Raw genomic sequence first — 115,100 nt, 5'->3', positions numbered from 1 at the left:
GATTCAGCTTGTCGGCCACAGTGGCGCGGTACGCGGCGGCCAGGCGTTGCTTGTCGGCGTCGCTGAAGCCGGCCGGGAACTTGGTCACCGGGGTGAAGTAGATGTTCTTTTCAGGCGTTTCGCTGACCAGCTTCTGGAACTGCGGCAGCGCGGCAACCATGATAGGCTTCGGCTGGGTGATGCCCTTGGCCACGCCTTCCTTCATATTGGCGATGGCCTGGTCGATCCAGGCCGGCAGCTGGTTCAGACGGTTCAGGTAAGCCTCGTATTCCTTGACCGTAGTCAGCGGCTGCGAGGCGTCGCCGCTGGAGAAGTTGGCCAGGGTGACCGGCATGCTGCTCATATGCTCGATCGGCAGCAGGTGTTCCGGGAACGGTTCGTAGGCCAGGTAGGTCTTCAGCTCGAAGGCCATCACATCGTAGCTGATGCGGTCGCCGCGATTCAGCTGCGCGCGTGGAATCGCCTGCAGGCGCTTGGAGAAGGTGCGGTACAGGTCGAACTGTTTGGCGCGCGAGGCGGGCCAGATGGCGCTGCCGATCTGGTCGTCGAAACGGTTGTCGCCGTTCTGCGTCGCGCCTACCGGATCGAATTTGGCGATCGCATCGTAGTACTCGTCGGCCAAAGCCCAGAACTGCTTCTTGGCCGCTTCATTGCTCTTGGCCGGAGCTTTTTCCACCGCCGCCGGCTTGGCCGCGGCAGCATTGGCTTGAACTGGGGCATAAGCCAGCAAAACGGCGGCCGCCAGCGCGCCGAGGGTAATACGATGTTTCATTTGTCTTGGTCCGGGTAAATGAAGGAGCGACAAGCATACGCTAAGGGTAACGGCCATTCAATATGGCCTTGCTTCGATGACTTGGGAATGCGCCCGGCGTCGCGTACGGCAGCCCAAACCGAGCGCCCGGCCGCTGCTAGAATGTTGTGAATTGATAAAAACGAGGGTGGTGGATGCCAACGCTTGAAGAGCGATATCGGGGATGCCTGGCGGGGCTGGCGTGCGGGGATGCAGTTGGCACCTCGGTGGAATTCATGCCGCGTGGCGCGTTTCAGCCGGTGCTGGACATGCGTGGCGGCGGTCCGTTTGGGCTGGCGCCTGGCCAATGGACCGACGATACGTCGATGGCTTTGTGCCTGGCCGAGAGCTTGCTGACGAAAGGCGGCTTCGATGCGCATGACCAGATGACCCGCTACCTGAACTGGTGGCAGTGGGGTTACCTGAGCTCCACCGGCGACTGCTTCGACATTGGCATCACAGTGCGCCAGGCGCTGGGCAAGTTCCAGGCTACGGGTGAGCCATTGGCTGGATCGGCCGATCCGCAAACCGCCGGCAATGGATCGCTTATGCGCTTGGCGCCGGTCGTCATGTTCTTCCATCCGTCGGTGGACAAGGTGCTTGAATTCAGCGAGCAAAGCTCGCGCACGACTCATGCCGCGCCGGAAGCCCTCGACTGCTGCCGCCTGTTAGGCTTGTTAATCTCGCGTGCGTTCAGCGGCCTGTCCAAGAACGAGCTTCTGGACGCCGATCCTGCGCAATTCAGCGAGGTGAAGGTGGCCGCGCTGGCTGCGCGCAGCTATGCAGGCAAGGAACGCGACCAGGTCATCGGCTCGGGCTATTCAGTCGCTTCGCTGGAGGCGGCGCTGTGGTGCTTTGCCAAGAACAGCGATTTTGAATCGACGGTCCTGGCGGCGGCAAACCTGGGCGACGATGCCGACACCACGGCGGCGATTGCCGGACAACTGGCGGGTGCATACTATGGCATCCGGCAAATCCCCGCAGGCTGGATGGAGCGCTTGTATATGCGGGCTGACATTGAATCGATGGCTGGCGCCCTGTTCAGGGCAGCAGAAAGGAATTGAATGAGCGAGCAATACAAGCATATCGTGAAACGCCAGCAGGCCCAGGAGGCGGAAGGCGTGTTCTCGCATCCCTGGAACCCGAACTCGGAGATCAGCGGCTCGCAACTGTCGCGCATGGCGGGCTTGAAGCGCACAGGCGTCAGCATTGGGCGCCTGAAGCCGGGCAAGGAGTCGTTTGCCTACCACCTGCACCATAACGAGGAAGAATGGGTGTACATCCTTTCCGGGTGCGGCGTGGCGCATATCGATGGCGAAGATTATGAGCTGGAGCCGGGCGACTTCGTCGGCTTCCCGACGCCATCCAAGGCGCACCAGATGATCAATCGCGGCAGCGAAGACCTGGTCTACCTGATGGGCGGCGAGAACCTGGAAAGCGAAGTAGCCGACTTCCCGGCCCTCGACCGCCGCATGGTGCGCACGGGCGACAAGATCAAGGTCTATAAACTCTCGGAAGGCAAAGACTTCGGGCCGTTATGAGTTTTGAATCGGAGATTGCCGCTGCGCGCGGGCACATCTCGGCCAATGAGCTGGATGCCGCCATGGCGAACCTGGAGCGGGCCCACGTGATCGGCCAGCAGCATGTGTGGCCACATGTGCTGTCGCACTGGCTGATGCTGAGGATCGAACTGCAGCGGGGCCGCGCAGCTGCGGCATTCGGACAGTTGCTTCGGATCGCGTTGGGCGCGCTTGGATCGGCGCTCGACCTGGTCCCGACCGGGAACCCTGGCGGCAGCGATATCGGCATGTTCAAACGCATGCCGATTCCTTCCGACTTACAGGCGGCCATTGATGCGCAACCGCGCAACTTGCTTGCTGGCGCGGCGTTCTTGGCTTGGATTGCGGTGGGGCTGATGGCAGTCACCATGGCGTGGCCGGACAGTCAGAACCTGTTCAGGCATAAGCTTTACCCGGTTGTCACTGGCTGGCCGCTGATGCTGGCCGCTCTTTTGCTGGCAATCCTCCTGTCCGCACCGCGCTTGATTCCTGCGTATCGCGTGACGGCGAGCACGCTGCTGTCCGTCGGGATCCTGATCTTTTTATATTTCTTCGTCGCGGCGGGCGCTTCATTCTTCTTTGTTGTTGTGACCGGAAAAATCCTCTTGGGGGCGAAGAATAAATGAGAAAAATCCTGGCAATGATGCTTGCTGCGGCAATGCTGGCGGGATGTGCGGCGCCAGCCTTGCAGCGTGGCTGCAAGGCGGAGCCATTCGATGGCTTCCTGCCGCGCTATATGAGCGATCGTCAGTTCGCCCTCGAGCGCACCGTGTTCCCGCTGGAGTCGCTGGAGGCGGCGGAAGAACGGAAAACGCTGGTCACGCGCGAGCAGTTTGCGGCATCGGCCTTGCTGGCCGACGTCATCAAGACCGACCACCTGTCGACCAAACAGCTGGCAACCCCGGGCGGGATGGAGGTCAACGTGTTCCGGCCCGACTCCGATTCGCTGATCTATTTCTACCGCTTCCGCCAGCAGGACGGCTGCTGGTATCTGTGGCAATTCGAAGATTCATCACTGTGAAAATATGTTGAGCAAGCGCGGAATGTTTTTTATGTTGTTGGCGGGTGCCATGATCGGCGGCATGTGGTACTCGACGCGGCTGCTGCCGTCGCTGGCCAAGGGCGTGCAAACCGTGCGCAAAGGCTGCAGCCTCAACGCGCCGGAATCGTTTGACACTTTCCTGCCGCGCTACCAGTCCGACCGCATGTTTGCCAATGCGCGCACCACAGACCCGCTGGAAACAGTGATCGGCGGACCCGACGGCCCGGCCACGACCATGGTGCCGCGCACCGACTACCGCAATCAGGAGCTGCTCGGGGACATCGTCAGGAAGCACGGCATGGCAGTCCGGAAAGAAGCCGGCAAGGTGGAACTGGAAGCCGGCCCCGTCACCTACCGCTTCCGTTTGCAAGCCGGCTGCTGGGAGTTGTGGCAGGCCGAGTCCTGAAGCTTACGCAGCGTCCAGCGACTCCGCACCGGTCATCAGCGATTCCACCGCGCGCTCGAACAGCGGCGAGTACTCGACCGGCCGCAGGCTGCCGTCGCGCATGGCCGTCAGCAATGCCGCGCGCGAGTACACCAATGGCGTGGCATGGTCCGGCGCCGTGAACATGAAGCCGGCATTGCGCGCCGCCACTGCGCCGAGGCGTAGCGGTACATACTTGTCGCCGGACAGCATCTCAAAGCCATTGCCGGCCTGCGCCCATTGCAGCCATTCGTCTTCGTAGTTCGATACCGGGGCCAGTGCCGGGTCGGGCTGCACCGTGGCCAGGACGCCATGCAGCGCGAACTCGGCGCTGAACTGGGCCTGCGCCGGCAGGGCATCGGTATGCGTTGCGGCCACCAATGCCGGGTGTCCCGCATCGATGGCGGCGAAGCGTTCGCGCAGGCCGGCCACGTTCAGGCGCGGCGTGGTGGGCATCGGCATATTGTTGGACAGCACATCCATGTGCAGCGACACCAGCTGGTCCAGCGCCGCTTGCGCATCCGCTTCGTTCATGCCGATGGTTGCCAGGCCGGCGCGCAGTTCGCGACCCAGGGCCGGCAGCATTTTCATCAGCACGGCGCGTTCCTCCGGCAGGATCTTTTCCTGCGCGCTCCACACCAGTTCCGGCAGCAGCTTGCCGTAGTCCGGCTGGCGGCCGTAGGTATGCACCATCACCTGGGCCCAGGTAGCGGTGATGAAGTCCATCATGCGGCGGTCGACGTTGACCGATTCGAGTTGCCCGCGCAAGGTATCGGCCAGGGCCGCCACGAACGGCGCCACTTTCACCGCGCGTTCGAAAGCCGGCATGGCGCGACGCACGATCGGGTCGCATTCACGCAGCAGGCCGGCCAGGAAGCCATCCAGTTCCAGGCCGGCATCGGCGAATACGGAAGCATCGTGCTCGTACTGCTGCAATACCTGGTTGACCAGGCGCTCCACCTCGCCCAGCAGTGGTTGCTGCAGCGGCGACTCGGCGCCGATGCCAATGGCGGCACTGCCGATACGGTCCAGCAAGTGGCGCGCCGGCAGGTGGGCTCCTTGCAGCACCGCCAGGTCTTTCAACGCAGCGCGCAGGAAGGGTGCGTGCAGGCGGCACAGTTGTTCGCGGATGCCTTTTGGAAGCTGGTCGTCATTCAGGATGTATTCGAACAGCAGTCCGACCAGTTCAACCACGATGCGTTCCGAACCGTGCGGCAGGTTTGCCATCCGATTGAGCAGGGCCAGCGGTGGCTGCGGCCCGCTTTCGGCGTGCTCGCGCTGAAGCTGGCGCAAGGCGTTGTCGAGCTGCACGCGCAGCGTGTTCTGGGCCTGCGGCGCGCTGCGCCGGATGCCCGATGGATTGAACATGCTGAAGACCAGTTCCTGCAGATCCGGCTTGGTCGGCAGGTCCGGTTGTCCCTGCAGGATGCTGGGGGGCGAGTCTTGCTGGATTTCCTGCTGCACCGCGCCCAGGCGCGCCACGCGCTGGCGCATGGCGACGTCGGCATCGGCCTGTCCGGTTGCCGCGCGTTGCCAGGCCAGGCGTTCCTGTTCCAGCCGGTTCAGCGCCGAGGGGCGTGCCACCAGGCGCGAGCGGATGCCGCGCGATTCGAATACCTCGCGCAAGCGGGTGTAGAAGTCGCCCAGCTCCGACGTCATGGCCAGCGACAGGGTATCGAACAGCATTTTGATTTGCGCCTCGTCTGCCACCATGGCGCGAAGCGCGTCGTACAGGGAGCGCGCCAGCAGGTAAGGGCGGAACGGGTTTTCACGCTCGCGCACCTCGCTGTCGCCATGCATCTGGGCGATGATCAGGTTCAGGTGGCCGAGACTGAGCTCGTCGGCATCGCGCAGTTTCAGCAGCAGGCGCTCGACTTCGATCTGGCGCGTGACCACCTCGTCGTCGATCAGGGTCAGGGTATCGGCGCTGAAGTTGTGCAGGCCGGTGCGCAGGTCGGTGTGCATGGTCTGCATGGCGCGTGCCAGCAGTCCGGCATACGAGCGCTCCATGCGCGCACGCATGGCGGCCCCCTGTTCGCGCAGGAAGACGCGGCATGCTCCGGCCAGGCGCTGTTCCGCCGACGGCGCTGTGCGCAGGGCTTCGCCCAATGCGACGTCAGCCTGGTCCGTCATCCGTTTGCACAATGTCGCAAAACCGGTTTGCGCTTCTTCGAGGGCGAGTGCAAGCACCCTTTTCAACGTTTGCATGCCTAGATTCTATCCAAATGTTGCACCGAAGAGTCAACAATTTAACGGTCGAAAGTGTGTCAAAATGCAATTTTGACCGGAGTTTCTTGCAATGCGTATCGCGCTAGTTGCTGCATTAATGTTAACCGCAGTTTCGGCCCAGGCCGATGTAAGCCTGGTGGGCACCCTGAAAGAAAAGGCCCTGTTATCGGTTAACGGGGGCGCACCACGCACTTTCCCGGTTGGTGCGACGCTGCCTGATGGTAGCAGATTGGTTGGCGTTACGTCTGGCGAAGCCACCATTGAAGAGGGCGGCAAGCGGTATATCATCCGCCTGGGCGAGTACGCGGCATCCAAATCCAGCGGTGGCAACTCGATGGTGCTGTCGCCCGATCCGAACGGCCACTACTCGGTGGCGGGCGAAATCAATGGTTTTCCTGTCAATATGATGCTCGATACCGGCGCTACGCTGGTGTCGATTCCTGCCGCGTTGGCGGGCAAGATGGGCATCGACTACAAGAACAAGGGCCGCCGCGCCTTCAGCCAGACCGCCGCCGGCACGGCGCCGGTGTGGATTGTCAAACTGGACAAGGTCAGGGTCGGCGAGTTTGAATTCGCCAATGTGGAAGGCTCCATCAACGAAGCCGGCCTGGGTGTGATTCTACTCGGCAACTCCGTGCTCAAGCGGCTTGATATGAAGACCGAGTCGGGTCTTCTGACGCTGACAAAGCGTTTCTAGCATACAGCGCCGCCACCACGTCCGACTGGGTCACGATGCCGGCGAAGCGGTCCTCGTGATCGAGCACGGGAATGTGGTGGAAGCCGGAATCGGCCATCAGCGGCACCAGCTCCGTGATAGGCGTGTCGACGCGCGCCGTGCGCGGGTGCTTCACCATGATCTGGCCCACCACTTCGGGCTTCTCCGAGTGCGTGGTGCCGGAAGGGCGCAGGAAGTCCAGCAACTGGCGGCGCATGCCGTGGTAGTCATCCAGCCCGCCGTGCGTCATGAAATCGCTGGTGGTGACGATGCCGATCACGCGCCGCACCCGGTTCAGCACCGGTACCGCGGCAATGCGGTGCTGGCGCATCTCGCGCCAGGCATCGGCCAGCGGCGTCGCGAATTCCGCCGTTACCACGTCCTTCGACATGATGTCGCCGCAGGTGATGACGCCGAAGCGGCGCTGGTAGGCGCGCATTTCGGTTTTCAGGAACAGCTCTTCCAGGTCGTCGCGGCTGATATCGAGCTCCTGGTTGTACTGGCGCAGTACCGCGTCCAGGTCTTCCGGCTGGAAGCCGAAGCGCGCCGTCGGCACCTCGTCTTTCGTCGCGTGCGGGTTCGGGTGCAGCAGTTGCTGGCTGTGCGGATAACGGCGTCCGGTCAGGTTGTTATAAACGATGGCCGCGAGCACGATCAGAACGCAGTCCAACAGCACCGGCCCCAAAGGCAGGCGGTAGCCCATGGCGTGCACGGCCGGGCCGCCAATCACCATCATCAGGGCCGTGGCGCCACCGGGCGGATGCAGGCAGCGCAGCGCGAACATTGCCGCAATCGCCAGCGGCGTGGCCAGGGTGGCGGCCAGCGGGCCGGGAGCGAAGAACTGCACGCACACCACGCCCATCAGGCCGGAGACCACGTTGCCGCCAATGACAGCCCAAGGCTGCGCCATCGGGCTGGCCGGAAGGCAGAACAGCAGCACGGACGAAGCGCCGATCGGCGCCACCAACCACATGGCGTTATCGCCCAGCAGGTAGTGGGCAACGAAACTGGTGATCAAAAGCCCAAGCAAGGCGCCGAAGCTGGCGCGCAAGCGCTGGCGCTGGCTGGTATTGCTGCGGGCGGGAAGCAGGGAGAGAAGCGCGGATTTCAGCATCCGGCCATTATCCCACGGTTGGCTGTTACTCTCAGCCACCCGCCCCGTGCGACACCAGGTCAAGCGGCAGGCTGGTGGTGTACTTGATCTGCTCCATCGAGAAAGCGGACGAAACGCCGGTCAATTGCGCGGCCTTGATCAGCTTCTTGTAAAAACGGTCATACCCCTCGATGTCGGTGGTCACTACTTTCAGCAGGTAGTCGACGTCGCCGCTCATGCGGTGGAATTCCTGCACTTCAGGCAGCGCCACCACGGCGGCGGCAAACCTGGCCAGCCACTTCTCATCGTGCTGGCTGGTGCGCACGCTGACGAACACGGTGACGGGCAGGCCCGCCTTGCGGCGGTTGACGATCGCCACGCGGCGGTCGAAATATCCATCCTCTTCCAGCCGCTTCAGGCGCTTCCAGCATGGCGTGGTGGAAAGGCCAACCTTTTCCGCCAGCTCAGCCACAGAGAGCGTGCCATCCACCTGCAGCGCTCCCAGGATCGCATAATCGAAGCGATCGAGATCATTCATTTTTGTTTATATCGATATTTGGAATGCTTATTCTACATCAAGGCCTGTTTGGGGTAATTTTGGAATACCTGATTCACTGCCAGTTCGTAAACTATTGAGTATGAGCAAAGAAATCTACCTCGACGGGAACGCCACCACCTGCGTGCTGCCAGCGGCCATCGACGCAGCGGTGCAAGCCATGCGCGATTGTTTCGGCAATCCCAGCAGCACCCATGCCACCGGCCTGCAGGCCAAGGCCATGATGGACTCCGTGCGCCAGCGCGCGAAACGCCTGCTGGGCGTGGGCAATGGCCGCATTATGTTCAACAGCGGCGCCACGGAAGGCATCCAGACCGCCGTACTGTCGGCGCTGTGCGCGCTGCGCGAACGCCGCGAGCGGGGCGAAGCAATCGGCAGCCTGCTGGTGTACGGCGCCACCGAACACAAGGCGGTGCCGGAAGCGCTGGCGCACTGGAACCGTTTGCTGGGCCTGGGGCTGGAACTGAAAAAGCTGCCGGTCGACGCCGACGGCCGCCACGACCTGGCCGCGCTGCGCGCATTGGCACCGCAAGCGGCTTTCGTTTGCACCATGGCGGCCAATAACGAAACCGGCGTGGTATCCGACCTGGTTGGCATTGGCGCGACGCTGGTAGGCAGCAAGGCGCTGTGGATGGTCGACTGCGTGCAAGGCCTGGGCAAGCTGCCGCTGGACCTCGGCAACACGCGTATCGACTACGCGCCGTTCTCCGGCCACAAGTTGTATGCGCCGAAGGGCATCGGCATGCTGTACGTGCGCGAAGGCGCGCCGTACACCGCGCTGGTGATGGGCGGCGGCCAGGAAGCCGGCCTGCGCTCCGGCACTGAAAACATGGCCGGAATTGCCGCACTGGGCGCCGTGCTGGCAGCGCTGGAGGAGGGCGGAACCTTCCGCTCGCCGACGGAGCTGTATGGCTTCCGCGAAAAGCTGGCTACCAGCCTGCGCGCAGCCTTCCCCGGCATCGTGTTCAATGCACCGTTCGACAAGGCGCTGCCGACCACACTGAACTTCTCCGTGCCCGGCTTGTCGAGCAAGGAGCTGCTGGACGTGTTCGACGCCGCCAATGTGCGCGTCAGCGCCGGCAGTGCTTGTTCCGCCGCCAAGGCGGCACCAAGCTATGTGCTGGACGCGATGGGCTTGCCGGCCTGGCGCAGCAGCAGCGCGGTGCGCATGTCCTTTGGCCCGCTGGCCGGCGAAGAGATCATCGACGAAGCCTGCACGCGCATCGAGCGCTGCGGCCAAGCCCTGCGCAATGCGGGCCTGATGGATACGCCGGTTTCCGGTACCGTCGTGCCGGAAGGCCTGCTGCAACTAAGCCTGGCGGGCAATCACACCTGGCTGCTGCTGGACGCGCCTTCGCGGCAGTGCATCGTGATCGACCATCAGGCCGAACTGGGCGAACGCATCGACAGCCTGCTGCATAGCCACGGCTACAAGGTCTCCGCGCGCCTCAGCACGCGCGACGGCGGCGCGGAAACCGACAGCTTCGTTTTCGGCGCACACACCGTGCGCCGAGCGGCGCTGGATTCAAGCCACACGGGTTACCTGCTGTGCAGCGGCGACAAAGTCGATTACGCCTTTACCGGCCTGGCAGCGTTGTCCGGGCTGGCCGGCAAGCTGCCCGCCGATGCGCTGGTATGCGCGGGCCGCGAAGAAGTGAACGCCTGCTGCACCAGCCTGCGCGCCGAAGCGCAAGGCAGCATGGCGGGTGCGGACCTGAACCTGGACAGCATTGCGTTGGCTCGCTTGCTGGAAGCGCATCCGCAAGCGGTGCTGGTGGATGTGCGCGAAACGTATGAGCAAGCCGCTTGCATTCCCGGCGGGCGGGCGGCCGAAAGCGTGCCATTGAGCCGCCTGGCAGCCTTCGTGCCAGGCTGGCTGGACGCGGTTGACCAGCCGCCGCTGGTGTTCTTCTGTCGCAGCGGTAACCGCAGCGCCAAAGCCGCGCAATGCCTGCGTCGCCTCGGCTACCGCAATGCCTACAGCCTGGGAGGCGGCATCGCGCTCGCGTCACCGGCACTGGCGCTGGCCGCATGAGTTTTTGAGGTTGTATCCTGCTTGCGGCGGCCGATGGCCGCCGTTTTTTTTGCGGCTATCTGGCGGGAAAATGGCGCAAGACGAAGATCGCTATCCCCACCAGCAACATAAGGTCCGTAGCTATCCCAATTCGCAGTGTTTTTTATCTTCGACTTTCAACAAAGGCAAGGAGATTTCCGCACATGACAGATGTCGATTGACCAACGAATCGCCCGGGCGCGCAGTTGCGGGGGGCGTTACCTTGTCGGCGGGGTCCTGCTCCTGGGCGTCGGCGGTATTCAGGGCCTGGACGACCAGTAGCAGCGGAACGGCGATTTTCTTCATGTAAATGGCAGTGGCTTTTTTGGAAACACCGCAGGATACACCTGCCACTGCGGCTTGGCAGCATCTGCCGTGTAACTGGTATGTAACTTTCGAATTAAGCTGCTCAATCTTTCGTATTGACATCCTTGCTTTCGTTATGATCTGATGTTTTCATTGTATTTCTTTCGAAATAGGGGGCGAAATTGCGATTCGAGGGCATCAAGCGCTTGGCCATGCTGGGCATCATGATGACGGCGCTCAGCGCCGCAGCGGCCACGTCACACTTTTCAGTAGTGGGCGACCGTTTCGAACTGGATGGCAAGCCATACATCATCCGTTCCGGCGAAATGCACTACGCCCGTATCCCACGCGCGTTCTGGCGCGAACGCTTGCAGCAGGCACGCGCCATGGGACTCAACACCATCACGACCTATGTGTTCTGGAACCTGCACGAGCCGGAACCGGGACGCTTTGATTTCCGCGACAACCTGGACCTGGCCGCCTTCATCCGCACGGCGCAGGAAGCCGGCCTGAACGTCGTTCTGCGTCCGGGGCCTTACGTTTGCGCGGAACTGGACTTTGGCGGTTTTCCGGCCTGGCTGTTGCGCACACCCGGTTTGCGCGTGCGCAGCATGGATCCGCGCTTCCTCGCGGCGAGCGCGCGCTATTTCAAGCGCGTGGCGCAGGAGGTGGCGCCGCTGCTGTCCTCGCGCGGCGGCCCGATCCTGATGACGCAGGTGGAGAACGAATACGGCTCCTACGGCGACGACCATGATTACATGGCGACGATCCAGGAGCAGCTGCGCGAAGCGGGCTTTGATACGCCCCTGTTCACCTCGGATGGACCTGACCCCACCTTGCTCGACCGCGGCACCCTGCCCGGTGTGACGCCGGTGGTGAATTTCAATGGCGGCGTGGACGACGTCAAGGAAGCGTTTGCGCAACTGGCTGCGTTCCGCCAGAACGTGCCGCGCATGGCGGGCGAGTATTGGGCGGGATGGTTCGACCACTGGGGCGAGCGGCGCCACCAGACCAGCCCAAAGCTGGCGGCGGACGCCGTGGACTGGATGCTGGAGCAGGGCATCTCGTTCAACTTATATATGGCACATGGTGGCACCAGCTTTGGTTGGCAGCCTGGCGCCAACAGCCAGGGCAGCACCTACCAGCCCGACACCACCAGCTATGACTACGATGCGGCCATCGATGAGGCCGGCCGTCCAACGCCAAAGTTCTTCGCCATCCGCGACGCCATTGCGCGTCACTTGCCGCCTGGCGAGCGCCTGCCCGACGTGCCCAAGCCAGCATCAACCATCGCCATACCGCGCTTCTCGCTCGATGAATCGGTAGCGCTGGTCGATTCCTTGCCGAAGCCTGTCGCTTCCCGCCTTGCCCGCAATATGGAAGCGTATGGGCAAGGCTACGGCTTCATCGTGTACCGCAAGCGCTTTGCCGACGGTGCGAAGGGTAAGCTCGATCTCGGCGCGGTACGCGATTACGCGCACCTACTGGCCGACGGCTCCACCTTCGCCGCGCTCGACCGCAGGCGCAACGAGAACACGACGGAAGTCGACCTCAAGGCAGGCAGCACGCTGGACGTGGTGGTGGAAAATATGGGGCGCGTCAATTTCGGCCCTATGCTGGCGGATGAACGCAAAGGGCTCGTGCGCTCCGCATCGCTGGCAGGCAAGCCGCTGCTCGATTGGGAAGTGTTCTCGATGCCGCTGGCTGACTTGTCGACCTTGCGCTTCAAACGCGGTGCGCCCGCGCGGCAAGGGCCTACCTTTTGGCGCGGCCATTTCCGGAGCGACGCGCAAGGCAGCACCTTCCTCGACACGCGCGCACTCGGCAAAGGACATGTGTGGATCAATGGTCGTCACCTCGGCCGTTACTGGCGCATCGGCCCGCAACAGAGCCTGTTCCTGCCTGGCCCCTGGCTGCGTCAAGGCGAGAACGAGATCATCATCCTCGACCTTGATGGCGCGGCAGAAGCGCCCAACGTGCAGGGCTTGCGCGATCCGGTTTTCAGCACGCCGGGTTAGCAAAAAAATTCGTGCTCTTGCCGAGGTGAAATTCAGCGAATGAAATGGGCTGATCTGTAACGGACCCATATGTACGCTAGCGAACAGTCACCTGCCGTGCGCCCGCCTAACATTGCTTGGAACATACTGCCGGTCTGCGCGGCAGTTCTAAGAATAAGTGTGAGGCCCCCTTGAAAGAGAACCCCTTTTTATGGCCGGCCGCAAGTGCCGGATTCAAGGAATCGGAATCAGGGTCCCTGGAAAAAGGGACTGGTGAGGAAGATGATTTGCCCCTGCGCGGTGAGCTGTTCAGCGCGCAACAGATGGAGCAGCATGGCCGAACGCTTGCCGCAAGCCATGAGCTTAGCAAGCGTGGCGGCGGCGACCGCCTGTTGGCGCGGCTGAGCGAAAACGAAGCGCTGATCGGCTCCACCTGCGAAGGCTTGACCGAGGCGGTCAAGGAAGGCCGCCAGATCACGCCCGCTTCCGAATGGTTGCTCGACAATTTCTACCTGATCGAAGATCAGATCCGCACCGCGCGGCGCCACCTGCCGAAAGACTACAGCAAGGAATTGCCGCGCCTAGCCAAGGGCGCCCCGCAAGGCACGCCGCGCGTCTACCAGATCGCGCTGGAAATCATTGCGCATGGCGACGGCCGCGTCGATCCGGAGAGCCTGAGCCGCTTCGTCGAGGCCTATCAGGAAGTGGCGACGCTGAAGCTGGGCGAGCTGTGGGCCATCCCGATCATGCTGCGCCTGGCCCTGATCGAGAACCTGCGCCGTGTCGCGGCGCGCGTCGCCGAGAACCGCTTCCAGCGCGACCTGGCCAATAGCTGGGCCGACCAGATGGTGGAAATCGCGGACAAGAATCCGAGCGGCTTGATCCTGCTGGTGGCGGACATGGCGCGCTCAGAGCCGCCGATCACCAGCGGCTTCGTGGCCGAACTGGCGCGCCGCCTGCAAGGACAAAGCCCGGTGCTGACGCTGGCGCTCAACTGGATCACCTACCGCCTGGCGGAGTCGGGCCAGACCATCGAGCAGCAGATCCAGGCCGAAATTCATATGCAGGCTGCGGAGCAGGTGTCGATCGCCAACAGCATCGGCAGCTTGCGCTTCCTCGGCACCATGGACTGGCAAGAGTTTGTCGAGACCATGAGCGTGGTCGAGCAGACCTTGCGCCAGGACCCGGCCGGGACCTATCCGGACATGGATTTCTCCACGCGCGACCAGTACCGCCACAGCGTGGAGCGCATGGCGCGCTATTCGCGTGCAACGGAGGCTGAAGTGGCGCAGCAGGCGCTCGAGTTGGCGCGCACCCGTGCCGCCGACCACGATACGCGCCTGCATCATGTCGGCTATTACCTGGTGGGCGACGGCACGCTGCTGCTGGAACGCCAGGTCGGCGTGCGCCTGCCGCCGCTGCGCTCGCTGAAGCGCACCATGCGTACCTCGCCGCTGCTGTCTTACCTCGGTGCGATCGGTGCGCTATCGGTGATCGCCACCGCGCTGATGCTGGAACGTGCCTGGCGCGACGGCGTGCAGTCGTGGGCGCTGGTGGTGCTGGCTATCCTCGGCCTGATGGGCAGCAGCCAGCTGGCACTGGCCCTGGTCAATTGGGTTGCCACGCTGTTTGTCGAGCCGCGGCCTTTGCCGCGCATGGATTTCCGCGACGGCATCCCGTCGGACGCGCGCACCATGGTGGTGGTGCCGACTTTGCTGTTCAGCCGCGAGAATGTCGATGAGTTGTGCGAACAGCTCGAGGTCCGTTTCCTCGCCAACCGCGACCCCCACCTGCGCTTTTGCCTGCTGACCGACTTCGCCGATGCGCAGGAAGAGACGCTGCCATCCGATGCCGCGTTGACCGAGCGTGCGGCCGCCAACATCGCGCGCCTGAACTTGAAATACTCGGAACAGGGCGCGCCGGCGCCTTTCCTGTTGCTGCATCGCCCGCGCCGGTGGAACGCCTCCCAGCGTGCCTGGATGGGCGAAGAGCGCAAGCGCGGCAAGCTGTCCGACCTGAACCGCTTCATGCGCGGCGGTGCGCAGGAGGCGTTCGCCCTGATCGTCGGCGATATCGACGACCTGCCGGCGTTCAAATACGTGATCACGCTCGATAGCGATACCCAGTTGCCGCGCGATGCCGCGCGCCAGTTTGTTGCCAGCATGCGCCATCCGCTCAACCAGCCGCGCATCGACCAGCGCCTGCGGCGCGTGGTGGCCGGCTACGGCATCCTGCAGCCACGGGTGGCGGTCAGCCTGCCGAGCGAAGATGCGTCGCGCTATGAAAAGCTGTGCGGCGGTGAGCCGGGCATCGACCCCTACACCCGCACCGTCAGCGACGTATACCAGGACGTGTTTGCGGAGGGTTCTTTCATCGGCAAAGGCATCTACGATGTCGATGTGTTCGAGGAGGTGCTGGGCAAGCGCTTGCCGGACAACCGCATCCTGAGTCATGACCTGCTGGAGGGCTGCTACCTGCGTGCCGGCCTGCTGAGCGACGCGCAGCTCTATGAACACTATCCGGCGCGCTACCGCGACGACGTGAGCCGGCGCCAGCGCTGGATGCGCGGCGACTGGCAATTGCTGCCCTGGCTGATGCGGCGCGTGCCGCTGGCGGGCGGCAAGCACGAAAACAATCCGCTCTCCACACTGTCGCGCTGGAAGTTGTTCGACAACCTGCGCCGCAGCCTGGTGGCGCCGGTCCTGACCCTATCGCTGCTGATGGCTTTTGCCGCCCTGCCGCATCCATGGTTCTGGGCCTTGGCCGTGCTGGCGATCATCTTCCTGCCGCCGCTGGTAAGTTCCACCTACGACTTGCTGCGCAAGCCGGACGACACGCTGTGGAGCCAGCACGTGACGACGTCGTTGCGCCGCAGCGGCATGCAGTTCGCACACGCCTTGCTGACATTGGTGTTCCTGCCATATGAAGCGTATATCAGCCTGGATGCGATCGTGCGTACCGGCTGGCGCCTGCTGGTATCGCGGCGCCGCTTGCTGGAATGGCATGCTTCGGGTCTGTCGCGTTCCGGTACCGGCCTGGCCAGCAACTGGCGCACCATGTGGATAGCGCCGCTGCTGGCGCTGGGTGCCGGGGCCGGGCTGGCCATGTTGCGCCCCAAGGCGTTCGAGGCGGCACTGATCTTCGTCGCAGCCTGGTTCGCCTCGCCGCTGGTGGCCTGGTGGATCAGCCTGCCCATCGCGCGCGTGCAGCGGGCATTGAAGGAAGACCAGAACCTGTTCCTGCACAAGCTGTCGCGCAAGACCTGGCTGTGGTTCGAGACCTTCGTCGGACCGGAAGACAACTGGCTGCCGCCGGATAATATGCAGGAGCATCCGAGCCAGGTGGTGGCGCACCGCACCTCCCCCACCAATATGGGTTTGGCGCTGCTGGCCAACCTGACAGCCTACGACTTTGGCTACATCAGCGGCGGCCAGCTCGCGGCGCGCACGGCCAGTACGCTGGACAGCATGTCGCAGCTGGAACGTCACCAGGGCCACTTCTACAACTGGTACGACACCCAGTCGATGAAGCCGCTGCACCCGATCTATATCTCCACCGTCGACAGCGGCAACCTGGCCGGCCACCTGCTCACGCTGCAGGCCGGCCTGACCGGCATCGCCGAACTGCCGATCGTGCACCCGAACGTGGCGCAAGGCCTGGCCACCACCTGCGCCCTGGTGCGCGAAGCCGCTGCCGCAGCCGGCGGCGCGGCGGCCGAAGCGCTGAGCGCTCTGGAATCCGCCCTTGCTCCATCGCCAGCCGTCTATCCACCGAGCCTGCGGCAGCAGCGCGCCTGGCTGGTGCGCGCTTGCGAAGGCGCCGAACAATTCCTGCGCCAGGCATCGGTGCCGCTCGACCCGCAAGTTGCGGCATGGGCTGGCGCGCTGCATTCGCAATGCCGCAGCATGCTGGAGGAGCTGGATGGCTTCGCGCCGTGGATCACGGCGCAAACAGAGGCCCAATACGACACCACGCTTGACCGTGTGCCGAGCCTGCGCGAACTGGCAAGCTGGCCGTTGCCTGGCGCGGCGCTGAGCGACCTGGCGCCGGACGAACGCGAACGCCAGCAGCAACTGGCAACGCTGGTGGAGCAAGGCGCGGCACGCGCGCGTGAACGCCTCGACATGCTGAACCGGCTGTCGCACCAGGCCAATGAATTCGCCCAATGCGAGTATGGCTTCCTGTTCAACCAGACCACAAAGCTGCTGGCCATCGGCTACAACTTGAGCGAACGACGCCTGGATGCAAGCTGCTACGACCTGCTGGCTTCCGAAGTGCGATTGGCCAGCTTCGTCGCCATCGCGCAGGGGCAGCTGCCGCAGGAGCACTGGTTCGCCATGGGGCGCCAGCTTTGCATCGTGCACGGGCAGCCGGTGCTGCTATCCTGGAGCGGCTCGATGTTCGAGTACCTGATGCCGCTGCTGGTGATGCCGACCTACCCGAGCACGCTGCTGGACCAGACCTACCAGTCGGTGGTGGCGGCGCAAGTGGAGTATGCCAAACAACGCAACGTGCCGTGGGGGATCTCCGAGTCGGGCTATAACACCACCGACGCGGCATTGAATTACCAGTACCGCGCCTTCGGCGTGCCCGGCATCGGCTTGAAACGCGGCCTGGCGGAAGACCTGGTGGTGGCCCCATACGCCACCATGCTGGGGCTGATGGTCGATCCCGATACATCGTGCCAGAACCTGCAGAAGATGGCGGCCATGGGCTTCACGGGGCGCTATGGCTTCTACGAAGCGATCGATTACACGGCGGCGCGCCTGCCGCGCGGCCAGCAATATGCCATTATCAAGTCCTTCATGGTGCACCACCAGGGCATGGGATTCCTGGCGCTGAGTTATGTGCTGAACGACCGGCCAATGCAGCGCCGCTTCGAATCCGATCCGCTGCTGCAATCGACCTTGCTGGTGCTGCAGGAACGCAGCCCGCGCATCGGGGCCTTCCATTCGGCCAGCGCGGAGCAGGCTTCGGTGCGCAGCACGGTGCCGGACCAGGCCGCGCCGATGCGCATCATGAGCCAGCATACGCCGCCGATTCCGGAAACCCAGCTGCTGTCGAATGGCCGCTATCACGTGATGGTGAGCAGCGCCGGCGGCAGCTACAGCCGCTGGAACAACCTGGCCGTGACGCGTTGGCGCGAAGACAGCACGCGCGACAACTGGGGCCAGTTCTGCTACGTGCAGGACGTGGAGGATGGCGCCGTCTGGTCCACGACGTACCAGCCGACCCAGGCTGAGCCGAAGCGCCTGGAAGTGATCTTCTCCGAAGGCCGGGCCGAGTTCCGCCGCAGCGACAACGAGATCGAGTTGTACACCGAAATCGTGGTGTCGCCGGAAGACGATATCGAGATGCGCCGCACGCGCATCAGCAACCATTCGGACCGGCGCCGCATCATCGAGATCACCAGCTTTGGCGAGGTGGTCATGGCACCGGCACCGGCCGACAATGCGCACCAGGCATTCAGCAAGCTGTTCGTGCAGACCGAGATCGTGAAAGACGAAAGCGCCATCCTGTGCACACGCCGCCCGCGCGGCAAAGACGAGAAGACGCCGTACCTGCTGCATGTGATGACGGTGCACGATGCGCAAGTGCAGCAGGTCTCCTACGAGACCGACCGCGCGCGCTTCATCGGCAGGGGCAACACGGCGCAGCTGCCGCTGGCATTGCAGGAGCCGGGGCCGCTGTCCGGCAGCGAGGGATCGGTGCTCGATCCGGTAGTGGCGATCCGTTACCGCATTGCGCTGGAGCCGGGCCAGGTGTCGGTGATCGACGTGGTGACCGGCATGACCGATACGCGCGATGCCGCGCAATACCTGATCGACAAATACCAGGATCGCCACATGGCGGACCGCGTGTTCGAATTGGCGTGGACGCACAGCCAGGTGGTACTGCGGCAGTTGAACGCCAGCGAGGCCGAGGCCCAGCTGTATGCGCGTCTGGCCAACCATGTGATCTATCCGAACGCGGCCCTGCGCGCCGAACCAGGCATCCTGGTGCGCAACCAGCGCGGCCAGTCCGGCCTGTGGGCTTACGCGATTTCCGGCGACTTGCCCATCGTGCTGATGGAAATCCGCGATGCCTCCAATATCGAACTGGCGCGCCAGCTGGTGCAGGCGCACGCCTACTGGCGCCTGAAGGGGCTGGTGGTGGACCTGGTGATCTGGTACGAAGACCGTTCCGGCTACCGCCAGGCGCTGCATGACCAGATCATGGGCCTGATCGCCTCCGGCCTCGATGCGCAAGCGATCGATAGGCCGGGCGGTATCTTCGTACGGCCGACGGAAGGCATCGCGCCGGAAGACCGCGTGCTGCTGCAGACCGTGGCGCGCGCCGTCTTGAGCGATGAGCGCGGCACGCTGGCCGAGCAGCTCAAGCGCGGCGTGGCGCCGACATTGCGCATGCCGCCGCTGATGGCGGAGGGACGTGCCGAGACGGCTGAAGGCGGTGCTGCCGCGGGCGTATCCTTGCCGGATGACTTGATCCTGGTGAATGGCCTGGGCGGCTTCACGCCGGACGGCAAGGAGTACGTGATCGCCACCGGTGCCGGGCAGCGCACGCCGCTGCCGTGGTCGAACGTGATTGCCAACGCGCAGTTCGGCAGCGTGGTGTCGGAAAGCGGCCAGGCCTATACCTGGCAGGAAAACGCGCACGAGTTCCGCCTGACGCCGTGGCATAACGACCCGGTGTCGGACCTGAGCGGCGAAGCGTTCTACTTGCGCGACGAGCAGACCGGCCGCTTCTGGTCGCCGAGCGCCTTGCCTGCGCCGGGCGCCGGCAGCTACCTGACGCGCCACGGCTTCGGTTACTCTTCGTTCGAATATGCCGAAACCGGCATCAGCAGCCGCATGACGACATTCGTGGCGCTGGATGCACCGGTGCGCTACACGGTGATCCGCGTGCGCAACGATTCCGATATCGTGCGCAAGCTGTCGGTGACAGGCTATGTGGAGTGGGTGCTGGGCGATATGCGCTCCAAGTCGGGTATGCATATCGTGACCGAGATCGATCCTGTGACCGGTGCGCTGTTTGCACGCAATGCCTACAACACCGAGTTCTCCGGCCGGGTAGCCTTCTTCAATGCCGACGCTTCGGTGCGCACGGTGACGTGCGATCGCACGGAATTCATCGGCCGCAACGGCAGCCTGGCGCGGCCGGCCGCGCTGCGCCGTGTGCGCTTGTCGGGCAAGGCCGGTGCGGGACTGGATGCCTGCGCAGCGATCCAGGCGCCATTCGAACTGCAACCGGGACAGGAACGCGAGATCGTGTTCGTGCTGGGCATGGGCGGCCGCCGCAACGCCGACGCCACCAATGTGGTACAGCGCCACGGAGGACGCGGCGCGGCGCTGCAAGCCTTGGGCGAAGTGCACTCGCACTGGGACAAGGTGCTGGGCGCGGTGCAGGTCCAGACACCCGAGCCGGAGCTGGATGTGCTGGCCAACGGCTGGCTGATGTACCAGACCATTGCTTGCCGCATGTGGGCGCGCAGCGGTTACTACCAGAGCGGCGGCGCGTTCGGATTCCGCGACCAGTTGCAGGATGCGATGGCGATGGTGCACACCCGGCCCGACATCCTGCGCGAGCACCTGATCCTGTGCGCAGCGCACCAGTTCGTGGAAGGCGACGTGCAGCACTGGTGGCACCCGCCGTCCGACCGCGGCGTGCGGACACACTGTTCGGACGACTACCTGTGGCTGCCGCTGGCGGCGTGGCGCTACGTCTCGAGCACGGGCGACATGTCGGTGCTGGACGAGCAAGCGCACTACCTCGAAGGCCGTCCGGTACAGCCGGAAGAGGATTCCTATTACGACATGCCGAGCCGCTCGGTCCATGCCGGTGATGTGTACGAACACTGCGTGCGCGCCATCCGCAACGGCTTGCGCTTCGGCGAACACGGCTTGCCGCTGATCGGTTCCTGCGACTGGAACGATGGCATGGACAAGGTGGGCGAGCATGGCAAGGGCGAAAGCGTGTGGCTGGCCTGGTTCCTGATCGAAGTGCTGCAACGCTTCGCCGAGGTGGCCGAGCAGCGCGATGACGCGCCGTTCGCCAACGAATGCCGCGAGCAGGCCAAAACGCTGGCCGCCAATATCGAAGCCAATGCCTGGGACGGGCAGTGGTATCGGCGCGCCTACTTCGACGACGGCACGCCGCTCGGCTCGGCGCAGAACGAGGAATGCCAGATCGACTCGATCTCGCAAAGCTGGGGCGTGCTGACCGGCGCCGCCGACAATGCGCGCGTGGAAGGCGCGATGGAGCAGGTGGAAGCGCGCCTGGTGCGGCGTGATTTCGGACTGATCCAGCTGCTCGACCCGCCGTTCGACAAGGCCGACCTGAACCCCGGCTACATCCGCGGCTACGTGCCCGGCGTGCGCGAGAACGGCGGCCAATACACCCACGCCGCCATCTGGACCGTGATGGCCTTCGCGCGCCTGGGCGACGTTGAACGCGCCTGGGACCTGATGCGGATGATCAACCCGGTACGGCACGGCTCCAGCGCCGAAACGTGCGCACGCTACAAGGTGGAACCGTATGTGGTGACAGCCGACGTATACGCGGTCGAACCGCATGTCGGCCGCGGAGGCTGGAGCTGGTACACCGGCTCTTCCGGCTGGATGTACCGCCTGCTGCTCGAATCCCTGCTCGGCCTGACGCGCCAGGCCGACAAGCTGCTGCTGGCGCCGCGCCTGCCCGCCGCCTGGCCCGGCTTCACGCTGCACTACCGCCACGGCAGCAGCACCTACATCCTGCGTGTCACCCGCGGCGAAGCCAGCGCGTCGCCAACCGAGATTGCGCTGGTCGACGACGGCACCACCTACGAGATAGACATTAAAGTGTAATTGAAAGTCGGGGTCAGCTCTGGCTTCTCGAGGAGCTTTGCGCTTCGCGCAGGGCAAATGTCCGATTGCCAGAGCTGACCCCGACTTTAGGTGTGCTATCCTCTGCGCGCTTGTAACAACAGAGAGATGCCATGTTCCGACTGTCCTTGCCTGCTGCCGCTGTGGTGGCTGCGTTTGCGTTGCCTGCATGGGCGCAAGATCCGCTGAGCTTTGCACGCTATGACCAGGTGCGCACGACCGACTTGCACCTGGACCTGAAAGCCGATTTCGCGCGCAAGACACTCGACGGTTATGCGGAACTGTCGCTGAACTGGATCGACAAGTCGGCCCGCACCCTGGTCCTCGACACGCGCCAATTGAAGATCGCGCGCGTGCAGGTGCGGCAGCCGGACGGCAACTGGGCGCCGGCTTCCTTCATGCTCGACAAGCAGGACCCGAAGAAGGGCCGCGCCCTGCGCATCGCCCTCCAATCGCAGCCTGACAAAGTGCGCGTCTATTACCGCACCGCGCCGACCGCCAATGCACTGCAGTGGATGAATCCGGAGCAGACGCTGTCCGGCAAGCGCCCGTTCATGTTCAGCCAGTCGGAGCCGATCGAGGCGCGTTCCTGGGCGCCGGTGCAGGATACGCCGGCAGTGCGCTTCACCTACAGCGCCCACATCAACGCGCCGGCCGGCATGCGCGTGGTGATGAGCGCGGAAGGCGACCAGCACGCCACCGGCAAGGGCGGCTGGAACTTCAAGATGCCGCAGCCGATACCGTCCTACCTGCTGGCCATTGCCATCGGCGAGATCGAACTGCGCAACCTGGGCCCGCGCACCGCGGTGTATGCGGAACCTGGCCGCATCGAAGCGGCAGCCTACGAACTGGCCGACACCGAGAAAATGGTGAACGCGGCCGAAGCCCTGTTCGGCCCTTATCGCTGGGGGCGTTACGACATGCTGGTGCTGCCGCCATCGTTCCCGATCGGCGGCATGGAAAACCCGCGCATGACCTTCCTGACCCCGACCATGATCGCGGGCGATCGCAGCTTGAACGACCTGATCGCGCACGAGCTGGCGCATAGCTGGTCCGGCAACCTGGTCACCAACGCGTCGTGGAAGCATTGGTGGCTGAACGAAGGCTTTACCACCTACGTCACCACCCGCATTGTGGAGAGCCTGTACGGCAAGGAAGTGGCCGACATGAACCTGCAAGTGGAACAGGCCGAAGCCATCGCTTCGTTGAAGGATATTCCGCCCGCCAAGCAAGCCTTGCTGACCAAGGATGCCGACACCAGCCCTGACAGCTACACCGACGAGGGCCTGGCTTATCCCAAAGGCGCCTGGCTGCTGCACACGCTGGAGCAGCGCGCCGGCCGTGAAGTGTTCGATCCTTTCCTGCGCGGCTGGTTCGACCAGCACGCTTTCCAGTCGGCGACCACCGGCGAATTCGTCGACTACTTGCGCAGGAATCTGCTGGCGAAGAATCCCGCCATCATGGGCGAGGCGGAGCTGGACGAATGGCTGCACGGCAGCGGCATTCCGGCCAGCGCGCAGTACGTGAATTCGGCGCGCCTGGCAGCGCTGGATGCCAAGCGTGAAGCCTGGTTGAAAGGCGAACTGGCGACCAGCCTGCTGGAGACGCAGCAGTGGGTCGCGCTGGAATGGATGCATTTCCTGAACGGCATCGACGCCAAGGCCAATGCCGCGCAGATGAAGGAACTCGATGAAGCCTTCAAGTTGCGCGACACCAGGAACAATGAAATCGGCTTCCGCTTCCTGTTGGCGTCCGTGCATGCCGGCTACGGCGTGCGCGAGCCGTTGCATGCCTTCCTCATGAGCGTGGGTCGCCAGAAGTTCGTGGTCCCGCTGTACAAGGCGCTGCTGAACAACCCGAACGAAGCATCGTGGGCCAGGGGCGTGTATGCCAAGGCGCGCTCGCGCTACCATCCTGAGACCCAGGGCTCTGTCGATAAACTGCTGAAGAAATGACCATGCTGCTGAAGAAACCGCTCGCCACCCTGCTCATGCTGGCCTTCGCGGCCGGCGCCGTCATCAATGCCCCGGCCAGTGCTGCGCCGGAGGGCACGGTGGCCGCCGCCGCCACTGCGCCGGCTTTCGACCTTGACCGCGACGTCAACCTGGCGCTGAAAACCTTCGACGTGCCGGGCATTGCCATCGCCATCGTCAAGGACGGCAAGGTAGTGGCCACCAAGGGCTTTGGCGTGCGCAGGCTGGGCAACCCGGCGCCGGTGACGGGCAAGACTTTGTTCGAGATCGCCTCGAACTCCAAGGCGTTTACCGCCGCCGGCCTGGCGCAACTGGTGGATGACGGCAAGCTTGGCTGGGACGACCCGGTCACCAGGCACCTGCCGAGCTTCCAGATGGCCGACGCCTACGTGACCCACGCCATGACCGTGCGCGACCTGCTGGTGCACCGCAGCGGCCTGGGTCTCGGTGCCGGCGACCTGCTTTGGTGGCCGACCACCACCTTCAGCACCGATGAAATCATCGAACGCCTGCGCCATGTCAAGCTGGCCACCAGTTTCCGCGGCAGGTACGCCTACGACAACCTGCTGTATATCGTGGCCGGCAAGATCATCGCGCAGAAATCCGGCAAGAGCTGGGAAGAGACCACCCGCGAACGCATCCTGGCGCCGCTGGGCATGAACAGCACCACCACCAATGTCGACGAGATGCTGAAGACGGCGGACTACTCTGCGCCGCACAGCAAGATCAACGGCAAGGCCGCCGCGGTCAAGCCGATGCCGGTACAGAACGCGGTGGGCGCAGTCGGTATCCAGACCAATGCCGAAGATATCGCCAAGTGGATGCAGGTGCTGCTCGACGAAGGCAAGATGGAGGACGGCAAGCAGCTGTTCAGCGTCAAGCAGGCGCGCGAAATGTGGAGCCAGCAGACGCCGATGACGTTCAGCGAACCGAAACCGCCGCTGGCGGCCACCAAGCCGAATTTCGCGGCGTATGGCCTGGGATTCCAGCTGCGCGATTACCGCGGCCGCAAGGTCGCCATGCACGGCGGCGCGCTGCAAGGCTTCTACTCGCGCATCTTGATGGTGCCGGAAGAAAAGCTGGGCGTGGCCATCTTCACCAACGCGGAAAACGGCCCGGCCATGACGGCGCTGCAATGGCGCATCCTGGACAACTACATGGGCGTGGCGCCGACCGACTGGATCAGGCTCTATGCCGAGCAGGAAGCGGAAATGCACAAGGAGGAGCTGGCGCGCCAGGGCAAGCTGACGGCAGCCCGCGCGGCGCGATCCAAGCCTTCGCTGCCGCTGGCGTCTTACAACGGCGACTACAACGATGCCTGGTATGGCACGGTGAGCATCAGGCAGGAGGGCGGCAAGCAGCTGATGTCCTTCAGCCGCACGCCGGACCTGAGCGGCACGCTGGAACACTTTCAGCACGATACCTTCATCGTGCGCTGGAAGGAGCGCAATTTCAACGCGGACGCCTACGTGACGTTCGCGCTGAATCCGGACGGCTCGATCGAGCAGATGAAGATGGCACCGGTCTCCACCGAGACCGATTTCAGCTATGACTTTGCCGACCTGTCATTCACCCCGGCAAAGAAACCGTAAGTAGTTTCCACGCGGCAACTGTGTCGCGTGGCAGCCTCCCTTGTTTGATAGAACGCACCCAACGGCTGGGTTTTTGGGCAAAATGAAAGCTGCCGCGGTGAGTCCAACAGGGAGGCGCTATGCTGCGAACGGTGGCGATGAAGATGGCGTTGCTGACAGCGACCGCGCTGCTTGGCCTGCTCACCCTGACTGCGCTGGGCCGCCAGCAGATGGAGCGCGTGTACGACGGCGCCAACAATGCCAACGTCAACGCGGTGCCCAGCCTGATCATGCTCGACAGCCTGCGCCGCAGCTTCCTGCAGCTGGGCATAAGCCTGGAGCGCCGCCTGCAGGCGGCCGATGCCGCCGCCGCCGCGCGCCTGGACAAGCAGATCGACATCCAGCGCAATGCCGTACGTGACGCCATCAACCGTTATGAGACGGACGGCTGCCTGGGCGCAGACTGCTTCGCCGACAACAAGGACAAGTCCTTCCTCGAACAAGAGAAAGTAGTGTGGGCCCGCTACGAGTCGCAGGCCGACGGCGTGCTGTCGGCCCTGCGGCGCGGCGCGCTGCCGCAGGCACGTGAGCTGATGCAGGACATGGAACCGCTGTCGGACCAGGTGACCCGCCTGGTGACGGGGCATATTGCCTACAACGCGCAGGTGGCGACCGAGCAGACCCGTGCCGCGGAGGAGATCAAACGCGAGGCGCTGTACATCACGCTGGCGGCGGGCGGCATCATCCTGGCGGCCATCGGTGCGCTCGGTTACTACACTTCGCGCTCGGTGATCGGCCAGCTGGGCGGGGAGCCGGACAAAGCGGCCGCCATCGCCTCACAACTGGCGGCCGGCGACTTGTCCGGCCAGGTGGTGCTGCGCACGGGCGATACGGACAGCATGATGGCGCGCATCGCCACCATGCGCGATACCATGGAGCGGCTGGCGGCACGTGCCGAGGAAATCGGGCGCGGCAACCTGCAGGATGAAGTGCCGCTGGCATCGGCGCAGGACAGGCTGGGACACGCCATCAACGACATGATCCGCATGCTGCGCAGCGGCAGGGCGGAAGACGAGCGCCGCAACTGGCTGAAGGATGGCGCCAGCCAGCTTGGCACCGCGCTGACGGGCGACCTGACCACCGGCGAACTGGCCGAGGCGGCGATCAGCATGCTGGGCCGCTACCTCGATGCCGGGCGCGGCGTGTTCTACCTGCTCAATGAGCGCGAGCAGCAGCTGGAACTGGTCGGCAGCTATATGTATACGGAGCGCGACAACGTCGGTGCGCGCTTTGCCTTGGGCCAGGGCGCGGTCGGGCAGGTGGCGCGCGAACGCAAGCCGATCGTGCTGGCCCTGGCGCCCGGCGAGCCGGCGCCGCCCATCACCACCGGCACCAGCAGTGCGGCGCCGCGCTATACCTATACCTGGCCCTTGCTGCATGAGCGCGACCTGGTCGGCGTGGTGGAACTGGCCAGCCATGAGCGTTTCGACGAGCGCAAGCTGGAGTTCCTCTCCAGCGTGACGGGCATGATCGCTTCCTTGCTGTACGTGGCCGAACAGCGGGTGCATATTCGCCGGCTGCTGGCGGCTAGCGAGGCCTCGGAGCAGGAGATGCGCATGCAAAGCGATCAGCTGCGCAGCATCAACGCCCAGATGGAGGAGCAGCAGCAGCAACTGCAGCAGCAGGCCGAAGAACTGCAGCAAAGCAACGCGCAAATGGAGGAGCAGCAGCAGCAGATGCAGCAGCAGGCGGAGGAGCTGCGTCAGTCGAATTCCCAGCTGGAGCAGCAGGGCGACCAGATGCGCATGCAGAACGAACAGCTGCAGGAGGCGCGGCGGCAGGAGGAAGCCAAGTCGCACCAGCTCAAGCTGTCCAGCCAGTACAAGTCGGAATTCCTGTCGAATATGTCGCACGAGCTGCGCACCCCGCTCAATTCCATCATCCTGCTGTCGAAGATGATGCTGAGCGACGAGGAGGGCAAGCTGGAAGGCGAGGCGGCCAAGTGGGCGCAAGTGATCCATCGTTCGGGGCAGGAGCTGCTGCGGCTGATCAACGACGTGCTCGACCTGTCGAAAGTCGAAGCGGGCCATATGGAGCTGCATGCGGGCAGCGTCAGCGGGGCCGCCGTTTGCACCGAGCTGCAAAGCATGTTTGAACACCTGGCGCGCGACAAGGGGCTGACGCTGGAACTGGAGGACGCGCTGCAGGGCGAGTTCGTCACCGATTGGGACAAGCTGTCGCAGATCCTGCGCAACCTGCTGGCCAACGCAGTCAAGTTCACGCGCGCGGGCGGCATCGTCTTCCGCATCGGGCGGCGCGACGACGCATTGCTGCCGATCTGCCTGTCGGTGCGCGACTCCGGCATCGGCATCGCGCACGACAAGCTGGCCGTGATCTTCGAGGCCTTCCAGCAGGGCGATGGCTCCACTTCGCGCGAATTCGGCGGCACCGGCCTGGGCCTGACCATCAGCCTGCGTTTTGCACAAATGTTGGGCGGGACCATTGAAGTCGACAGTACGCCCGGAGAAGGCAGTACCTTCCGCGTGCTGCTGCCGCAGCTGCTGGCCGCGCCGGCCGAGGCGCCGCTACCGCTGCCCGCTGCTGCTGCGCCGGCGGCAAGCGCTGCTCCGGAGGTGCCGGCCGATGACCGCGCCCACCTTCTGCCGGATGACCGTGTGATCCTGCTGATCGACGACGATCCGGTGTTCTGCCGTTCGCTGCTGCTGATGAACCGCCGCCTGGGATACAAGACCCTGCTGGCCCACAGCGGCGAAGAGGGCCTGAAGCTGGCGCGCCAGCATACACCGCACGGCATCCTGCTCGACCTGGGCCTGCCGGATATGGATGGCGGCCGCGTACTGCACGAGATCAAGAGCGCGCGCGCGTTGTCGCACATCCCGGTGCATATCGTTTCCGCCCGCGACCGCGATGGCGCCTTGCTGCAGCAAGGCGCCATCGGCTTCCTGCAAAAGCCGGCCGACGACCAGCGCTTGGCGGCGGCGGAAGCGGGTTTGCTGGAGGCGTTGGCGCGCGCCCAGGGCAGCGCCATGCTGGTATTGGAGAACGGCGGCATCACGGCGCAGGAAGTGGCCGCCATCGTCGGCCCGCAGCGCGGCCCGGTGCTGTCGGCCGACGCCGGCAGCCCATTGGAGGACATGCTGCAGCGCCACGGTTGCCGCCTGGCCGTGATAGACCTGGGCGACCCGGGTGATTCGCCGCTGGATGAAAGCCTGGCGCTGGCGCGGCGTCTGCGCGCGGCATCGCCGGGACTGGCGCTGGTGTTCTACGCCAGCTGCACGCCGAACGACGAGCAGTCGCACCGCCTCGCCCAGTACTCGGAATGCGTGATCGTGAAGACGCCGCACAGCGAGCGGCGCCTGCTGGAAAACGTGGAACGGTTCCTGCGCCGGGTGCCGCAGGAGCGGGGCGATGCGCCGGGCGCAGCGCCGCCGGGAGCGTCCAGCGGGCGGGCGCTGGACGGGCGCCACCTGCTGCTGGTGGACGACGACCCGCGCAACCTGTTCGTCCTCACGGCGGCCCTGGAGCGCCATGGCGCGCGCGTCAGCCAGGCCGTCAACGGCAAACGCGCGCTGGAGTTCCTCGCCGGCCAGGTGGTCGACCTGGTGCTGATGGATATCATGATGCCGGAAATGGACGGCTTCCAGGCCATCGCCGCCATGCGCGCAACGCCGGCCCTGGCCGATGTGCCGGTGCTGGCGCTGACGGCCAAGGCGGCGCCGTCGGACCAGGCCGACGCCATGGCCGCCGGCGCCGACGATTACCTGGCCAAGCCGGTTGATTACGATGTGCTGGTGGCCAAGGCCGCGCGCTGGTGCGGCGGGCGGCAGGCATGAGCGTGACCCTGCATAGCCGCGGTGCGCAACGCGGCATTGCCGTGCTGGGACGGGTCGACGGCGCCGGCGCGCAGGAGCTGGCGCAGGCGCTCGATGAAGCCGGCACGGCCGGCCTGGTCGAAGTGAGTTTCTACGATGCCGATACGCTGCCGCGCGATGCGGTCGAGCTGCTGGCGGGTCGCCTGGCGGCAGGGCAGGCGCTGCGCATCGTGGCCTACCATGCGCTGCTGGCGCACAGCCTGATGCGGCTTGGACTGCCGGTGCGCCAGGTCGCCAACCGGCCGGCGCAGGCGGCGCCCGCGCCCTGCCGCGCGCTGGCGCTGGCGGGCTCCGCGCAAAGCCTGGACAAGATCCTGCACATCGTGGCGGCGTTGCCCTTGTCCGACGTGGCCGTGTTCGTTCTGCAGCATGTGGAAGAAACGCAGGTCAACCTGCTGGACCAGTTGCTCAAGGTGCGCACCTGCTACGAAGTGGTGATGCCGCAGCATATGGCGCCGGTGCGGGCGGGCACGCTGTACGTGGCGCCGCCAGGATTTCACATGAAGGTGGCGCACGGCCTGGTCTACCTGACGTGCGACCGCAAGGTGCAGTTTTCGCGGCCTTCGATCGATGCGCTGCTCGACTCGCTGGCCGGCGAATACGGTGCCGGCACGCTGGCGGTCCTGCTGTGCGGCTACGGGTGCGACGGGGTGGCCGGTTGCGCTGCGGTGCGCGCCGCCGGGGGCACCGTGATCGTGGAAGAGGGCAGCGAATGCGAGGGGGCACGCGCCATGCCGGACGCCGCGCGCGATGCCGGGCATTACGACTACGTGATGAACCTGCGCGCCATTGCCAGCGTGGCCGCTGCCAGCGTGGCCGGCGACGCGGCGGCGCAGGGGCCGTTGCTGGAGTTGTTCCTCGACGCGGTGGCGCACCAGTGCGGCTACGACTTTCGCAACTACCAGCGCGACAGCCTGCAGCGCCGTTTTGCGGTACTGCTGCGCCAGTTCGGCTTCGATGGCTTCGGCGCCTTCCAGCGCGCGGTGTTGTCGGACGCCGCCCTGTTCGAGCGCCTGGTGTCCGAGCTGCCGGTGGGCGTGACCAGCTTCTTCCGCCATCCGGAGCAACTGCGCTTGCTGCGCGAAGAGATCCTGCCCTACCTGGCCAGCTTCCCGATGATCAAGCTCTGGTCGGCTGGATGCTCCACCGGCGAGGAAGCGTATTCGCTGGCCATCATGCTGGAAGAACTTGGACTGCTGGAACGCAGCCACCTGTTCGCCACCGACATCAGCGCCTACCTGCTGGACCTGGCCAAGAGCGGGCTGTTTCCCCAGGCCGGCTTGGAACAGAACCGCCGCAACTACCTGGCGGCGGGCGGCGGCGCGGCAGCCGACGCCTATCTGGTGCAGGGCCCCGGCTTCCTGCGCGTGCCGGAACACTTGCGCCTGCGGGTGTTATTCCACCGCCATTCGTTGACGGGGGAGGGCGTTTTCAACGAGTTCCAGCTGATCCTGTGCCGCAATGTGCTGATCTACTTCGATGCCGAACTGCAGCGCAAGGTGCTGCAGCGCTTCGCCCGCTCGCTGCACGTGGACGGCTTCCTGGTACTGGGTCCCCAGGATGGGCTTAATATGATGGCGTTGGAACTGGGTTTCGTGCCGTTTGAGGCCGGCAGCTACATCTACCGGCGCGGAGGGGCATTGCATGATTGATAAATTCAATGTGCTGGTGGTGGACGACAATGCCAGCAACCGGGTGTCGCTGGCCGCGCTGCTGGGGCGCCTGCCGAACTGCCGTGTGCTGGAGGCGGGTTCCGGCGAGGAGACGTTGCTGCTGATCATGCAGCAGGACGTCCACCTGGTGCTGCTCGATGTGCACATGCCGGGCATGGACGGCTTCGAGACGGCGCGCCACCTGCAGATGGCCGAGCGCACCCGCACCATTCCAGTGGTGTTCATCACCGGCATCTTCATGGGCGACGAATTCATCGGGCGCGGCTACGCCTTGGGCGCGGTGGACTACCTGGTCAAGCCGCTGGACGACAACCTGCTGCTGAACCGCGTGCGCCAGTACCAGCACCTGCAAGAGCGCGAGCTGGCGCTGCAGCGCCGGACCCACGACCTGGAAGCGTCCAACCAGCAGCTGTCGGATACCTTGCAGCGCCTGCACATGGCGCAGGACAAGCTGGTGCAGTCGGAAAAACTGGCGGCGCTGGGCGCCATCGTGGCGGCCGTGGCGCACGAACTGAACACGCCGATCGGCAATTGCATGACGGTCGCCTCCACGCTGGAAGACAACGTGGTCAACTTCGAACGCGCCCTCAGCACGCACACTTCGCTCAAGCGCTCGCAGCTGGACGAATACCTGAAGGTGTCGCGCACGGCCAGCCAGTTGATGCTGCGCGGCCTGCGCCGGGCGGCAGACCTGGTGGCGAACTTCAAGCAGGTGGCGGTCGACCATACCAGCTCGCAGCGGCGCAACTTCGAGCTGGGCGAAATCATCGGCGGGGTGGTGCAGTTGATGAACGCCACGCTGCGCAAGACGCCCTACCAGGTTGAAGTGGACATCCCGCCCGGCCTGTGGATGGACAGCTATCCGGGACCGATCGACCAGATCGTGTCGAACTTGATCAACAACTCGGTGCTGCATGGGTTCCACGGCCGTGCGCAAGGCAGCATGCGGCTGCGCGCCTGGCGCGAAGGCGCCGCGATCTGTCTGGTGTACAGCGACGATGGTGTCGGCATGAGCGACGAGGTGCGCCAGCACGTGTTCGACCCCTTTTTCACCACACGGCTGGGCAAGGGCGGCAGCGGCCTGGGGATGAACATTTGCTACAACCTGGTCACCGGCCTGCTGGGCGGCAGCATCGAGGCGGCGGCCGGCGCGGATGGCGGCTGCGTGTTCACCCTCCAGTTGCCGCAGGTGGCGCCGCCGGACCTGGCGCGTGCCTGACAAATTTAATACAAAAACGGTGAGATTTCGTGAGGCTATTTCATGTGCGTATGCAGCATAATAGCGACTGGTATGTGACCATGGGAGAATGAATGACTAGTTTGATCGTTTCAATTGCCGTCGTTTTGGGCGGCCTTTTCGTTGCCGGCTATGGCTTCGTTACCTTGATGAGCCGCCTGCAGTCCCGTTAGGAAGTTCCAGCTCGAATACCTTGCGCTTGCGTGCCGCGATCTCCCCCAGCGCGCGCCGAAAAGCCGGGTAACCATTCAGAAGCTTGTCAAAACTGCCATCGGCTTGCGCAAGTTTCAACCCTCTCTCCACCCGCTGTGCCATCGCCTTGTTGTCCTTGTTGACGAAGAAGTAGAACGGCACGCGGTAGTGCAGGAAGATGGTCGGTTCCACCATCAATCCCTCCTTGCCGTATACCTGCTCCTCCGCCCACGCTTCGTGCACGCCGCGCGGCATGTAGTCGAAACGCTTTGCTTTCAACATGGGGAACAGGGAGCTGTAATTGACCGTTGTTTCAACCGGCAGGCCATTGTGGCGCAGCACGTCCACCGAAGGCCAGTTGAGGCCCGCGCCGGCAGTGAGCTTGCGCAGCTCGTCCAGGGTATGCATCTCGCGGAAGCGCGCTTCATCTTCCTTGCGGATCATGAAGACGCGGTAATCGTTCAAGTCGCGCACCAGCGATATGCGGATCGGCAGCAGGTCGCGTTCGCGCTGGGCATTGGTGCCATCCCACATGATGTTGATGACGCCGTTGCGTTTGAGCTCCAGCGCGCGGCGCGGGCTGGTCAGCTCGTGCGGATAGAATTCGATGGAAAAGGGACCTTCGGTCTTTTCCAGCGCAAGGCGCAGCAGCAGGTGGAAATAGGTGACCTGTACTTCCGAGCCGGGCGTGACCGAGGGCAGGATGAAGCGCATCAGCGGCGCGTTGGCGGCGCCGCCGGCGTTAGCCAGGGTGGCTGCCGCCGCCAGCAGCAGGCCGGCGGCAGCGCGTTGCAGTTTTCCCGGCACCGATTACTGCGGCTTGACGAACTTCAGCGTCATGCGGTCGCTCTCGCCGATGGCGGCGTACTTGGCGCGGTCCTTGTCCTTGTTGGTGAAGGTCGGCGGCAGCGCCCATACGCCGTTTTCGTGGCTGGCATCGTCCTTGGCATTGGCGTTGACTTCGGACTTGGCCACCAGCTTGAAGCCGGCCTGCTCGGCCATCTTGATCACGTAGGCTTCGTGCATATAGCCGGAGCTGGCCTTGGCATCCTGGGTCATGGCAGCCGGCAAGCGGTGCTCCTCCACGCCGAACACGCCGCCCGGTTTCAGGCTGTCGTAAATACTGGCCATCAGCTTCTTCATGTTCTCGTCGCCGGTGCCGATCCAGTTATGGATATTGCGGAAGGTGAGCACCATGTCGGCGCTGCCCTTCGGCGCGTAGGTGTACACGCCGTTGCCCGGTTCGAAGGCGCCCAGCACCACCTTGTCGCGGCCCGGTTGCTTGGCCAGGAAATCCTGGAAGCGTTCGGCCGACTTGCGCACGCGTTCATCGGCCGATTGCGGGCTGGCGCCGGCGGTAATCAGCTTGCCCTGGTCGCGTAGGTAAGGCGCCAGGATTTCGGTGTACCAGCCGCCGCCCGGCGACAGTTCGACCACCGTCATATTGGGCTTGATGCCGAAGAAGGTCAGGGTCTCGTAAGGGTGGCGGAATTGGTCGCGCTTGACGTTGTCCGCGTTGCGGTGCGGGCTCGAGATTGCAGCTTTCAAGGCAGGATCTGCCAGTGCAACGCCGGAAAAACCGGTAAAGCCGACGGCCAGCAGGCCGGCCAGGACGTACTGTTTCATTCAGGAGTCTCCTTTTTCGTTGGGCAGGCGACGCAGCGGCTCCGGTCGCCCGGGCCTTGATGATCGTGCAAGCCGGCCGCCCGGTCAAGTGTCCGCGCGGACGGTGTGCGGACACTGGCCGGACACACTGCCGAAAAAATGGGGACGTACCCCATTTAAAGAGGAAGGCCCATTAAATGGGGTACGTCCCCATTTTTTCGGCAATTGTTTCTGCTTTGTACAAGCTTTACACAATGGCATAAAAATTGCGTACGATTTGACTCCTGCAAGCTGTCTTAGGTAAAAACGATAACCCTGGAGAGACTATGGAACGACGTGCATTCCTCAACATGAGCGGCGGTGCAATGGCTGCCATGATGATGCCTTTTGGCCGCGCCATTGCGACCGACGAGCTGATCAAGCCCGTGGAAGTGAAGTTCAAGAAGATGCTGGCGGATACCGCGCTGACCGCGGCCACCCAGGCCGGCGCCAGCTACTGCGATGTGCGCATCGGCCGCTACCTGAACCAGTTCATCACCACCCGTGACCTGAACATCGAGAACGTCACCAATACCGAGTCGGCAGGCGTCGGCGTGCGCGTGATCGCCAACGGCGCTTACGGCTTTGCCGCCACCAGCGATATGTCGCCGGATGGCGTGGCCGGTGCGGCGCGCCAGGCGGTCGCCATCGCCAAGGCCAATTCCAAGCTGCAGGCGGCCGGCGTGCAGCTGGCGCCGACCCCGGGCGTGGGCGAAGTGGCGTGGGCTACCCCGATCAAGAAGGACTGGCGCACCGTGCCGATCAAGGAGAAGGCCGACCTGCTGATCACCGCCAACAAGGGCGCGCTGGAGGCCGGCGCTTCCTTCATCCAGTCCTTGCTGTTCCAGGTCAACCAGCAGAAATATTTCGCTTCCACCGACGGTTCCTATATCGACCAGGACCTGCATCGCCTGTGGGTGCCGTTCTTCGCCACTGCCGTCGACAAGTCGACCGGCAAGTTCCGCAGCCGCTCCGACCTGGGCACCCCGGTCGGCATGGGTTACGAATACCTGGATGGCCGCAAGGAAGACAAGATCAAGGCAGCCGGCGGCGTGGCCACGCTGTACAACCGCTCCTACGACCTGGTTGAAGATGCCAAAGCCGCCGGCCGCCAGGCCAAGGAAAAGCTGCGCGCCAAGTCGGTCGAACCGGGCAAGTACGACCTGGTGCTGTCGCCGGAACATATGTGGCTGACCATCCACGAATCGGTCGGCCACCCGACCGAACTCGATCGCGTGCTGGGCTACGAGGCCAACTTCGCCGGCACTTCCTTCGCCACGTTGGACAAGCAGCAGTCGAAGAAATTCAAGTACGGCTCCGACCTGGTCAACATCGAGGCCGACAAGACCATCCAGGGCTCGCTGGGCGCGGTCGGCTATGACGACGAAGGCGTCAAGTGCAAGCATTGGGACATCATCAAGGACGGCATCCTGGTCAACTACCAGGCCACGCGCGACCAGGCCGCGGTCATCGGCGAAAAAGAATCGCATGGCTGTTCCTACGCGGACTCGTGGAGCAATGTGCAGTTCCAGCGCATGCCCAACGTTTCGCTCAAGGCCGGCAAGAAGAAGCTGACCCCGGACGAACTGGTGAAGGACGTGAAGAAGGGGATCTACATCGTGGGCGCCGGTTCCTTCTCGATCGACCAGCAGCGCTACAACTTCCAGTTCGGCGGCCAGATGTTCTACGAGATCAAGGACGGCAAGATCGGCCAGATGCTGGAAGACGTGGCGTACCAGTCGAATACCCAGGAGTTCTGGAACGCCTGCACCGCCATGTGCGATGAGCGCGACTGGCGCATGGGCGGCTCCTTCTTCGACGGCAAAGGCCAGCCGATGCAGGTGAGCGCGGTGTCGCACGGTTCGTCGACCTCCCGCTTCAACGGCATCAATGTGATCAACACTGCCCGCAAGATCGGCTGAGCGTAAAGGACAACCATGAAGATCCTGAATCAGGAAGAGACCAAGCGCATCTCCGACAAGGTCATGTCGCTCAGCAAAGCCGATGAATGCATCGTCACCATCAACGGCAGCCGCACCGGCAATATCCGCTATGCGCGCAATGCCGTGTCGACCGCCGGCCTGGTGGAGAACACCCAGTTGTCGGTATCGGTCGCCTTCGGCAAGAAGCAGGGCACTGCCGTAGTCAACGAGTTCGACGACAAATCGCTGGCCAAAGCCGTGCAGCGCGCCGAAGAACTGGCCAAGCTGGCACCGGAAAATCCGGAGTTCATGCCGACGCCGGACAAGCAGGCGTTCAAGGTCTCCGATACCTTCAGCAAGTCGACCGACGCGATCAACCCCGAGTACCGGGCGCAGGTGGCGGCATACAGCATCGAGGCCTGTAAGAAAAAAGGCTTGGTCGCTGCCGGCTTCTTTACCGACCAGTCCTCGTTTGAGACTGTCGCCAATTCGCGCGGCGTGTTCGGCCACCAGTCGCAGACCGGCATCGATTTCACCTGCACCGTGCGCACCGAAGATGGCCGTGGTTCGGGTTGGGTGCGCCGCGATGCGCAGGACGTGGCACGCTTCGATCCGCGCGCAGCGGCTGAAGTGGCAATGGAAAAGGCGATCCGCTCGGCGGAGGCCAAAGCGCTGGAACCGGGACGCTACACGGTGATCCTGGAACCTGCCGCAACTTCGGACCTGCTGGCCTTCATGTTCAACGGTTTCGATGCGCGTTCGGCCGACGAAGGCCGCAGTTTCCTGTCCAAGAAGGGTGGCGGAAACCGCATGGGCGACAAGCTGTTCGACGAACAGGTGAACGTGTGGGCCGACCCATGGGACAAGGATATCCCTGTCCTGCCTTGGGATAACCAGACCTTGCTGGCGCGCGAGCGCATGGACATCATCAAGAACGGCAAGATCGCTTCGCTGAACTATTCGCCGTTCTGGGGCAAGAAGCAGGACAAGCGTGCTGTCGGCCAACCGGGCAACATCATCATGGCCGGCGGTTCCAAGTCGACCGAAGAGCTGATCGCGTCGACCAAGAAGGGCATCCTGGTCACCCGTACCTGGTATATCCGTATGGTCGATCCGCAAACCGTGTTGCTGACCGGCCTGACCCGCGATGGCACTTTCTACATCGAGAACGGCAAGATCAAGCACCCGGTGAAGAACTTCCGCTTCAATGAAAGCCCGGTGACGATGTTGAACAATATCGAAGAACTGGGGCGCCCTGAAGTGCTGGCCGGCGACGAGTCGCAATTCCAGTTGCTGATTCCGGCCATGAAGGTGCGGGACTTCAACTTCACCTCTTTGTCTGACGCTGTTTAAGGCCTTGCCAACGCGCCGCCGCCTCCACGCGGCGGCGCTCATGATTCTGGAGTAAACGTGGAACGTAGATCCTTCCTGAAAGTCGCCGCTGCCGCCGGCGGCACCGTGCTGGTCCCCGTCTTCGGCAACGCCATCGCCGCCGAAGACCTGATGAACCCGATGGCGCGCAAGTTCAAGAAAGAACTGGCGGACGCCGCGCTGAATGCCGCCACCAAGGCCGGCGCCAGCTACTGCGACGTGCGCATCGGCCGCTACCTGAACCAGTTCATCACCACCCGCGATACCCGCGTCGAGAACATCGTCAATACCGAGTCGACCGGTGTCGGCGTGCGCGTGATCGCCAACGGCGCCTACGGTTTCGCCGCCACCAACGCGATGACGGTGGACGCCGTGGCCGACGCCGCCCGCCAGGCGGTGTCCATTGCGCGCGCCAACGCGCGCCTGCAAACCGCGCCGGTGCAACTGGCGCCAGTCAAAGGCGTGGGCGAAGTGGCGTGGCAGACGCCTTTCAGGAAGGATTGGCGCGAAGTGCCGATCAAGGAAAAGGCCGACATGCTGCTGGCCGCAAACAAGGCGGGCCTGGACGCCGGCGCATCCTTCATGACCGCCAATCTGTTCCAGGTCAACCAGCAGAAATACTTTGCTTCGACCGACGGTTCGTATATCGACCAGGACGTGCACCGCCTGTGGGCGCCGTTCACCGCCACCGCGGTGGACAAGGCAACCGGCAAGTTCCGCACCCGCGACGGCCTGTCCTCGCCGGCTGGCATGGGCTATGAATTCTTCGACGCCAGGCCGGAGCACAAGGTGCGCGCGGCAGGGCGCGTCACCCCGCTGTACAACGGCGGCTACGACATCATCGAAGACGCCAAGGCGGCCGGCCGGCAAGCGCGCGAGAAGCTGTCGGCCAAGTCGGTCGAACCGGGCAAGTACGACCTGGTGCTGAGCCCGGAGCACCTGTTCCTGACCATCCACGAGAACGTCGGCCATGCGACGGAGCTGGACCGCGTGCTGGGCTATGAGGCCAATTACGCCGGCACTTCCTTCGCCACGCTGGATAAATGGAAAGGCAAGAACTTCAAGTACGGTTCCGACATCGTCAATATCGTCGCCGACAAGACCACGCCGGGATCGCTGGGCAATGTGGGCTACGACGATGAAGGCGTGGCGTCGAAAAAATGGGACCTGATCCGCAATGGCATCCTGGTGAACTACCAGGCCACGCGCGACCAGGCGCACATCATCGGCGAGAAGGAGTCGCATGGCTGCTCGTATGCCGATTCGTGGAGCAGCGTACAGTTCCAGCGCATGCCTAACGTCTCGCTGGAGGCCGGCAAGAAGCCGCTGTCGGTGGACGATATGGTCAAGGACGTGAAGAAGGGCATTTACATCCTGGGCCGCGGCTCCTATTCGATCGACCAGCAACGCTACAACTTCCAGTTCGGCGGCCAACTGTTCTACGAGATCAAGGACGGCAAGGTCGGCCAGATGCTGAACGACGTGGCCTACCAGTCGAACACCCAGGAGTTCTGGAACTCCTGTTCCGCCACCTGCGACCAGCGCGACTGGCGCATGGGCGGCTCGTTCTTCGATGGCAAAGGCCAGCCAAGCCAGGTCAGCGCCGTTTCGCACGGTTCCTCGACCACCCGCTTCAACGGCATCAATGTGATCAACACTGCCCGCAAGATTGACTAAGGACGCGAACCATGAAACTCCTGAGCAAAGACGAAGCAAAAAGCATCTGCGACAAAGTGATGGCCATGTCCAAGGCCGACGAGTGCCGCGTCAACCTGAGCGGCAGCCGCAAGGGCAATGTCCGTTACGCGAACAATAGTGTTTCCACCGCCGGCCAGATTGAAGACACGACCCTGGTGGTCAGCGTCGCTTTCGGCAAGAGGCAGGGGGCCGCCACCTGCAACCAGTTCGACGCCAAGTCGCTGGAATCGGCCGTGCGCCGCGCCGAGGAAATCGCGCGCCTGGCGCCGGAGAATCCGGAATTCGTGCCGGCCGTGGGCAAGCAGGACTTCAAGGCCAGCAATACCTTCAGCCGCAATGCCGAGGCATTCAATCCCGATTTCCGCGCCGACGTGGCATTCGCCAGCATCGATGCGGCGAAGAAGGCCGGCTTGCAGGCAGCGGGCTTCTTCAACGACAGCATCGGCTTCGACTGCATCGCCAACTCCAACGGCGTGTTCGGCTTCCAGGAACTGGGTGGCCTGAACTTCACCGTGACCACACGTACCAACGATGGCCGCGGTTCGGGCTGGGTCAATCGCGCTGCCTACGATCCGAAAGCGTTCGATCCGCGCGCGGCTTCCGAGATCGCAATTGAGAAAGCATTGCGGTCGGTGGAGGCCAAGGCGCTGGAGCCTGGCCGTTACACGGTGGTGATGGAGCCTGCGGCTACCAACGACCTGCTGAATTTCATGTTCAACGCCTTCGACGCGCGCTCGGCCGACGAAGGCCGCAGCTTCCTGTCCAAGAAGGGCGGCGCCAACCGCCTTGGCGACAAGCTGTTCGACGAGCAGGTCAATGTCTGGACCGATCCATGGGACGCCAATGCGCCGGTGCTGCCCTGGGACCAGGGGTCGATGCAGGCGCGTGCGCGCCGTGACCTGATCAAGGGCGGCGTCATCACTTCGCTGGATTACAACCGTTACTGGGCGCAGAAGCAGCGCAAGGAAGCGACTCCGCCTGCCGGCAACATCATCATGGCGGGCGGCTCCAAGTCGACCGAGGAACTGATTGCATCGACCAAGAAGGGCATCCTGGTGACCCGTACCTGGTATATCCGCATGGTGGATCCGCAATCGGTGGCGCTGACCGGCCTGACGCGCGACGGCACCTTCTACATCGAGAACGGCAAGATCAAGCACCCGGTCAAGAACTTCCGCTTCAACGACAGCCCGGTATCGATGCTGAACAACATTGATGAGCTGGGGCGTCCGATGCTGATCGGCGACACCGATGCGCGCAAGCTGATGATTCCTGCCATGAAGGTGCGCGACTTCAACTTCACGTCGCTGTCCGACGCGGTTTAAGGAATGCCCGCCTACGATTTCTATTTCACCCGCCTGACTTACGAGTCGGGCGATTGGGATGTCGATATCCGCATGCCGAGCAACGTGCTCAACTCCCTGGTCGAATACACGACCCTGAAAGTTGATCCTGTTGAACGCATCGTGGCGCTGTCCGACCCGAAGATGCTGGAGGCGCCGTTCTGCTACCTGGCCGGTCATAAGCTGGTGCAGTTCACGCCCGCCGAGCGCAAGAACTTCGAGCGCTATGTGCGGGGCGGCGGCTTCGTCTTCGTGGATGACTGCAACCACGATATCGACGGCCTGTTCGCGAAATCGTTCGAGGCGGAAGTGGCGAAAATCTTCGGCACGAAAGCACTGCACAAGATCCCCAACAGCCATCCACTGTATTCCGCCTTCTTCAAATTCGACGGGCCGCCGAATACCGGAATGGAGCTGAACGGCTGGGGCGACGACCTGGTGCATGACTACCTGAAGGCCGTGGAGTTCGGCGGCCGCATCAGGCTTTTGTATAGCAACAAGGACTATGGCTGCGAGTGGGACTACGACTTCCGCAACAAGCGCTGGCTGGCAATCGACAACACGCGCTTCGCAGTCAATATCATTCAATACGCGTTGGGAGCATGACCGTGGCTGAAAGCGGCTGGAGCGAAAACGAGATCGGCGTGCTGCACGCCAAGGTAAAGGCACTGAAGGCGAGCATGGGCCGCGTCATCATCGGCCAGGAAGAAGTGATCGACTCGCTGGTCATTTGCCTGCTGGCCGGCGGCCATGCGCTGGTGGAAGGCGTTCCCGGCCTGGGCAAGACGCTGCTGGTCAAGTCGCTGGCGCAGGCCACCGACATGGAATTCCGCCGCGTGCAGTTCACGCCGGACCTGATGCCGTCCGATATCGTCGGCACCGAGATCCTGGAAGAGGATCACGCCACGCGCAAGCGCGAGTTCCGCTTCCAGCAAGGGCCGGTGTTCACGCAAGTGCTGCTGGCGGACGAGATCAACCGCGCGCCGCCAAAGACCCAGTCGGCCTTGCTGGAAGCGATGCAGGAGCGTTCGGTGACCTTTGCCGGCCAGACGCACAAGCTGCCGCGCCCATTCTTCGTGCTTGCGACTCAGAATCCGATCGAGCAGGCGGGTACTTATCCGCTTCCCGAAGCGCAATTGGACCGTTTCCTGCTGCACATCGATGTCGGCTATCCGACGGAAGACGAAGAGATTGCGATGGTGTCCGCCACCACCCACGCCGGCTTGAAAGATGCCGAGCCGGCGATGGATGTGGAGGCTTTGCTGCGCTTGCAGGCCTTGGTGCGCGATATCGAAATCGGCGATCACCTGCTGCGCTATGCCACCCGCCTGGTGCGTGCGACACGTCCGCGCGAAACGACAGTGGAGGCGGTGAAGAAGCATGTCGGCTGGGGCGCAGGTCCGCGTGCCGGCCAGGCGCTGGTGCTGGCTTCCAAGGCGCGTGCATTGATGCATGGCCGCCTGGCGGTGACGCGCGAAGACATCGGCCACATGCTGCTGCCGGTGCTGGCGCACCGCGTGCTGCGCAATTTCGAGGCGGAAGCGGACGGCATCGCGGTTGCCGACATCCTGGCATCCCTGCGTGACGCCATCAAGCCCGAGTAAGCAATGCTGGAAACCCCCGCGCTGCTGGCGCATTCCGCCGACCTTGAGCTGGTGATCCGCCATGTGCTGGCGGGTCTCGGCCATGGCATCCATGCCGGCCGCGAGCGCGGTGCAGGCGTGGAGTTCTCGGAGTACCGTGCCTATGCGCCCGGCGACGAGTGGCGGCGCGTCGACTGGAAGCTGCTGGCGCGTGCCGACCGCTATTACGTGCGCGAGGCGGAGCGCGATAGCCACGTCGCAACCTGGCTGGTGCTCGATGCCACCGCGTCGATGGCGGAGCCAAGCCGGCGAGTGGACGGCTTGAGCAAGCATTGGTATGCACGCACGGCCCTGGCCTGCGTGGCGGCGATAGCACAGCGCCAGGGTGATGCCTTCGGACTGCTTGTCCTCTCCAACGGCAAGGTCGAATTCACGCAAGCTTCGCGCGGGCCACGCCATCTGCAGCGCGTGCTGGCAGCCTTGCAGCGCGCAACACCGTCCGGCGAACTACCCGATGCCGGGATCTTGCGCGCCGGCCTGCATTTCGCACGCTCGCCAAGCATGGTATTCGCCGCCACCGATACGCTGGACTGGCCTTCTCCGTTGGGCGAAGCGCTGGTGCGATTGCGCCATATGCGGCACGACGTGCGCTTGCTGGCCTTGCGTACCGAAGCTGAAGTTGAAGCGGACTTCGCCACCGGCCACGCATATCGTGATCCGGAACAGGGCGTGCGCCTGCACAGCTTTACCCGCGCCGACCGCGACGGTTACCGCACGGCGCTCGAATCGCACTTCTCTGCGGTGCGCGCCGCATGCCGGCGGCATGACGTGCCGCTGTGCGAGGCGCGGATCGAGCAGCCGCTGGGCGAAGTCCTGCGCACCTGGCTGAGGAATCCGGAGGCGCGCAGGCCATGACCAGCATGCAGCCTTTGTGGTGGCTTGCCATGCCGGTACTATTGCTGCCGCTGTGGTGGCATATGCGCAAGCGTGAACGCACGCGCACCGACCTGCTCGCAACTGCCCGCTTCCTGCCTGCCGCCGTGCCGCAGCAGCAGCGCGTACTGCGCTGGTCCGACGTGCTGCTCCTGCTGGTCCGGCTGGTGCTGTTGGTCGCATTGATCGCGTGGCTGGCGGTGCTTGCCATGCCGTGGAAAGGCGATACGGTATTCGTCGACCAAACGCTTGAATCTTCGCCGTGGGCTGCGCAGCAGATACAGGCAGCGGGCATGGGTGCCGCTGCCCGCGAGCCGCTGCCCGCCGATCTGTGGAACTGGCTGGCCCGCAACGAGCACGAATGGCGTCCGCAGGCCCGCTTCCTGATCCTCGCTCCTCGCGCCGCCATGCCCGCGCTCCCCCCGCGCCTGGCCCACGCAGTCGACCTGCGTCTCCCCCCTCCCGGCGCCGCGGCCACGCCGCCGCGCGAGCGTCACATCGTGGTCTCGGCACCAGCGGAGCGCCAAGCCCGCTGGCAAGCGCTGTTCGCAGCCTTCAGCACCGCAGCCGACGGCGAAGCCCGCTATGTCCTTTCCGATACGCCAACTGCGGTGACTGAGCTGATCGTCTGGGACCGCTCCGACACCGAGCCGCCAGCCTCCTGGAAAGCGCCCCTATGGTGGCGCACCGCCAGCACCAATGGGCAAACGCAAACCCCGCAAGGCCTCAGCTGGACCGCCCCGCAGTGGCCGTTGCAAGACGTCGACGCCGCACGCGCCCTCTACGAGCGCTGGCAGGCAGCGAGCGCGCCTCCTGCGCCCTACCCAATGTTCGCGCAGACGCTGAAGGCCGAGCGCAAAAAGCCGTTGCCGACCGCGCTCGCCAGGTCGCCGGAGTGGCTGGCGCTGGCCATGCTGGCGCTGTTCGCCATTGAAAGGATGCTCGCCCATGCGCGCCGCCGCTGACCACTTGGCCAGCGTGCGCCAACGCATGCTGCAAATCCTGATCCGCCGCCGCATCGCGAGCTGGCTGCTGCCATTGCTGCCCGCAGCCGCACTGGCCGCGACGATCCTAGCGGGCGCCTTCGGTAACGCGAGGCCAATCACGCTTACCGTCCCCCTGGCACTGGCGGCTGCTGTCATGCTCTGGGCCGCGATCGATTTCGCACTCTGGCGCAAACGGATCGACGCCCACCTGCCATCCTGGTTGAACGATGCAGTTCCGGAGTTGGAAGACAGTAGCGCGATGCTGGCCACCGCTCCGGCAACGCCTCTTGGCAAGCTCCAGCGCGAGCGCCTCCTCGCCCGTATGGACCAGGCCCTCAACGATGAGCGCCTGGGTAGTATCGCAAACAACAAGGTCCGCTTCAACGCGATCCCGCTTGCACTGGCGGTAGCCGCCGCCGCCGCCGCATGGGCCTATGCGGCGGCGCATAGCGCGCAGCATGCGGCGCCAGTCGGCACGGGATCCGCTGCCCAGGCAGCGATCGCTGCCGCCGGGATCAAGGTGTACGCCGAGCCACCGCCATACACCGGCGTAAAACCCAGCGAAGGCGCCCCGCGCGACCTGCAGCTCCCCCAGCACAGCAAAGTGCGCTGGTGCGCTGTCGACGCCGACGCCTCCATCGAGCTTGGCGACGGGCAAACCCTGCAAGCCGAAGCCGGCAAGTGTGTGGAATGGACCGCCAGCGACTCCATCTTCTGGCGCAGCCGCCGCAGTGCCAGCCAGCGCTACACCATCCGCGTAACCCCCGACCAGGCGCCATTGGTCGCCATCGCCGCGCCGAACGAATCGATCACCGTCATGAAGCCCGACGCACAGAGCGCGCAGATCAGCGTCAACGTCAGCGACGACTACGCAGTCGTCAAGGCCAGCTTGCATATGACCCTGGCGCGCGGCAGCGGCGAGAATATCCGCTTCACCGACAAGGAAACGCCGCTTCCGGCGTCGAGCGACCCGCGCAGGCGCAGTTGGAACAAGCAATGGATGCTGAAAGAACTCGGCATGGAGCCCGGCGACGAGCTGTACTTCTTCGTGCGCGCCAGCGACAACGCGCCGGTCCCCCATAGCGCCCAATCGCCAACCTATACACTGCGCCTGCCTGGCCAGCAAGGCGAAGCCCTTGAATCGACCGCGTTGCCTTCGATGGTGAAGCCGGAAAACCTGCGCAGCCAGCGCCAGATCATCATCGATACCGAACAATTGGTCGCCGACTCGCCGCGCATAAGCGCCGCAGAACTGCGCTCCCGCAGCGAGAAGATCGCCGGCGACCAGGCCAAGCTGCGCCTGCGCTACGGCCAGTTTCTTGGCGAAGAGTCCTCCCTGTTCGGCGAAGAGGAGCATGGCGACGGCGATGGCCACGAGCATGGCGGCGGCGGCACGCAAGGTGCCGGCGGCTTCGGCACCGGCAATATCGCAGCCCAATTCGGCCATGCCCACGACCAGGAAGGCAACGCCACCATCTTCGATCCCGCCACCAAGGAAGTCCTGCGCCGCGCCTTGCGGGCGATGTGGGACGCGGAGAAGCAGCTGCGTGCCATCGCGCCGAAGCCGGCACTGCCGCCCGAGTACAAGGCGCTTGGCGCGATCAAGGAACTGCAGCAGGCGGAACGCGTCTACCTGCACCGCACGGCTTTCGTGCCTCCGGCGATCAAGGAAGAGAAGCGCATGAGCGGCGAAATGAATGGCGCCGCCAGCTACCGCCGCGCACAAGGCACGGCCAACGAATTCGTGCCAGCCGACGTGCGCGACCTGGTGCAAGCCCTTGGCGGCGATGGCGCGCTGCCTGCCTTGTGGAGCAAGGCGGCCCGGGATGCCGTTGCGCGCCTGAAAGATGAAGAACAACGCCTCTCCGCGCAGGCTGCGGTGCAGGATGTGTCCGATGGCTGCCTGCCTTGCCGCGCCCAGTTGCGCGCCTGGCTGCGCGCGACGGTACAGCAGCCGGCAGTGCTGCTGCAGGCACGCCCGCAAGCCCGGACGAAATTTGGCCAGGCATTGCAAGGGAAGGGCACGCCGTGAACGTGGACATCAATCTCCTGTACGGTGGTGCAATGCTGGCAGGGACGGTGAGCGCCTTGCTCTACGTGCGCAAGAAGCGCTGGGCCGATGCGGCACTGGTTCTGGCGGCCGGCGCATCGCTGGCAACCCTGCTCGCCGCGCCGGCTGCGCCGGTTGGCGGCGCGCAGCCGCTAGTGCTGGCGACGGCAGGGACCTCGCCAACCGCGCCCGACGATCGCCTGGCTGTCGCGCTGGCGCAATTGCCGTTGGAGCCAAGAGGCGCCGCGATGGAAGTGCAGGGCCAGGGCCTGCATGAGGCGCAATGGCGCGACATCCCGGTGCGCCCGATCCAGTGGACGGCAGCCCGGGACGGCCTGCTATGGCTGGACTTTCCGCGCTCGCTGCCGCTCGGCCGCAGTTTCGTCCTGACTGTGCGGCGCGATGCCGCACAAGCCGGCTGGCGCCTGCAACTGCTGGCTGAAAACGGCCAGCTGCTGTCCGAGTCGCGCGCAACGGCCGCCACCGAAACCTTGACCGTGCAGTGGCAGCCGCCGATGGCGGAAGCGATGGTTCTCCAGGCACGCCTGCTCGACAAGGACGGCCAGGCCATTGCCCAGGGCCCGGTGCCGTTGCGCGTGCTGGATGCCTTGCCTTTGCAGGTGCAGGGTCGCTTCGGTGCGCCATCGTTCGATACGCGCGTGCTGAACCAGTTGTTGACAGACTCCAACGCCATCGTCGATTGGCAAACCACGCTCGGCAAGTCGTTGACCCGCAGCGAGCAGGCGCGGGCGCCGCTGACCCATCCCAACATGCTGGTGGCCGACGCGGCCTGGCTGGAACGCGGCGGCCTGCGCGGCGCGATGGCCCAGGCCGCGCAAGGCATGCCGCTGCTGGTCCTGGGCGGCAACGCGGACGATGCTGGCTTGTGGCAGCGTGAGCTCGGGCTGAGGCTGGCGCCGCAATCGGCGACCACCGAGCAGGAAGACATGCGCCACCTGGCCCTGGCAGGGGCCACCCTGGCGTTTGCACCGGGTGCGCAAATGCCAACGGCCGGCGGCGCATGGCAGGCCATCGCCCGCGACAAGGACGGCAAGGCCTGGCTGTGGCAGCGCGACTGGCAGAAAGGCCGCATCCTGTGGCTGGGCGTGCGTGACTGGCACAGGCACGCTATCAGCGAACCGGCGGCCCTCGGCCAATGGTGGCAACAAGTAGTTGACCTGGCCGCGCTGGGCAGCGAGCAGACGGTGAGCTGGCTCGATGTCGACCCGATGCCATTGCCCGGTCTGCGCACTGAGCTTTGTGCGCAAGGCGTGCGCACTGGCGGCTCCGTCACCGTGAACCAGCAGGAGCTGCATTGGCAGGCGCGCAGTGAACGTGCGGATGCCGCGTGCGTGGCGCTCTGGCCGAGAAGCGCCGGCTGGTTGCACGCGCGCAGTGGCGACGCGGAACACGCGGCCTACGTGTATGGCGGGAGAGACTGGCCGGCGTGGCAGTCGGCGCTGCGGCACGACGCGACGGCACGCTTTGCGAGCCGCAGCGCGCAGCCGGTTGCCGCCGCTGCCCCGGATCCAGCGGTCCGTGCCATGCCGCGCGCAGGCGCGCCGCAACTGTGGGCGACCGCCGTGCCACGCTGGTTGCTGGGCATGGCGTTCGCCGTCAGCGTATTGCTTCTGTGGTGGCGTGAGCGCCGTTGAGCTGGAAGCTGTGCTAATGTCCTTGCATGAAAGCGATCGACGAATTCCGGGCCAAGCCAGGCCTGCGGCTACGCGATAAGGATGCCGCGTCGGACAGCAAGCCCGATAAGGCATTGCTGGACAAGATGCTGGACGACATCTCCGACCTGCAGGAGATGCTGTACGCCGAACGCCAACGCAAGCTGCTGGTTGTGCTGCAGGGGACGGACACCTCCGGCAAGGACGGCACCGTGCGTCACCTGTTCAGCAAGATCAATCCCATGGGCTTGCGTGCCGTCGGCTTCCGGGCGCCGACCGAGATCGAAGCGGGGCACGATTTCCTCTGGCGCATCCACCGCGAAGTGCCGAAAGCCGGAGAGATCGCGGTCTTCAACCGCAGTCATTATGAGGATGTGCTGGTCACGCGCGTGCTCGGCACGATAACGGCGCAGGAGTGCCGGCGCCGTTATGCGCAGATCCGCGACTTTGAACGCCTGCTGGCTGAAAGCGGCACCGCCATCGTCAAGCTGTTCCTGCACATTTCGAAGGACGAGCAGAAAGAGCGCCTGCAAGAGCGGGTGGATGACCCGCACAAGCACTGGAAGTTCGATCCGGAAGACCTGAAGCAGCGCGAGCTCTGGAAGAACTACCAGAAGGCCTATGAAGATGCGATCACGGAGACCGACGCCAGGCATGCGCCGTGGTACGTGGTCCCCGCGAATTCCAAACGTTATCGCAACGAAGTGGTGGCCCGCCTGTTGCTGGAAACCTTGCGCGGCATGCGGCTCGACTGGCCGCCGCCCGACCAGCGCCTGTTGATGCTCAAGGTTCGCTAACCCACTCGCGCACATAGGCCGGCGCCGCAACCTGGCAGGCTGGATCGGTCACCGGCGCAGTGCGCAGCTGCACGAACGGCAGCTCGCCCACCCAGGCAGCAATGCCCATGTCTTCCTCGTCGTCTTCGGGACCGCCGCTACGCACTTTGCAAGCCGCCTCTGCCAGCGACATCCTCAGTACCGTGGTGGCGGCATGTTCCTTGTCGTTGCCGCCGCGGACTTCAAAGCGGCGCCCCGGGGCAAGGTGGTCCATGAAAGTGTCCAGCGTGCGGCGTTGCTCGACTTCGTCGACCGCCTCGAAGCGGCCGTAGATCATCACCGAGCGATAGTTCATCGTATGGTTGAAGGCCGAACGCGCCAGCACCAGGCCGTCCAGGTGGGTGATGGTGACGCAGGCATCCTGCGCCATCAGCTGCTTCAGCATGCGGCTGCCATTGGAGCCGTGGATGTACAGGTGGTCGCCTTCGCGCCAGCAGGCGGTCGGGATGCAGTGCACGCCTTGCCCGTCGCTGAAGGCGATATGGCAGATGTAGGCGGCATCGACGATGGCACGCACCAGTTCAGGTTCATAGGCGGCGTTGGCGGCGCCACGTCGCACGCGGGTGCGGTCGGATGGGGGAGGTGTTGTATTCATGGCATCGGACTATAATGTCCTGCTGGCCCCTGCAACAGGTCCAGGGGAATGCAAAACCATGGAGCCACGTTTGGACTACTCGCTGCTGATCTCGAACTTCACCGCCGGCCACGGCGATCATGGCTGGCCGCGCCAGCGCCTGCTGCATGAATGCCTGCGCGCCGCCATCCGCGACGGCACGCTGGCGCCGGGCACCCGCCTGGTCGCCACGCGTGCCCTGGCGTCGGAACTGGGCGTGGCGCGCAACACCGTGCTGTACGCCTATGAGCAGCTCACCAGCGAAGGCTATGTGACGACGGACCGCGGCGGCACCATCGTCGCTGCCGTGGCGCCCGCGCGGCAGCGCGAGCCCAGCGTGGTAGTGCCGCACAAAGGCTTGTCGCAACGCGCGCAGAACCTGCGCCACAGCACCGCTTCGGCCGCCAGCGGCACGCCGTTCGTGCCGGGTGTGCCCGACCTGCCCAGCTTCCCGATCGGCCTGTGGCGGCGCTTGCTGGAACGGGCCTGGCGTTCGCTGCCCACCGAAAAACTGAATTACGGCGACCCCTGCGGCGAACCGCTGCTGCGCGAAGCCATCGCCGACTACCTGCGCGCCTCGCGCGGCGTGGTGTGCGAAGCGGCGCAAGTGTTCATCACCGACGGCAGCCAGAGTAGCCTTGACCTGTGCGGCCGCGCCTGCGCCGACGCTGGCGAAACGCTGTGGATGGAAAATCCCGGCTACGGCGGCGCCATGGCGGCCTTCCGCGCAGCCAGCCTGAAGCTGGAGCCGATCGACGTCGACCATGAAGGCATTGCGCCGCGCAGCGAGGACTGGAAGGAGCGCCCGCCGCGCCTGATCTACACCACGCCCTCGCACCAGTACCCGACCGGCACCGTATTGTCGCTGGCGCGCCGCATGGCCCTGATCGATGGCGCGCGCTCCTGCGGCGCCCTGATCATCGAAGACGACTACGACAGCGAATTCCGCCACGACGGCCCGCCGCTGGCATCGATGCAAGGCCTGCAGCCGGACGCCCCCGTGCTGTACTGCGGCACGTTCAGCAAGACCATGTTCCCCGGGCTGCGCATCGGCTACCTGGTGGTGCCGCCATGGCTGGTGCAGCCGCTGGCCACCATGCGCCAGCAATCGGCCTCGCGCGGCCGCGCCGCCGACCAGCTAGCGCTGGCCGAGTTCCTGCGCAGCGGGCAGTTTGCCCTGCACCTGCGCCGCATGCGGCGCGTCTATCGCGAACGGCGCGACGCCCTGGTGCAGGCGCTGGACCAGCACCTTGGCAGCATCGCCAGCGTGCAGGGCGCGTCGGCCGGCATGCATCTCGCGCTGCGCTGGGAAGACCCGCGCCTGTCCGACGTGGCGATCAGCCGCCGCGCCCTCGAGCAGGAAGGCATGATCGCCAACGCCCTCAGCGTGCATGCCGTCGCCGGGCAATGCAACTGGCAAGGACTGGCCCTTGGCTACGGCCAGGTGGCCCCTGGCCAGGTGGATGGGCTGGTGAAGCGCCTGGCCGGTGTCATTCATTTAACAGCCTATGAAAATTTTTACCGAAAGTTCAAATAGTTGATCGGAATCCTGCGCCGCTTGTTTTTAGAATGAAGTAAATCTGGCCTGACCAGATGTAGTCAAAAACAAAGATGAATACTGGGGCGCAATGAATCAACATTTCCTGAAGCTGCGGCAGAATTTCAAGGCCGACATGATGGCGCGCTACGCCGTCGACGAACAACTTTTTGACGAAACCAGCCAGTGCATCGCACCCTTGGCCGTGCCGTTCGCGGTGCGCCGCGGCGAGCTGCTGCAACATGTGGGACAGTCCGCGCGCGACGTGTTCTGGCTCACCGGTGGCGTGGCCCGGGTCGGTTACGTCAGCCAGGGCGGCAACGAAGTCACCATGCGCTTCGCGACCGAGGGCCATATCGCCAACGCCTACGAAGACTTGCTGGAGTTCCGCGGCGAGCTGCCGGCGCGCTCCTTCATCGTGGCGGAGACCTCGGTGCAGGGCTTCCGTTTCGACTGGGAGCAGATGAGCGTGGCCCGCGGCCGGCACCCGGCGTTGACCGCCTATGTGACGCGCATGCTGGAATACGCGGTGTGCAGCCAGGCGCGCCGCTTCATCACCCACACCGCCTCAAGCGCCGAAGAGCGCCTGGCCAATTTCAGGGAAGAGTATCCGAACCTGGAACGCAGGATTTCGCAGAAGGTGCTGGCGTCCTACCTGCAGATTACCCCAGCCTACCTGTCGCAGCTCATGCGCCGCGAACAGGAAGCGGCGTAAGGCCTAGCCGTCCGCACGCTCCTGCTCCTGGCGCAGCAGCGTGGACATGTATTGCGGCGTAATGCCCAGGAAGGAGGCCAGCGATTTCTGCGAGATGCGCTGCTCCAGTCCCGGGTATTGTTCGCGGAATGCCGCCAGCCGGCAGTTGGCCGACGTCATGCTGCGCACCAGGCAGCTTTGGGAATAGCGCCGGATCGAGTGCTCGGAAACCTTCAGGTAGTACTCGCGCATGAGGCCATGTTCCTCGCGCAGGCGGGCCAGGGTGGCCCACTCCACGCGGATCGCCGTCACCGGCGTTTCCGCAATGATGAATTCCTGCGCCGGCTGGCCATCCTGGGCCGCCAGCAGGTCATGGTGCGAACCGCAGGAGTCCCCTTCCGACGAAAACGCCATCGTCACGTCGCTGCCGTCCTTGGTGATCATGCCGCGCCGCGCCACGCCGCGGTACAGCCAGTACGCCACGCTGGCCGGCACGCCGGCGCGCTGCAGGTAGTCGCCCTTGCGGAAATGTACCTCGACCACATGCGGGGCCAGGATGCGGTTGAATGCATCGAACATGTCACGCGATACGCCAATGCGGCTCATCGAGTAGTCGCTGAATTCTTCTCGCTGCTTTAGGAATGCGTCGGACATTGCGTAACTCTTGGTCTTTCTGACAATATTGTTTCTTGCCTGAAACGACAGGCCCCGCAATATAAACTACTGCAAGAAGCCGGGCAATCCCGCCGTAACGACTGTTGCGCGCCGCCAGCAATTTTTAGTAACTACTTGATAATCTTCAACTATTTAAACGAAAAGCGGGAGCGAATGTAGCTATACTACGCGTTGGCCATCCAGTCGCGCAGGCCATCCACCCATGGGCGTGCGTTCAGGTTAAACGATTTCCTGATTTGGCTGGCGCGCTCGTACAGGACCGGGAAATCGATCGACGGCGAGTGCTTGAAGGCGATCACCACGATGTTGGCGTCGTGCACTTCGGGCAGCCACACCACGGCGTCAAACACCAGTTCCATGTGCTGCAGGTTCTTGCCGTAATTGTCGAAGTCGCCGAACACATTGGTGGTCATGATGCCGTCCGGCCCCAGGCAGTCGTGGCAGGCCTGGTAGAACTCCGGCGTGTCGAGCACCGGGCCGCGCGCTTCCTCGTCGTACAGGTCAACCTGCAGCACGTCCACCGTGCCGTGGTTGCGCGGGTCGCGCACGAAATCCATTGCATTCATCTGGCGCACTTGCAGCCGCTCGTCGTTCGGCGGCAGGGCGAACTTCTCTTCGCACATCGCAATCACGTTCGGATTGAGCTCGATGGCGGTCACGCGCGCCTTGGGGAACTGGCGATAGCTGAACTTGGTCAGGGCCGCGCTGCCCAGGCCGAGCTGGACGATGTGGCGCGGCGAGGGAAGGAACAGCGTCCAGATCATCATCATGCGCACGTATTCAAGCTCGATCATGTCGGGCTTGGACAGGCGCATGGCGCCCTGCACCCAGGAGGTCCCCAGGTGCAGTGAACGGACACCTTCAAACTCGGTGATGGTGGCGGGAGGGAAGCCGGGCTGGTCAAATCTGCGGGAAGTCATGAGCGGCAGTTTACCAGCCCGCCACTCAGGCCCCCTGGCGGCGGCGCTTGAGCCCCGCCGCAGCGACCACGCCTAGTCCCGCCAACAACAGGGCATAGCCACCCGGCTCCGGCACCGCGCTGATGTTCAGCGTGCCGGCGTAGCTGGCCGAGGCGGGCGTCAGGCTGGTGTCTTCGAAATCCACGTAGCCGAAGACCGTCAATGCCAGCGGCCCCGTGATCACCGCCGGCAGCAGGAAACCGTATTCGAACAGGCCCGGGCCGCTCAATGTCAGCTCATGGCCATTGACGTAGGCAGCGGTGAAGGTAACGTCGGTGCGCGGGCTGAAGCCCAGGGTCACCAGGCTGGCATCGACGGCATAGGTGCCGGCGCTGGGCGAGAAATTGAAGGTGTCGGAAAAGGCCCCTTTCTCCAGGTGGGTCACGCCGAAAGCGGCGGATTGTTCGGAGGCGCTGCCGCCGAGGTTGACATTGACGACTAAGTTGTCAGCCTGCACTGCGGTGGCGGCAATGGCAAGCAGCAAACCCATGGCTGTCTTCATGGTGTTCTCCTCAAAGCGCAGGCGAGACGCCTGCACATTCCAAGGTATGCCGCACAATTGAGCTACTGTTTGATCTGGATCAAAGAGGCAAGATGATGGCCACCGCAAGTCCACCGCCTTCACGGTTGGCCAGTGCGATGCGGCCGCCGTGGGCTTCGGCGATTTCGCGCGCCAGCGCCAGGCCGAGGCCGGTGCCGCTGCGCTTGGTGGAGTAGAACGGCACCAGGGCGTTGGCCAGCACCGCTTCGCTCATGCCGGGGCCGCGGTCCTGTACCTCGATGCGCAGCATGCCTTGCTGGCGACGCAGCTCCAGGCCGACTTCCTCCGGCGGCGAGCCGGATTCGTGGGCGTTCTTCAGCAGGTTGAGCAGGGCCTGTTCCATCTGCGCGGCATCGAAGGCATGCGGTTCGGCCGGCACTTCGCCCTGCAGCTTGAACTGCACCTGGTCCGACAGGGCGGCCAGGAAGGCGCCCCAGTTCTGCGGGTCGAGCCGCGGCGAGGGCAGCTTGGCGAAGCGGGCGTAGCCGAGGATGAAGCTTTCCAGGTGGCGCGTGCGTTCCTCGATGGTGGCCAGGATCTGCGGCAAGCGTTCGGTCTGGCCGCGGCGCACCAGTTCGGCGCCGGAATGGGCCAGCGAAGTCAATGGCGCCAGGGAGTTGTTCAATTCATGGCTGATCACCCGGATCACTTTCTTCCAGGTCTGCACTTCCTGGCGGCGCAGCTCCTGCGTCAACTGGCGCAGCAGCAGCAGTTCGTGCGGGCGGCCATTCAGGCTGAAGCTGCGGCGCGCCAGGTGGAACACTTCCTCCTCTTCGCTGTCGCCGATGGTGAACAGCCCGTCGCCGCCGCGGGCAACGGCATCGCGCAGGGCGGGCTGCACGCCGGCCAGCAAGCTGGGCAGGTGCAGGCCCTCCAGCTTGCGGCCCTGGTTGACCAACTGGCGTGCGGCCAGGTTGCCGAAGACGATGGCGTCGTTGTCGGTCACCAGCAGCATGGCGACCGGGGTGTGCTGGACCATGGTGTCGAGCAACAGCTCGCGCTGCACCAGGCCGAGGCGCTGTTCGCGCAGCACCTGGCCCAGTTCATTGTGGGCGGCCACCAGGTCGCTCAATTCATCGTTGCGCGGCCAGTGCAGGCTGAAGGAAAAGTCGCCGTCGCGGTAGCTGGTGACGGTGCCGGTCAGCGCGCGGTACAGCGAAAGCTGGCGCTGCAACTGGGCGCGGATGGTGATCACCGCCAGCGGCACCAGGCAGAGCAGGGAAATGCCGACCACGATGGTCGGATGCTGCGGCAACAGCTGGTCCAGCCCGAGCGCGATCAGGATGCCGGTCGCCGTCAGCGTGCCCACCAGGGCCGACCACAGTGTCAGAAGGGAGAGTCGCATGGTCTTCTATGGTTGGGTTCGTGTCCCACCATGGGGTCACACCCGAAATGGGACACGGGCCCAGCAGGATTGCGGACGAGGCCGTGTCCCGAAACGGGTGTGACCCCACGGTGGGACACGGACTGGGCTGTGACGCGCGGCGCCGGCATCAGGGGCGGGCGATGCCGAGGCGTTCCATGCGGCGGTAGAGGGCTTGGCGCGACAGGCCGAGCTCGGCGGCGGCCTGGGCGACCACGCCGCTGGCGCGCTGCAGGGCGGTGACGATGGCGTCGCGGTCGGGTTCCTGGTCGGGGCCGGCAGCGGCGCTGGCGTGGCCGTTGATGGCGCTGGCGGCGGGCAGGCCGAGGTCGGGCACGGTGATGGTGTCGCCGTGCGCCAGCAGGCTGGCGCGCGCCATCACGTTCTTCAGCTCGCGTACGTTGCCGGGCCAGCCGTGGGCCAGCAGGGCGGCTTCGGCGTCGGCGCGCAGCTGGCGCTCCTGGCCCAGGAAGTGGCGCGCCAGCGGCAGGATGTCGGCCGGGCGTTCGGCCAGCGGCGGCAGGCGCAGCTCGATCACGTTGAGGCGGTAGTACAGGTCTTCGCGGAAGGTGCCGGCGCGGATCATGGCGGGCAGGTTGGCATTGGTGGCGCTGACCACGCGCACCTGCACCTGGCGTTCGCGGTTGGAACCGAGCCGCTCGAAGCGGCCGGTTTCCAGCACGCGCAGCAGCTTCATCTGGCCGGCCAGCGGCAGGTTGCCGATTTCGTCGAGGAACAGGGTGCCGCCGTCGGCGGCTTCGAATTTGCCTTCGCGCGCTTTGGCGGCGCCGGTGTAGGCGCCGGCGTCGGCGCCGAACAATTCGGCTTCGATCAGTTCGGCCGGCAGGGCGCCGCAATTCAGCACCACGAAGGGTCCGTCGCGCACCGAGGAGTTGGCCTGGATGATGTCGGCGATGCGTTCCTTGCCGGTGCCGTTGGGGCCGGTGATCAGCACCGGCACGTCGGCGCGGGCGACCTGGCAGGCCAGCGCGATCACGCGTTCGGTGGCGGGGTCGTGCCACACCATATTGCGCAGGTTGTAGCGTTCCAGCGCGCGGCGCTGGCGCAGTTCGTCGCTGCGGTGTTGGTTGAGGGCGCGGTTGGCCTGGCCCAGTTCCAGCAGGTTGCGCACGGTGGCCACCAGGCGCTTGTCGTCCCAGGGCTTGGACAGGTAGTCGGCGGCGCCGGCCTTGATCAGGTCGACGGCAGCGTCGAGGTGGGTCCAGGCGGTCAGCAGGATCACCGGCAGGTCGGGGTGGCGCCGGCGGATGGCGCGGAACAGTTCCACGCCTTCTTCGCCGGAGGTGGTGTCGGCGCTGAAGTTCATGTCCTGCACCACCAGGTCGATGCTGGCGCTGCGCTGGTCGAGCAGGGCGAGGCCTTCTTGCGGGGAGGCGGCGTGCAGCGCTTCGATGTCGTGCAGGGAGAACAGGACTTCGAGGGCGACTGCGACTGCGGCGTTGTCGTCGATGATCAGTACGGTTGGCATTTTGGCAGGATACATGAAAACCGGTAAACCCGGGTCCGACCCGACCGGGTCGGACCCGGGTGTACCGATTCAGGCCGAGCGGGTCGCCATCGCCGGCGAGATGGAGGCGGCGCGCCATGCGGGGCCGTACACGGCGGCGATGCCCAGCGCCCAGGATGCGGCGGCGCCCACCAGCATGTACTCGGCCGGCAAGCGCGCCAGTTCCAGCTTCGATACCAGCAGCTGGTTCAGGGCCAGCGCTCCCAGCATGCCGCCGACGATGCCGGTGGTGGTGATCATCAGGTTCTCGGTCACGAAGTAGCGCAGGATGTCGATCTTGCGCGCGCCCAGTGCCCGCCGCACGCCGATCTGCTTGCGGCGCTGGGTGACCCACAGGCTGGCCATGCCGACGATGCCGCTGGCAGTCACCATCATCAGCAGCACGCTGACGGCAATCAGCATCCAGCACAGCGCGTTGTCGGCCCGGTAGCGCTTGACGCGTTCTTCGGACTGGGTGGTGCCGCGCACCACTACCTGGCCGTGGTGCAGCTTGCGGATCGCTTCCTCGGCATCCTTGATGGCGCGGTCGCGCTGGCCGGGTTCGGCGCGCAGGGTGTACAGGGAGCGCGAGCTGCCCGTGATGCGGGCCGGCACCATGGTCGACATTTCACCATCCAGGCCCATGGCGGCGCTCGGGGTTTGCAGCGTCTCGATCACGCCCACCACGGTCACTTCACGCGCCTCGACGCCGGTGCCGTAGTACATCTTCTTGCCGACAAAGCTGGGCGCGTCCGGCCATACTTTCTGGCCGGTGGCCTTGGTGATCAGGGCCACGGTAGGAAAGGCCTTGCTGGTGTTCTGGTCGATTTCCGGCGCGTCCTGCGGCGTGAAATCGCGGCCGTCGACGATCTTCAGGCCCCAGGTCTTGACCAGCGAGTCCGGCGTGAGGTACATCGACGGGCTGGCGTTGGTGCGCTCCTGCTCGCGGCTGGCGGCCACGCTGCTATAGTTGCCGGACCTGGACAGCGTGATCTGGTTGGTGTCTGCCACCGAAACGATGCCGGGAATCGCGCGCAAGGCGGCCGCTTGCGCTTTCTGGTTCGCCAGCTGCTGTTCATGGCCGCCCGGATTGAGCGGTTTCACGCGCAGGTTGAATACTTCTTCCTCATTGGCGATGCCGGTAGGGCGCGCGGCAACGGCCTGGCGCACGCTGACGATGTGCAGGGCGTTGGCCAGGATGGCGAGGCTGAGCGCCACTTGCACGGCCACCAGGATCGGGCCGGTCTTGGAGCGCATCAGCGCGGAAAAGATTGGTTTGATTTCCATGGTTATCCTCACTGCGATTTCAGTTGCAGGGCCGGGGTGACCTGGCAGGCGCGCCAGGTCGGCAGCAATCCGGCCAGCATGGCGGCGCTGACCGACATGACGAAGGTCACCAGCAGCATCATCCAGTCCATATGGGTAGTGACGGCGATCTGTTCGGAGATGCTGCCGATCAGGGCCAGCGCGCCCAGTGCCAGCAGCAGGCCCAGGATGCCGCCGGCCAGGCCGACCACGGCGCTCTCGATCAGGAACTGGGTGAAGATTTCCTTGCGCGAGGCGCCCAGGGCGCGGCGCACGCCGACTTCCGGTGCGCGCACCGAGAACTTGGCCAGCAGCAGGCCGACGGTGTTGACCAGGCAAAGCAGCAGGAAGCCGAAGGCCAGCATGGCCGACAGGCGGCTGTCCTTGCCCACCACTTTCTGCTCTTCCAGCCATTCCATCACGTTGAACAGCTTGTTAGGCGCGTTACGCTGGAGGCGTCCCAGCTTGCGTTGCTCGGCGGCGTAGGCGTCCAGCCAGGCCTGCAGTTGCGGGCGGTCGGACGCCGAATGCAGCTCGAACCAGAACTGGATCCAGATGCATTCCGAATCGAGCAGGGCCTGGTAGCCGGGGCCGCGGTCGCTGCTGCAGTTCATATTGCCGTTCTGGCCCATTTCGTGGCGGATCGCGTTGTGGAACGGGATGTAGAGTTCGTCCTCGTCGCCGAACGCGCCGGGGCCGCCGATGATGCGGTGGTAGCGCGGTACCGGTTTCCAGTTGCCGTACACGCCGACCACCGCGTAGTCGAAACCGCGGAAGCGCACCCGCTGGCCAACCGGGTTGGCGTTGCCGAACAGGCGCTCGGCCAGCTTGCCGCTCAGGACCATCACGTCGGCGCCGGACTTGTCGTCCGCTTCGCTCCACGGGCCGCCTTGCACGAAGGGCACTTCGAACATGGCGAAGAAGTCGCGCGTCGGCGACAGGCCTTCAGCGGTGAAGACGGGCAGGTCCTTGCGCGCCGGTTCGATGGTGCCGTCCACGCCGCGCACGGCGGTGCGGCGGTCGCCCTGGCCGGAAGCGAGCAGGTTGACGGCGTCGCGGTAGGACATCTCGTCGCCTTCGCGCTCGCCCGGGGTGTAGCCTTTGAGCGGCCCGTTGTCGACCAGCGGCACGATCAGGCGCTCGCTCTTGTGCGGGATCGGGTCGCCCGACATCACGTGCAGGATGGTCAGGGTCGATACGCTGGCGGCCACGCCGACGGCCAGGATCAGCACCATCAGGGCGGTCAGCACCGGGTTGCGGCGCAGGCTGCGCACGCCCAGCAGGAAATAGTACTGGATCATCTCAGGCCTCCTTGGCAACCACCAGCGACGGCGACTTGCGTACCAGGTCGGATACCTGGCCGTCGATGATGTGGACATTGCGCTGGGTGCGCTGGGCCAGTTCCGGATCGTGGGTCACCATCAGGATGGTGGTGCCTTCGGCGTTGATTTCCTCCAGCAGTTCCATCACGCCGCGCGCCATCTGGGTGTCCAGGTTGCCGGTCGGTTCGTCGGCCAGCAGCAGCTTGGGCGAACCGGCCAGGGCGCGCGCGATGGCCACGCGCTGCTGCTGGCCGCCCGACAGCTCGGCCGGGTAGTGGCGCATGCGCGACGCCAGGCCGACCTTGGCCAGCGCGTCTTCGATGCGCTCCTTGCGTTCGGCGGCGTTGAAGCCGCGGTAGCGCAGCGGCACGTCGACGTTGTCGAACAGGCTCAGGTCCGGAATCAGGTTGAAGCCCTGGAAGATGAAGCCCAGTTTCTCGTTGCGCAGGCGCGAGCGGGCGTTGTCGTCCATGCCCTTGACGTTGATGCCGTCCAGCACGTAGTCGCCGCTGGTGAAGTCTTCCAGCAGGCCGGCGATGTTCAGGAAGCTGGTTTTGCCCGAACCGGAAGGACCGGTGACGGTGACGAACTCGCCCGGTTTGACGTCGATCTCGAAGCCGCGCAGCGCGTGGGTTTCGATCATGTGGGTGCGATAGACTTTGCTCAGGTTATTCATGCGTAGCATGTTCAATCTCCGTAGGGGTTATTTATTGATCGAGACGCGCTTGGCGTTCTCGAAGGTTTCGGTACCGGCGATCACGATCTTGTCGCCCGGTTTCAATCCGTTGACGATTTCCACGGCCGCCACACTGGTGGCGCCAAGCTGCACCGGGGTGCGCACGGCGATGCCGTCCTGCAGCAGGTAGACATAGCGGCCGCCTTCAGATTCGACGAAGGGTCCGCGCTGCACCATCAGCACGTTCGGCTTTTCGTCGATCAGCAGGCGCGCCGAGACACGCTGGCTCTGGCGCAGGCCTTCCGGCTGCTTGTCGAAGCGCACGCGCGCCAGCACCTGGCTCTTCACCACTTCCGGCGACAGCGCCGACAGCTTGCCCCTGGACTTCACGCCGGCCACTTCGATCTCGGCGGTCATGCCCAATCCAAGGTCGTTGACGTAGGATTCCGGCACTTCCAGTTCGACTTCGAGCTGCGACAGGTCGACCAGCGTCATGAGCGGAGAGTTGGCCTGCACCACGCTGCGGTTGGCCACCGACAGCGTGCCGATGAAGCCATCCACCGGCGCGCGCACGGTCAGTTCGTCGACGCGGCGCTGGGCGTTGGCCAGCGACAGCTTCTGGCGCTCCATCTGGGCGGTCTTGGTTTTCAGTTCGAGCGACACGTTGTCGCTTTCCAGTTCGGCCGCCTGCTTGGTGTGCCTGGCGCGGATGTCGGCTGCGGCCACGGCGTCCTTGGCCTTCTGCATGTCGATCTTGGCGATGATGCCATCGGTCGACACGCTTTCGTAGCGTTGCAAGGTGCGCATGGCGGACACGCGCTCGATTTCGGCGGTGTCGGCTTCGCGCTGCGCGGCCAGCTTCTGCTTGCGGGCCAGGATCTGCTGGCGCGAGACTTCCGCCTGCAGCTCGCTGAACAGGGCCTGTTCCTTTTTCAGTTCGTCGGTCAGGTCGGGCGATTCCAGCACGGCCAACACCTGGCCTTTCTTGACGGTGTCGCCGGCATGCACTTTCAGTTCGACCGTGGAGGTGGAGGTCGAATACAGCGTCGGGCTGACGGCGGCCACGATGCGGCCGTTGACGGCGGCGTCGCGGATCAGGGTGCCGCGCGTGACTTCGCCGATGCGCAGGCGGGAGGCGCTGACCGATTGCTCGCTGCCGCTCCAGTTTTTCAGCAGGCCGTAGCCGGCGGCGGCCAGCGCGACCCCGGCCACCAGCAGCAGCACCTGGCGGCGCGGGAAGCGGCTGGTGGGGGCGGCGATCACTTGGTCCTGGTGTGAGGTGTCGCGAATCATGTTCTTTTCCTGGCGTTTGGTGGTTTGGTCAATCTTGCTATTGCATGAAGTGTGCCAGCTATTAAGTGATTGATTTATATGATGTCCGCTTGGCCGTGGCCGCCGTCCGCGAGCGTCCACCGTGTCCGGCTGTCCGCGCCGTCCAGCAGCCGGACTACTTGATTTTTTAATAAGCGGCTATACTTATCGGCTTAACTTTATGGCAAGGAGTGGTTCTGTGGAGTATCCGTTCCCCGACAGCGCCGTGGCGCGCTACGACGAATTGGGCGGTGCCTGCGGCAACGGCGCGGTGGACGCACAGACCTGGCAGGATTTGCTGCTGGCGCCATATCTCCTGGCAGTCGCGGAGGGCGCCAGCATGTTCGGCCGCCAGATGCTGTACCGGCGCTTGCGGCGCGGTAGCGCGTCCATGGCGTCCGAAAGTGTCCGCTCGCTGCTGGCGGACAGCGCCGCGCGCGACCGTCTCGCCGCGCAGCTCGCGCCGTTGCGCCAGGCCGGCGCGGAAGTGACCGAGTCGCTGTTCGTGCCCGCGCAGGATGCCCACGCGCCGCCTGCCGCGTCGCGGGCCGGGTCGCCATTGCCGCCCGCGCCAGGCTGGTCGGGCTGGCTTTGGCTGCTGCCTGTGGCCTTCCTGGCCTGTGCCGCGGCCAGCTTCTTCTGGTTGGGCGCGCTGCTTCCCGCCGTCGCGCTGTCGCTGGTGCTGATGGCGATCCAGGTCGCCTTCCACTCACGTGTCCAGCAATGGTCGGCCGTTGCGGAAGCGCTGCAACTGCAGCTCTACGCGCATAGCCAGCGGCCCGATGCTCCCGGCGCCGTGCAGGCCGCGCAACTGCGCGGCAAGCTCGCGCGCAATGCCTTCTCCACCGCGCCAGGCGTAGCCGACTATGCCGACTGGGTCATGCTGGCCAACCTGAAGCATTATTTCGCCACGCGCCGCCTGGTGCGCGAGCACGCGGCCTTCCTGCGCGAGAGTTACGAACTGGTGGCCGGCCTGGATGCCGATCTCGCGCTGGCGCGCCATTTGTCCGCGCAAACGCAGTGGTGCTGGGCAGAGGAGGGGTGGGAGCAGGAGGCTCACCTGCAGGCGGTGCACCATCCGCTGTTGCCCGGTGCGCAGTCGCTGGACCTGACGCTGGATGGCAAAAGTGCCTTCATCAGCGGCCAGAACGGCGTCGGCAAGAGTACCTTGCTGCGCACGGTCGGCCTTAACCTGCTGGCAGCGCGCGCTTTCGGATTCTGCTACGCGGATGCGGCGCGCGTGCCGAACCTGCCGGTGTATGCCAGCATGCAGAACGACGATGCGCTGGATGGCGGCGAAAGCCTCTACCAGTCGGAACTGCGCCGCGCGCATGAATTGCTGGCGCTGTCCAAGGCGCCGCAACGCGCTGTCTTCATCATCGACGAAATCTTCCGCGGCACGAACCACCTGGAATCGGTATCGGCTGCCGCCGCGGTGCTGGAGCAACTGGCCGGTCGCGGCACCGTACTGGTGTCCTCGCACAACGTGGTGCTAGCGCAGTTGCTGGAGCAATGCTGCATGCCGCTGCTGGTGCAAAAGCGCGCCGGCCGCCTGGTGCTGACCCCCGGCGTGCTGGCCGAAACCAACGGCCTGACCTTGCTGGCCCAATCCGGCTTCGACGCGTCCATCGAACAACGCGCCCGCGACGTCTACAAACGCCTCACTGGCCGGCTGCTGCCGGCATAGCGCACAGCGTCTTGCGCCGCAGCCATAGCCTGGTCAGGCCGTACATGATCGCAATCACCGCCAGCCATGCGGCGTAGACCACGGCCAATGAAGGCTCGTAGCCTTTCGGCAGGGTGAAGCCCGCCGGCCCGCCTTGTGGCGTTGCGCCATAGCGCAGCAGGAAGTAGGGCCCGGAAAGGAAGTGAATCATGGCGATGTGGATCACGTAGAAGAACATCGGCGTAGCGCCGAACAGCATCAGCAACGGCACCGGACGCAGGCGCTCGAACCATGCCAGCACAGGCAGTGCAATGCCGACCGTCACGCACAGGTAAAGCAGTGACGGCGGATACTTGTGCACGCGAATGAAGGAAATAAAGTCCCACACCAAGCCGCGCCCTTGTGGCGACCAGGGATCGGGATCGCCATAGAAATTCCCGCTGCGCAGGACGACGAAAACCAGCAGCAATACGCCGCCGGCGACCACCAGGAAGCGCTGCCGGCGCGCCGCCTCCCACTGGAACACGGGCCCCAGGGCGTAGCCTGCCGCGATCAGGCCAAGCCATGGCATCAATGGATAGGCAAGATACACGCCGTAATTGCCGGCCACCGGCCAGAAGCCGCGCTGGTGCCAGGCCAGCCACAGGGGATGGTTGGACTGGATCGCATCGAGCAGGTTGTGCGGCAGGATCAGCAGCGCCGCAATCACAGCGATGGCAGGCAAAGGCAGCCACGCCAGCCCGGCCAGGAAGATCATCCCCATCCCCAGCGCCCACAGCACCTGCAGGATGGTGACGTTATAGCCGAACTGCCAGCTGAAACTGATCCAGGTCGCTTCAAGCACCAGCAGCAGCAAGCCGCGCGTCAGCAGGTAGCGCGACAGCGCGGGAATGCCGCTCCTGGTCCCGCGCAGGAAGGCCGACGTGCCGGCCAGCAGCACGAAGGTGGATGCGCACAGGTGCGTGATCCAGCGCGTGGCAAACCACAGCGGCGTGGTCTTGGCCAGGTCCTCCGGGTCGAACAGCGCGGCGCCGAAGAAGTCGCGGGTATGGTCCAACGCCATCAACACAATCACCAGGCCGCGCAGCATGTCGATGCTGGTCAGGCGCGCAGTTTTTTGCATTCGTCCCCCTTATTTATTTGCTATGCATTGTGGGCGCGAATGGCCATCGAGGCAAATTTTTTATTTCTGTCTTGACAGAAATTTGTGTAAGCATAGAATGGCTGGCATGGAACTGAAACCGATAGCCGAACGATTTGTACTGCACTGGGGCGAGATGGGCTCGCGCTGGGGCGTCAACCGCACCGTGGCGCAAATCCACGCCCTGCTGTACCTGGCCGCGCGCCCGATGGACGCCGAAGAAATCCAGCAAACGCTGGGTGTGGCGCGTTCCAATGTCAGCAACAGCCTGAAAGAGCTGCAGTCCTGGAACCTGGTGAAGGTGGTGCACCTGAAGGGGGACCGCCGCGACCATTTCGAAACCTCGACCGATGTGTGGGAGTTGTTCAAGCTGATCGTGGCCGGCCGCCGCCAGCGCGAGATCGACCCTACCGCTGCCGCGCTGACCGAATGCCTGGAAAATCCCGGAATGGCGGACGAAGACGAAGGCACCCGTGAACGGATTGAAGAAACGCTGAAGTTCATCGAGATCATGGCCACGCTGTCGGATGAACTTCTACGCTACAAACCGGAAACGTTGATGAAGACCTTGGGCGTCAGCGCCAAAATCAGCCGGGCCATTCGCGGCAAGCAGTGACCGGGTCACACCAGGCGGGCAGCAATGCCCGTTTTTTTGAAGTTTTGATTTCTGTTTTTACAGAAATTACTGTCTAAAAGGATATGTAAACATGTTGATCGCATATGAAATCCTGGTGCCGCTGTTGGCCGGCCTGGCAGTGAGCCTGTATTTGCGCGATGTGCTGGGGCGCCTGCTGGCAGACCTGTGCGGAACGGCCGAACGTTCCGATTTCTGGGTGCGCGTCAGCACCGTGCTGATGACCGCTTTTCCGGTGCTGCTGGCCTTGTGGTTCGGCCACAGCGCTGCGCGCGATGCGGACGCGGCCGGCGTGTTGCGGACCACGCTGATCATGACCACGGCAGGCATCGTGGTGGGCGTGGCTGTGATGGGCTGGAGCATCGCAAGATCGATCCCCAAGGCCGGCAAATGAAAGTCCTGGTGTGCGGGGCAGCAGGCTTCATCGGCCGTGCCGTCTGCACGCGGCTGGCTGAGGTCGGGCATGAAGTCGTGCGCGGCGTGCGCCGCCCCGAGCGGGCCGGCGACGTGGCGATCGACTACCATGCCGGCCTGCAGCCATGCGACTGGCTGGCGCGGCTGCGCGGGGTGGATGCGGTGGTGAACACGGTCGGCATCATCCGCGAGGACGGCGCGGCAAGCTTCGACGCGCTGCATGCCCGCGCGCCGGCGGCGCTGTTCGCGGCATGCTCCGAAGCCGGCGTGCGCCGGGTGGTGCAAATCTCGGCACATGGCGCGGCGCATGGCGACTGCGCCTACTTCGCCAGCAAGCGCGCAGCGGACCAGGCGCTGATGGCGTTGCCGGTTGAATGGATCATCCTGCGGCCCGCGCTGGTGTTCGGCGCCGGCGGGGCATCGGCTGCGCTGTTCTGCAAACTTGCCAGCAAGCCCCTGCTCCCCGCACCGGCACTGGGCAACGCGCGCTTCCAGCCTGTTCATGTCGAGGACCTGGCCGACGCCGTGGCGGCGGCGCTCGCGCCAGCGACTCCGGCCCATCGCGTGCTCGATATCGCAGGCAGCAGTGCCGTCAGCTATGCCGGCATGCTGGCCGCCTACCGCGCGGCCATGGGCTTCCCGCCAGCGCCGATACTGCATATCCCCGCGCCGGCCATGGCTTGCGCGGCCTGGGCCGGCAAACTCGCCGGTGCACTCCTGACGCCGGACACCTGGCGCATGCTGCGCGCTGGAAGCGCCCTGGCGCAAGGCGACGCAGCCAGCGCGGCTGCAATGCGTGAATTGCTTGGCCGTCCGCCGCGCGCCATCGAGGCATTCATCGCGCCCGCCAGCCGCGAGCTGTTTCGCCTGCGTGCGCTGGCAAGCTGGCGTGGCAGCTTGCTGCGCTGGACCCTGGCCATCGTCTGGCTGGCGACGGCCGTCGTGAGCGCCTTCATCCATCCGCCTGCCGACAGCCTGGCCATGCTGGCCCGCGTCGGCCTGGATGGCTTGCCGGCGACGCTGGCGCTGTACGGTGCGGCGGCGTTGGACGCGGCCTTCGGCATCGCCAGCATCGTGCGCCCGCGCCGCGCGCTCTGGCTGGCGCAAGGCGCGCTGGTACTCGGCTACAGCGCAGCGATCGCGCTCTGCCTGCCGGAATACCTGTGGCATCCCTTCGGCCCATTGCTGAAGAACCTGCCGATCCTGGCCATCCTGTTCATTTTGTTTGCAGAGGAAAAATCGTGGATTACCTGACCATCAAGACCATCCACATCCTGTCCTCGGTGCTGCTGGTCGGCACCGGCTTCGGCACGGCGTTCTATCTGTTCTTCGCTAACCGCTCCGGGTCGGTGCAAGCGATTGCCGTCGTCTCGCGGCTGGTGGTGCGTGCCGACTGGTGGTTCACCACGCCGGCCGTGATCGTGCAGCCCCTGTCCGGCGCATGGATGATCCACCTTGCCGGCTATCCGCTGGACGCATTCTGGATCAAGGCTTCGCTGGCGCTGTACGCCCTGGCCGGGGCTTGCTGGCTGCCGGTGGTGTGGTACCAGATACGGATGGGCAGGATGGCGCTGGCGGCGCATGCCGCCAACAGCGACTTGCCGAAGCAATACTGGCGCTATGCGCGCCGCTGGGAACTGCTCGGCTATCCCGCGTTTATCGCCATGCTTGCCGTGTACTGGCTGATGGTGCACAAGCCGGCGTAAGCAAGTACCTTATTTGTCCTGCGTCTGCGGCTTGCCCTTGTCGATCACTTCGCGGCAGTCGCCCTTGAATTTCGCGTTGTCGTAGTTGGTCCAGCCGTAGCTGTCGACCACCCGCTTGTGCAGCTGGAAGTCCTTGTTCAGGAAACTCCAGGCGGGCTTGTCGTCCGGGTAGCGGATGTTTGCCACGTCGAGCATGGTGTGGAAAATGTTCTCCGTCGCCAGCTTGGCCTTGCGGTTGCGATGCAAGGCGAACACCTTGTCCGGATAGCGCTCGAGATACTGGTCCGAGTACCACATGAAGGCCGGCACATGGAATTCATAGTCCGTGTTGTGGCCGTGGAAGGCCAGGCGGCATGCGCCGTCGTACAAGGTCTGGCCATGGTCGGCGACGTACAGCATCGACGCCAGTTGCCCCGTGCCTTTCAGGTCGCCGATCACCTGCGACAGGAACCAGTCGGTGTACAGGATCGAATTATCGTAGCTGTTGTTCAGTTGCGGCTTGATTTTCAGGTCGGTGTACACCGGCTTGTCGATGCCGAACAGCGACGGCTGCCATTTATCGAACTCCTTGGGGTGGCGCTGGCTGTAGTTCCAGTGGCTGCCCAGGGAATGCAGCACGATCAGCTTTTTCGGTGCCGGGTCGGCCAGTGCGCGCTTGAGCGGCTCGAACAGCACCTCGTCGTAATTGGAATGGTTGGTGAAGCCCCCCAGGTTGAGGAACTGGATCACGTCAGCCTCCTTGGCAAACACCGAGACCGGGGTGTCGTATTGGCCGAACGAGATCTGGTTCGACAGCCACCAGGTCTTGAAGCCCGCTTCCTTGTAGGCCGTCAGGAAGGACTTTTCGCTGAACCCGTCCTTCAGGCTTTGCATGGCCGGCTTGCGCGAAATGATGACCGGTACCGACAGGCGGGTCGCCGACACGGAAGTGATCACGTCCGACAGCGCCACCAGGTTGCCTTCCTTGCCCAGCAGGGGATTGGTCTCGCGCTTGTAGCCGTTCAGGCTCCAGCGGTCGTAGCGCGACGATTCGCCCAGCACCATCACCACGACTTCCGGCTGCGTGCCGCCATCGACCTGGCGCGCGCCGAACTCGAAGCTGGCGCTGCGTTCATTCAGTTCGGACAGGTAGCGCCGCTCCTTATAGAAGTCGTAGCCGCGCGCCGCCAGGCCGAACGGCCAGGATTCGATGAAATCGGCCGGATCGAACGGCAGGCGCGCCCAATAGGGCAGGGCAGGCGCGGGCAGGCGCAGGGTGTGGGCACCGGCCACCGCGGCCCGTGCCGAGGCGCTCTCGTCGGAGCTGTCGTCCTCGGACGCGCTCTTGCCGGCGCTCGCGCTGCCCGCTACCGCACTGGCCGCCGGGCGCCCTGCCGGCGCGGCGTCGATGCCGAATTCATACCCCCAGGCCGCCACCGCCGCCAGCACGACCAGCGTGAACAGCGCCAGCCAGCGCGACGCGCCATGCCAGTCCAGCCCGCGCGTCTGGCGCGCCGCCCGGAAGGTCAGTACCCACCACACGGCCACACCGACCATCACCGCCAGCATGGTCCACACTTTGCGGCCGAGGAACTCGAGCGCTTCTTGCGGGCTGGTTTCGGCCAGGATGCCGAGGTGGTGGGTCGAAATGCCCTGGCCGTAAAATACGAACAGGTAAATCTCGGTGGGCAGCGCCAGGAAGGCCGGGACCAGCAGCCAGTGGAAATAGGCCGGCCGCTTGAACAGCGCCCACACGGTCACCCAGGCCACGAACTCGATCCCCAGCAATTGCCATGGCTGCTCCACCGGTTTGCCCAACAGCAAAGGCACGAAGGGCACTGCGGATAGCGCCAGGTAGCTAAACAGAATGAACAGGTGGGAAGGGCGCGGCAGCATTGCTTACGGGAAATAACCAAATGATCGCTATTATGCTGCCAATACCCGGCCGTGGGGCGTCCAAATACTGCCACTTTATTTAGCATCCTGGTTGACTGAGCGGTTAACCAGGTATATACTCGCGAGTTCTCAATTTAGTCTGCGCCTCGTATACGCGTTTGAAAGGCTGTGGCTTTTTGCGCTGCCGGAGCCCGCTAAGAGAAACCGTTTTAGCCCCCGGGCAGGACTGCCCGGGTTGTCAATGTTGTAATTTTGTTGGATTTAAAACGATGCCAACCATCAACCAATTGATTCGCCAACCACGTACCAAGCTGGTCGTGAAGAGCAAATCGCCGGCACTTGAAAACTGCCCGCAAAAGCGTGGCGTGTGCACCCGTGTGTACACCACCACTCCTAAGAAGCCTAACTCGGCACTGCGTAAAGTTGCAAAAGTGCGTCTGACCAACGGTTTCGAAGTGATTTCGTACATCGGCGGGGAAGGCCACAACCTGCAGGAGCACAGCGTTGTTCTGCTGCGCGGCGGTCGTGTAAAAGACTTGCCAGGTGTGCGTTACCACATGGTCCGTGGCTCTCTGGATACCCAGGGCGTGAAAGACCGTAAGCAAGCTCGCTCCAAGTACGGTGCGAAGCGCGCTAAGGCCGCTAAGAAGTAATTTGCAGTTTAACTGAGTTGAGGCGGTCGCGAGACCGAGTAAGTGGATGGCTATGATGGCCACCGCGAGTGCCAAATCAGGGCGCTCAACTGAAGAAAAGGAAATGACATGCCACGTCGTCGTGAAGTACCCAAGCGCGAAATTCTGCCGGATCCAAAATTCGGTAGCACCGAAGTCGCTAAATTCGTCAACGTTCTGATGCTGTCCGGCAAAAAGTCGGTCGCAGAAAACATCATCTACGGTGCCTTTGACCACATCCAATCGAAGTCCGGCAAGGACCCGCTGGAAGTGTTCACCGCAGCGATCAACAACGCCAAGCCAATGGTTGAAGTGAAGTCCCGCCGTGTTGGCGGCGCTAACTACCAGGTGCCGGTCGAAGTGCGCCCAGTGCGCCGCCTGGCCCTGTCCATGCGTTGGCTGCGTGAAGCCGCTAACAAGCGCTCCGAAAAGTCCATGCCACAACGCCTGGGCGGCGAGCTGCTGGAAGCCGCGGAAGGCCGTGGCGGCGCGATGAAGCGTCGTGACGAAGTCCACCGTATGGCAGAAGCGAACAAAGCGTTCTCGCACTTCCGCTTCTAATACGTTTGGCCAGCCTTTACTGGCTGGCCTTGTTCAAACCGGGCACATTTTTCTCAAGAAAATGCTGCTCGGTTTTGTCCATTCAAAGATTTAGGATCAATTATGGCCCGCAAGACCCCCATTGAGCGCTACCGTAATATCGGTATCTCCGCTCACATCGACGCCGGTAAGACCACCACTACCGAGCGCGTGCTGTTCTACACCGGCGTGAACCACAAGATTGGTGAAGTGCACGACGGCGCCGCCACCATGGACTGGATGGAGCAGGAACAAGAGCGCGGCATTACCATTACCTCGGCAGCGACCACCTGCTTCTGGAATGGTATGGCCAACAACTTCAAGCCACACCACATCAACATCATCGACACCCCAGGGCACGTTGACTTCACCATCGAGGTGGAGCGTTCGATGCGCGTTCTGGACGGCGCTTGCATGGTTTACTGTGCAGTGGGCGGCGTGCAGCCACAGTCTGAAACCGTATGGCGCCAGGCTAACAAGTACAAGGTGCCTCGTCTGGCCTTCGTGAACAAGATGGACCGTACCGGTGCCAACTTCTTCAAGGTCTACGAGCAGATGCGTTCGCGCCTGAAGGCCAACCCAGTCCTGATCCAGATCCCGATCGGCGCCGAAGACAACTTCAAAGGCGTGATCGACCTGGTCAAGATGAAGGCCATCATCTGGGACGACGCGTCCCAGGGCATGAAGTTCGACTACATGGACATCCCGGCCGAACTGGCTGACTCCGCACAAGAGTGGCGCGAGAAGATGGTTGAAGCCGCTGCTGAAGCGAACGAAGACCTGATGAACAAGTACCTGGAAGAAGGCGAACTCTCTGAAGAAGAGATCAAGACCGCCCTGCGCCAGCGTACCATCGCTTCGGAAATCGTTCCGATGATGTGCGGCACCGCCTTCAAGAACAAGGGCGTGCAAGCCATGTTGGACGCCGTGATCGAATACCTGCCGTCGCCGATCGACATCGCTGACGTTGCCGGTACCGACGACGACGAACAGCCGGCTACCCGTAAAGCTTCGGACGACGAAAAGTTCGCTGCTCTGGCATTCAAGATCATGACCGACCCGTTCGTGGGCCAGCTGGCCTTCTTCCGCGTCTACTCCGGCGTGGTGAACGCAGGCGACACCATTTACAACTCGGTCAAGCAGCGTAAAGAACGCCTGGGCCGTATTCTGCAGATGCACGCTAACCAGCGTGAAGAGATCAAGGAAGTCCGCGCCGGCGACATCGCCGCTGCAGTGGGCCTGAAGGACGTGACCACCGGCGAAACCCTGTGCGATCCATCCTCGATCATCACCCTGGAAAAGATGGTGTTCCCAGAGCCGGTGATCCAGCAGGCAGTCGAGCCTAAGACCAAGGCTGACCAGGAAAAGATGGGCCTGGCCCTGAACCGCCTGGCACAGGAAGATCCTTCGTTCCGCGTGAAGACCGACGAAGAATCCGGCCAGACCATCATCGGTGGTATGGGCGAGCTGCACCTGGAAATTATCGTTGACCGTATGAAGCGCGAATTCGGCGTGGAAGCAACCGTTGGCAAGCCACAGGTTGCATACCGCGAAACCGTGCGTAAGTCGGTGTCCGACGTGGAAGGCAAGTTCGTCAAGCAGTCCGGTGGCCGTGGTCAGTACGGTCACGCCGTTGTTACCCTGGAACCACAGGAACAAGGCAAGGGCTTCGAATTCGTCGACGCGATCAAGGGCGGTGTGATTCCTCGCGAATTCATCCCTGCGGTGGAAAAAGGCGTGCGCGAAACCCTGAACAACGGTGTTCTGGCAGGCTACCCAGTGGTTGACGTCAAAGTCACCCTGACCTTCGGTTCTTACCACGACGTTGACTCGAACGAAAATGCCTTCCGCATGGCCGGTTCGATGGCGTTCAAGGAAGCTTGCCGTCGCGCCAGCCCAGTGATTCTGGAGCCAATGATGGCGGTGGAAGTCGAGACGCCGGAAGACTACGCCGGTACCGTGATGGGCGACCTGTCGTCCCGCCGCGGTATGGTGCAGGGCATGGACGAGATCCCAGGCGGCGGCGGCAAGATCATCAAGGCAGAGGTACCTCTGTCCGAGATGTTCGGCTACTCGACCATCCTGCGTTCCGCGACCCAAGGCCGCGCGACCTACACCATGGAGTTCAAGCACTACTCCGAGGCGCCTAAGCACGTGATCGACGCAATCGTCACCGCCAAAGCGAAGTAAAATAGATAATTAACCGGGCGGGGGAGATCCTCCCGCCCGGTATTGACCTTAAATCAAAGTTCTGAGGAAGAATTAAAATGGCAAAAGAAAAGTTCGAGCGGACTAAACCGCACGTGAACGTTGGCACCATCGGTCACGTTGACCACGGCAAAACCACCCTGACCGCTGCTATCGCAACCGTCCTGTCGAAGAAATTCGGCGGCGAAGCGAAAGCTTACGACCAGATCGACGCTGCTCCAGAAGAAAAAGCACGCGGCATTACCATCAACACCGCCCACGTCGAGTACGAGACTGCCAACCGTCACTACGCTCACGTTGACTGCCCAGGCCACGCCGACTACATCAAGAACATGATTACCGGTGCTGCGCAGATGGACGGCGCGATCCTGGTTTGCTCCGCAGCTGACGGCCCAATGCCACAGACCCGCGAGCACATCCTGCTGGCACGCCAGGTTGGCGTTCCATACATCATCGTGTTCCTGAACAAGTGCGACCTGGTCGACGACGCAGAACTGCTGGAACTGGTCGAAATGGAAGTGCGCGAGCTGCTGTCCAAGTACGAATTCCCAGGCGACGACCTGCCAATCATCAAAGGTTCGGCACGTATGGCACTGGAAGGCCAAGCCGGCGAAATGGGCGAAGCTTGCATCGAGCGCCTGGCTGAAGCCCTGGACACCTACATCCCAACCCCAGAGCGCGCAGTTGACGGCGCCTTCCTGATGCCTGTGGAAGACGTGTTCTCGATCTCCGGCCGCGGTACCGTGGTGACCGGTCGTGTTGAGCGCGGCATCATCAAGGTCGGCGAAGAGATCGAAATCGTCGGTATCATCGACACCGTGAAAACCACCTGCACCGGCGTGGAAATGTTCCGCAAGCTGCTGGACCAGGGTCAAGCCGGCGACAACGTTGGCCTGCTGCTGCGCGGCACCAAGCGTGAAGACGTCCAGCGTGGCCAGGTTCTGGCCAAGCCAGGTTCGATCAAGCCGCACGACCACTTCACCGGCGAGATCTACGTTCTGTCGAAAGATGAAGGCGGCCGTCACACCCCGTTCTTCAACAACTACCGTCCACAGTTCTACTTCCGTACCACCGACGTGACCGGTTCGATCGAACTGCCAGCGGACAAAGAAATGGTTATGCCAGGCGACAACGTCTCCATCACCGTCAAGCTGATCTCCCCGATCGCGATGGAAGAAGGCCTGCGTTTCGCAATCCGTGAAGGCGGTCGTACCGTCGGCGCGGGCGTTGTAGCCAAGATCCTGGGCTAATCGCTTTTTAGCCTGATCGAAAACGGGCCGGCATGTGCTATCATGTCGGCCCGTCGTAGTATTTACTTACATTGCCGGAAACAAAATGTTGCCGGTTCGTTCTTTTAAGGAATAAGCATGTCCGCTCCAAACCAAAAGATCCGTATCCGCCTGAAGGCTTTCGACTACAAGCTGATCGACCAGTCCGCACTGGAAATCGTTGACACCGCCAAGCGCACCGGCGCCGTGGTAAAAGGCCCAGTTCCTCTGCCAACCCGTATCCAGCGTTACGACGTGCTGCGTTCCCCGCACGTGAACAAGACTTCCCGCGACCAGTTCGAAATCCGCACCCACCAGCGCCTGATGGACATCGTGGATCCAACCGACAAGACTGTTGACGCACTGATGAAGCTGGACCTGCCAGCTGGCGTGGACGTCGAAATCAAACTGCAGTAATCCCGGTTTCGTCGCAAGACACCGAAAAGCCCGCTCATGAGCGGGCTTTTCTTTTTTCAGGAGTAGCCCATGAAACGCATCGCAATCTTCGCCGCCATCGCGGCACTGTCCCTGCTCGCCGCATGCGGCAAGAAGAACCCGGCCGACCAGGCGGCGCAGGACATCAAGGCCATGGGCGCCCAGCGCGACAAGGCGCAGGACGCGCTGAAAACGATGGAACAGGCCCAGCAAAAGCAGAAAGAAGAAGCCGACAAGAACTGACGCGCTATACTGCCGCGCATGAGCGATAAGACCATCCTGATCGTCGAAGACGAACCAGCCATTGCAGACAGTATTGCCTTCGCCCTCGGCAAGGAAGGCTTCATCCCGCACCATGTGATGCTCGGTGAGCAGGCGCTGGCCGCCGCGCGCGACCTGGCGCCGGCGCTGGTCATTCTCGATGTCGGCCTGCCCGACATCAGCGGCCTCGATGTGTGCCGGCGCCTGCGCCAGTTCACCGAGGTGCCGGTGATCTTCCTCACCGCGCGCAGCGACGAGATCGACCGCATCGTCGGCCTGGAAATCGGCGCCGACGATTACGTGACCAAGCCGTTCTCGCCGCGCGAACTGGTGGCGCGCGTGCGCGTGATCCTGCGCCGTGCCGGCAATGGCGCGGCGCCGGCCGCCCCGGCCGTGCCGCATGCCGCACCAGCCGCCGCGCGCACACCGGCCTTCGAGCTGCGCGCCGCCGAAGCGCGCATCCTGTTCGCCGGCCAGCCGCTCGACCTGACCCGCTACGAATACCTGCTGCTGAAAACCCTGGTCGAACACCCGGGCCACGTGCTGTCGCGCGCCCAGCTGATGGACCGCGTCTGGTGCGACGCCCCTGAAACGCTGGACCGCACGGTGGACGCCCACGTGAAGTCCCTGCGCGCCAAGCTGCGCGCCATCGACGACAACGCCGACCCGATCCAGACCCATCGCGGTATGGGCTACAGCCTGCAGCCGGGCGCATGAAGATCGGCCTGCGCATCCTGCTCGGCTACTTCCTGATTGTCGGCCTGGCAGCCTGGTTCCTGCTCAACGTTTTCGTGCAGGAAGTCAAACCCGGCGCCCGTTCCACGCTGGAAGCGGCCATGAACGACACCGCGCAGTTGCTGGCCCAGGTGGTGGCCGACGATGTGAAGGAGGGCGCTTCCGATCCGGTCCTGCTGGCAAAGATCGCCGCCGCCAGCCGCAACACCGATTACCGCATCACCATCACCGACGCCGAAGGCATCGTGCGCTTCGACTCGGCCGGCAAGTCCGTCGGCAAGGACTATTCGCGCTGGAACGACGTCTACCTCACGCTGCGCGGCCAGTACGGCGCCCGCATGACCAGCGAGGTGCCGCGCGATTACAGCAGCCTGGGAATGTACGTTGCCGCACCAGTGCGCGACGGCGACCGCACCATTGGCGTGCTGACGATCTCCAAGCCCATCTCCAGTGTGCAAGGATTCATCGAGCGCAGCCAGCGCAAGATCCTCAAATGGGGCATTGTGCTGCTTGGCCTGTCGCTGCTGATTGGCGTGGCCATCACCTGGCGCATGGCCAGCACGGTCAACAAATTGATGGTCTTCGTCGAAGCCGTGCAGGCCGGCCGCAAAGCCGTCATGCCCAAGCTGGGCAGCAGCGAGATCAGCACCCTCGGCCACGCGCTGGAAGCCATGCGCGCCAAGCTGGAAGGCAAGGATTACGTCGAGACCCTGATGCACACGCTGACGCATGAATTGAAAAGCCCGATCGCCGCCATTCAGGCTGCCGCCGAACTGCTGGAGGAAGACATGCCGCCCGAGCAGCGCCGCCAGTTCCTGTCCACCATCCAGGCCCAGAATGCCCGCCAGCGCGACCTGATCGACAAGCTGCTGGCACTGGTGCGGGTGGAGAAGCAGCAGCGCATCGACGACGCCGCCCCGCTCGACGTCGCCGGCCTGCTGCAAGACGTGGCCGGCGACTTCCAGGCCCGCCTCGCTGCGTGTTCGCTGCAGCTCAATGTAGATGCGCCGTCGCAACTGCAGCTCCTGGGTGATCGCCTATTGCTACGTCAGGCGCTCGGCAATCTGCTCGACAATGCAATCAGCTTTTCCCCGCGCGGCAGCTGCATCGCCATGTTCGCGCGCGGCGACGGCGACATGCTGGAGATCGTGGTCGCCGATAACGGTCCCGGCATTCCAGACTACGCGGTCGAACGCGTATTCGAACGCTTCTACTCGCTGCCGCGTCCGGATGCGCCAAAGAGTACTGGCCTCGGGCTGCCTTTCGTGCGCGAAGTGGTAACGCTGCATGGTGGCACAACGCAGGTTGCTAATGGGCTCGGCACCGGTTGTCGAGCCATAGTGCGGCTACCACAAAAGTCGTAAATGCCAGGGCATTTTATTGCCGATCATTCGATCGGACATTATTTTTAACAATCTTGATTCATGGAAGCGCTTGATGAGGTGTTCGGGAATTGGCCTTTTGGTGGCCGCGGTGTTGTTGCCGGGTTGTGCCTCGTTTTATCAGCAGCCGGGCGAGGGCGAAAAATCGGCGCAGCTGTCGGTGCGCATCCCGCCAGAGACAGGAAATTTCTTAAGCAGGAATAAATCGCGCCTAGTAGATGTTTCCGGTTTCGCCGATGCGCAGTGCACCCCCGGAACCGGCAATGGCCGGGTGGTTAACTTGGGCAACATGTTGGGCGTCAGTAAGAACGCAAGAGTTGCTGCCGACCGCCGTCTATACCTCCAGATCTTCCGGATAGAAACCACCTATAAGACTTTGAATGGTGCGCAAAATACGTTGAATGCTTTGCTAAAAGTCCCGGGAGGAAAAATACTCGAAATGGAGGCGGTTACCGAGCGATGTATCCGGGTCATGAGCTTTATCCCCGAAGCGGGTAAGTCATACGCAATGCAGGTGGAGGGGACTGTGAGTGAGTGCGTGGTGTCGCTGGCGGACGTTAGTACCGATCAGGCGCCGCCCGACCTGCAAGCGCACGAGCTCGAGGGAGCTTGCATACCAAGCCGTTGAGCGCTCTTCACGCAGAACGCATCACCAGCGCATAAACACTCCCTACACTGGCGCAACCTAAACAACAAGAAGCGCCAAATCATGCAAAAAAGACTCCTGCTTAAAGTCCTCATCATCGGCTTGCTGATGCTGCTGCTCGGCGTGCCGCTGGCCATGATCCAATCCACCATCAGCGAACGCATTGCTTACCGCGACGAGGCGGCGCGCAGCATCGCCAACGACTCGGTGGGCGAGCAGCATATTTATGGGCCGGTGCTGGTCATGCCGTACAGCGAGGTGTACACCGTGGAGGAGAAGGACAAGGACGGCAAGCCGGAAACGAAGCGCTACCGCAAGCAATCGCAGCATCTGGTGTTCCCCAACCAGTTGGAAGTGTTGTCCAACCTCGGCACCGAGCGCCGCCACCGCGGCATCCACCAGGTGCTGATGTTCAATGGCGCGCACAAGATCAACGGTGACTTCGTCGTGCCGGCGATGGCCGAGCTGCCGCACACTGAAACCGGATCGCAGATCACGCCGGAACGTCCCTACATCGCGCTGGCTGTGGCCGACGTGCGCGGCGTGCGCGATATCCCGCGCCTGGTTTGGGGGGCGCGCAGTGTCGAATTCGAGCAAGGTTCCGGCTTGCGTTCTTCGCGCCAGGGCTTGCACGCCACGCTGTCGATGGAAGATGCCGCGGCGGGCCAGGTCAAATTCAGTTTCAACCTGAACCTGGCGGGCATGAACAGCCAGGCCTTCGTACCGCTGGCACGCAATAACCGCTTCGTCATGTCGTCGGCCTGGCCGCACCCGCAGTTCAGCGGCCGCTTCCTGCCGGAGCAATACAGTCTCGATGACAAAGGCTTCCAGGCCGTGTGGCGCATCTCCTCGCTGGCCAGCGAAGCCCAGGCGCAGCTGCGCCTGCGCGAACAGTCCACCGGGCAGGGTGAAAATGCCTTGCCGGCGCTGGATACCATCGAGGCCGCCTTCATCGAGCCGGTGAACCTGTACTCGATGGCCGACCGCGCCACCAAGTATGGCCTGCTGTTCGTGGCGCTGACTTTCGCCGCCTTCTTCCTGTTCGAGGTGATGAAGCGACTGCCGATCCACCCGGTGCAATACCTGCTGGTGGGACTGGCCCTGGCGCTGTTCTTCCTGCTGCTGGTCAGCCTGTCCGAGCATTACGACTTCGTCGCGTCCTACCTTGCTGCCAGCGCTGCTTGCATCGTCCTGATCGGCTATTACCTGGCGCATGTGCTGCATGACTGGAAGCGCGGCCTGGGTTTCGGCGGCGCCCTGTGTGCCTTGTACGGCATCTTGTTCGGCCTGCTCAATTCGGAGAACAACGCCTTGATGCTGGGCGCCATCCTGTTGTTCGCTGTGCTGGCCGCCATCATGGTCGCCACGCGCAAGGTGGACTGGTACAACCTGAATAATTCGGCGCCCATGCCGGCGGAGCAAGCGTGATGCTGCCGGGCGGACTGCTGGCGCCATCGCTTGCAGAGGGTGCGCAACTGGTGCTGTTGTCCGGCTATACGGCCGGCCAGCCTGCCGGTCCGGTGCGGGTGGTGCTGGACCAGCGCGGCGCGCGTGTCGTGCTGGTGTTGGCCAGTTATGAGACGGTGGCGTGGCAGCTTGACGTGCGGCCCGGTACCCGGCTGGTCGCGGTAATCGTCAGTGCCTACCGCGAGGTCGCCGTGGCCGGACATGGTGCCGCGCCGGCCTATCGCCTGGCGTTGCCTTGTGCGCCGGCCCCCGGCAGCACTGCCTACCACGACCTGATGCAGATTCTGCGGGCAAGGCTGGGGCGCGGCCAGCCCGATGTCTTCCGCGGCTATGCCTGTCTGCCGGAGCAGGTGGCGATTGCCGCGTGCGGGTTAGCGGCGGCTGCAGCGGCGCAGCCACAGCCAGGCATACAGCAAGAGGTTCACGCCCAGTACGACGCCCGCCAATCCGTACTGTACGGCAGGCGTCAAGCCGGCAGGGTAGAGCGCGGGCAGCAGGTAATGCGCGATGAATCCATCCGCATAGCCTTGCTGGCCTGCGCGCGCGCGTAAGTTGTTTTCCAGGTAGGTGAGCGGGCAGATGGCGCCCGTCAACTCGATGCAGATGGCCCATACTGCTGCCGGCAAATGGATGCGCACCAGGCGCGGCCAGCGCAGCGCCAGGATCGCGCCGAACAGCGCGAACAGGACGAAAGCCAGATGCAATAGCAGCACTGCATCGGCACCTAGGCGAAATAGCATGGCTGCATTTTACGCCCGCACCACGGACGAGCCCGTGTCTCATTTGGGGTGTGACCCCATGGTGGGACACGGGCTCGGCTGTCTCGGCTGTCTCGGCTCTATTACGGGCGGCTGAAGCTCCATTGCTGGTTGCTGCCGTTGCTCAGCGTCCATTGGATGATCTGCGCGTTCTCGGCGGTGCTCTTGTTTTGCACGTCCATCACGTAGCCGCTCAGCAGGTTTTTCACCGTGTACCAGCCGCTCGACGGACTGGCGAAGCTCCAGTGCTGGCCGTTGCCGGCCCAGTACGACCATTGCGCGAGATTGGTGCCGGCGGTGGTGGAGTTTTGCCAGTTGTCGAGGCTGAGCAGGCTGCCGGCGTTGATGATGCTGTATTGGCCATCGCCGTGGCCGACCACATACCATTGCTGGTGCTTGCCGCCGCTATAGGTTTGCTGCTGCACCATGGCGCCGTTGCTGGTGGCGGCGTTGGCGACCGCCAGTGCCTTGCCGCTCAGGCGCGACTTGATCACGTAGGGGCCGTCGCTCAGGCCGCCGCAGCCGGCGAAGTTGCTGAAGTTGCGCGTCAGCGATGGCCAGCCGCCGCTGTAGGTCATGCGCAGGATGTCGAGCTTGGCATTGCCGCTGTCGTTCAGGTCGTAGTAGTGGATGGAGGTGAAATGGCAGCCATCCTGCTGCAGCACGCCGATGTGGCCCGGGCCCTTGTACTTGCCGTCGACATTGGGCAGCACGGTGCGGGTGCCGGAGTAGGGGCCGGTAATACTGGTGGCGCGCTGCACTTCGACGTAGTAGGTGCTGTTGACGCCTTTGCAGCAGGCGCCGCGGTTGACGAACAGGTAGTAGTAGCCGCCGTCGCGGGTGATATACGGCGCTTCGATGTCCTGGCCGTTGCCGCCCCAGATCTTGCTGACGTTGCCGGCCAGCTTGCCGGTCGTCTGGTTGATCTCCGCTACGCCGATGCCGCCGAAGAAGGAGCCGTAGCTCATATACACCTTGCCGTCATGGTCGCGGTACAGGGCGGGGTCGATGGCATTGATCTCGCTGCTGCCGCCAAACGATTCGACCACGATGCCAAGATCGGTCCAGGCCGGGTTCTTCAGCGAGGCCGAGCGTGCCACGCCGATCGCCGAACTGGCGGTGCCGAAGGTGGAGACCGAGTAGTAGATGTAGTAATAGCCGTTCATGTGGATCACGTCCGGCGCCCAGAACGACCCGCTGAAGTTGGGGATCTTGTTGGTGATCCAGCTTGGATAGCTGCTGAACACCGGCCCGGGGCCGCCCTGCCAGGTGCTCAGGTCGGTCGAGGTGGAATACCAGATCCCGGTGCCGGTGGTGAAGTTGAAATAAGTGTCGCCGTCCTTGGTGATGGTGCCCGGGTCGTGGGCATTTTGCAGCCCGGCGAGGTTGATGGCCTGCGCCGCCAGGGCGTGCAGGCACAGGCAGAGTACTGCCAGCAGTTTTTTCATCAGGTCTCCTTGGTGGTTATAGGGCGCAATGGCCCATCACCACCTTAGGAGTACGCGCTGCCGGGCACCAATGAGTTTTTCAGGCGCTGCGATACCGTTTCCGGCATGTCCCCAACAAGCCGAGGCCGGCCGCCAGCATGCCCCAGCCAGCCGGTTCCGGCACCGGCGAGGGCGGGATGGCGCTGACCGACAGGTTGGTACTCCACAGCAGTTGCTGGTTGCTGCCGGTGGTGTTGGTCCAGCTCAGGGCAAAGTTGTCGGTATAGCCATCCGGAGCGTCGGCCAGGCGGGTGCTGCGGCCATAATCGTTGCCGCAAGCGCCCGGCGTCAGGTCAAGGCAGATCCCAACCAGCCCGGTGGCGAAGGCTTGGCCGCTGGTGCTGTTCTCGAACTCCAGCGCGACCTGGCCGCTGACGGTGATGCTGGCGCCCGGTGCCAGGTAGACATAGGTGTTGGTCCACAAGTCGGTATTGCCCCAACGCCAGGGGGCGTCGCTATCGACCATCGACACCGCCAGCTCGCCGCCGCCGCCCAGGGCATTCCAGCTGCCGTGGGTCAGCGATCCGCCGTGGGTGGCGGTGCTGGCCAGCGCTGCCCAGCTATCGTGGTGGCGGTCGTAGCGGGCAATCTCGGCGTCATTGCTGACATTGATAATGCGCGACGCCATTTCCCAGGAGCTGGGCTGGAACGCGACATTGCCGCTGGTCTGGATCTGCAGCTGATCCAGGCTCAGGGTGGCGCCGACCATGCCGGCGCGGGCGGGGGACATGGCCAGCAGAGCGGCCAGGACAGCAGGAATTGCCAATTTAACCATGCTTACCTCCTTGCGCGAAGTGGGCAATCTTAACTGTGAGTTAATCCACGGCGGCGCCCGCTTGCCGGGCGGCCAAAACATCTGACATACCTCGTACAAAGCTGTTGCGTCAAGGGGCAATTGGCGGTACACTAGCCGGCTTCGGTATGGGTTCGTCTTTTTTATGGCCCGTATCTTTTTTTGTAGTTAAACAAAGCCCCGCCCAATCGTAGGTGGGAATGGAGAAAAAATGAGCCTTGGCCTCCTCGGTCGCAAGGTTGGTATGATGCGCATCTTCACCGATGACGGGGATTCGATCCCAGTCACCGTGGTCGACGTGTCGAACAACCGTGTTGCGCAAATCAAAACTCCTGAAGTGGATGGTTATTCCGCTGTTCAGGTTGTCTTCGGTCAGCGTCGCGCATCCCGCGTGACTAAAGCTGCTGCCGGTCACTACGCTAAAGCAGGTGTTGAAGCTGGTTCCTTTATCAAGGAATTCCGCGTTGACGCAGCTAAAGCATCCGAACTGAAAGCCGGTGAAGTTATCGCCGCTTCCCTGTTCGAAGTCGGTCAGAAGATCGACGTGCAAGGCGTGTCGATTGGTAAGGGCTATGCCGGTACCATCAAGCGTCACAACTTCGCTTCGGGTCGTCAAACCCACGGTAACTCCCGTTCGCACAACGTACCAGGCTCGATCGGTATGGCGCAGGATCCAGGCCGTGTGTTCCCAGGTAAGCGCATGACCGGTCACATGGGCGACGTCACCGTCACCACCCAGAACCTGGAAATTGCTCGTATCGACGCTGATCGCCAGCTGCTGCTGGTAAAAGGTGCAGTGCCAGGCGCGAAAAACGGCCAGGTTGTTGTATCGCCAGCTGTTAAAGTTAAAGCAAAGAAGGGAGCTTAATCGATGGAACTCAAGCTCTTGAACGCGCAAGGTCAAGCCGCCTCTAACGTTGCCGCCGCAGACACCGTCTTCGGCCGTGACTACAACGAAGCGCTGATCCACCAAGTCGTCGTTGCCTACGCTGCCAACGCACGTAGCGGCAACCGCAAGCAAAAAGACCGTGAAGAAGTCCACCACACGACCAAGAAGCCATGGCGCCAAAAAGGTACCGGCCGTGCTCGTGCTGGTATGTCCTCGTCGCCACTGTGGCGCGGCGGTGGTCGCATCTTCCCGAACTCGCCTGACGAGAACTTCACCCATAAAGTGAACAAGAAGATGTATCGCGCAGGTATCTGCTCGATCCTGTCCCAGCTGGCTCGCGAAGAGCGCCTGGTCGTGATCGAAGATATCGCAATCGACGCTCCTAAGACCAAGCTGCTGTCGCAAAAGCTGACCGCAATGGGCCTGGACTCGGTTCTGATCGTTACCGACACCATCCAGGAAAACCTGGAACTGGCTTCCCGCAACCTGCCGAACGTGCTGGTTGTCGAGCCGCGTCACGCTGACCCAATGTCCCTGGTCTTCTACAAGAAGGTCCTGGTCACCAAGGCAGCTCTGGCACAGATTGAGGAGATGCTGGCATGAGCGCAGTTATCAAACACAGCGAAGAGCGCCTGATGAAGGTGCTGCTGGCTCCGGTCATTTCCGAAAAAGCCACCATGGTTGCGGAAAAGAACGAACAGATCGTGTTCCTGGTGTCCAAGGATGCGACCAAGCCAGAAATCAAGGCCGCCGTTGAACTGCTGTTCAAGGTTGAAGTGGAATCGGTGCAGACCGTGAACCGCGAAGGTAAGGTCAAGCGTTCCGGCCGTTTCGTCGGTCGCCGCAACCACACCAAGCGTGCTTTCGTGTGCCTGAAGCCAGGCCAGGAAATCAATTTCACCGAGGAGGCTAAATAATGGCACTCGTTAAGATGAAGCCAACCTCCCCAGGCCGTCGCGGCATGGTGAAGGTTGTGAACAGCGACCTGTACAAAGGTCGTCCGTTCGCCGCCCTGCTGGAAAAGAAGTCGAAGACTGCTGGCCGTAACAACAACGGTCACATCACCACCCGCCACATCGGCGGTGGCCACAAGCAGCACTACCGTATTGTGGACTTCAAGCGCAACAAGGATGGCATTCCTGCGAAAGTGGAACGTATCGAATACGATCCAAACCGTACCGCACACATCGCCCTGCTGTGCTACGCCGACGGCGAGCGCAAGTACATCATCGCCCCGAAAGGCGTGAGTGTCGGCGACACCCTGCTGAACGGTTCGGAAGCGCCGATCAAGGCCGGTAACTGCCTGCCAATCCGTAACATCCCAGTCGGCACCAACATCCACTGCGTGGAAATGCTGCCAGGTAAAGGTGCCCAGATGGCCCGTACCGCTGGTGCTGTTGTGGTCCTGATGGCCCGTGAAGGTACCTACGCCCAGGTTCGCCTGCGCTCCGGCGAAGTGCGCCGCGTGCACATCGAGTGCCGCGCCACCATCGGCGAAGTCGGCAATGCTGAGCACAGCCTGCGCAAGATCGGTAAAGCCGGTGCGATGCGTTGGCGCGGTGTTCGCCCAACCGTCCGCGGTGTGGTCATGAACCCGATCGACCACCCGCACGGTGGTGGTGAAGGCCGTACCGCAGCTGGTCGTCATCCAGTGTCCCCATGGGGCCAGCAGACCAAGGGTAAGAAGACCCGCTCCAACAAGCGTACTTCTTCGATGATCGTCTCTCGCCGCGGCAAGAAATAAGGATAAACCATGACTCGTTCATTGAAAAAAGGGCCGTTCTGCGACGCCCACCTGGTGAAAAAAGTCGAGACCGCGCAAGCGACCAAAGACAAAAAGCCAATCAAAACCTGGTCCCGTCGCTCGACGATCATGCCTGACTTCATCGGTCTGACCATTGCCGTGCACAACGGCAAGGTCCACGTGCCTGTGTACGTGTCCGAAAACATGGTTGGTCACAAGCTCGGCGAATTCGCGCTGACCCGTACCTTCAAGGGCCACGCTGCTGACAAAAAGGCTAAGAAATAATGGAAACCAAAGCTATCCTCAAAGGCGTGCGCCTGTCGGATCAAAAGGGTCGCCTGATCGCTGACCTGATCCGCGGCAAGAAGGTTGACGCTGCGCTCAACATTCTGCAGTTCAGCCCTAAGAAAGGCGCGTTCATCGTCAAGAAAGTGCTGGAGTCCGCTATTGCGAACGCCGAGCACAACGACGGTGCCGACATCGACGAACTGGTCGTCAAGACCATTTACGTCGAAAAGGGCCCAGTCCTGAAGCGCTTCACTGCACGCGCTAAAGGTCGTGGCGACCGTATCTCGAAACAATCCTGTCACATTTACGTGACTGTCGGTAACTAAGGAGCTGCGATGGGTCAGAAAATTCATCCAACCGGTTTCCGTCTGGCGGTCACCCGTAACTGGGCATCTCGCTGGTACGCAACCAACGGTAACTTCGCTTCGATGCTGAACGAAGACCTGAAGGCACGTGCTTTCCTGAAGAAGAAGCTGAAAAACGCTTCCGTCGGCCGCATCGTGATCGAGCGTCCTGCCAAGAACGCACGCTTCACCGTGTACAGCTCGCGTCCAGGCGTCGTGATCGGCAAGAAGGGCGAAGACATCGAAGTGCTGAAGTCCGCCCTGACCAAGATCATGGGCGTGCCGGTGCACGTGAACATCGAAGAAATCCGTAAGCCGGAAATCGACGCGCAGCTGATCGCTGACTCGATCTCCCAGCAGCTGGAAAAGCGTATTATGTTCCGCCGCGCCATGAAGCGCGCCATGCAGAACGCAATGCGCCTGGGCGCCCAGGGCATCAAGATCATGTCCTCCGGTCGTCTGAACGGCATCGAGATCGCCCGTACCGAATGGTATCGCGAAGGCCGCGTGCCTCTGCATACCCTGAAGGCGGACATCGACTACGGTACCTCCGAAGCTTCCACCACCTACGGCATCATCGGTGTCAAGGTGTGGGTGTACAAGGGTGACCGCTCCGCCACCGGCGAAGCACCAGTCATCGACACCCCGGCTGAAGAGAAGAAGCCACGTGGCCCGCGCCGCGACGACGGTAAGCCAGCTGGCCGCCGTCCAGCTCCAGGCGCCAAAGCCCCAGCCGCCCGCCGCGCTGCCAAGCCGGCTGCAGCTGACAAAGCAGGAGAATAAGCATGCTGCAACCAAGCCGCAGGAAATATCGTAAAGAGCAGAAAGGCCGCAACACCGGCATTTCGCACTCCACCGGCACTAACGTGTCGTTCGGTGAGTTCGGCCTGAAGGCCGTGGCTCGTGGCCGTATCACTGCACGTCAGATCGAGTCCGCTCGTCGTGCAATGACCCGTCACATCAAACGTGGTGGCCGTATCTGGATCCGTGTGTTCCCAGACAAGCCGATCTCCAACAAGCCTGCCGAAGTCCGTATGGGTAACGGTAAAGGTAACCCGGAGTACTACGTTGCCGAAATCCGTCCAGGCAAAGTCCTGTACGAAATGGATGGCGTTGGCGAAGAACTGGCACGCGAAGCGTTCCGTCTGGCTGCTGCTAAACTGCCTCTGGCTACCACCTTCGTGGTGCGCCAGGTTGGCCAATAATTGGAGTGAAATATGAAAGCATCTGAACTCCGTGGCAAAGACCAGGCTGCACTGCAGAAAGAACTGAACGACCTGCTGAAGGCGCAGTTCGGTCTGCGCATGCAAGCTGCTACCCAGCAGCTGGGCAACAGCTCGCAGCTGAAGAAGGTCCGCCGCGACATCGCCCGTGTGAAAACGGTAATGAACTCGAAGGAAGCGAAATGACCGAACAAGTTAAGCTGAAGCGTACTCTGATCGGTAAAGTCGTGTCCGACAAGATGGACAAGACCGTTACCGTTCTGATCGAACGTCACGTCAAGCACCCTCTGTATGGCAAGATCATCGTGCGTAGCGCCAAGTACCACGCGCACGACGAGACCAACCAGGTCAAAGCCGGTGACACGGTCGAGATCGTGGAAGGTCGTCCGATCTCCAAAACGAAGGCGTGGACGGTGACCCGTGTAGTGCAAGCTGCACAAATCGTCTAAGTAAGTTGCCAGCCGGGAGCGTGAGTTCCCGGCCACAATTTAATTAGTTCTTGCAGGCCCGCAGGTTTTATGTGATACTTGCGGGCTTCGTCCATGTATCCGCCGCAAAGTTTCTCTCCGCAGACGCGATAGCGGTCAGTACTTGTATGAAGATCAAGCACCCAATCAGCCATTTTGGCTGGCGGGACCAAGACTGACCGATGTCCGCATTGTGTGGATTCTTCGGCTTAAGTTGGGAAAGAGATAACTATGATTCAAACTGAAAGCCGGCTCGAAGTGGCCGACAACACCGGTGCCAAGGAAGTCATGTGCATCAAGGTGTTGGGCGGTTCCAAGCGCCGTTACGCTGGCATCGGCGACGTGATCAAAGTCACCGTTAAGGTGGCTCAGCCTCGCGGCCGTGTCAAAAAAGGTGAAATTTATAACGCCGTGGTAGTGCGCACCGCTAAGGGTGTGCGTCGCCAGGACGGTTCGCTGGTGAAGTTCGACGGCAATGCTGCTGTCCTGCTGAACAACAAGCTGGAACCGATCGGTACCCGTATCTTTGGCCCAGTGACGCGTGAACTGCGCACTGAGAAGTTCATGAAGATCGTGTCCCTGGCACCGGAAGTCCTGTAAGGAGTCAGACAATGGATAAGATTCGCAAAAACGACGAAGTCATCGTCCTGACTGGTAAGGACAAGGGCAAACGCGGCGTAGTGACCCAGCGTGTAGACGCTGAGCACGTCGTGGTGGACGGCGTTAACGTGGCTAAAAAAGCCGTTAAGCCGAACCCGATGACTGGTGTTCAAGGTGGCATCGTTGACAAGACCATGCCTATTCACGTGTCCAACGTTGCTCTGTTCAACGCTGCGACCGGTAAGGCAGATCGCGTAGGCTTCAAGGAAGTGGACGGTAAAAAAGTCCGCGTCTTCAAGTCCTCCGGCGAAGTAGTGAAAGGGTAATCAGAAATGGCCCGTCTGCAACAACTGTACAAAGACAAGATCGTCGCTGAGTTGACCGGTAAATTCGGTTACACCTCCGTGATGGAAGTGCCGCGCCTGACCAAGATCACCCTGAACATGGGTCTCTCGGAAGCCGTGGCTGACAAGAAAATCATCGAGCACGCTGTTGGCGACCTGACCAAGATCGCCGGCCAGAAGCCAGTCATCACCAAGGCCCGTAAGGCTATCGCAGGTTTCAAGATCCGCGAAGGCTACCCGATCGGTACCATGGTGACCCTGCGCGGCGCCCGCATGTATGAATTCCTGGACCGTCTGATCACCGTGGCCCTGCCGCGCGTGCGTGACTTCCGTGGTGTGTCTGGCAAATCCTTCGATGGCCGTGGTAACTACAACATCGGCGTGAAAGAACAGATCATCTTCCCGGAAATCGAGTACGACAAGATCGACGCACTGCGTGGTATGAACATTTCGATCACCACCACCGCGAAGACCGACGACGAAGCCAAAGCGCTGCTCGCCGCCTTTAAATTCCCGTTCAGGAACTAAACGATCATGGCAAAACTCGCACTGATTAACCGTGAACAGAAGCGTGCTGACCTGGTGGCGAAATTCGCCGCCAAGCGCGCCGCTCTGAAGGCCATCATTGATGACCAGACCAAGTCGGAAGAAGAGCGTTACGAAGCGCGCCTGAAACTGCAGGCACTGCCGCGTAACTCGGCTCCAACCCGTCAGCGTAACCGCTGCCAGGTCACCGGTCGCCCACGTGGCACCTTCCGTAAATTCGGCCTGGGTCGTATCAAGCTCCGTGAATTCGCCATGCGTGGCGAAATCCCGGGTATGACCAAAGCCAGCTGGTAATAGGAGAATAAGCAATGAGTATGAGCGATCCTATCGCCGATATGCTGACCCGTATTCGCAACGCACAAACCGTGCAAAAGACCTCCGTGGCAATGCCATCGTCGAAGGTTAAAGTTGCGATTGCCAACGTCCTGAAAGACGAGGGTTACATTGAAGATTTCGCCGTGTCCACCAACGAGGGCAAGACGGAACTGAAAATCGGTTTGAAATATTATGTAGGCCGTCCTGTGATCGAGCGTCTGGAACGTGTTTCGCGTCCAGGCCTGCGTATCTACAAGGGCAAAGATGAGATCCCAACCGTGATGAACGGCCTGGGCGTGGCTATCGTGTCGACCCCGCAAGGCGTCATGACCGATCGCAAGGCGCGCGCTACCGGTGTTGGTGGCGAAGTCATCTGCTACGTGGCTTAAGGAGTAACACAATGTCTCGTGTAGCTAAAATGCCGATCGTTGTGCCTGCTGGCGCCGAAGTTGCCATCTCCGCACAAGCGATCACCGTCAAGGGCCCGCTGGGCACCCTGACCCAGAGCCTGAACGGCCTGGTTAAAGTTGAAAACAACGCTGGTACCCTGTCCTTCGACGTGGTCAATGACAGCCGTGAATCGAACGCCATGTCCGGCACCCTGCGTGCCCTGGTGAACAACATGGTGGTGGGCGTCACCAAGGGCTTCGAGAAGAAGCTGTCCCTGGTCGGCGTGGGCTACAAAGCCCAGGCTCAAGGCGACAAGCTGAATCTGTCCCTGGGCTTCTCGCACCCAGTGGTTCACGACATGCCTGCCGGCGTCAAGGTGGCAACCCCGACCCCAACCGAGATCATCATCTCTGGCGTTGATCGCCAAAAGGTTGGCCAGGTGGCTGCCGAAGTGCGTGCTTACCGCTCCCCTGAGCCTTACAAGGGCAAGGGTGTCCGCTATGTGGACGAAGTGGTTAAGCTCAAAGAAACCAAGAAGAAGTAATTAGGGGCTGACGATGGACAAAAAAGAATCTCGTCTGCGCCGCGGACGTCAAACTCGCATCAAGATCGCGCAACTGAAAGTGAACCGCCTGTCGGTGCACCGCACTAACCTGCACATTTACGCGAACCTGATCAGCCCAGACGCCAAAGTTCTGGTTTCGGCCTCGACCGTGGAAGCGGAAGTTCGCGCCGAGCTGGCTGGCAAGTCGGGCAAGGGTGGCAACGCCGCCGCTGCCGCACTGGTCGGCAAGCGTGTCGCAGAAAAAGCACTGAAAGCGGGCATCACCGAAGTCGCCTTCGACCGCTCCGGTTTCCGTTACCACGGCCGCATCAAGGCGCTGGCTGAAGCCGCGCGTGAAGCTGGCCTGAAGTTCTAAGGGTACGATCATGGCAAAAATGCAAGCAAAAATGGCATCCGATAAGCCGGATGATGGCATGCGCGAAAAAATGATCGCGATCAACCGCGTGACCAAAGTGGTCAAGGGTGGTCGCATCATGGGCTTCGCCGCGCTGACCGTGGTTGGTGACGGCGATGGCCGCATCGGCATGGGCAAGGGCAAGTCGAAGGAAGTTCCGGTCGGTGTGCAGAAGGCAATGGAAGAAGCCCGTCGCAACCTGATCAAGGTTCCTCTGAAGAACGGCACCCTGCAGCACACCGTCACCGGCCGCCACGGCGCGTCGAAAGTGATGATGTCGCCAGCCAAGCCAGGTACCGGCGTGATCGCAGGTGGCGCTATGCGCGCTATCTTCGATGTGATGGGTGTGACCGACGTGGTGGCGAAATCCACCGGCTCGAACAACCCGTACAACCTGGTGCGCGCCACCCTGGACGGCCTGGCCAAAATGAGCACTCCAGCTGACATCGCCGCCAAGCGCGGCAAGTCGGTTGAAGAGATCCTGGGTTAATAGGGAGCACTTCAATGAGCACTATCAAAGTCAAACTGGTGAAGGGCCTGATCGGCACCCGTCAAGACCACCGCGCCACCGTGCGTGGCCTGGGCCTGCGTCGTGTGAACTCTGTCAGCGAACTGCAGGACACTCCTGCTGTGCGCGGCATGATCAACAAGGTCGCCTACCTCGTTAAAGTCGTTTCCTAAGCGACCCTTAGGAACTGGAGAAAACAATGCAACTGAATACCATTCAACCAGCAGAAGGCGCGAAGCACGCTAAGCGCCGCGTTGGCCGCGGTATCGGCTCCGGCCTGGGTAAAACCGCAGGTCGCGGCCACAAAGGTCAGAAATCGCGTTCGGGCGGCTTCCATAAAGTCGGCTTCGAAGGCGGTCAAATGCCTCTGCAGCGTCGTCTGCCTAAGCGTGGCTTCAAATCCCTGAATGCCACTTTCAAGGCTGAAGTGCGTCTGTCCGACCTGAACGCCCTGGCTGTCGGTGAAGTCGACATCCTGGTGCTGAAACAGGCCGGCGTGCTGAATGTTCTGGCACGCGACGTACGCGTTATCGCTTCCGGCGAAATCACCAAAGCAGTGACCGTAAAAGGCCTGAAAGTGACCGCTGGCGCGAAAGCAGCCATCGAAGCAGCTGGCGGCTCGGTAGCCTGAGCCGGCTAGCTTAATCGGAGCGAAAATTGGCAACAAACCAACAGCTTGCTAAATCCGCCGCCGCCGGCTTCCCTTGGAACCGGCTGTGGTTTTTGCTGGGCGCTCTGGTGGTGTACCGTATCGGTGCACACATCCCTGTGCCGGGTGTTAACCCGGTAGAGCTGGCACGGTTGTTTGAATCGCAGCAGAACGGCATCCTGGGCATGTTCAACATGTTCTCGGGTGGCGCGCTGTCGCGTTTCACGATCTTTGCCCTGGGCATTACTCCATACATTTCGGCCTCGATCATCATGCAACTGGTGTCGATCGTGTCGCCGACCATGGAGGCGCTGAAAAAAGAAGGTGAAGCGGGGCGTCGCAAGATTACCCAGTACACCCGTTATGCAACTGTCGGTCTGGCACTGTTCCAGGCGTTCGGCATCGCGGTCGCGCTGGAATCCCAGCCTGGCCTGGTGATCGACCCTGGCATGGCCTTCCGCTTCGTCACCGTGGTGACGCTGCTGACCGGCACCATGTTCGTGATGTGGTTGGGCGAGCAGATTACCGAGCGCGGTCTTGGTAACGGCATCTCGATCATCATCTTCGCCGGTATCGCGGCTGGTCTGCCGAGTGCCTTGGGTGGCTTGTTCACCCAGGTCAGCAACAACCAGATCAACGCGTTCTCGGGGATCCTCATCGTGGTCCTGGTGGCAGCTGTCACCTATGCCGTGGTGTTCGTCGAACGTGGCCAGCGCAAGATCCTGGTCAACTATGCCAAACGTCAGGTCGGTAACAAGATCTACGGTGGGCAGACCAGCCACCTGCCGCTCAAGCTCAATATGGCAGGCGTAATTCCGCCGATCTTCGCTTCGTCGATTATCTTGTTCCCGGCTACCATCGTGGACTGGTTTTCGAAAGGTGCGGACAACAGCAACCCTGTTGTGCGCTTCCTGAAAGATCTGGCTGCGTCGATGGCTCCTGGTGAGCCAATCCATGCACTGCTGTACGCCGTGGCAATCATTTTCTTCTGCTTCTTCTACACCGCACTGGTGTTCAACAGCAAGGAAACTGCGGACAACTTGAAGAAGAGCGGGGCCTTTGTGCCAGGGATTCGTCCCGGTGAGCAGACAGCCCGTTACATCGACAAGATCCTGATGCGATTGACCCTGGCGGGCGCCGTGTACATCACCGCCGTGTGCTTGCTGCCGGAGTTCATGCAAGCCCAGTGGAAGGTGTCGTTCTATTTTGGTGGTACTTCGCTGTTGATTATTGTAGTTGTGACCATGGACTTCATGGCCCAAGTGCAAAACTATGTGATGTCGCAGCAATATGAATCGCTGCTGCGCAAAGCTAACTTCAAGGGCGGGCTTCCGACACGATAAATGGCAAAAGACGACGTAATTCAGATGCAGGGCGAGATCCTGGAGAACTTGCCCAATGCAACTTTTCGGGTAAAGCTGGAAAACGGCCACGTGGTACTCGGCCACATTTCGGGTAAAATGCGTATGAACTACATCCGCATTCTCCCTGGCGACAAAGTCACGGTTGAATTGACGCCGTACGACCTGAGCCGGGCCCGTATTGTGTTCCGGACAAAGTAATTAATTAAGCAATTTCGAACATAAGAGAGTGCAATCATGAAAGTTAACGCTTCAGTTAAGCGCATCTGCCGCAACTGCAAGATCATCAAGCGCAAGGGCGTGGTCCGCGTAATCTGCGTGGAAGCTCGTCACAAGCAGCGTCAAGGTTAATTCGAGGGAATAACGAATGGCACGTATTGCAGGGGTTAACATCCCAAACCATAAGCACACCGTTATCGGCCTGACCGAGATCTACGGTATCGGCCGTCCTCGTTCGCAGTTCATCTGCGCACAAGCCGGCGTTGCAACCAACAAGAAGGTCAAGGACCTGGACGACAGCGAACTCGAGAAGCTGCGTGAAGAAATCGGCAAGTTCATCGTGGAAGGCGACCTGCGCCGCGAACTGTCGATGAACATCAAGCGTCTGATGGACCTGGGCTGCTACCGTGGTCTGCGTCACCGTAAGGGCCTGCCGGTCCGCGGTCAGCGCACCCGCACCAATGCACGTACCCGCAAGGGCCCGCGCAAAGCCGCTCAATCGCTGAAGAAATAATCTAGGAAACTACTATGGCTAAGCAACAAAGCTCCGCAGCAGCCGCTCGCGTACGCAAGAAAGTCAAGAAGAACGTCGCGGAAGGTATCGCACACGTTCACGCTTCCTTCAACAACACCATCATCACCATCACCGACCGCCAGGGCAACGCTCTGTCGTGGGCGACCTCCGGTGGTGCTGGCTTCAAGGGTTCGCGTAAGTCGACCCCGTTCGCAGCGCAGGTTGCTGCTGAAGCCGCTGGTAAAGTTGCGCAGGAATGCGGCGTGAAGAACCTGGAAGTTCGCATCAAGGGCCCTGGTCCTGGCCGCGAATCCGCTGTGCGCGCACTGAACAACCTGGGCATCAAGATCACCGAAATCCAGGACGTGACCCCAGTGCCGCACAACGGCTGCCGTCCTCCTAAGCGTCGTCGTATCTAAGTCAGTCTGACATGGGCCGGTCCGGTGTGGGCCGGCCACCGTCTTCTGCCATCAAAATCGCTGGAACAGTGAACCGGAAACGGTTATACTGTCCGGCTATTTTTGCCTTTCCGCGCCGCTTTTTATGGCCGGGTTGGCAATGTTGAGCCACCGCCTGCGTTGAAAGTGAACCAGGCTAGCGCCTAACCGCATCCCGATGCGGCTGGGGCGTCATTTACATCATTAAGGAAAATACCGTGGCACGTTATATCGGACCAAAAGCAAAACTGTCCCGCCGTGAAGGCACCGACCTGTTCCTGAAGAGCGCACGCCGCTCCCTGGATTCCAAGTGCAAACTGGACGTCAAGCCAGGCCAGCACGGCGTGAAATCCGGCGCCCGCACCTCCGACTACGGCAACCAGCTGCGCGAAAAGCAGAAGGTCAAGCGTATGTACGGCGTGCTGGAACGCCAGTTCCGCCGCTACTTCGCCGAAGCTGAGCGCCGCAAGGGCCCAACCGGCGAAACCCTGCTGTCCCTGCTGGAATCGCGCCTGGACAACGTTGCCTACCGCATGGGCTTCGGCTCGACCCGCGCTGAAGCGCGTCAGCTGGTGTCCCACAAAGCGTTCACCGTGAACGGCCAAGTGGTGAACATCCCTTCGTTCAACGTGAAGACCGGCGACGTGATCGCTGTGCGCGAAAAATCGAAGAAGCAGACCCGTATCGTTGAAGCGCTGTCGCTGGCTGAACAAGTTGGCATGCCAGCTTGGGTGTCGGTTGACTCCAAGAAAATGGAAGGCACCTTCAAGTCCCTGCCAGAGCGCAACGAAATCGCTGCTGACGTCAACGAATCGCTGATCGTCGAACTGTATTCCCGTTAATCACGGGTGCTGCACCAAGGCGGGACTGGCTCCCGCCTTTTCCATTTAATGCCATCAGCCTTATCGGTGTAACGAGCCGAGGGTAATGAAAAGGACATTTACATGCAAAATAGCTTGTTGAAACCACGTATTATCGATGTTGAAGCCCTGGGCCACGGTCACGCCAAAGTCGTGATGGAGCCATTCGAGCGCGGCTACGGCCACACTCTGGGCAACGCGCTGCGCCGCGTGCTGCTGTCTTCGATGACCGGCTTTGCGCCGACCGAAGTCACCATCGCCGGTGTCGTTCACGAGTACTCCTCGCTGGACGGCGTGCAGGAAGACGTGGTGGACCTGCTGCTGAACCTGAAGGGTGTCGTGTTCAAGGTGCACAACCGTGACTCCGTGACCCTGACCCTGAAGAAGGAAGGCGAAGGCCCGGTGATGGCGTCGGACATCGACCTGCCACACGACGTGGAACTGATCAACCCGGACCACGTGATCGCCAACCTGACCGCTGGCGGCAAGCTGGACATGCAGATCAAGGTCGAAAAAGGCCGCGGCTACGTTCCTGGCAACGTGCGTCGCCTGTCGGAAGACACCAACAAGACCATCGGCCGCATCATCCTGGACGCGTCGTTCTCGCCTGTGCGCCGTGTTTCCTACGCTGTCGAATCGGCGCGTGTGGAACAGCGTACCGACCTGGACAAGCTGATCATCAACATTGAAACCAATGGCGTGATCACCCCGGAAGAAGCGATCCGTCAATCGGCACGCGTGCTGGTCGACCAGCTGAACGTGTTTGCTGCCCTGGAAGGCACCGAAACCACCGCTGAAGCGCCATCGCGCGCGCCAATGGTCGATCCGATCCTGCTGCGTCCAGTGGACGACCTGGAACTGACCGTGCGTTCGGCCAACTGCCTGAAAGCAGAAAACATCTACTACATCGGCGACCTGATCCAGCGTACCGAAAACGAGCTGCTGAAGACCCCGAACCTGGGCCGCAAGTCGCTCAACGAAATCAAGGAAGTGCTGGCTTCGCGCGGCCTGACCTTGGGCATGAAACTCGAGAACTGGCCGCCGGCCGGCCTGGAGAAGTAATCGCAGTACCACCCGTCGCGCTGTGCGGCGGGTGCATATAAACCATAACCGGACCGCGCCACGGCTTGCCACGGCGATCGAAGATCTCGGATTTAAACAACATCGAAAGGAAGTACCATGCGTCACCGTAACGGCCTCCGTAAACTGAACCGTACCTCGTCCCACCGTCTGGCAATGCTGCGCAACATGACTGTTTCGCTGCTGCGTCACGAAGCGATCAAGACCACCCTGCCAAAGGCCAAGGAACTGCGTCGCGTCGTGGAACCAATCCTGACCCTGGGCAAGACCGACACCCTGGCCAACAAGCGCCTGGCTTTCTCCCGTCTGCGCGACCGCGAGATGGTTCTGAAGCTGTTCGCTGAACTGGGCCCACGCTACGCAAACCGCAACGGCGGCTACCTGCGTATCCTGAAAATGGGTTTCCGTCATGGCGACAACGCTCCAATGGCTTTCATCGAGCTGCTGGACCGTCCGGAAGTCAGCTCCGCTGACGAGGCACCAACCGCTGAGTAATCTCGGACAGGTTTATTGAAAAGCCGGGCCTTGCCCGGCTTTTTTTATTTCCAGCTGCCAGTCGCTTAAAGCAGCGTTAAGCCGCCCGGTGTACCATTGGCGTGCCCGATCGATTCACCGCCCAAGACCATGCACCGACAAGCGTCCCCTTTCAAGGCGTGGCTGTTCGCCGCGCTCTCGCTCTTTGTTCTCCTGTTTGCCGGTGCGGCGCGGGCCGACGAGGAATTCCTCGATCCCAAGGTTGCCTTCAAGTTTTCCGCCAAGGTGGTGGAGGGCAAGGCCATCGCCGTGACGTACGAGATCGCGGATGGCTATTACATGTATCGCGAGCGCTTCAAGTTCGTGGCCGACGGCGCAACCTTGGGCGAACCGCAAATCCCGCCGGGCAAGGTCAAATACGACGAAACGTTTGCCAAGAATGTGGAGACCTACCGCCACCAGGTGACCATCGTGATCCCGGTGCAGGCGCCGGGGCCGTTTACCCTGAAGGCCACCAGCCAGGGCTGCTCGGAAAAGGGCCTGTGCTATTCGCCAATGGATTCGTCGGCGCGCCTGATGGTGGTTGGCGGCAGCGCCGCCAGCAGCAGCGGGGTGTTCGGCATCGGCGCCAAGCAGGACGCTGCGACTGGCCAGCAGAGCGTTCCAGGCGCACCGGAGCCGGCCGGCATCGATACGCCGGCGGCAGCGGTTGCCGCCGCCCCCGCAGCCTTGGCACCGGCAGCCAGCGGCGACAGCGAAATGGGCCAGATCGAATCGGCCTTGAAAGGCGGCAGCCTGCTGGTGATCGCCCCGCTGTTCATCCTGCTGGGCCTGGGCCTGTCGTTCACCCCCTGCGTGCTGCCAATGGTCCCGATCCTGTCCTCGATCATCGTGGGCGACGGCTCCTCCGGCAATCGCTCACGCGGCTTTGTGCTGTCGGTCAGCTATTCGCTTGGCATGGCGATCGTCTACACCGCGCTTGGCGTCGCGGCCGGCCTGATCGGCCAGGGCCTGTCGGCTGCCCTGCAGAACCCGTGGGTGCTGGGTGCCTTCGGCATGCTGATGGCGGGCATGGCACTCTCCATGTTCGGCGTCTATGACCTGCAAGTGCCGGCAGCGATGCAATCGCGCCTGGCTGGCGCATCGAACCGCCAGTCCGGCGGCAAGCTGGCCGGCGTCTTCGCCATGGGCGCCATCTCGGCCCTGATCGTGGGCCCTTGCGTCGCCGCCCCGCTGGCCGGTGCGCTGGTGTACATCAGCCAGACGCGCGACGTGGTCATTGGCGGCAGCGCGCTGTTCTCGATGGCCGTGGGGATGAGCCTGCCGCTGCTGCTGGTCGGCATTTCGGCCGGCGCCCTGGTGCCGCGTGCCGGCATCTGGATGCAAGCGGTGAAGCGTTTCTTCGGCGTGCTGATGCTGGCGATGGCGCTGTGGCTGGTCTCGCCGGTCTTGCCGGGCAAAGTGCAGATGATTGGCTGGGCCATCCTGGGCGTGGGCTACGCCTTCTTCCTGCTGACCCATGAGCGTGGCCAATGGCTGCCGAAAGTGATCGCCGCCTTTTTCGCGGTCTTTGGGCTGATCCAGATTGCCGGGCTGGCCACCGGCAGCGCCGATCCGCTGCACCCGATCGAAAGGCTGGCCGGCCGCGCCGACCGCCACCTGCAATTCACCCGCATCAAGACGGTGGCTGACCTGGATCAGGTGCTGGCGCAAACCGGCGGCAAAACCGTGCTCCTGGACTTTTATGCCGACTGGTGCGTGTCATGCAAGGAGATGGAAAAGCTGACCTTCGTCGATCCGGCAGTCCAGCAGAAACTGGCCAATACCATTTTGCTGCAGGCCGATGTCACGGAGAATAACGAAGCCGACAAGGCCATGCTGCAAAGATTCACCTTGTTCGGCCCACCGGGCATCATCATGTTCAATGCCGCAGGCCAGGAGATTCCCGATTCACGGGTCATTGGATTCCAGAATACCGAGAAATTCCTGCGCTCGCTGCAAAAGCTGAATCCATAAAAAAGGGCGCCGCAAGGCGCCCTTTCTTATCAGCCGTGGTGGCGCATCATGCGGCCGTGGCGATGGTGGCCGAAACGGCCAGACTTCTCGTCGAAAGTCTTTTGCTGCTCAGGCGTCAGCGTAGCGTAGAAAGTCCTGGTCGCCGCCAGCTTGCTTTCCATGCTGGCCAAATGGGCCTTCGCCATTTCAATCCGTTTCTCCATGCGCTCCGGCGCCGGCATGGCCTTGAATGCGACGCGATCGAAATGGCCGCGCTGCGGCATTGACGACTTCAGCGCCGACAAATAAGCCTGCCATGCACCTTCCTGCGCAGGAGTGATTTTCAGCGCATCGTGCATGCGCTTGGCTCGCGCATCCATACGCTCCTGCATTTTGACCGGATCGAATTTGGTGGCCGCATAGCGATGCTGTGGCGCCTCTTCTGCCATGGCCGGCAAGGACGCCGCGCCAAAACCGATAACCGCTGCGCCGATGACGAATGCTTTATGCAAGGTTTTCATGATTAATCCCTTCAGTATTGAACACAATTGAATGTGCACTCGCACTGCACATGGAAGTATCTTCCCGTTTTCCTGTAACCGCGAAGTGTCCCGGGGCCAGCACTTTGTATCCAGATGTTGCATCTATGATTGCCTGATGCCCCGCTACGTTTCTTCGGCAACTCAATGGCACCTGGGCCCTAAGCCAAGACTGATCAGCGCTGCCGGAGTTTTGTAACGCCATGTTTCGACGAGCAATATCTAAACATGGCGATACAAACTGTCTACCCGTGGCCAGCGTTGCAAGGGATAATTGTAGGCATGGAAAATGCCGCCACCATCCTCATCGTCGACGACGACCGCGATATCCGCACCCTGCTGCAGGATTATCTGGAAACCAACGGTTACCGCACCCACGGCGCCAGCGACGGTGCGGCCATGTGGAAGCTGCTTGACAACACCAAGCCCGACCTGATCGTGCTGGACCTGAACCTGCCGGGCGAAGACGGCCTGACCCTGTGCCGCAAGCTGCGCGCCCACTCGACCCTGCCGGTCATCATGTTGACCGCGCGCAGCGAGCCGCTGGACCGCATCCTCGGCCTGGAAATGGGCGCCGACGATTACCTGCCCAAACCGTTCGAGCCGCGCGAGCTGCTGGCCCGCATCCGCAGTGTGCTGCGCCGTAGCACCAGCACCGCCGCCAGCGGTGTTGAAAAAGCCAGCCGCATCCGTTTTTCGAACTGGGTGCTGGACTTGACGGCGCGCCACCTGGTCAACCCGCAGGGCACGGTCATCATGCTGTCCGGCGCCGAATTCCGCCTGCTCAAGGTCTTCCTCGAGCACCCGAACCGCGTGTTGAACCGCGACCAGCTGCTGAACCTGACCCAGGGCCGCGACGCCGACCCGTTCGACCGCTCGATCGACATCCAGATCAGCCGCCTGCGCCAGAAGCTGGGCGAAGATGCCCGCCTGCCGCAGATCATCAAGACGGTGCGCAATGGCGGCTACGTGCTGGCCGGTACGGTGGCCGTGGAGCCTGACTGATGAAAGCGTTTTTCAGGGGCATGACGGGCCGGGTCTTCCTGGTCCTGATGCTGGGCATCCTTGCCTCTGCCGCGCTGACCCAGTACCTCGCCGTCAACGAACGCCAGCGCACCCTGCAGCGCTACCGCGATTTCTTTGCCCTCGAGCGTGCCGAACAGATCATTTCGACGGCCGTGGTGGTCCTGCCGGAGTCGCGCAACCAATACCTGCGCGTGGCCAGCATGGGCGCCATCAAGCTCGAGGTATTGAGCGACCTGAGCGGCATCAATCCGGAAATGAGCGAGTTCGGCGCCACTTTGGCCAACCGCCTCGGCAAGGAATACGGCCTGCAATCGCTGCTGGAGCGCCCGGACGCCTGCGAGCGTCCGACCCCTGCCTACACGGCCTTCTCCGTGTTCGGTGCCGGCACCGGCACCTGGCGCGGCACCTGCGAATCGCTGGCGGTCACCATGCCCGACGGCCAGCACCTGAAACTGTCCATCCTGCCGCCGCGCCAGCCGGCGCCGACAGGCAAAAATGAATATGCCGCTTTTGTTCCATTCCTGCTCAGCATTGCCGTGCTGGCCTACCTGGTGGCCCGCATGACGATGGGTCCGCTGAATAAATTGGCCGATGCCGCCAAGAACCTGGGGAACGACATCAACCACGCGCCGATCAAGCTGGGTGGGGCGACGGAAATCCGTACCGCCTCGGCCGCCTTCAACGCCATGCAGGCGCGCATCCGCCAGCACATCGCCCAGCGCACCGAAATGCTGGCGGCCATTACCCACGATTTGCAGACCCCGCTGACCCGCATGCGCCTGCGCCTGGAAAAGGTGAAGGACCCGGAACTGCAGGGCAAGCTGCTGGAAGACCTGTCGGCCATGCAGCAGATGGTCAAGGAAGGCCTGGACCTGGCGCGCAGCATGGACACGACCGAAGCGATGCAGCGCGTCGACCTCGACGCCCTGCTCGACAGCGTGTGCGCCGATGCCACCGATGCCGGCCAGGACGTGGACTTGAAAGGGCGCGCCGCCATGGACCTGATGGGCCGGCCGCTCGACATCCGCCGCTGCCTGGTCAACCTGATCGACAACGCCGTCAAGTATGGCCAGCGCGCCCACGTGACGGTCGAGCGCGAAGCCGGCGCGTCGCGCGTGCGCATCCGCGACGAAGGACCGGGCATCCCGGCCGGCCAGCTGGCGCAGGTGTTCGAACCGTTCTACCGCCTGGAAACTTCGCGCAACCGCTCCTCCGGCGGCACCGGCCTCGGCCTGACGATTGCGCGCAATATCGCTGAACAGCATGGCGCCAGCCTGAGCCTGGCCAATCACGCGAGCGGTGGCCTGGAAGCCACCCTCGTGTTCCCGGAATTTTATGCAGGAAAATAGTTGGACCTCTCATGAAGAAGAAAACTTTGGCAGTAGTGGTGGGCCTGGCCGTGGCAATCGGCGGCGGCGCCTGGTTTGCGAACCAGGGCCCGGCAGAGCAGGGCGGCGCGCCAGCGCAAGGCAATGGCGGCGGTGGCGCCAAGGGCAAGGGTGAGCAAGGCCCGACCACGGTCAACGTGGTGGCGCCGCTGCGCCAGGATGTGCCGGTGGCGCTGTCGGCCAACGGCACCGTGAGCCCGATCTCCACTGTCGACCTGCACCCGCAAACCACCAGCACCATCGTCAAGGTGCATGTGAAGGAAGGCCAGTTCGTCAAGCAGGGCGAGCTGATGTTCTCGCTCGACGCCCGCACCGAAGCGGCCAACGTCGAGAAAGCCGACGCGCAAGTGGCGAAAGACCGCGCCACCCTGGCCGACCTGGAGCGCCAGTACCAGCGCGCGCAGGAATTGCGCACCCAGAATTTCCTGGCGCAGAGCGCGGTCGATACCCTGAAGAGCCAGGTGGACTCCAGCCGCGCCGCGCTGGAAGCCGATATCGCGGTAGCCCGCGCCAGCAAGGTCGACCAGAGCTTCACGCAAATCCGTTCGCCGCTGACCGGCCGTGTCGGCGCCATCAACGTCTACCCGGGCAGCCTGGTGCAGCTCAGCACCTCGCTGACCAGCGTGACCCAACTGAACCCGATCAACGTCGCCTTCACCGTACCGGAATCGAGCCTGGCGGCCCTGCTGGACGCCCAGCGCGCCGGCAAGGTGGCGGTGCAAGCGTTCCAGAACAATTCGGACAAGCCGGTCCACGGCCAGCTCAGCTTTGTCGACAATACAGTCGACCCGGTGGCCGGCGTGATCCGCGTCAAGGCCGTGTTCGACAATGCCGACACCCGCCTGTGGCCGGGCCAATACGTCAATACCAAGCTGACGGTGGCCACGCTGAAAGATGCGCTGGTGGTCCCGCAGAACGCTATTATTACCAATACCAAAGGTACCTTTGTGTACGCCGTTGCGCCTGACCAGACGGCCAAGGTTGTCAACGTGCAACGCATCCACGGCTTCGGCGCGCTGGCCGCGGTCACCGGCCTGCACGGCGATGAACAGATCATCGTGGAAGGCAAGCAGAACCTGCGGCCGGGCGGCAAAGTCCGTCTCGCCGAACCCGCAGTGGCACAGAACGGCAAGGGCCACAAGAAAGGCAAGTCCGAATGAACCTTTCCGAGCTGAGTATCCGGCGCCCCGTGATGGTGGTGCTGCTCTCGCTGAGCCTGATCCTGGCAGGCGTGCTGGCCTATGCCCACATCCCGGTTGCCGCACTGCCGAGCTACAACACCCCGGTCATCAACGTCAGCGCCGACTTGCCGGGCGCGTCGCCGGAAACCATGGCCTCGTCGGTTGCGCTGCCGCTGGAAAAACAGTTCTCGACCATCGGCGGCCTGTCGATGATCACCTCGACCAGCACGCTCGGCAATACGTCGTTGACGCTGGAATTCGACCCTTCGATCAACGTCAATGAAGCGGCGGTCGATGTGCAGGCCGCGCTGCTGCGCGCCCAGCGCTCGCTGCCGCAGGAAATGACCGACTTGCCGTCCTACCGCAAGGTCAACCCGGCCGATGCGCCGGTGCTGTTCGCCACCATGACCTCGCCCTCGCTGAGCTTGTCCGAGCTCAACGATTACGCGGAAAACCTGGTGGCGCCCAACCTGTCCACCCTGCCGGGCGTGGCCCAGGTCTCGGTCAATGGCCAGAAGCGTTTCGCAGTGCGCGTGCGTGCCAAGCCGGACCTGATGAACTCGCGCAACCTGACGCTCGACGAGCTGCAGGCCGCCATCAAGGCGGCCAACGCCAACACGCCGCTCGGCACCATCGATGGCCCGAGCCAGACCCTGACCATCCAGGGCAATGCGCAATTGATGCGCGCCGCTGATTTCGCCGACCTGATCATCGCTACCCGCAATGGCCAGCCGGTGCGCCTGAAGGAAGTGGCGACGGTGGAGGACAGTTACCAGTCGATCAAGGCCGCCGGCAGCTATAACGGCGAGCGCGCCATCGTGCTGCTGGTGCAACGCCAGCCCGATGCCAACACCGTGCAGGTGGTCGATGCGGTGCGCAAGCTGCTGCCGCGCTTCCGTGCCCAGCTGCCGGAATCGGTCTCGATCAACCTGGTCAACGATCGCTCGGTGTCGATCCGCGAAGCGATCCACGACGTCAACCTGACCCTGGCGCTGACGGTGGTATTGGTGGTGCTGGTGATCTTCCTGTTCCTGCGCCGCCTGGCCGCCACCTTCATCCCGGCCGTCACGATGCCGATTTCCTTGCTCGGCGCGCTGGCGCTGCTGTATGCGCTGGGTTACAGCCTGGACAACGTGTCCCTGCTCGGCATCACGCTGGCAGTGGGCCTGGTGGTCGACGATGCGATCGTGGTGCTGGAAAACATCGTGCGCCATATCGAGCTGGGCAAGAAGCCTTTGCAGGCGGCCTTGATCGGCTCGAAGGAAATGGGCTTCACCATCGTATCGATTTCGATTTCGCTGGTGGCGGTGTTCATTCCGATCTTCTTCATGCCCGGCGTAATGGGCTTGATGTTCCACGAATTCGCGGTGGTGGTCGGCCTGTCGGTGCTGGTGTCGGCGATCGTGTCGCTGACCCTGGTGCCGATGCTGGCCTCGCGCTTCATGCCGGCCGATTCGCATGAGACGTCGGGCGACGACACGTTCATCGGGCGCCACTTCGAGCGCGCCTTCCACGCCACGCGCGACGCCTATGCGCGCACGCTGGACCTGGCCTTGCACCACCGCTTCGTGGTGCTCGGCATCGCGCTGGGCACCTTCGCGCTGACGGCCTGGCTGTATATCGCCATCCCGAAAGGCTTCTTCCCGGAAGAAGACCTGGGCCAGATCCGCGTCAATACCGAGGCGTCGGAAGATATTTCCACCTCCGCCATGCTGGAACTGCAGGAGAAGGTGGCCGCGACGATCCAGGCCAACCCCAACATCAAGGACGTGACCTCATTCACCGGCGGCGGCAATACCGGCCGCATGTTCCTGGTGCTGAAACCGCGTTCGGAGCGCAAGAAGATGGCCGAAGTGCTGGACAGCCTGCGCAAGGAAACAAAAAAGATCGCCGGCATCCAGGTCTACCTGAGCCCGGTGCAAAACCTGCAGCTTGGCGGCCGCCCATCGAAGAGCCGTTACCAGTACACGCTGCAGTCGGTCAGCCCGGATGCGCTGAATGACTGGGCCGGCAAGTTCCTCGACCAGATGCGCACCGATACCGATTTCCGCGACGTGACCAGCGATTCGCAGAACCGCGGCTTGCAGGCGCAGTTGAAGATCGACCGCGACAAGGCCAATATGCTGGGCGTCAAGCTGGCCGATGTGCGCACCGCGCTCTACCTGGCATTCGGCGAGCGCCAGGTGTCGACCATCTATTCCTCTGCCGCCAGCTATTTCGTGATCCTGGAAGCGGCCACCGAAGACCGCCAGTTCGACGATTCGCTGACCAAGCTGTCGGTGCGCAACAGCAGCGGGCAACTGGTGCAGCTGTCGAGCTTTGCCAGCGTCGAGCGCACGGTGGGGCCGACCTCGGTCAACCACCAGGGCCAGTTGCAGGCGATCACGATCTCCTTCAACCTGGCGCCCGATGTCCCGCTCGGCAATGCCACGGCCAAGATCGAAAAGATGGGCCTGCAGATGGGCCTGCCCGCTTCGATCATCACCAGCTACGGCGGCGATGCGGCGGTGTTCCAGGATTCGCAAAGCAGCCAGCTGATCCTGATCGTGGCGGCGCTGGGCGTGATCTATGTGCTGCTGGGCGTGCTGTACGAGAGCTATATCCACCCGCTGACCATCCTGGCCGGCCTGCCCTCGGCTGCCGTGGGCGCGCTGCTGACCTTGTGGGTCTTCAAGATGGACCTGACCATGATCGCCATCATCGGCATCCTGATGCTGATCGGTATCGTGAAGAAGAATGCGATCATGATGATCGACTTCGCCCTGGTGGCGCAGCGGGAAGAGGGCAAGGCGCCGCTGGAGGCGATCCGCGAGGCCTGCATCCTGCGCTTCCGCCCGATCATGATGACCACGCTGGCGGCCCTGATGGGCGCCTTGCCGATTGCGCTGGGCCTGGGCGCCGGCGCCGAGCTGCGCCAGCCGCTGGGCCTGGCCGTCATCGGCGGCCTGCTGTTCTCCCAGGTCATTACGCTGTACATCACGCCGGTGATCTACCTGTTCCTGGACAAGTACTCCGGCAGCGGCCCGATGAAGGATGGGGACCTGGATGACGGTTCTGCAACGGATGCCGTGCAGCCGGTCGAGCTGAGGGCCGTCAAAGCGGCCAAACACTGATAATATGCTGGGCGGCGCTTACAAGCTGTAACACTCGTGAAGGACGAAAGTCGGTAAGCTTCCACCCCAGCATCCTCAGTAAAAAGCCAATATCTTGCACCAGTACACCCATTCCCACGCCGAACTTGCGGCCCACGACGGGCATCATTGCCCGACCTGTGGCCAGCCATGGCCGCAGGATAAGGTGCTCGAATATGGTTCAGGCAAGCCGAACCGTTGGGGTATCGCCTTCACCATCGGCCTGCACCTGCTGGTGGTGCTGATCTATTTCATCAAGCCGAAGGACAAGATCGACCTGACCCCGCCGCCCAAGGCTGGCGAGATGGTCTACATCACCCCCGGCAAGCCGGCGCCGCAACCCAAGCCCAAAGCGCAGCCGAAGGCCAAGCCTTCCAAGGAAACGCCGCGCTCCTCGCGCGCCTACCTGCCGCCGAACAAGAACGCGATCACCGAGGTCATCAAGCCGCAGGAAAAGCTTGTGCCGCCTGAGCAGGCCAAGCTGACCCCGGTGCCGGATACCGTGCCCGACATGGCAGCCTTGATCGAGCAGCGCCGCCGCGCGCGCAATGGCGATGCGCAGCAGCCGGCGCAGGAAGAAGATGCCGGCGCCACCGGCAAGGCGCGCGCCCTGGCCAATATCATGGGTGCCCAGGGCCGCAACGCCAACGGCGAGCGCAATGATACCGGCGGCGTGTTCCAGATCGTCAACCAGACCTTCAATGGTGCGGATATCAAGTTCCGCGGCTTCAGTTCCAATTTCAAGCGCCAATGGCAGCAGCAGGTCCACGTCGACCAAGGCTCTGAAAAAGATATCGAAACGGCAATCGTCAAGAAGATGATCGAAATGATCCGCAAGGAGAAGCCGGGCGACTTCGTCTGGGAATCGCATCGCCTCGGCCGCAATGTCCCAATGAGCGCGCGCAAGGAAGACGAGAAAGAGCTGCAAGCCTTCCTGTTGCTCGAGTTCTGGCCGAATTATGGCAAAGTGCGATAAGGCAACAACGTTGTAAAAATTCTTGAAAGCGCCAGGGTTCTTGCCGCTATAATCGCCGAATTTGCCGATTGGAGCCGGAGTTTTAGCCGCGATGAACATCACCCTGATTTCCTTTGTTGTGCTGTACCTGCTGGGCACCCTGGCCATCGGCGCATGGGCTGGCACCCGTATCAAGAACACAACCGATTTCGCCGTGGCGGGACGCAGCTTGCCGCTGATTATGGTCGTCACGACAACGTTTGCCACCTGGTTTGGCGCGGAAACGGTGATGGGTATTCCGGCCAAGTTCGTGCAGGGCGGCCTCAATGCCATCGTGGAAGATCCCTTCGGCGCGGGCACCTGCCTGATCCTGGTCGGCATGTTCTTCGCGGCCCGCCTGTACAAGCTCAACCTGCTCACCATCGGCGATTTTTACCGCCAGCGCTACGGCAAGGGCATCGAGGTATTCTGCTCGATCGCCATCATCATTTCCTACCTTGGCTGGGTGGCGGCGCAGATTACCGCGCTGGGCCTGGTATTCACGGTGTTGACCAACGGCGCCATGTCGGAAACCGCAGGCATGATTGTCGGCACGCTGGCCGTGCTGATCTATGTGGTGATCGGCGGCTTCCTGGCCGTGGCCTGGACCGACTTCATCCAGATGATCGTGCTGGTGGTGGGCTTGACCATCATCGCCATCTTTTCGGCCGATCTGGCCGGCGGCTCCGCCAAGGTGCTGACCGTGATCAGCGACAAGGAGCTGTGGAATTTCATGCCGCCAGCCACCTTTACCGATATCGCCTTCTTCGTCGGCGCCGCCGTGACCATGATGCTGGGCTCGATCCCGCAGCAGGACGTATTCCAGCGCGTGATGTCGGCAAAGGATGCGCCGACCGCGCGCACCGGCGCGGTGATCGGCGGCGCCAGCTACATCATCTTTGCCGCCGTGCCGATGTTCATCGTGACCTGCGCCATCATCGTGATGGGGGAAGGCGGGTTGGAAATGGCCAAGAACGATTACCAGCGCCTGCTGCCTACCTTCGTGCTGACCAAGATGCCGCTGGTGATGCAGATCCTGTTCTTCGGCGCATTGCTGTCGGCGATCAAGTCGACCTCGTCGGCGACGCTGCTGGCGCCATCGACCAGCTTCGTGGAAAACATCCTGAAGAACCTGCGCCCGGGCATGAGCGACAAGAAGCAGCTGTTCGCCATGCGCGCCACCATCGTGGTGTTCGCCGCCACTGTGCTGGCGTACGCGATTGCGATGAAAGGCACCTCGATTTATGAGCTGGTGTCGACTGCCTACCAGGTGACCCTGGTGGGCGCGTTCGTGCCGCTGCTGATGGGACTGTACTGGAAGCGCGCCACCACCCAAGGCGCGGTGTTCTCGGTGGGCGCCGGGATTGCCGTATGGGTGATGTTCTTCCCGCAGATTTCGCCATGGGGCGCGGCGTTCCCCGGCCAGCTGGCCGGCCTCGGCGCCGCCTTCGCCGGCATGATCGCCGGCTCACTGATGCCGCAGGTGCTGCAGAATCGCCAGGAGGCGGTACATCACGTCAAAGGCTTGAACGCATAAAAAATGGGGACGTACCCCATTTATTGAGCAACATTGCAGAATAAATGGGGTACGTCCCCATTTATTTTTTAGCCCTTCAGCTTGCGGGCAATGTCGAGGGCGAAGTAGGTCAGGACGCCGTCGGCGCCGGCGCGCTTGAAGGCCATCATCGATTCCATCATCACCTTGTCATGATCGAGCCAGCCGTTCAGCGCGGCGGCCTTCAGCATGGCGTATTCGCCCGACACCTGGTAGGCGTAGGTCGGCACCTTGAATTCATCCTTCACGCGGCGCACGATGTCCAGGTAAGGCATGCCTGGCTTGACCATCACCATGTCGGCGCCTTCGGCGATATCCAGCGCCACTTCGCGCAGGGCTTCGTCGGTGTTGGCCGGGTCCATCTGGTAGGTGAATTTGTCGGCCTTGCCCAGCGCCGCTGCCGAACCGACCGCGTCGCGGAACGGGCCGTAGAAGGCGGAAGCGTATTTCGCCGAGTAGGCCATGATGCGGGTGTGGATCAGGCCCTTGTCTTCCAGCGCCTGGCGCATCACGCCGATGCGGCCATCCATCATGTCGGACGGGCCGACGATGTCGACCCCGGCTTCGGCCTGGGTCAGCGCCTGGCGCACCAGCATGGCAGTGGTTTCGTCGTTCAGGATCGAGCCCTTATCATCGACCGTGCCGTCCTGGCCGTGGCTGGTGTACGGGTCCAGCGCCACGTCGGTCATGATGCCCAACTCGGGGAAGTTCTTCTTCAGCTCGCGCACGGCGCGCGGGATCAGGCCTTCCGGATTGGTGGCTTCCATGCCGTCATTGGTTTTCAGCGACGGGTCGATATTCGGGAACAGCGACAGCACGGGGATGCCCAGCTTCACGCATTCTTCGGCCACCTTCAGCAGGTTGTCGATCGAGATGCGGTCCACGCCCGGCATGGTGCCCACCGCTTCGCGGCGGTTGGCGCCTTCCACCACGAAGACCGGGTAGATCAGGTCGTCGACGGTGACGGTGTTCTCGCGCATCAGCGCGCGCGAGAACGGGTCGCGGCGCATGCGGCGCATGCGGATGGCTGGAAAATCAGGAGTGATCATGCTTCGCTTTCATCTGGAGTGGGCGCTTGGTCGCCTTCGGCGAGGCCGGCCAGCTCTTCGATCTTGGCCGTCGCTTCCTCGATACCGATGCGCTTCAGCGCGGAGAACAGTTGCACGGTGAACGGGAACCCTGCGCCGTCTTCATCGACGTAGCTGTCGAGCTTGGCTTGCGCCTGGCGCAGCACATTGATGGATTCATTGCGGTTCAGCTTGTCGGCCTTGGTCAGGATGCAGTGGATCGGCTTGCCGGTCGGGGCAAACCATTCGATCATCTGCTGGTCCAGGTCGGTGAAGGGCCGGCGTGCGTCCATCATCAGGATCAGGGCGGCCAGTTGCTCGCGCCGCTGGACATAGTCGCCCAGCAGGCGCTGCCAGTGGTTCTTGGCGTCGCCCGACACTTCCGCATAGCCGTAGCCCGGCAAGTCGGCCACCAGGCACTGCAGCTCATCCATGTTGATCGGATCGTGGCGGTGCATCGCGACGTGCGCGCCGCCGATCGAGAAGAAGTTGATGTGCTGGGTGCGGCCCGGGGTCTTGGAGGCGAAAGCCAGTCCTTTCTGGTTGCACAGGATATTGATCGCGGTCGATTTGCCAGCATTGGAACGGCCCGCAAAGGCGATCTCTGGCACCGTCGTGCGCGGCAGGTCGCGCAGATGGTTAACGGTAGTGAAAAAACGGGCTTGCCAGAGTTTGGACATGGGGAAAGCAACAAAAGAGGGCAAAAATGCAGGAAAGCTATTGTACAATAAGGGGTTACGAATTGTTGCCATGCTATATTGCGCCAATTCTTATACTACTCATTATTTACTTCTGTCCCAAGGTGTCTGAATGAATCGTGCGTTTTCGCCATTTGTAAAATCCTTGTTCGTCGCAATGCTGGCCGTTTCCGGCGTGGCCTCCGCTAGTGAAGCGCATGCCCCGGCAGCAGCCAAGGTTGATCCAGCCAAAGGCGCTACCCTGTATGCTGAAGGTGACAACGCGCGCGGCATTCCAGCCTGCGTATCCTGCCACGGCGCCAAGGGTGCATCGACCATCACCATCAATCCGAAACTGGGTGGCCAGGGCGAAGCCTACGTTTACAAGCAACTGGTGGCCTTCAGCGGCGATGCACGTCCAGGCACCGTGATGACCGCTTTCGCCAAGGCGCTGACCGACGAAGAGAAGAAAAACGTTGCAGCCTACCTGGCCACCGAGCCAAACAAGGCCGGCGCCGCCAAGAACAAGGACACCGTCGAACTGGGCAAGAAGATCTACCGCGGCGGCATCGCTGAAAACCGCGTGCCGGCCTGTGCTTCCTGCCACGGCCCAGCCGGCGGCGGCATGCCAGCCATGTACCCGCGCGTTGGCGGCCAGCACCAGGATTACAGCGCTGCCACCCTGAAGGCCTTCAAGGCCGGCACCCGCAAGTCCAGCCCTGAAATGCAAACCATCGCTTACCGCATGTCCGACAAGGAAATCGAAGCGGTTGCCGACTACATGGCCGGCTTGAAGTAATTGCAATGCGCCGCCCGCTGCAGGGCGGTGTTGGACATGAAAAGGGCGGCCGCGCAAGCAGGCTGCCCTTTTTTTGCGTATCCTCCTGACTTTTCCCCTGGGTAGCAATGAGCGACACCCCAAGCACTTCCGGAATCCAGCTGCGCAACCGGCGCGGTCCACTGGCCGAGACGGTCGAGTTGCTGTCGTCGATGCGCTTCGCCATCGCGCTGTTCGTGGTGATCATCTTCGCCGCGATCATCGGCACCATCGTGCAGCAAAGCCAGCCGATGCCGAACTACATCAACCAGTTCGGCCCGTTCTGGTTCGAAGTGTTTAATAAACTGGGCCTGTACGCGATTTACTCGTCGTGGTGGTTCGTTTCGATGTGCGCCTTGCTGGTCGTGTCGACCTCGCTGTGCATCGTGCACAATACGCCCAAGATGCTGAAGGATATGCAAAGCTGGCGCGAGAAGGTGCGCGAGGCGTCGCTCAACAATTTCCACCACAAGACTCATTGGCAATCGCCGCTGTCGCGCGAGCAATTGGCCGCGCAGACCGCCCAGCGCCTGGGCCACGCCGGCTACGGCGCCAAGGTCATCGAAAAAGACGGCGCCATCCTGGTGTCGGCCAAGCGCGGCGCGGGCAACAAGTTCGGCTATATCTTTGCCCACAGCGCCATCGTCATCATCCTGGTTGGCGGCATGCTCGATTCCGACCTGCCGATCCGCTTCCAGCAATGGATGTTGGGCAAGACCGCCTTCGGCGGCACCGGCCTGATCGCGGATATCCCGGTCCAGCACCGCCTTGGCGTGCACAACCCGACCTACCGCGGCAATATCGCGCTGCCGGAAGGCGCGGCCGGCAATACCGCCATCCTGCCGCGCCCGGACGGCGTGCTGCTGCAAGACTTGCCGTTCACCATCCAGCTCAAGAAGTTCGATATCGATTTTTACAGCACCGGCATGCCGAAGCTGTTCGCCAGCCACGTGACCGTGCGTTCCAACGAGAGCGGCAAGACGGTCGATGCCGTGGTCGAGGTCAACAAGCCGTTGATCTTTGAAGGCGTGGCGATCTACCAGTCGTCCTTCGAAGACGGCGGCAGCAAGCTGAAATTGCTGGGCCACCCGATGCAGGGCAGCGCCACCACCACCTTCGGCCTGGACGGCGAGGTCAACGGCAGCACCAAGCTGAATGACGAGTACACGGTAGAGTGGAGCGACTTCCGCCCCTTCAACGTGGAAAACATCAGCGGCCGGGACGCCCGTGCCGTCACCAAGGGCGAAAGCCTGAACGAATCGTTCTCGCGCAGCCTGGACAAGCAACTCGGTTCGGCAGCCAAGACCGCGCATAACAAGGACCTGAAAAACGTCGGCCCCTCGGTGCAGTACAAGCTGCGCGACAAGACCGGCCAGGCGCGCGAATACCAGAACTACATGCAGCCGGTGACCATCGAAGGCGATACCGTTTTCCTGGCCGGGGTGCGCGCCAATCCTTCCGACCCGTTCAGCTACCTGCGCATTCCGGCCGACGACGAACACAGCGTGCGCGAGTGGATGCGCCTGCGCGCCGCCCTGCAGGACCCGGCCCTGCGCCAGAAAGCCGCAGCGAACTACGCGGCGCACGCCATGCCGCAATCGAAGGCTGGCGACGTCCTGCGCGGGCAGCTGGAAGCCTCGGCGCTGAAAGGCCTGGAGATCTTCGCCGGCGACAGCAACGGCGCCGGCTTCTTTGCCATCAGCCGTTTCCTGGAGAAGGTACCGCAGGCCGAGCAGACCAAGGCCGCCGAGATCTTCCTGAAGATTCTGAATGGCTCGATGTGGGAGCTGTGGCAGGCCGCCCGTGCCCAGGATGGCAAGGCCGCCGCCGCGCTGGATGAAACCCATGGCCGCTTCCTGCAACTGGCCACCAACGCGCTGTCGGACAGCTTCTTCTACGGCGCCCCGGTCTACCTGCAACTCGATGAGTTCACGCAAATCAAAGCATCGGTATTCCAGGTGACACGCTCGCCGGGCAAGACCATCGTGTACATTGGCTGCCTGCTGCTGGTGCTGGGGGTGTTCGCGATGTTCTATATCCGCGAGCGCCGCGTCTGGGTCTGGATCAAGGATGGCGAAGGCGGTGCCGAGGCCCTGATGGCCATGAGCACGCAGCGCAAGACGCTGGACTTCGAACAGGAATTTAAGGAACTCAAGGAAAAACTTCCGCAATCGGCGTAAGCTGTTGCCAAGTTTTGGAGAATCGCAAATGGAAGCAATACAAACCTATACCCAGCAACCCGGCTATTTCAAGCGCCTGAACGCGTTCGACTGGTTGTTTGCACTGGCCTTGTGCGCAGGGGCGCTGTACGCCTTCAACCGCTTCGGCGCCTATATGGACATCTACGAGAAGGGCATCCTGCTGGCATCGGCCCCGGTGTTCGCCGCGCTGGGCTGGTACTGGAAGCCGCTGCGCTGGCTGATGCCGCTGTCGTTTGCGCTGGCGCTGTGGGCGGTCAGCCTGTACGGCGGCGACCTGGCGGCCGCGGACAAGCGCTTCTTCCTCAAATACATGCTATCGAGCCAGTCGGCCATCCTGTGGATGAGCACCATGTTCGTCCTGTCCACGCTGTTCTACTGGGTCGGGCTGGTGGCGCGCTCCGACTTCGGCGGCGCCATCGGCTCGCGGCTGTGCTGGGCCGGCATCGTGCTGGGCGTGACCGGCATGCTGGTGCGCTGGTACGAGTCCTACCTGATCGGCACCGACGTCGGCCATATCCCGATCTCGAACCTGTACGAAGTGTTCATCCTGTTCTCGCTGATCACCGCGATGTTCTACCTGTACTATGAAGCGCACTACCAGACCCGCGCCCTGGGGCCCTTCGTGCTGCTGGTGATTTCGGCCGCGGTCGGCTTCCTGCTGTGGTACACCGTGGCGCGCGGCGCATCGGAGATCCAGCCCTTGGTGCCGGCCCTGCAAAGCTGGTGGATGAAGATCCACGTGCCGGCCAACTTCATCGGCTACGGCACGTTTGCGCTGGCTGCCATGGTGGCCTCGGCCTACCTGCTCAAGTCGCATGGCCTGCTGGTGGACCGCCTGCCATCGCTGGACGTGCTGGATGACGTGATGTACAAGGCGATCTCGATCGGCTTCGCCTTTTTCACCATCGCCACCATCCTGGGCGCCCTGTGGGCGGCGGAAGCCTGGGGCGGCTACTGGTCCTGGGACCCGAAAGAAACCTGGGCGCTGATCGTCTGGTTGAACTACGCAGCCTGGCTGCACATGCGCCTGATGTCGGGCCTGCGCGGCCGTCCTGCAGCATGGTGGGCCCTGGTCGGCCTGCTGGTCACCACCTTCGCCTTCCTGGGCGTGAACATGTTCCTCTCCGGCCTGCATTCCTACGGCAAGCTTTAATATCGGCTTCAGCAAACTGGTGTAAGGTTTAGCTATTACCTTGCACCAGTTGGAGCCGACCATGTTGATTCTCCCTTCCGAAATCACGCCGCGCGAAGTGTTCGAGTCGCGCCGCAAGTTCATCAAGCTGGCCGCAGCGGGCGCCATCCTCGGCCCCGAACTGGTGCAAGCCGCCAATCTTCCCGCCAAGCTGAATCCTGCTTACGCCGTGATGGAAAAGCAGACCTCGCGCAAGGACGCCACCAGCTACAACAACTTCTACGAGTTCGGCACCGACAAGTCGGACCCGGCCGAAAATGCCCACACGCTGCGCACGCGTCCATGGACGGTACAGATCGAAGGCGAAGTCAAAAAGCCGATGACGCTGGACATCGACAGCCTGCTCAAGCTGGCACCCCTGCAAGAGCGCATCTACCGCCTGCGTTGCGTGGAAGGCTGGTCGATGGTGATCCCGTGGATCGGTTATTCCTTCTCCGAATTGATCAAGAAGGTCGAGCCGACCGGCAACGCCAAGTTCGTCGAATTCATCACCCTGGCCGACCACAACCAGATGCCCGGCGTGCGCAGCCGCGTGCTCGATTGGCCGTACGTGGAAGGCTTGCGCATCGACGAAGCCAATCACCCGCTGGCGCTGCTCACCCTGGGCATGTATGGCGACGTGCTGCCGAACCAGAACGGCGCGCCGGTGCGCATGGTGGTGCCGTGGAAGTACGGCTTCAAATCCGCCAAGTCCATCGTCAAGATCCGCTTCGTGCGTGATATGCCGCGCACCTCCTGGAACAAGTCGGCGCCCAGTGAGTACGGCTTCTATTCGAACGTAAATCCCGAAGTTGACCACCCGCGCTGGTCGCAGGCCTCCGAGCGCCGCATCGGCGAAGACGGCTTCTTCACCAAGAAGCGCAAGACGCTGATGTTCAACGGCTATCCGGAGGTGGCGTCGCTGTACACGGGCATGGACCTGAAGAAGTTCTACTAAGCCTGTCAGAACGATTGATATGCCATTGAGCGGTTCCGCCCCGAGCTTTAGAGTAGTTGATTTACGCTGGTTCTAATCGGCGTGTGTGCGCCTCGAACATTTCGAGCCGATACGATTCTCTCAATCGTTTGGCTTGAGATTCCTGCACGAGCCATGTACTGGCAAGCTTCCGCGATACCAGCCAAATACAGCAGCGAGAGGCCGCACTGAACCTTCTTCGCCATCTCGTGATCTTGTCGCCTTGGACTCCGCATCCTTAGATAAGGTCGCATGTGCACCTCCTTGCCTGTAGCAAGTATTGCACACGCCGACTAATTTGCTTGCCTATTCGCTGCACTACCTTACAAAACAACAGTCTTGGCTTTGCCTGGTTACGCTATCGCAATGCTCAATCATTGTCGTCAAAATGGACGCTTGAACGTAACGGACGGGGTGCCTGGCTCTGAGAGCAAAGGGCGTCAAGTTTGCGCTCACGCAGGGATTCGAACAGATCGACCATACCTTCGGTATTGCGGCCTTTCCAGCCGTAGGCATCGGCCTGATAGGTGGGCTGACCGCCTGTTGGCGCTTGCCTGGTGCGTCCGCCACCAGACAGTAATCGCTGAATGATCTGGGAAGGAACGCGTTTGCTGATAAGGTAGGCCAACGCATACCGCCATCCACATTCGTCAGCAAGTTCAAGCGCATCGTCGATGACATTGGCCAGGCAATCTGCTGTCCGCCGGTCTACAAAATCTAATGGCATGACAATCTCCTTGAGGTGTACTGTCAATAGTGGACACTCTCGTCTCAAGCTGCCAGCACTTCCTTGTTGAAGTCTGCCGCAAAGCGTGCCGGCGATTTGTAGCCAAGGCGCGAGTGACGCCGTTGGCGGTTGTAGAAGATCTCGATGTACTCCGTAATGGCCGCCTGCGCTTCAGACCTGCATGCAAAGCGACGATGATGAACCAGCTCATTTTTCAAGCTGCCCCAGAAGCTCTCCATCGGCGCGTTGTCGAAGCAGTTTCCCTTGCGCGACATCGAAGTCTGCATTCCGAATTGGTTCTGCAGTTTCCTGTATTTCTCGGCGCAGTATTGACTGCCGCGATCAGAATGATGGATCAATCCCGCCGCCGGTCTTTTGTTGCGCACAGCCCGCCACAAGGCTTGCGCCGTCAAGTCCTGCGTCATGCGTGGCCCCATCGCATACCCCACCAGCTCGCAGGTGAAAACGTCCTTCACGCCGGCCAGATAGAGCCAGCCTTCCTCAGTCGCGATGTAGGTGATGTCTGCCACCCAGGCTTCGTTTGGCCGCGTCGGCAGGAACGTTTGGTTCAACAAGTTCGGCGCGACCGGCATGTCATGCCCGGAATTGGTG

General features: G+C 62.8%; 108 protein-coding genes (1 of these 108 running past the window's edge). 81 read left to right on the top strand and 27 right to left on the bottom strand.

Annotated features, from left to right (window positions below; all coding sequences use genetic code 11):
- On the bottom strand, positions 1-772 hold the start of the coding sequence (locus BM269_RS05710; protein ID WP_090436063.1) for a DUF885 domain-containing protein. It extends 1,046 nt beyond the left edge of the window; only the first 772 of its 1,818 coding nucleotides appear in the window; its start codon is at positions 770-772; its stop codon lies beyond the left edge, outside the window.
- A gap of 173 nt (positions 773-945) precedes the next feature.
- Between BM269_RS05710 and BM269_RS05705 the strand changes: the two genes are divergently transcribed.
- Genes BM269_RS05705 through BM269_RS05685 form a run of 5 tightly spaced genes read left to right on the top strand, consistent with a single transcriptional unit; the run spans position 946 to position 3,797 of the window.
- Complete coding sequence (locus BM269_RS05705) at positions 946-1,854, top strand: ADP-ribosylglycohydrolase family protein (RefSeq protein ID WP_090436062.1); 909 nt, start codon at positions 946-948, stop codon at positions 1,852-1,854.
- A complete protein-coding gene (locus tag BM269_RS05700) occupies positions 1,855-2,331 on the top strand; it encodes a cupin domain-containing protein (RefSeq protein WP_090436061.1) in 477 nt (158 codons plus the stop codon).
- Positions 2,328-2,975 (top strand): DUF3703 domain-containing protein, encoded by a 648-nt coding sequence (locus BM269_RS05695; protein WP_090436060.1) that lies wholly within the window; start codon positions 2,328-2,330, stop codon positions 2,973-2,975. Before BM269_RS05700 ends, BM269_RS05695 begins: the two co-directional genes overlap by 4 nt.
- Positions 2,972-3,370, top strand: coding sequence for a hypothetical protein (locus BM269_RS05690; protein ID WP_090436059.1), 399 nt, complete (start codon positions 2,972-2,974; stop codon positions 3,368-3,370). The genes BM269_RS05695 and BM269_RS05690 overlap by 4 nt, the downstream gene beginning before the upstream one ends.
- A 22-nt stretch (positions 3,371-3,392) precedes the next feature.
- Positions 3,393-3,797 carry a hypothetical protein gene (locus tag BM269_RS05685; protein ID WP_139232674.1) on the top strand — a complete coding sequence of 135 codons (405 nt, stop codon included), beginning with the start codon at positions 3,393-3,395 and terminating at the stop codon, positions 3,795-3,797.
- Between the two features lie 3 nt (positions 3,798-3,800).
- Here BM269_RS05685 and BM269_RS05680 read toward each other — a convergent pair whose 3' ends face one another.
- Positions 3,801-6,023, bottom strand: a complete 2,223-nt coding sequence (locus BM269_RS05680) for a DUF1631 family protein (RefSeq protein WP_090436057.1) — start codon at positions 6,021-6,023, stop codon at positions 3,801-3,803.
- A 118-nt stretch (positions 6,024-6,141) separates the two neighbouring features.
- Here BM269_RS05680 and BM269_RS05675 point away from each other — a divergent pair, with 118 nt between their 5' ends.
- Positions 6,142-6,741, top strand: coding sequence for a retropepsin-like aspartic protease family protein (locus BM269_RS05675; protein WP_170860292.1), 600 nt, complete (start codon positions 6,142-6,144; stop codon positions 6,739-6,741).
- On the opposite strand, the gene BM269_RS05670 is transcribed toward BM269_RS05675, so the two are convergent.
- A complete protein-coding gene (locus tag BM269_RS05670) occupies positions 6,683-7,873 on the bottom strand; it encodes an HPP family protein (RefSeq protein WP_090436055.1) in 1,191 nt (396 codons plus the stop codon). The genes BM269_RS05675 and BM269_RS05670 overlap by 59 nt on opposite strands.
- A gap of 31 nt (positions 7,874-7,904) precedes the next feature.
- The gene (locus tag BM269_RS05665) at positions 7,905-8,390 is read right to left on the bottom strand and encodes an Lrp/AsnC family transcriptional regulator (RefSeq protein WP_090436054.1); all 486 of its coding nucleotides are present in this window, start codon (positions 8,388-8,390) and stop codon (positions 7,905-7,907) included.
- 100 nt (positions 8,391-8,490) lie between these two features.
- Here BM269_RS05665 and BM269_RS05660 point away from each other — a divergent pair, with 100 nt between their 5' ends.
- A complete protein-coding gene (locus BM269_RS05660; RefSeq protein ID WP_090436053.1) occupies positions 8,491-10,443 on the top strand; it encodes an aminotransferase class V-fold PLP-dependent enzyme in 1,953 nt (650 codons plus the stop codon).
- A gap of 120 nt (positions 10,444-10,563) precedes the next feature.
- Here the strand turns inward: BM269_RS05660 and BM269_RS28990 are convergent, their stop codons facing one another.
- Positions 10,564-10,767 carry a hypothetical protein gene (locus BM269_RS28990; RefSeq protein WP_139232673.1) on the bottom strand — a complete coding sequence of 68 codons (204 nt, stop codon included), beginning with the start codon at positions 10,765-10,767 and terminating at the stop codon, positions 10,564-10,566.
- 182 nt (positions 10,768-10,949) lie between these two features.
- Between BM269_RS28990 and BM269_RS05655 the strand changes: the two genes are divergently transcribed.
- The 7 genes from BM269_RS05655 (at position 10,950) to BM269_RS05625 (ending at position 31,954) form a co-directional block, all read left to right on the top strand.
- A complete protein-coding gene (locus tag BM269_RS05655) occupies positions 10,950-12,785 on the top strand; it encodes a glycoside hydrolase family 35 protein (protein WP_211482664.1) in 1,836 nt (611 codons plus the stop codon).
- Between the two features lie 266 nt (positions 12,786-13,051).
- The gene (locus BM269_RS05650; protein ID WP_373994381.1) at positions 13,052-21,607 is read left to right on the top strand and encodes a GH36-type glycosyl hydrolase domain-containing protein; all 8,556 of its coding nucleotides are present in this window, start codon (positions 13,052-13,054) and stop codon (positions 21,605-21,607) included.
- Positions 21,608-21,738: 131 nt separating this feature from the next.
- Entirely contained in the window at positions 21,739-23,580 is a 1,842-nt protein-coding gene (locus BM269_RS05645) for a M1 family metallopeptidase (protein ID WP_090436051.1), read from the top strand.
- A 2-nt stretch (positions 23,581-23,582) separates the two neighbouring features.
- Positions 23,583-25,190, top strand: coding sequence for a serine hydrolase (locus BM269_RS05640; protein WP_090436284.1), 1,608 nt, complete (start codon positions 23,583-23,585; stop codon positions 25,188-25,190).
- 119 nt (positions 25,191-25,309) lie between these two features.
- A complete protein-coding gene (locus tag BM269_RS05635) occupies positions 25,310-29,023 on the top strand; it encodes a response regulator (protein ID WP_090436050.1) in 3,714 nt (1,237 codons plus the stop codon).
- Complete coding sequence (locus tag BM269_RS05630) at positions 29,020-30,714, top strand: CheR family methyltransferase (RefSeq protein ID WP_090436049.1); 1,695 nt, start codon at positions 29,020-29,022, stop codon at positions 30,712-30,714. Before BM269_RS05635 ends, BM269_RS05630 begins: the two co-directional genes overlap by 4 nt.
- Positions 30,707-31,954 (top strand): sensor histidine kinase, encoded by a 1,248-nt coding sequence (locus BM269_RS05625; protein ID WP_090436048.1) that lies wholly within the window; start codon positions 30,707-30,709, stop codon positions 31,952-31,954. Before BM269_RS05630 ends, BM269_RS05625 begins: the two co-directional genes overlap by 8 nt.
- A 159-nt stretch (positions 31,955-32,113) precedes the next feature.
- Here the strand turns inward: BM269_RS05625 and BM269_RS05620 are convergent, their stop codons facing one another.
- Together BM269_RS05620 and BM269_RS05615 are read right to left on the bottom strand one after the other, a co-directional pair.
- Positions 32,114-32,971 carry a substrate-binding periplasmic protein gene (locus BM269_RS05620; protein WP_090436047.1) on the bottom strand — a complete coding sequence of 286 codons (858 nt, stop codon included), beginning with the start codon at positions 32,969-32,971 and terminating at the stop codon, positions 32,114-32,116.
- Between the two features lie 3 nt (positions 32,972-32,974).
- The gene (locus tag BM269_RS05615) at positions 32,975-33,790 is read right to left on the bottom strand and encodes a class I SAM-dependent methyltransferase (protein ID WP_090436046.1); all 816 of its coding nucleotides are present in this window, start codon (positions 33,788-33,790) and stop codon (positions 32,975-32,977) included.
- Between the two features lie 305 nt (positions 33,791-34,095).
- On the opposite strand from BM269_RS05615, the gene BM269_RS05610 reads away from it, so the two are divergent.
- The 11 genes from BM269_RS05610 to BM269_RS05560 are packed head-to-tail and all read left to right on the top strand — an operon-like array spanning position 34,096 to position 48,164.
- The gene (locus BM269_RS05610) at positions 34,096-35,730 is read left to right on the top strand and encodes a TldD/PmbA family protein (protein ID WP_090436045.1); all 1,635 of its coding nucleotides are present in this window, start codon (positions 34,096-34,098) and stop codon (positions 35,728-35,730) included.
- 15 nt (positions 35,731-35,745) lie between these two features.
- The gene (locus BM269_RS05605; protein WP_090436044.1) at positions 35,746-37,083 is read left to right on the top strand and encodes a TldD/PmbA family protein; all 1,338 of its coding nucleotides are present in this window, start codon (positions 35,746-35,748) and stop codon (positions 37,081-37,083) included.
- A 57-nt stretch (positions 37,084-37,140) separates the two neighbouring features.
- Positions 37,141-38,778, top strand: a complete 1,638-nt coding sequence (locus BM269_RS05600; protein ID WP_090436043.1) for a TldD/PmbA family protein — start codon at positions 37,141-37,143, stop codon at positions 38,776-38,778.
- 11 nt (positions 38,779-38,789) lie between these two features.
- Entirely contained in the window at positions 38,790-40,124 is a 1,335-nt protein-coding gene (locus BM269_RS05595) for a TldD/PmbA family protein (protein ID WP_090436042.1), read from the top strand.
- A gap of 3 nt (positions 40,125-40,127) precedes the next feature.
- Complete coding sequence (locus BM269_RS05590) at positions 40,128-40,748, top strand: DUF4159 domain-containing protein (protein ID WP_090436041.1); 621 nt, start codon at positions 40,128-40,130, stop codon at positions 40,746-40,748.
- Positions 40,745-41,746: an AAA family ATPase gene (locus BM269_RS05585; RefSeq protein WP_090436040.1), complete on the top strand. Its 1,002-nt coding sequence runs from the start codon at positions 40,745-40,747 to the stop codon at positions 41,744-41,746. The genes BM269_RS05590 and BM269_RS05585 overlap by 4 nt, the downstream gene beginning before the upstream one ends.
- Positions 41,747-41,749: 3 nt before the next feature.
- Positions 41,750-42,640, top strand: coding sequence for a DUF58 domain-containing protein (locus tag BM269_RS05580; protein ID WP_090436039.1), 891 nt, complete (start codon positions 41,750-41,752; stop codon positions 42,638-42,640).
- A complete protein-coding gene (locus BM269_RS05575) occupies positions 42,637-43,623 on the top strand; it encodes a hypothetical protein (RefSeq protein WP_090436038.1) in 987 nt (328 codons plus the stop codon). The genes BM269_RS05580 and BM269_RS05575 overlap by 4 nt, the downstream gene beginning before the upstream one ends.
- Positions 43,607-45,676 (top strand): DUF4175 family protein, encoded by a 2,070-nt coding sequence (locus BM269_RS05570; RefSeq protein WP_090436037.1) that lies wholly within the window; start codon positions 43,607-43,609, stop codon positions 45,674-45,676. Before BM269_RS05575 ends, BM269_RS05570 begins: the two co-directional genes overlap by 17 nt.
- Positions 45,677-45,678: 2 nt before the next feature.
- Entirely contained in the window at positions 45,679-47,349 is a 1,671-nt protein-coding gene (locus BM269_RS05565) for a hypothetical protein (protein WP_229204512.1), read from the top strand.
- Between the two features lie 26 nt (positions 47,350-47,375).
- Entirely contained in the window at positions 47,376-48,164 is a 789-nt protein-coding gene (locus BM269_RS05560) for a PPK2 family polyphosphate kinase (protein ID WP_090436036.1), read from the top strand.
- Here BM269_RS05560 and BM269_RS05555 read toward each other — a convergent pair.
- Positions 48,151-48,798 (bottom strand): pyridoxamine 5'-phosphate oxidase family protein, encoded by a 648-nt coding sequence (locus BM269_RS05555; protein ID WP_090436035.1) that lies wholly within the window; start codon positions 48,796-48,798, stop codon positions 48,151-48,153. The genes BM269_RS05560 and BM269_RS05555 overlap by 14 nt on opposite strands.
- Before the next feature lie 70 nt (positions 48,799-48,868).
- Between BM269_RS05555 and BM269_RS05550 the strand changes: the two genes are divergently transcribed.
- Together BM269_RS05550 and BM269_RS05545 are read left to right on the top strand one after the other, a co-directional pair.
- Positions 48,869-50,353: a MocR-like pyridoxine biosynthesis transcription factor PdxR gene (locus tag BM269_RS05550; RefSeq protein ID WP_090436282.1), complete on the top strand. Its 1,485-nt coding sequence runs from the start codon at positions 48,869-48,871 to the stop codon at positions 50,351-50,353.
- A gap of 91 nt (positions 50,354-50,444) precedes the next feature.
- Complete coding sequence (locus BM269_RS05545; RefSeq protein ID WP_090436034.1) at positions 50,445-51,068, top strand: Crp/Fnr family transcriptional regulator; 624 nt, start codon at positions 50,445-50,447, stop codon at positions 51,066-51,068.
- Positions 51,069-51,071: 3 nt separating this feature from the next.
- Here the strand turns inward: BM269_RS05545 and BM269_RS05540 are convergent, their stop codons facing one another.
- The 9 genes from BM269_RS05540 to BM269_RS05500 all read right to left on the bottom strand — a co-directional run bounded on the left by BM269_RS05540 (position 51,072) and on the right by BM269_RS05500 (position 60,688).
- On the bottom strand, positions 51,072-51,701 hold the full coding sequence (locus BM269_RS05540; RefSeq protein WP_229204511.1) for a Crp/Fnr family transcriptional regulator: 630 nt from the start codon (positions 51,699-51,701) through the stop codon (positions 51,072-51,074).
- 185 nt (positions 51,702-51,886) lie between these two features.
- Positions 51,887-52,642 carry a spermine/spermidine synthase domain-containing protein gene (locus BM269_RS05535; RefSeq protein ID WP_090436033.1) on the bottom strand — a complete coding sequence of 252 codons (756 nt, stop codon included), beginning with the start codon at positions 52,640-52,642 and terminating at the stop codon, positions 51,887-51,889.
- A 25-nt stretch (positions 52,643-52,667) separates the two neighbouring features.
- The gene (locus tag BM269_RS05530) at positions 52,668-53,183 is read right to left on the bottom strand and encodes an FxDxF family PEP-CTERM protein (RefSeq protein WP_090436032.1); all 516 of its coding nucleotides are present in this window, start codon (positions 53,181-53,183) and stop codon (positions 52,668-52,670) included.
- Positions 53,184-53,262: 79 nt separating this feature from the next.
- Complete coding sequence (locus BM269_RS05525; RefSeq protein ID WP_090436031.1) at positions 53,263-54,567, bottom strand: sensor histidine kinase; 1,305 nt, start codon at positions 54,565-54,567, stop codon at positions 53,263-53,265.
- Between the two features lie 148 nt (positions 54,568-54,715).
- Positions 54,716-56,074: a sigma-54-dependent transcriptional regulator gene (locus tag BM269_RS05520; protein ID WP_090436030.1), complete on the bottom strand. Its 1,359-nt coding sequence runs from the start codon at positions 56,072-56,074 to the stop codon at positions 54,716-54,718.
- A gap of 69 nt (positions 56,075-56,143) precedes the next feature.
- Positions 56,144-57,379, bottom strand: coding sequence for an ABC transporter permease (locus BM269_RS05515; RefSeq protein WP_090436029.1), 1,236 nt, complete (start codon positions 57,377-57,379; stop codon positions 56,144-56,146).
- 8 nt (positions 57,380-57,387) lie between these two features.
- A complete protein-coding gene (locus BM269_RS05510; RefSeq protein ID WP_090436028.1) occupies positions 57,388-58,698 on the bottom strand; it encodes an ABC transporter permease in 1,311 nt (436 codons plus the stop codon).
- 1 nt (position 58,699) lies between these two features.
- Complete coding sequence (locus BM269_RS05505; RefSeq protein WP_090436027.1) at positions 58,700-59,404, bottom strand: ABC transporter ATP-binding protein; 705 nt, start codon at positions 59,402-59,404, stop codon at positions 58,700-58,702.
- 18 nt (positions 59,405-59,422) lie between these two features.
- Positions 59,423-60,688 (bottom strand): efflux RND transporter periplasmic adaptor subunit, encoded by a 1,266-nt coding sequence (locus BM269_RS05500; RefSeq protein WP_090436026.1) that lies wholly within the window; start codon positions 60,686-60,688, stop codon positions 59,423-59,425.
- A gap of 217 nt (positions 60,689-60,905) precedes the next feature.
- Here BM269_RS05500 and BM269_RS05495 point away from each other — a divergent pair, with 217 nt between their 5' ends.
- Positions 60,906-62,393, top strand: coding sequence for a MutS-related protein (locus tag BM269_RS05495; RefSeq protein WP_170860291.1), 1,488 nt, complete (start codon positions 60,906-60,908; stop codon positions 62,391-62,393).
- Here the strand turns inward: BM269_RS05495 and BM269_RS05490 are convergent.
- Entirely contained in the window at positions 62,368-63,495 is a 1,128-nt protein-coding gene (locus BM269_RS05490; protein ID WP_090436024.1) for an acetyltransferase domain-containing protein, read from the bottom strand. The genes BM269_RS05495 and BM269_RS05490 overlap by 26 nt on opposite strands.
- Positions 63,496-63,601: 106 nt before the next feature.
- On the opposite strand from BM269_RS05490, the gene BM269_RS05485 reads away from it, so the two are divergent.
- From BM269_RS05485 to BM269_RS05470, 4 genes are all read left to right on the top strand, one after another.
- The gene (locus BM269_RS05485; RefSeq protein WP_090436280.1) at positions 63,602-64,129 is read left to right on the top strand and encodes a GbsR/MarR family transcriptional regulator; all 528 of its coding nucleotides are present in this window, start codon (positions 63,602-63,604) and stop codon (positions 64,127-64,129) included.
- Between the two features lie 91 nt (positions 64,130-64,220).
- The gene (locus BM269_RS05480) at positions 64,221-64,541 is read left to right on the top strand and encodes a hypothetical protein (protein ID WP_090436023.1); all 321 of its coding nucleotides are present in this window, start codon (positions 64,221-64,223) and stop codon (positions 64,539-64,541) included.
- A complete protein-coding gene (locus tag BM269_RS05475; RefSeq protein ID WP_090436022.1) occupies positions 64,538-65,815 on the top strand; it encodes an SDR family oxidoreductase in 1,278 nt (425 codons plus the stop codon). Before BM269_RS05480 ends, BM269_RS05475 begins: the two co-directional genes overlap by 4 nt.
- Positions 65,803-66,267 carry a DUF2269 family protein gene (locus tag BM269_RS05470; protein ID WP_373994380.1) on the top strand — a complete coding sequence of 155 codons (465 nt, stop codon included), beginning with the start codon at positions 65,803-65,805 and terminating at the stop codon, positions 66,265-66,267. Before BM269_RS05475 ends, BM269_RS05470 begins: the two co-directional genes overlap by 13 nt.
- 9 nt (positions 66,268-66,276) lie before the next feature.
- On the opposite strand, the gene BM269_RS05465 is transcribed toward BM269_RS05470, so the two are convergent.
- Positions 66,277-68,142: a phosphoethanolamine transferase gene (locus BM269_RS05465; RefSeq protein WP_090436021.1), complete on the bottom strand. Its 1,866-nt coding sequence runs from the start codon at positions 68,140-68,142 to the stop codon at positions 66,277-66,279.
- Between the two features lie 269 nt (positions 68,143-68,411).
- Here BM269_RS05465 and rpsL point away from each other — a divergent pair, with 269 nt between their 5' ends.
- The 10 genes from rpsL to creD all read left to right on the top strand — a co-directional run bounded on the left by rpsL (position 68,412) and on the right by creD (position 77,755).
- The gene (rpsL, locus tag BM269_RS05460; protein WP_028102972.1) at positions 68,412-68,795 is read left to right on the top strand and encodes a 30S ribosomal protein S12; all 384 of its coding nucleotides are present in this window, start codon (positions 68,412-68,414) and stop codon (positions 68,793-68,795) included.
- Between the two features lie 108 nt (positions 68,796-68,903).
- Complete coding sequence (gene rpsG / locus BM269_RS05455; RefSeq protein ID WP_028102973.1) at positions 68,904-69,374, top strand: 30S ribosomal protein S7; 471 nt, start codon at positions 68,904-68,906, stop codon at positions 69,372-69,374.
- A 102-nt stretch (positions 69,375-69,476) separates the two neighbouring features.
- On the top strand, positions 69,477-71,582 hold the full coding sequence (fusA, locus tag BM269_RS05450; protein WP_090436020.1) for an elongation factor G: 2,106 nt from the start codon (positions 69,477-69,479) through the stop codon (positions 71,580-71,582).
- A 77-nt stretch (positions 71,583-71,659) separates the two neighbouring features.
- Positions 71,660-72,850, top strand: a complete 1,191-nt coding sequence (tuf, locus tag BM269_RS05445; protein ID WP_090436019.1) for an elongation factor Tu — start codon at positions 71,660-71,662, stop codon at positions 72,848-72,850.
- Positions 72,851-72,967: 117 nt separating this feature from the next.
- On the top strand, positions 72,968-73,285 hold the full coding sequence (gene rpsJ, locus BM269_RS05440; protein WP_028101676.1) for a 30S ribosomal protein S10: 318 nt from the start codon (positions 72,968-72,970) through the stop codon (positions 73,283-73,285).
- A gap of 69 nt (positions 73,286-73,354) precedes the next feature.
- On the top strand, positions 73,355-73,546 hold the full coding sequence (locus BM269_RS05435; protein WP_090436018.1) for a hypothetical protein: 192 nt from the start codon (positions 73,355-73,357) through the stop codon (positions 73,544-73,546).
- 18 nt (positions 73,547-73,564) lie between these two features.
- Positions 73,565-74,281, top strand: a complete 717-nt coding sequence (creB, locus tag BM269_RS05430; RefSeq protein WP_090436017.1) for a two-component system response regulator CreB — start codon at positions 73,565-73,567, stop codon at positions 74,279-74,281.
- Positions 74,278-75,663: a two-component system sensor histidine kinase CreC gene (creC, locus tag BM269_RS05425; RefSeq protein WP_090436016.1), complete on the top strand. Its 1,386-nt coding sequence runs from the start codon at positions 74,278-74,280 to the stop codon at positions 75,661-75,663. The genes creB and creC overlap by 4 nt, the downstream gene beginning before the upstream one ends.
- Before the next feature lie 16 nt (positions 75,664-75,679).
- A complete protein-coding gene (locus tag BM269_RS05420) occupies positions 75,680-76,309 on the top strand; it encodes a hypothetical protein (RefSeq protein ID WP_139232672.1) in 630 nt (209 codons plus the stop codon).
- 81 nt (positions 76,310-76,390) lie between these two features.
- Positions 76,391-77,755 carry a cell envelope integrity protein CreD gene (gene creD / locus BM269_RS05415; RefSeq protein WP_090436014.1) on the top strand — a complete coding sequence of 455 codons (1,365 nt, stop codon included), beginning with the start codon at positions 76,391-76,393 and terminating at the stop codon, positions 77,753-77,755.
- A 410-nt stretch (positions 77,756-78,165) separates the two neighbouring features.
- On the opposite strand, the gene BM269_RS05410 is transcribed toward creD, so the two are convergent.
- The 3 genes from BM269_RS05410 to BM269_RS05400 all read right to left on the bottom strand — a co-directional run bounded on the left by BM269_RS05410 (position 78,166) and on the right by BM269_RS05400 (position 80,814).
- On the bottom strand, positions 78,166-78,534 hold the full coding sequence (locus BM269_RS05410) for a DUF2784 domain-containing protein (RefSeq protein WP_090436013.1): 369 nt from the start codon (positions 78,532-78,534) through the stop codon (positions 78,166-78,168).
- Between the two features lie 101 nt (positions 78,535-78,635).
- The gene (locus BM269_RS05405) at positions 78,636-80,000 is read right to left on the bottom strand and encodes a family 43 glycosylhydrolase (RefSeq protein ID WP_229204510.1); all 1,365 of its coding nucleotides are present in this window, start codon (positions 79,998-80,000) and stop codon (positions 78,636-78,638) included.
- A 79-nt stretch (positions 80,001-80,079) separates the two neighbouring features.
- Entirely contained in the window at positions 80,080-80,814 is a 735-nt protein-coding gene (locus BM269_RS05400; RefSeq protein WP_170860290.1) for a PEP-CTERM sorting domain-containing protein, read from the bottom strand.
- Positions 80,815-81,043: 229 nt separating this feature from the next.
- Here BM269_RS05400 and rplC point away from each other — a divergent pair, with 229 nt between their 5' ends.
- The 29 genes from rplC to dsbD all read left to right on the top strand — a co-directional run bounded on the left by rplC (position 81,044) and on the right by dsbD (position 97,059).
- A complete protein-coding gene (gene rplC / locus BM269_RS05395; protein WP_090436010.1) occupies positions 81,044-81,700 on the top strand; it encodes a 50S ribosomal protein L3 in 657 nt (218 codons plus the stop codon).
- A 3-nt stretch (positions 81,701-81,703) separates the two neighbouring features.
- Positions 81,704-82,324: a 50S ribosomal protein L4 gene (rplD, locus tag BM269_RS05390; RefSeq protein ID WP_090436009.1), complete on the top strand. Its 621-nt coding sequence runs from the start codon at positions 81,704-81,706 to the stop codon at positions 82,322-82,324.
- The gene (rplW, locus tag BM269_RS05385; RefSeq protein WP_028101665.1) at positions 82,321-82,638 is read left to right on the top strand and encodes a 50S ribosomal protein L23; all 318 of its coding nucleotides are present in this window, start codon (positions 82,321-82,323) and stop codon (positions 82,636-82,638) included. The genes rplD and rplW overlap by 4 nt, the downstream gene beginning before the upstream one ends.
- Positions 82,638-83,465 carry a 50S ribosomal protein L2 gene (gene rplB, locus BM269_RS05380; RefSeq protein WP_028101664.1) on the top strand — a complete coding sequence of 276 codons (828 nt, stop codon included), beginning with the start codon at positions 82,638-82,640 and terminating at the stop codon, positions 83,463-83,465. The genes rplW and rplB overlap by 1 nt, the downstream gene beginning before the upstream one ends.
- A 9-nt stretch (positions 83,466-83,474) precedes the next feature.
- On the top strand, positions 83,475-83,750 hold the full coding sequence (gene rpsS, locus BM269_RS05375; protein WP_055937623.1) for a 30S ribosomal protein S19: 276 nt from the start codon (positions 83,475-83,477) through the stop codon (positions 83,748-83,750).
- On the top strand, positions 83,747-84,079 hold the full coding sequence (rplV, locus tag BM269_RS05370) for a 50S ribosomal protein L22 (RefSeq protein ID WP_170860297.1): 333 nt from the start codon (positions 83,747-83,749) through the stop codon (positions 84,077-84,079). The genes rpsS and rplV overlap by 4 nt, the downstream gene beginning before the upstream one ends.
- A 9-nt stretch (positions 84,080-84,088) precedes the next feature.
- Entirely contained in the window at positions 84,089-84,880 is a 792-nt protein-coding gene (gene rpsC, locus BM269_RS05365; RefSeq protein WP_057264738.1) for a 30S ribosomal protein S3, read from the top strand.
- Between the two features lie 2 nt (positions 84,881-84,882).
- Positions 84,883-85,302 (top strand): 50S ribosomal protein L16, encoded by a 420-nt coding sequence (gene rplP, locus BM269_RS05360; RefSeq protein WP_028101660.1) that lies wholly within the window; start codon positions 84,883-84,885, stop codon positions 85,300-85,302.
- 12 nt (positions 85,303-85,314) lie between these two features.
- Positions 85,315-85,506 (top strand): 50S ribosomal protein L29, encoded by a 192-nt coding sequence (gene rpmC, locus BM269_RS05355; protein ID WP_028101659.1) that lies wholly within the window; start codon positions 85,315-85,317, stop codon positions 85,504-85,506.
- A complete protein-coding gene (gene rpsQ / locus BM269_RS05350; RefSeq protein WP_055937633.1) occupies positions 85,503-85,769 on the top strand; it encodes a 30S ribosomal protein S17 in 267 nt (88 codons plus the stop codon). The genes rpmC and rpsQ overlap by 4 nt, the downstream gene beginning before the upstream one ends.
- Before the next feature lie 249 nt (positions 85,770-86,018).
- Entirely contained in the window at positions 86,019-86,387 is a 369-nt protein-coding gene (rplN, locus tag BM269_RS05345) for a 50S ribosomal protein L14 (protein ID WP_028101657.1), read from the top strand.
- A gap of 11 nt (positions 86,388-86,398) precedes the next feature.
- The gene (gene rplX / locus BM269_RS05340) at positions 86,399-86,713 is read left to right on the top strand and encodes a 50S ribosomal protein L24 (protein ID WP_055937637.1); all 315 of its coding nucleotides are present in this window, start codon (positions 86,399-86,401) and stop codon (positions 86,711-86,713) included.
- 6 nt (positions 86,714-86,719) lie between these two features.
- Entirely contained in the window at positions 86,720-87,259 is a 540-nt protein-coding gene (gene rplE / locus BM269_RS05335; protein ID WP_090436008.1) for a 50S ribosomal protein L5, read from the top strand.
- Between the two features lie 6 nt (positions 87,260-87,265).
- Positions 87,266-87,571: a 30S ribosomal protein S14 gene (gene rpsN, locus BM269_RS05330; protein ID WP_055937643.1), complete on the top strand. Its 306-nt coding sequence runs from the start codon at positions 87,266-87,268 to the stop codon at positions 87,569-87,571.
- A 14-nt stretch (positions 87,572-87,585) separates the two neighbouring features.
- Positions 87,586-87,981 carry a 30S ribosomal protein S8 gene (gene rpsH, locus BM269_RS05325; protein ID WP_090436007.1) on the top strand — a complete coding sequence of 132 codons (396 nt, stop codon included), beginning with the start codon at positions 87,586-87,588 and terminating at the stop codon, positions 87,979-87,981.
- Between the two features lie 11 nt (positions 87,982-87,992).
- Positions 87,993-88,526, top strand: coding sequence for a 50S ribosomal protein L6 (gene rplF / locus BM269_RS05320; protein ID WP_055937648.1), 534 nt, complete (start codon positions 87,993-87,995; stop codon positions 88,524-88,526).
- Between the two features lie 13 nt (positions 88,527-88,539).
- The gene (gene rplR, locus BM269_RS05315; RefSeq protein WP_028101651.1) at positions 88,540-88,902 is read left to right on the top strand and encodes a 50S ribosomal protein L18; all 363 of its coding nucleotides are present in this window, start codon (positions 88,540-88,542) and stop codon (positions 88,900-88,902) included.
- Positions 88,903-88,912: 10 nt separating this feature from the next.
- Positions 88,913-89,431, top strand: a complete 519-nt coding sequence (gene rpsE, locus BM269_RS05310) for a 30S ribosomal protein S5 (RefSeq protein WP_055937650.1) — start codon at positions 88,913-88,915, stop codon at positions 89,429-89,431.
- A 14-nt stretch (positions 89,432-89,445) separates the two neighbouring features.
- Complete coding sequence (gene rpmD, locus BM269_RS05305; RefSeq protein ID WP_035373423.1) at positions 89,446-89,622, top strand: 50S ribosomal protein L30; 177 nt, start codon at positions 89,446-89,448, stop codon at positions 89,620-89,622.
- A 26-nt stretch (positions 89,623-89,648) separates the two neighbouring features.
- Positions 89,649-90,080, top strand: coding sequence for a 50S ribosomal protein L15 (rplO, locus tag BM269_RS05300; RefSeq protein WP_028101648.1), 432 nt, complete (start codon positions 89,649-89,651; stop codon positions 90,078-90,080).
- A 26-nt stretch (positions 90,081-90,106) separates the two neighbouring features.
- Positions 90,107-91,441 carry a preprotein translocase subunit SecY gene (gene secY, locus BM269_RS05295; RefSeq protein WP_090436006.1) on the top strand — a complete coding sequence of 445 codons (1,335 nt, stop codon included), beginning with the start codon at positions 90,107-90,109 and terminating at the stop codon, positions 91,439-91,441.
- Positions 91,442-91,660, top strand: a complete 219-nt coding sequence (gene infA, locus BM269_RS05290) for a translation initiation factor IF-1 (protein WP_005663428.1) — start codon at positions 91,442-91,444, stop codon at positions 91,658-91,660. It begins immediately after the preceding gene.
- A gap of 36 nt (positions 91,661-91,696) precedes the next feature.
- Positions 91,697-91,810: a 50S ribosomal protein L36 gene (gene rpmJ / locus BM269_RS05285; protein ID WP_082507582.1), complete on the top strand. Its 114-nt coding sequence runs from the start codon at positions 91,697-91,699 to the stop codon at positions 91,808-91,810.
- A 16-nt stretch (positions 91,811-91,826) separates the two neighbouring features.
- Positions 91,827-92,192, top strand: coding sequence for a 30S ribosomal protein S13 (rpsM, locus tag BM269_RS05280; protein ID WP_028101646.1), 366 nt, complete (start codon positions 91,827-91,829; stop codon positions 92,190-92,192).
- A 14-nt stretch (positions 92,193-92,206) separates the two neighbouring features.
- Positions 92,207-92,611, top strand: coding sequence for a 30S ribosomal protein S11 (gene rpsK, locus BM269_RS05275; protein ID WP_028101645.1), 405 nt, complete (start codon positions 92,207-92,209; stop codon positions 92,609-92,611).
- A gap of 236 nt (positions 92,612-92,847) precedes the next feature.
- On the top strand, positions 92,848-93,471 hold the full coding sequence (gene rpsD / locus BM269_RS05270) for a 30S ribosomal protein S4 (RefSeq protein ID WP_057264728.1): 624 nt from the start codon (positions 92,848-92,850) through the stop codon (positions 93,469-93,471).
- A 102-nt stretch (positions 93,472-93,573) separates the two neighbouring features.
- Entirely contained in the window at positions 93,574-94,551 is a 978-nt protein-coding gene (locus BM269_RS05265) for a DNA-directed RNA polymerase subunit alpha (protein WP_057264726.1), read from the top strand.
- A gap of 117 nt (positions 94,552-94,668) precedes the next feature.
- Positions 94,669-95,064, top strand: a complete 396-nt coding sequence (rplQ, locus tag BM269_RS05260) for a 50S ribosomal protein L17 (protein WP_090436005.1) — start codon at positions 94,669-94,671, stop codon at positions 95,062-95,064.
- A gap of 129 nt (positions 95,065-95,193) precedes the next feature.
- Entirely contained in the window at positions 95,194-97,059 is a 1,866-nt protein-coding gene (dsbD, locus tag BM269_RS05255) for a protein-disulfide reductase DsbD (protein ID WP_090436004.1), read from the top strand.
- 29 nt (positions 97,060-97,088) lie between these two features.
- Here dsbD and BM269_RS05250 read toward each other — a convergent pair whose 3' ends face one another.
- Positions 97,089-97,559: a Spy/CpxP family protein refolding chaperone gene (locus BM269_RS05250; RefSeq protein ID WP_170860289.1), complete on the bottom strand. Its 471-nt coding sequence runs from the start codon at positions 97,557-97,559 to the stop codon at positions 97,089-97,091.
- 300 nt (positions 97,560-97,859) lie between these two features.
- On the opposite strand from BM269_RS05250, the gene BM269_RS05245 reads away from it, so the two are divergent.
- The 6 genes from BM269_RS05245 (at position 97,860) to BM269_RS05220 (ending at position 106,834) form a co-directional block, all read left to right on the top strand.
- On the top strand, positions 97,860-98,582 hold the full coding sequence (locus BM269_RS05245; RefSeq protein WP_090436002.1) for a response regulator: 723 nt from the start codon (positions 97,860-97,862) through the stop codon (positions 98,580-98,582).
- Positions 98,582-99,952: a sensor histidine kinase gene (locus BM269_RS05240; RefSeq protein ID WP_090436001.1), complete on the top strand. Its 1,371-nt coding sequence runs from the start codon at positions 98,582-98,584 to the stop codon at positions 99,950-99,952. Before BM269_RS05245 ends, BM269_RS05240 begins: the two co-directional genes overlap by 1 nt.
- Before the next feature lie 11 nt (positions 99,953-99,963).
- The gene (locus tag BM269_RS05235; RefSeq protein WP_090436000.1) at positions 99,964-101,151 is read left to right on the top strand and encodes an efflux RND transporter periplasmic adaptor subunit; all 1,188 of its coding nucleotides are present in this window, start codon (positions 99,964-99,966) and stop codon (positions 101,149-101,151) included.
- Complete coding sequence (locus BM269_RS05230) at positions 101,148-104,285, top strand: efflux RND transporter permease subunit (protein ID WP_090435999.1); 3,138 nt, start codon at positions 101,148-101,150, stop codon at positions 104,283-104,285. Before BM269_RS05235 ends, BM269_RS05230 begins: the two co-directional genes overlap by 4 nt.
- Positions 104,286-104,379: 94 nt before the next feature.
- Entirely contained in the window at positions 104,380-105,279 is a 900-nt protein-coding gene (locus BM269_RS05225) for a cell envelope integrity TolA family protein (RefSeq protein ID WP_229204509.1), read from the top strand.
- A gap of 91 nt (positions 105,280-105,370) precedes the next feature.
- Positions 105,371-106,834, top strand: a complete 1,464-nt coding sequence (locus BM269_RS05220; RefSeq protein ID WP_090435998.1) for a high affinity choline transporter 1 — start codon at positions 105,371-105,373, stop codon at positions 106,832-106,834.
- A gap of 68 nt (positions 106,835-106,902) precedes the next feature.
- On the opposite strand, the gene hemB is transcribed toward BM269_RS05220, so the two are convergent.
- Positions 106,903-107,901 (bottom strand): porphobilinogen synthase, encoded by a 999-nt coding sequence (gene hemB, locus BM269_RS05215; RefSeq protein WP_090435997.1) that lies wholly within the window; start codon positions 107,899-107,901, stop codon positions 106,903-106,905.
- On the bottom strand, positions 107,898-108,599 hold the full coding sequence (gene yihA / locus BM269_RS05210; RefSeq protein ID WP_090435996.1) for a ribosome biogenesis GTP-binding protein YihA/YsxC: 702 nt from the start codon (positions 108,597-108,599) through the stop codon (positions 107,898-107,900). Before yihA ends, hemB begins: the two co-directional genes overlap by 4 nt.
- 130 nt (positions 108,600-108,729) lie before the next feature.
- Here yihA and BM269_RS05205 point away from each other — a divergent pair, with 130 nt between their 5' ends.
- From BM269_RS05205 to msrP, 4 genes are all read left to right on the top strand, one after another.
- Complete coding sequence (locus tag BM269_RS05205) at positions 108,730-109,395, top strand: c-type cytochrome (protein WP_090435995.1); 666 nt, start codon at positions 108,730-108,732, stop codon at positions 109,393-109,395.
- A 107-nt stretch (positions 109,396-109,502) separates the two neighbouring features.
- Positions 109,503-111,593 (top strand): cytochrome c biogenesis protein ResB, encoded by a 2,091-nt coding sequence (locus tag BM269_RS05200; RefSeq protein WP_090435994.1) that lies wholly within the window; start codon positions 109,503-109,505, stop codon positions 111,591-111,593.
- Between the two features lie 28 nt (positions 111,594-111,621).
- Positions 111,622-112,767 (top strand): c-type cytochrome biogenesis protein CcsB, encoded by a 1,146-nt coding sequence (ccsB, locus tag BM269_RS05195; RefSeq protein WP_090435993.1) that lies wholly within the window; start codon positions 111,622-111,624, stop codon positions 112,765-112,767.
- 61 nt (positions 112,768-112,828) lie between these two features.
- Positions 112,829-113,743, top strand: a complete 915-nt coding sequence (msrP, locus tag BM269_RS05190; RefSeq protein WP_090435992.1) for a protein-methionine-sulfoxide reductase catalytic subunit MsrP — start codon at positions 112,829-112,831, stop codon at positions 113,741-113,743.
- A 388-nt stretch (positions 113,744-114,131) separates the two neighbouring features.
- On the opposite strand, the gene BM269_RS28985 is transcribed toward msrP, so the two are convergent.
- Both BM269_RS28985 and BM269_RS05185 read right to left on the bottom strand, forming a co-directional pair.
- On the bottom strand, positions 114,132-114,488 hold the full coding sequence (locus BM269_RS28985; protein WP_139232671.1) for a hypothetical protein: 357 nt from the start codon (positions 114,486-114,488) through the stop codon (positions 114,132-114,134).
- Positions 114,489-114,532: 44 nt separating this feature from the next.
- Positions 114,533-115,100, bottom strand: a 568-nt coding sequence (locus tag BM269_RS05185; RefSeq protein ID WP_139232670.1) for an IS3 family transposase, incomplete at its 5' end; no start/stop codon positions are given.

This window comes from Duganella sp. CF458 (genome assembly GCF_900113115.1).
GTDB lineage: Bacteria > Pseudomonadota > Gammaproteobacteria > Burkholderiales > Burkholderiaceae_D > Rugamonas.
Note: the sequence above shows the minus strand (reverse complement) of the source record. Positions and strands in the feature narration are given on the sequence as shown.

Bases quoted from the DNA above. Each gene is read 5' to 3' on its own strand.
- BM269_RS05485 (WP_090436280.1), top strand. From the start codon at position 63,602: ATGGAACTGAAACCGATAGCCGAACGATTTGTACTGCACTGGGGCGAG.
- infA (WP_005663428.1), top strand. From the start codon at position 91,442: ATGGCAAAAGACGACGTAATTCAGATGCAGGGCGAGATCCTGGAGAAC.
- BM269_RS05675 (WP_170860292.1), top strand. From the start codon at position 6,142: ATGTTAACCGCAGTTTCGGCCCAGGCCGATGTAAGCCTGGTGGGCACC.
- rpmD (WP_035373423.1), top strand. From the start codon at position 89,446: ATGAGCACTATCAAAGTCAAACTGGTGAAGGGCCTGATCGGCACCCGT.
- BM269_RS05545 (WP_090436034.1), top strand. From the start codon at position 50,445: ATGAATCAACATTTCCTGAAGCTGCGGCAGAATTTCAAGGCCGACATG.
- BM269_RS05465 (WP_090436021.1), bottom strand. From the start codon at position 68,142: ATGCTGCCGCGCCCTTCCCACCTGTTCATTCTGTTTAGCTACCTGGCG.
- BM269_RS05640 (WP_090436284.1), top strand. From the start codon at position 23,583: ATGCTGCTGAAGAAACCGCTCGCCACCCTGCTCATGCTGGCCTTCGCG.
- BM269_RS05700 (WP_090436061.1), top strand. From the start codon at position 1,855: ATGAGCGAGCAATACAAGCATATCGTGAAACGCCAGCAGGCCCAGGAG.
- BM269_RS05475 (WP_090436022.1), top strand. From the start codon at position 64,538: ATGAAAGTCCTGGTGTGCGGGGCAGCAGGCTTCATCGGCCGTGCCGTC.
- msrP (WP_090435992.1), top strand. From the start codon at position 112,829: ATGTTGATTCTCCCTTCCGAAATCACGCCGCGCGAAGTGTTCGAGTCG.
- rplD (WP_090436009.1), top strand. From the start codon at position 81,704: ATGGAACTCAAGCTCTTGAACGCGCAAGGTCAAGCCGCCTCTAACGTT.
- hemB (WP_090435997.1), bottom strand. From the start codon at position 107,901: ATGATCACTCCTGATTTTCCAGCCATCCGCATGCGCCGCATGCGCCGC.
- BM269_RS05525 (WP_090436031.1), bottom strand. From the start codon at position 54,567: ATGCGACTCTCCCTTCTGACACTGTGGTCGGCCCTGGTGGGCACGCTG.
- BM269_RS05575 (WP_090436038.1), top strand. From the start codon at position 42,637: ATGACCAGCATGCAGCCTTTGTGGTGGCTTGCCATGCCGGTACTATTG.
- BM269_RS05220 (WP_090435998.1), top strand. From the start codon at position 105,371: ATGAACATCACCCTGATTTCCTTTGTTGTGCTGTACCTGCTGGGCACC.
- rpmJ (WP_082507582.1), top strand. From the start codon at position 91,697: ATGAAAGTTAACGCTTCAGTTAAGCGCATCTGCCGCAACTGCAAGATC.
- rplW (WP_028101665.1), top strand. From the start codon at position 82,321: ATGAGCGCAGTTATCAAACACAGCGAAGAGCGCCTGATGAAGGTGCTG.
- rplR (WP_028101651.1), top strand. From the start codon at position 88,540: ATGGACAAAAAAGAATCTCGTCTGCGCCGCGGACGTCAAACTCGCATC.
- ccsB (WP_090435993.1), top strand. From the start codon at position 111,622: ATGGAAGCAATACAAACCTATACCCAGCAACCCGGCTATTTCAAGCGC.
- BM269_RS05480 (WP_090436023.1), top strand. From the start codon at position 64,221: ATGTTGATCGCATATGAAATCCTGGTGCCGCTGTTGGCCGGCCTGGCA.
- BM269_RS05690 (WP_090436059.1), top strand. From the start codon at position 2,972: ATGAGAAAAATCCTGGCAATGATGCTTGCTGCGGCAATGCTGGCGGGA.
- rplN (WP_028101657.1), top strand. From the start codon at position 86,019: ATGATTCAAACTGAAAGCCGGCTCGAAGTGGCCGACAACACCGGTGCC.
- tuf (WP_090436019.1), top strand. From the start codon at position 71,660: ATGGCAAAAGAAAAGTTCGAGCGGACTAAACCGCACGTGAACGTTGGC.
- rpsJ (WP_028101676.1), top strand. From the start codon at position 72,968: ATGTCCGCTCCAAACCAAAAGATCCGTATCCGCCTGAAGGCTTTCGAC.
- BM269_RS05405 (WP_229204510.1), bottom strand. From the start codon at position 80,000: ATGAAAAAACTGCTGGCAGTACTCTGCCTGTGCCTGCACGCCCTGGCG.
- rplE (WP_090436008.1), top strand. From the start codon at position 86,720: ATGGCCCGTCTGCAACAACTGTACAAAGACAAGATCGTCGCTGAGTTG.
- BM269_RS05645 (WP_090436051.1), top strand. From the start codon at position 21,739: ATGTTCCGACTGTCCTTGCCTGCTGCCGCTGTGGTGGCTGCGTTTGCG.
- rpsH (WP_090436007.1), top strand. From the start codon at position 87,586: ATGAGTATGAGCGATCCTATCGCCGATATGCTGACCCGTATTCGCAAC.
- BM269_RS05595 (WP_090436042.1), top strand. From the start codon at position 38,790: ATGAAACTCCTGAGCAAAGACGAAGCAAAAAGCATCTGCGACAAAGTG.
- BM269_RS05610 (WP_090436045.1), top strand. From the start codon at position 34,096: ATGGAACGACGTGCATTCCTCAACATGAGCGGCGGTGCAATGGCTGCC.
- rpsC (WP_057264738.1), top strand. From the start codon at position 84,089: ATGGGTCAGAAAATTCATCCAACCGGTTTCCGTCTGGCGGTCACCCGT.
- rplX (WP_055937637.1), top strand. From the start codon at position 86,399: ATGGATAAGATTCGCAAAAACGACGAAGTCATCGTCCTGACTGGTAAG.
- BM269_RS05200 (WP_090435994.1), top strand. From the start codon at position 109,503: ATGAGCGACACCCCAAGCACTTCCGGAATCCAGCTGCGCAACCGGCGC.
- BM269_RS05680 (WP_090436057.1), bottom strand. From the start codon at position 6,023: ATGCAAACGTTGAAAAGGGTGCTTGCACTCGCCCTCGAAGAAGCGCAA.
- rpsG (WP_028102973.1), top strand. From the start codon at position 68,904: ATGCCACGTCGTCGTGAAGTACCCAAGCGCGAAATTCTGCCGGATCCA.
- BM269_RS05570 (WP_090436037.1), top strand. From the start codon at position 43,607: ATGCGCGCCGCCGCTGACCACTTGGCCAGCGTGCGCCAACGCATGCTG.
- BM269_RS05235 (WP_090436000.1), top strand. From the start codon at position 99,964: ATGAAGAAGAAAACTTTGGCAGTAGTGGTGGGCCTGGCCGTGGCAATC.
- rpsS (WP_055937623.1), top strand. From the start codon at position 83,475: ATGACTCGTTCATTGAAAAAAGGGCCGTTCTGCGACGCCCACCTGGTG.
- creC (WP_090436016.1), top strand. From the start codon at position 74,278: ATGAAGATCGGCCTGCGCATCCTGCTCGGCTACTTCCTGATTGTCGGC.
- BM269_RS05500 (WP_090436026.1), bottom strand. From the start codon at position 60,688: ATGATTCGCGACACCTCACACCAGGACCAAGTGATCGCCGCCCCCACC.
- rpsM (WP_028101646.1), top strand. From the start codon at position 91,827: ATGGCACGTATTGCAGGGGTTAACATCCCAAACCATAAGCACACCGTT.
- BM269_RS05265 (WP_057264726.1), top strand. From the start codon at position 93,574: ATGCAAAATAGCTTGTTGAAACCACGTATTATCGATGTTGAAGCCCTG.
- dsbD (WP_090436004.1), top strand. From the start codon at position 95,194: ATGCACCGACAAGCGTCCCCTTTCAAGGCGTGGCTGTTCGCCGCGCTC.
- rpsE (WP_055937650.1), top strand. From the start codon at position 88,913: ATGGCAAAAATGCAAGCAAAAATGGCATCCGATAAGCCGGATGATGGC.
- creD (WP_090436014.1), top strand. From the start codon at position 76,391: ATGCAAAAAAGACTCCTGCTTAAAGTCCTCATCATCGGCTTGCTGATG.
- BM269_RS28985 (WP_139232671.1), bottom strand. From the start codon at position 114,488: ATGCCATTAGATTTTGTAGACCGGCGGACAGCAGATTGCCTGGCCAAT.
- BM269_RS05535 (WP_090436033.1), bottom strand. From the start codon at position 52,642: ATGACTTCCCGCAGATTTGACCAGCCCGGCTTCCCTCCCGCCACCATC.
- BM269_RS05635 (WP_090436050.1), top strand. From the start codon at position 25,310: ATGCTGCGAACGGTGGCGATGAAGATGGCGTTGCTGACAGCGACCGCG.
- yihA (WP_090435996.1), bottom strand. From the start codon at position 108,599: ATGTCCAAACTCTGGCAAGCCCGTTTTTTCACTACCGTTAACCATCTG.
- creB (WP_090436017.1), top strand. From the start codon at position 73,565: ATGAGCGATAAGACCATCCTGATCGTCGAAGACGAACCAGCCATTGCA.
- BM269_RS05630 (WP_090436049.1), top strand. From the start codon at position 29,020: ATGAGCGTGACCCTGCATAGCCGCGGTGCGCAACGCGGCATTGCCGTG.
- BM269_RS05685 (WP_139232674.1), top strand. From the start codon at position 3,393: ATGTTTTTTATGTTGTTGGCGGGTGCCATGATCGGCGGCATGTGGTAC.
- rplQ (WP_090436005.1), top strand. From the start codon at position 94,669: ATGCGTCACCGTAACGGCCTCCGTAAACTGAACCGTACCTCGTCCCAC.
- BM269_RS05530 (WP_090436032.1), bottom strand. From the start codon at position 53,183: ATGAAGACAGCCATGGGTTTGCTGCTTGCCATTGCCGCCACCGCAGTG.
- BM269_RS05615 (WP_090436046.1), bottom strand. From the start codon at position 33,790: ATGAAACAGTACGTCCTGGCCGGCCTGCTGGCCGTCGGCTTTACCGGT.
- BM269_RS05250 (WP_170860289.1), bottom strand. From the start codon at position 97,559: ATGAAAACCTTGCATAAAGCATTCGTCATCGGCGCAGCGGTTATCGGT.
- BM269_RS05665 (WP_090436054.1), bottom strand. From the start codon at position 8,390: ATGAATGATCTCGATCGCTTCGATTATGCGATCCTGGGAGCGCTGCAG.
- BM269_RS05435 (WP_090436018.1), top strand. From the start codon at position 73,355: ATGAAACGCATCGCAATCTTCGCCGCCATCGCGGCACTGTCCCTGCTC.
- rpmC (WP_028101659.1), top strand. From the start codon at position 85,315: ATGAAAGCATCTGAACTCCGTGGCAAAGACCAGGCTGCACTGCAGAAA.
- BM269_RS05580 (WP_090436039.1), top strand. From the start codon at position 41,750: ATGCTGGAAACCCCCGCGCTGCTGGCGCATTCCGCCGACCTTGAGCTG.
- BM269_RS05505 (WP_090436027.1), bottom strand. From the start codon at position 59,404: ATGCTACGCATGAATAACCTGAGCAAAGTCTATCGCACCCACATGATC.
- BM269_RS05625 (WP_090436048.1), top strand. From the start codon at position 30,707: ATGATTGATAAATTCAATGTGCTGGTGGTGGACGACAATGCCAGCAAC.
- BM269_RS05670 (WP_090436055.1), bottom strand. From the start codon at position 7,873: ATGCTGAAATCCGCGCTTCTCTCCCTGCTTCCCGCCCGCAGCAATACC.
- BM269_RS05205 (WP_090435995.1), top strand. From the start codon at position 108,730: ATGAATCGTGCGTTTTCGCCATTTGTAAAATCCTTGTTCGTCGCAATG.
- BM269_RS05695 (WP_090436060.1), top strand. From the start codon at position 2,328: ATGAGTTTTGAATCGGAGATTGCCGCTGCGCGCGGGCACATCTCGGCC.
- BM269_RS05240 (WP_090436001.1), top strand. From the start codon at position 98,582: ATGAAAGCGTTTTTCAGGGGCATGACGGGCCGGGTCTTCCTGGTCCTG.
- BM269_RS05490 (WP_090436024.1), bottom strand. From the start codon at position 63,495: ATGCAAAAAACTGCGCGCCTGACCAGCATCGACATGCTGCGCGGCCTG.
- BM269_RS05410 (WP_090436013.1), bottom strand. From the start codon at position 78,534: ATGCTATTTCGCCTAGGTGCCGATGCAGTGCTGCTATTGCATCTGGCT.
- rpsN (WP_055937643.1), top strand. From the start codon at position 87,266: ATGGCAAAACTCGCACTGATTAACCGTGAACAGAAGCGTGCTGACCTG.
- BM269_RS05230 (WP_090435999.1), top strand. From the start codon at position 101,148: ATGAACCTTTCCGAGCTGAGTATCCGGCGCCCCGTGATGGTGGTGCTG.
- BM269_RS05245 (WP_090436002.1), top strand. From the start codon at position 97,860: ATGGAAAATGCCGCCACCATCCTCATCGTCGACGACGACCGCGATATC.
- fusA (WP_090436020.1), top strand. From the start codon at position 69,477: ATGGCCCGCAAGACCCCCATTGAGCGCTACCGTAATATCGGTATCTCC.
- rplC (WP_090436010.1), top strand. From the start codon at position 81,044: ATGAGCCTTGGCCTCCTCGGTCGCAAGGTTGGTATGATGCGCATCTTC.
- BM269_RS05605 (WP_090436044.1), top strand. From the start codon at position 35,746: ATGAAGATCCTGAATCAGGAAGAGACCAAGCGCATCTCCGACAAGGTC.
- BM269_RS05590 (WP_090436041.1), top strand. From the start codon at position 40,128: ATGCCCGCCTACGATTTCTATTTCACCCGCCTGACTTACGAGTCGGGC.
- BM269_RS05510 (WP_090436028.1), bottom strand. From the start codon at position 58,698: ATGATCCAGTACTATTTCCTGCTGGGCGTGCGCAGCCTGCGCCGCAAC.
- rpsQ (WP_055937633.1), top strand. From the start codon at position 85,503: ATGACCGAACAAGTTAAGCTGAAGCGTACTCTGATCGGTAAAGTCGTG.
- BM269_RS05560 (WP_090436036.1), top strand. From the start codon at position 47,376: ATGAAAGCGATCGACGAATTCCGGGCCAAGCCAGGCCTGCGGCTACGC.
- BM269_RS05660 (WP_090436053.1), top strand. From the start codon at position 8,491: ATGAGCAAAGAAATCTACCTCGACGGGAACGCCACCACCTGCGTGCTG.
- rpsK (WP_028101645.1), top strand. From the start codon at position 92,207: ATGGCTAAGCAACAAAGCTCCGCAGCAGCCGCTCGCGTACGCAAGAAA.
- BM269_RS05705 (WP_090436062.1), top strand. From the start codon at position 946: ATGCCAACGCTTGAAGAGCGATATCGGGGATGCCTGGCGGGGCTGGCG.
- BM269_RS28990 (WP_139232673.1), bottom strand. From the start codon at position 10,767: ATGAAGAAAATCGCCGTTCCGCTGCTACTGGTCGTCCAGGCCCTGAAT.
- BM269_RS05520 (WP_090436030.1), bottom strand. From the start codon at position 56,074: ATGCCAACCGTACTGATCATCGACGACAACGCCGCAGTCGCAGTCGCC.
- rpsL (WP_028102972.1), top strand. From the start codon at position 68,412: ATGCCAACCATCAACCAATTGATTCGCCAACCACGTACCAAGCTGGTC.
- BM269_RS05555 (WP_090436035.1), bottom strand. From the start codon at position 48,798: ATGAATACAACACCTCCCCCATCCGACCGCACCCGCGTGCGACGTGGC.
- BM269_RS05540 (WP_229204511.1), bottom strand. From the start codon at position 51,701: ATGTCCGACGCATTCCTAAAGCAGCGAGAAGAATTCAGCGACTACTCG.
- rplF (WP_055937648.1), top strand. From the start codon at position 87,993: ATGTCTCGTGTAGCTAAAATGCCGATCGTTGTGCCTGCTGGCGCCGAA.
- rplB (WP_028101664.1), top strand. From the start codon at position 82,638: ATGGCACTCGTTAAGATGAAGCCAACCTCCCCAGGCCGTCGCGGCATG.
- BM269_RS05585 (WP_090436040.1), top strand. From the start codon at position 40,745: ATGACCGTGGCTGAAAGCGGCTGGAGCGAAAACGAGATCGGCGTGCTG.
- rplP (WP_028101660.1), top strand. From the start codon at position 84,883: ATGCTGCAACCAAGCCGCAGGAAATATCGTAAAGAGCAGAAAGGCCGC.
- BM269_RS05400 (WP_170860290.1), bottom strand. From the start codon at position 80,814: ATGGTTAAATTGGCAATTCCTGCTGTCCTGGCCGCTCTGCTGGCCATG.
- BM269_RS05515 (WP_090436029.1), bottom strand. From the start codon at position 57,379: ATGGAAATCAAACCAATCTTTTCCGCGCTGATGCGCTCCAAGACCGGC.
- rplO (WP_028101648.1), top strand. From the start codon at position 89,649: ATGCAACTGAATACCATTCAACCAGCAGAAGGCGCGAAGCACGCTAAG.